At 49.3% G+C, this 115,343-nt stretch carries 100 protein-coding genes, 2 tRNA genes and 4 pseudogenes (2 of these 106 running past the window's edge); 61 read left to right on the top strand and 45 right to left on the bottom strand.

Going from position 1 to position 115,343, the window contains the following annotated elements:
* Positions 1 to 967: the 3' end of an FUSC family protein gene (locus tag IX31_RS01520; RefSeq protein ID WP_034455378.1), read on the top strand. It extends 1,055 nt beyond the left edge of the window; the window shows 967 of its 2,022 coding nt (coding positions 1,056-2,022); the start codon falls outside the window, past its left edge; its stop codon occupies positions 965 to 967.
* Between the two features lie 2 nt (positions 968 to 969).
* On the opposite strand, the gene sodC is transcribed toward IX31_RS01520, so the two are convergent.
* From sodC to IX31_RS01505, 3 genes are all read right to left on the bottom strand, one after another.
* Positions 970 to 1,491 (bottom strand): superoxide dismutase [Cu-Zn] SodC, encoded by a 522-nt coding sequence (gene sodC, locus IX31_RS01515; RefSeq protein ID WP_034455377.1) that lies wholly within the window; start codon positions 1,489 to 1,491, stop codon positions 970 to 972.
* An 81-nt stretch (positions 1,492 to 1,572) separates the two neighbouring features.
* The gene (locus IX31_RS01510) at positions 1,573 to 2,469 is read right to left on the bottom strand and encodes an aldo/keto reductase (protein ID WP_034455376.1); all 897 of its coding nucleotides are present in this window, start codon (positions 2,467 to 2,469) and stop codon (positions 1,573 to 1,575) included.
* A gap of 57 nt (positions 2,470 to 2,526) precedes the next feature.
* On the bottom strand, positions 2,527 to 2,766 hold the full coding sequence (locus IX31_RS01505) for a DUF1289 domain-containing protein (RefSeq protein WP_034455375.1): 240 nt from the start codon (positions 2,764 to 2,766) through the stop codon (positions 2,527 to 2,529).
* A gap of 184 nt (positions 2,767 to 2,950) precedes the next feature.
* Between IX31_RS01505 and eptA the strand changes: the two genes are divergently transcribed.
* The 5 genes from eptA (at position 2,951) to rnt (ending at position 7,697) form a co-directional block, all read left to right on the top strand.
* On the top strand, positions 2,951 to 4,579 hold the full coding sequence (gene eptA, locus IX31_RS01500) for a phosphoethanolamine transferase EptA (RefSeq protein ID WP_034455374.1): 1,629 nt from the start codon (positions 2,951 to 2,953) through the stop codon (positions 4,577 to 4,579).
* 71 nt (positions 4,580 to 4,650) lie between these two features.
* Positions 4,651 to 5,250, top strand: coding sequence for a TetR/AcrR family transcriptional regulator (locus IX31_RS01495; protein ID WP_034455373.1), 600 nt, complete (start codon positions 4,651 to 4,653; stop codon positions 5,248 to 5,250).
* 51 nt (positions 5,251 to 5,301) lie between these two features.
* Positions 5,302 to 6,399, top strand: coding sequence for an alkene reductase (gene nemA, locus IX31_RS01490; protein ID WP_034455372.1), 1,098 nt, complete (start codon positions 5,302 to 5,304; stop codon positions 6,397 to 6,399).
* A gap of 138 nt (positions 6,400 to 6,537) precedes the next feature.
* Entirely contained in the window at positions 6,538 to 6,945 is a 408-nt protein-coding gene (gloA, locus tag IX31_RS01485; RefSeq protein ID WP_034455371.1) for a lactoylglutathione lyase, read from the top strand.
* 92 nt (positions 6,946 to 7,037) lie between these two features.
* Positions 7,038 to 7,697: a ribonuclease T gene (gene rnt, locus IX31_RS01480; protein WP_034455370.1), complete on the top strand. Its 660-nt coding sequence runs from the start codon at positions 7,038 to 7,040 to the stop codon at positions 7,695 to 7,697.
* Between the two features lie 59 nt (positions 7,698 to 7,756).
* Here rnt and grxD read toward each other — a convergent pair whose 3' ends face one another.
* Entirely contained in the window at positions 7,757 to 8,101 is a 345-nt protein-coding gene (grxD, locus tag IX31_RS01475) for a monothiol glutaredoxin 4 (protein ID WP_034455369.1), read from the bottom strand.
* 362 nt (positions 8,102 to 8,463) lie between these two features.
* Between grxD and IX31_RS01470 the strand changes: the two genes are divergently transcribed.
* Complete coding sequence (locus IX31_RS01470) at positions 8,464 to 9,312, top strand: C40 family peptidase (protein WP_034455368.1); 849 nt, start codon at positions 8,464 to 8,466, stop codon at positions 9,310 to 9,312.
* A 198-nt stretch (positions 9,313 to 9,510) separates the two neighbouring features.
* Positions 9,511 to 10,092 carry a superoxide dismutase [Fe] gene (sodB, locus tag IX31_RS01465; RefSeq protein WP_034455367.1) on the top strand — a complete coding sequence of 194 codons (582 nt, stop codon included), beginning with the start codon at positions 9,511 to 9,513 and terminating at the stop codon, positions 10,090 to 10,092.
* 52 nt (positions 10,093 to 10,144) lie between these two features.
* Here sodB and cydH read toward each other — a convergent pair whose 3' ends face one another.
* On the bottom strand, positions 10,145 to 10,234 hold the full coding sequence (cydH, locus tag IX31_RS23100) for a cytochrome bd-I oxidase subunit CydH (protein ID WP_034455366.1): 90 nt from the start codon (positions 10,232 to 10,234) through the stop codon (positions 10,145 to 10,147).
* Positions 10,235 to 10,529: 295 nt separating this feature from the next.
* Here cydH and purR point away from each other — a divergent pair, with 295 nt between their 5' ends.
* Positions 10,530 to 11,555 (top strand): HTH-type transcriptional repressor PurR, encoded by a 1,026-nt coding sequence (gene purR, locus IX31_RS01455; RefSeq protein ID WP_034455364.1) that lies wholly within the window; start codon positions 10,530 to 10,532, stop codon positions 11,553 to 11,555.
* A gap of 68 nt (positions 11,556 to 11,623) precedes the next feature.
* Here purR and punR read toward each other — a convergent pair whose 3' ends face one another.
* Positions 11,624 to 12,535, bottom strand: a complete 912-nt coding sequence (punR, locus tag IX31_RS01450; RefSeq protein ID WP_034455363.1) for a DNA-binding transcriptional activator PunR — start codon at positions 12,533 to 12,535, stop codon at positions 11,624 to 11,626.
* Between the two features lie 115 nt (positions 12,536 to 12,650).
* Between punR and punC the strand changes: the two genes are divergently transcribed.
* From punC to IX31_RS01425, 5 genes are all read left to right on the top strand, one after another.
* Positions 12,651 to 13,844 carry a purine nucleoside transporter PunC gene (gene punC / locus IX31_RS01445; protein WP_034455362.1) on the top strand — a complete coding sequence of 398 codons (1,194 nt, stop codon included), beginning with the start codon at positions 12,651 to 12,653 and terminating at the stop codon, positions 13,842 to 13,844.
* Between the two features lie 296 nt (positions 13,845 to 14,140).
* Positions 14,141 to 15,289, top strand: a complete 1,149-nt coding sequence (gene cfa, locus IX31_RS01440) for a cyclopropane fatty acyl phospholipid synthase (protein WP_034455361.1) — start codon at positions 14,141 to 14,143, stop codon at positions 15,287 to 15,289.
* A 206-nt stretch (positions 15,290 to 15,495) separates the two neighbouring features.
* Positions 15,496 to 16,815: a PTS sugar transporter subunit IIC gene (locus tag IX31_RS01435; RefSeq protein ID WP_034455360.1), complete on the top strand. Its 1,320-nt coding sequence runs from the start codon at positions 15,496 to 15,498 to the stop codon at positions 16,813 to 16,815.
* A 50-nt stretch (positions 16,816 to 16,865) separates the two neighbouring features.
* The gene (locus tag IX31_RS01430; RefSeq protein WP_034455359.1) at positions 16,866 to 18,257 is read left to right on the top strand and encodes a glycoside hydrolase family 1 protein; all 1,392 of its coding nucleotides are present in this window, start codon (positions 16,866 to 16,868) and stop codon (positions 18,255 to 18,257) included.
* A 56-nt stretch (positions 18,258 to 18,313) separates the two neighbouring features.
* A complete protein-coding gene (locus IX31_RS01425; protein WP_034455358.1) occupies positions 18,314 to 19,237 on the top strand; it encodes a LacI family DNA-binding transcriptional regulator in 924 nt (307 codons plus the stop codon).
* Positions 19,238 to 19,284: 47 nt separating this feature from the next.
* Here IX31_RS01425 and IX31_RS01420 read toward each other — a convergent pair whose 3' ends face one another.
* Positions 19,285 to 19,926 (bottom strand): riboflavin synthase, encoded by a 642-nt coding sequence (locus IX31_RS01420; RefSeq protein WP_034455357.1) that lies wholly within the window; start codon positions 19,924 to 19,926, stop codon positions 19,285 to 19,287.
* Positions 19,927 to 20,152: 226 nt separating this feature from the next.
* Here IX31_RS01420 and mdtK point away from each other — a divergent pair, with 226 nt between their 5' ends.
* The 3 genes from mdtK (at position 20,153) to IX31_RS01405 (ending at position 21,859) form a co-directional block, all read left to right on the top strand.
* Positions 20,153 to 21,526 (top strand): MdtK family multidrug efflux MATE transporter, encoded by a 1,374-nt coding sequence (gene mdtK, locus IX31_RS01415; RefSeq protein ID WP_034455356.1) that lies wholly within the window; start codon positions 20,153 to 20,155, stop codon positions 21,524 to 21,526.
* Between the two features lie 153 nt (positions 21,527 to 21,679).
* Positions 21,680 to 21,756, top strand: a tRNA-Val gene (locus IX31_RS01410).
* A 26-nt stretch (positions 21,757 to 21,782) separates the two neighbouring features.
* Positions 21,783 to 21,859: transfer RNA gene (locus IX31_RS01405), tRNA-Val, on the top strand.
* Between the two features lie 148 nt (positions 21,860 to 22,007).
* Here the strand turns inward: IX31_RS01405 and IX31_RS01400 are convergent.
* Positions 22,008 to 22,313 (bottom strand): annotated as a pseudogene (locus IX31_RS01400) (alkaline phosphatase PhoX); the annotation flags it as partial.
* A gap of 52 nt (positions 22,314 to 22,365) precedes the next feature.
* On the opposite strand from IX31_RS01400, the gene IX31_RS22750 reads away from it, so the two are divergent.
* Positions 22,366 to 23,621, top strand: a protein-coding gene (locus IX31_RS22750; RefSeq protein WP_122973977.1) for an IS3 family transposase whose coding sequence is annotated in 2 segments (ribosomal slippage) — positions 22,366 to 22,717 and positions 22,717 to 23,621 — 1,257 coding nt in all. Because the reading frame shifts where the segments join, the coding sequence is not laid out codon by codon here.
* Here the strand turns inward: IX31_RS22750 and IX31_RS01385 are convergent.
* Positions 23,611 to 25,287, bottom strand: a pseudogene (locus IX31_RS01385) (PhoX family protein); the annotation flags it as partial. The gene IX31_RS22750 and the pseudogene IX31_RS01385 overlap by 11 nt on opposite strands.
* Positions 25,288 to 25,948: 661 nt before the next feature.
* On the opposite strand from IX31_RS01385, the gene IX31_RS01380 reads away from it, so the two are divergent.
* From IX31_RS01380 to IX31_RS01365, 4 genes are read left to right on the top strand one after another with little or no spacing between them, the layout of a single operon-like run.
* Positions 25,949 to 26,479 (top strand): Csu type fimbrial protein, encoded by a 531-nt coding sequence (locus IX31_RS01380; protein ID WP_051880464.1) that lies wholly within the window; start codon positions 25,949 to 25,951, stop codon positions 26,477 to 26,479.
* A gap of 21 nt (positions 26,480 to 26,500) precedes the next feature.
* Positions 26,501 to 27,220 (top strand): fimbrial biogenesis chaperone, encoded by a 720-nt coding sequence (locus tag IX31_RS01375; RefSeq protein ID WP_051880463.1) that lies wholly within the window; start codon positions 26,501 to 26,503, stop codon positions 27,218 to 27,220.
* 19 nt (positions 27,221 to 27,239) lie between these two features.
* Positions 27,240 to 29,558: a fimbria/pilus outer membrane usher protein gene (locus tag IX31_RS01370; RefSeq protein ID WP_241767156.1), complete on the top strand. Its 2,319-nt coding sequence runs from the start codon at positions 27,240 to 27,242 to the stop codon at positions 29,556 to 29,558.
* A gap of 41 nt (positions 29,559 to 29,599) precedes the next feature.
* On the top strand, positions 29,600 to 30,571 hold the full coding sequence (locus tag IX31_RS01365; protein ID WP_034455351.1) for a Csu type fimbrial protein: 972 nt from the start codon (positions 29,600 to 29,602) through the stop codon (positions 30,569 to 30,571).
* 12 nt (positions 30,572 to 30,583) lie between these two features.
* On the opposite strand, the gene IX31_RS01360 is transcribed toward IX31_RS01365, so the two are convergent.
* A complete protein-coding gene (locus tag IX31_RS01360; RefSeq protein WP_034455350.1) occupies positions 30,584 to 31,519 on the bottom strand; it encodes a LysR family transcriptional regulator in 936 nt (311 codons plus the stop codon).
* A gap of 94 nt (positions 31,520 to 31,613) precedes the next feature.
* On the opposite strand from IX31_RS01360, the gene IX31_RS01355 reads away from it, so the two are divergent.
* The 6 genes from IX31_RS01355 (at position 31,614) to IX31_RS01330 (ending at position 38,877) form a co-directional block, all read left to right on the top strand.
* Positions 31,614 to 32,822 carry an MFS transporter gene (locus tag IX31_RS01355; RefSeq protein ID WP_034455349.1) on the top strand — a complete coding sequence of 403 codons (1,209 nt, stop codon included), beginning with the start codon at positions 31,614 to 31,616 and terminating at the stop codon, positions 32,820 to 32,822.
* A gap of 164 nt (positions 32,823 to 32,986) precedes the next feature.
* Positions 32,987 to 33,886: a LysR family transcriptional regulator gene (locus IX31_RS01350; protein ID WP_034455348.1), complete on the top strand. Its 900-nt coding sequence runs from the start codon at positions 32,987 to 32,989 to the stop codon at positions 33,884 to 33,886.
* 218 nt (positions 33,887 to 34,104) lie between these two features.
* On the top strand, positions 34,105 to 35,292 hold the full coding sequence (locus IX31_RS01345) for a CaiB/BaiF CoA transferase family protein (protein WP_034455347.1): 1,188 nt from the start codon (positions 34,105 to 34,107) through the stop codon (positions 35,290 to 35,292).
* 10 nt (positions 35,293 to 35,302) lie between these two features.
* A complete protein-coding gene (locus IX31_RS01340) occupies positions 35,303 to 36,277 on the top strand; it encodes a hydroxymethylglutaryl-CoA lyase (RefSeq protein ID WP_034455346.1) in 975 nt (324 codons plus the stop codon).
* Between the two features lie 91 nt (positions 36,278 to 36,368).
* Entirely contained in the window at positions 36,369 to 37,310 is a 942-nt protein-coding gene (locus IX31_RS01335) for a D-2-hydroxyacid dehydrogenase (RefSeq protein ID WP_034455345.1), read from the top strand.
* 199 nt (positions 37,311 to 37,509) lie between these two features.
* Positions 37,510 to 38,877, top strand: coding sequence for a dicarboxylate/amino acid:cation symporter (locus IX31_RS01330; protein WP_051880460.1), 1,368 nt, complete (start codon positions 37,510 to 37,512; stop codon positions 38,875 to 38,877).
* Positions 38,878 to 39,088: 211 nt separating this feature from the next.
* Here IX31_RS01330 and IX31_RS01325 read toward each other — a convergent pair whose 3' ends face one another.
* The 4 genes from IX31_RS01325 to IX31_RS01310 all read right to left on the bottom strand — a co-directional run bounded on the left by IX31_RS01325 (position 39,089) and on the right by IX31_RS01310 (position 41,721).
* The gene (locus tag IX31_RS01325; RefSeq protein ID WP_034455344.1) at positions 39,089 to 39,373 is read right to left on the bottom strand and encodes a heavy-metal-associated domain-containing protein; all 285 of its coding nucleotides are present in this window, start codon (positions 39,371 to 39,373) and stop codon (positions 39,089 to 39,091) included.
* Positions 39,370 to 39,732, bottom strand: coding sequence for a mercuric transporter MerT family protein (locus tag IX31_RS01320; protein WP_122973975.1), 363 nt, complete (start codon positions 39,730 to 39,732; stop codon positions 39,370 to 39,372). Before IX31_RS01320 ends, IX31_RS01325 begins: the two co-directional genes overlap by 4 nt.
* Positions 39,704 to 40,849, bottom strand: coding sequence for a transglutaminase-like domain-containing protein (locus tag IX31_RS01315; RefSeq protein WP_034455343.1), 1,146 nt, complete (start codon positions 40,847 to 40,849; stop codon positions 39,704 to 39,706). The genes IX31_RS01320 and IX31_RS01315 overlap by 29 nt, the downstream gene beginning before the upstream one ends.
* Positions 40,850 to 40,977: 128 nt before the next feature.
* Complete coding sequence (locus IX31_RS01310) at positions 40,978 to 41,721, bottom strand: MFS transporter (RefSeq protein ID WP_051880458.1); 744 nt, start codon at positions 41,719 to 41,721, stop codon at positions 40,978 to 40,980.
* 45 nt (positions 41,722 to 41,766) lie between these two features.
* Between IX31_RS01310 and paoA the strand changes: the two genes are divergently transcribed.
* Genes paoA through paoC form a run of 3 tightly spaced genes read left to right on the top strand, consistent with a single transcriptional unit; the run spans position 41,767 to position 45,642 of the window.
* Positions 41,767 to 42,492, top strand: coding sequence for an aldehyde dehydrogenase iron-sulfur subunit PaoA (gene paoA / locus IX31_RS01305; RefSeq protein WP_081908612.1), 726 nt, complete (start codon positions 41,767 to 41,769; stop codon positions 42,490 to 42,492).
* The gene (locus IX31_RS01300; RefSeq protein WP_034455342.1) at positions 42,489 to 43,439 is read left to right on the top strand and encodes an FAD binding domain-containing protein; all 951 of its coding nucleotides are present in this window, start codon (positions 42,489 to 42,491) and stop codon (positions 43,437 to 43,439) included. The genes paoA and IX31_RS01300 overlap by 4 nt, the downstream gene beginning before the upstream one ends.
* A gap of 4 nt (positions 43,440 to 43,443) precedes the next feature.
* Complete coding sequence (paoC, locus tag IX31_RS01295) at positions 43,444 to 45,642, top strand: aldehyde oxidoreductase molybdenum-binding subunit PaoC (protein WP_034455341.1); 2,199 nt, start codon at positions 43,444 to 43,446, stop codon at positions 45,640 to 45,642.
* A 68-nt stretch (positions 45,643 to 45,710) separates the two neighbouring features.
* On the opposite strand, the gene IX31_RS01290 is transcribed toward paoC, so the two are convergent.
* Positions 45,711 to 46,400, bottom strand: a complete 690-nt coding sequence (locus IX31_RS01290; protein ID WP_034455340.1) for a hypothetical protein — start codon at positions 46,398 to 46,400, stop codon at positions 45,711 to 45,713.
* 136 nt (positions 46,401 to 46,536) lie between these two features.
* On the opposite strand from IX31_RS01290, the gene IX31_RS01285 reads away from it, so the two are divergent.
* Entirely contained in the window at positions 46,537 to 46,785 is a 249-nt protein-coding gene (locus tag IX31_RS01285) for an ElaB/YgaM/YqjD family protein (RefSeq protein ID WP_034455339.1), read from the top strand.
* A 59-nt stretch (positions 46,786 to 46,844) separates the two neighbouring features.
* Here the strand turns inward: IX31_RS01285 and nlpA are convergent, their stop codons facing one another.
* From nlpA to arnB, 8 genes are all read right to left on the bottom strand, one after another.
* Positions 46,845 to 47,660 carry a lipoprotein NlpA gene (nlpA, locus tag IX31_RS01280; protein WP_034455338.1) on the bottom strand — a complete coding sequence of 272 codons (816 nt, stop codon included), beginning with the start codon at positions 47,658 to 47,660 and terminating at the stop codon, positions 46,845 to 46,847.
* Between the two features lie 116 nt (positions 47,661 to 47,776).
* Positions 47,777 to 48,154 (bottom strand): 4-amino-4-deoxy-L-arabinose-phosphoundecaprenol flippase subunit ArnF, encoded by a 378-nt coding sequence (gene arnF / locus IX31_RS01275; RefSeq protein WP_034455337.1) that lies wholly within the window; start codon positions 48,152 to 48,154, stop codon positions 47,777 to 47,779.
* Positions 48,154 to 48,477: a 4-amino-4-deoxy-L-arabinose-phosphoundecaprenol flippase subunit ArnE gene (gene arnE, locus IX31_RS01270; RefSeq protein ID WP_034455336.1), complete on the bottom strand. Its 324-nt coding sequence runs from the start codon at positions 48,475 to 48,477 to the stop codon at positions 48,154 to 48,156. The genes arnF and arnE overlap by 1 nt, the downstream gene beginning before the upstream one ends.
* Positions 48,474 to 50,135 (bottom strand): lipid IV(A) 4-amino-4-deoxy-L-arabinosyltransferase, encoded by a 1,662-nt coding sequence (arnT, locus tag IX31_RS01265; RefSeq protein ID WP_034455335.1) that lies wholly within the window; start codon positions 50,133 to 50,135, stop codon positions 48,474 to 48,476. The genes arnE and arnT overlap by 4 nt, the downstream gene beginning before the upstream one ends.
* Positions 50,136 to 50,223: 88 nt before the next feature.
* The gene (gene arnD, locus IX31_RS01260) at positions 50,224 to 51,117 is read right to left on the bottom strand and encodes a 4-deoxy-4-formamido-L-arabinose-phosphoundecaprenol deformylase (RefSeq protein WP_034455333.1); all 894 of its coding nucleotides are present in this window, start codon (positions 51,115 to 51,117) and stop codon (positions 50,224 to 50,226) included.
* Positions 51,114 to 53,096 (bottom strand): bifunctional UDP-4-amino-4-deoxy-L-arabinose formyltransferase/UDP-glucuronic acid oxidase ArnA, encoded by a 1,983-nt coding sequence (gene arnA, locus IX31_RS01255; protein WP_034455332.1) that lies wholly within the window; start codon positions 53,094 to 53,096, stop codon positions 51,114 to 51,116. Before arnA ends, arnD begins: the two co-directional genes overlap by 4 nt.
* Positions 53,093 to 54,076, bottom strand: a complete 984-nt coding sequence (gene arnC / locus IX31_RS01250; RefSeq protein WP_034455330.1) for an undecaprenyl-phosphate 4-deoxy-4-formamido-L-arabinose transferase — start codon at positions 54,074 to 54,076, stop codon at positions 53,093 to 53,095. The genes arnA and arnC overlap by 4 nt, the downstream gene beginning before the upstream one ends.
* A gap of 1 nt (position 54,077) precedes the next feature.
* Positions 54,078 to 55,217: a UDP-4-amino-4-deoxy-L-arabinose aminotransferase gene (gene arnB / locus IX31_RS01245; protein WP_034455329.1), complete on the bottom strand. Its 1,140-nt coding sequence runs from the start codon at positions 55,215 to 55,217 to the stop codon at positions 54,078 to 54,080.
* Positions 55,218 to 55,659: 442 nt separating this feature from the next.
* Here arnB and IX31_RS01240 point away from each other — a divergent pair, with 442 nt between their 5' ends.
* Together IX31_RS01240 and IX31_RS01235 are read left to right on the top strand one after the other, a co-directional pair.
* Positions 55,660 to 57,279, top strand: a complete 1,620-nt coding sequence (locus IX31_RS01240) for a phosphoethanolamine transferase (RefSeq protein WP_034455328.1) — start codon at positions 55,660 to 55,662, stop codon at positions 57,277 to 57,279.
* Between the two features lie 72 nt (positions 57,280 to 57,351).
* A complete protein-coding gene (locus tag IX31_RS01235) occupies positions 57,352 to 57,828 on the top strand; it encodes a WbuC family cupin fold metalloprotein (protein WP_034455327.1) in 477 nt (158 codons plus the stop codon).
* A gap of 9 nt (positions 57,829 to 57,837) precedes the next feature.
* Here the strand turns inward: IX31_RS01235 and IX31_RS01230 are convergent, their stop codons facing one another.
* The 5 genes from IX31_RS01230 to IX31_RS23355 all read right to left on the bottom strand — a co-directional run bounded on the left by IX31_RS01230 (position 57,838) and on the right by IX31_RS23355 (position 62,612).
* Positions 57,838 to 58,875, bottom strand: coding sequence for an ABC transporter ATP-binding protein (locus IX31_RS01230; RefSeq protein WP_034455326.1), 1,038 nt, complete (start codon positions 58,873 to 58,875; stop codon positions 57,838 to 57,840).
* Between the two features lies 1 nt (position 58,876).
* The gene (locus IX31_RS01225) at positions 58,877 to 60,379 is read right to left on the bottom strand and encodes an ABC transporter permease (protein ID WP_122973998.1); all 1,503 of its coding nucleotides are present in this window, start codon (positions 60,377 to 60,379) and stop codon (positions 58,877 to 58,879) included.
* A gap of 98 nt (positions 60,380 to 60,477) precedes the next feature.
* A complete protein-coding gene (locus IX31_RS01220; RefSeq protein ID WP_034455324.1) occupies positions 60,478 to 61,494 on the bottom strand; it encodes an iron ABC transporter substrate-binding protein in 1,017 nt (338 codons plus the stop codon).
* 264 nt (positions 61,495 to 61,758) lie between these two features.
* The gene (locus tag IX31_RS01215; RefSeq protein ID WP_034455323.1) at positions 61,759 to 61,998 is read right to left on the bottom strand and encodes a DUF2164 domain-containing protein; all 240 of its coding nucleotides are present in this window, start codon (positions 61,996 to 61,998) and stop codon (positions 61,759 to 61,761) included.
* A gap of 56 nt (positions 61,999 to 62,054) precedes the next feature.
* A complete protein-coding gene (locus IX31_RS23355; protein ID WP_157837354.1) occupies positions 62,055 to 62,612 on the bottom strand; it encodes a helix-turn-helix transcriptional regulator in 558 nt (185 codons plus the stop codon).
* A 726-nt stretch (positions 62,613 to 63,338) separates the two neighbouring features.
* On the opposite strand from IX31_RS23355, the gene IX31_RS01205 reads away from it, so the two are divergent.
* The 15 genes from IX31_RS01205 to IX31_RS01135 are packed head-to-tail and all read left to right on the top strand — an operon-like array spanning position 63,339 to position 79,390.
* Entirely contained in the window at positions 63,339 to 65,789 is a 2,451-nt protein-coding gene (locus IX31_RS01205) for a beta-glucosidase (RefSeq protein ID WP_034455321.1), read from the top strand.
* 53 nt (positions 65,790 to 65,842) lie between these two features.
* A complete protein-coding gene (gene gspC / locus IX31_RS01200; protein WP_051880457.1) occupies positions 65,843 to 66,631 on the top strand; it encodes a type II secretion system protein GspC in 789 nt (262 codons plus the stop codon).
* 8 nt (positions 66,632 to 66,639) lie between these two features.
* On the top strand, positions 66,640 to 68,601 hold the full coding sequence (gene gspD, locus IX31_RS01195) for a type II secretion system secretin GspD (protein ID WP_051880455.1): 1,962 nt from the start codon (positions 66,640 to 66,642) through the stop codon (positions 68,599 to 68,601).
* A complete protein-coding gene (gspE, locus tag IX31_RS01190) occupies positions 68,594 to 70,072 on the top strand; it encodes a type II secretion system ATPase GspE (RefSeq protein ID WP_034455320.1) in 1,479 nt (492 codons plus the stop codon). The genes gspD and gspE overlap by 8 nt, the downstream gene beginning before the upstream one ends.
* A gap of 2 nt (positions 70,073 to 70,074) precedes the next feature.
* Positions 70,075 to 71,295, top strand: coding sequence for a type II secretion system inner membrane protein GspF (gspF, locus tag IX31_RS01185; RefSeq protein WP_034455319.1), 1,221 nt, complete (start codon positions 70,075 to 70,077; stop codon positions 71,293 to 71,295).
* Positions 71,296 to 71,307: 12 nt separating this feature from the next.
* Positions 71,308 to 71,742 (top strand): type II secretion system major pseudopilin GspG, encoded by a 435-nt coding sequence (gene gspG / locus IX31_RS01180; protein WP_034455317.1) that lies wholly within the window; start codon positions 71,308 to 71,310, stop codon positions 71,740 to 71,742.
* On the top strand, positions 71,742 to 72,257 hold the full coding sequence (gene gspH, locus IX31_RS01175; RefSeq protein ID WP_034455315.1) for a type II secretion system minor pseudopilin GspH: 516 nt from the start codon (positions 71,742 to 71,744) through the stop codon (positions 72,255 to 72,257). Before gspG ends, gspH begins: the two co-directional genes overlap by 1 nt.
* Positions 72,254 to 72,616, top strand: a complete 363-nt coding sequence (gene gspI / locus IX31_RS01170) for a type II secretion system minor pseudopilin GspI (protein WP_034455313.1) — start codon at positions 72,254 to 72,256, stop codon at positions 72,614 to 72,616. Before gspH ends, gspI begins: the two co-directional genes overlap by 4 nt.
* Positions 72,613 to 73,224, top strand: coding sequence for a type II secretion system minor pseudopilin GspJ (gene gspJ, locus IX31_RS01165; RefSeq protein ID WP_034455312.1), 612 nt, complete (start codon positions 72,613 to 72,615; stop codon positions 73,222 to 73,224). The genes gspI and gspJ overlap by 4 nt, the downstream gene beginning before the upstream one ends.
* Positions 73,221 to 74,198 (top strand): type II secretion system minor pseudopilin GspK, encoded by a 978-nt coding sequence (gspK, locus tag IX31_RS01160; protein ID WP_051880452.1) that lies wholly within the window; start codon positions 73,221 to 73,223, stop codon positions 74,196 to 74,198. Before gspJ ends, gspK begins: the two co-directional genes overlap by 4 nt.
* Positions 74,195 to 75,643 (top strand): type II secretion system protein GspL, encoded by a 1,449-nt coding sequence (gene gspL / locus IX31_RS01155; RefSeq protein ID WP_034455309.1) that lies wholly within the window; start codon positions 74,195 to 74,197, stop codon positions 75,641 to 75,643. Before gspK ends, gspL begins: the two co-directional genes overlap by 4 nt.
* The gene (locus tag IX31_RS01150) at positions 75,640 to 76,380 is read left to right on the top strand and encodes a type II secretion system protein N (protein ID WP_034455308.1); all 741 of its coding nucleotides are present in this window, start codon (positions 75,640 to 75,642) and stop codon (positions 76,378 to 76,380) included. The genes gspL and IX31_RS01150 overlap by 4 nt, the downstream gene beginning before the upstream one ends.
* Before the next feature lie 24 nt (positions 76,381 to 76,404).
* Positions 76,405 to 77,982, top strand: a complete 1,578-nt coding sequence (locus tag IX31_RS01145) for an ExeA family protein (RefSeq protein ID WP_034455306.1) — start codon at positions 76,405 to 76,407, stop codon at positions 77,980 to 77,982.
* Complete coding sequence (locus tag IX31_RS01140; protein ID WP_034455304.1) at positions 77,979 to 78,554, top strand: general secretion pathway protein GspB; 576 nt, start codon at positions 77,979 to 77,981, stop codon at positions 78,552 to 78,554. The genes IX31_RS01145 and IX31_RS01140 overlap by 4 nt, the downstream gene beginning before the upstream one ends.
* 5 nt (positions 78,555 to 78,559) lie before the next feature.
* On the top strand, positions 78,560 to 79,390 hold the full coding sequence (locus IX31_RS01135; RefSeq protein WP_034455302.1) for a prepilin peptidase: 831 nt from the start codon (positions 78,560 to 78,562) through the stop codon (positions 79,388 to 79,390).
* Positions 79,391 to 79,413: 23 nt separating this feature from the next.
* On the opposite strand, the gene IX31_RS01130 is transcribed toward IX31_RS01135, so the two are convergent.
* The 5 genes from IX31_RS01130 to IX31_RS01110 form a co-directional block, all read right to left on the bottom strand.
* Positions 79,414 to 80,310 carry a transporter substrate-binding domain-containing protein gene (locus IX31_RS01130; RefSeq protein WP_034455301.1) on the bottom strand — a complete coding sequence of 299 codons (897 nt, stop codon included), beginning with the start codon at positions 80,308 to 80,310 and terminating at the stop codon, positions 79,414 to 79,416.
* Between the two features lie 270 nt (positions 80,311 to 80,580).
* Positions 80,581 to 81,783 carry a cytochrome c gene (locus tag IX31_RS01125; RefSeq protein ID WP_034455299.1) on the bottom strand — a complete coding sequence of 401 codons (1,203 nt, stop codon included), beginning with the start codon at positions 81,781 to 81,783 and terminating at the stop codon, positions 80,581 to 80,583.
* A 6-nt stretch (positions 81,784 to 81,789) separates the two neighbouring features.
* Positions 81,790 to 83,682: an NAD(P)/FAD-dependent oxidoreductase gene (locus tag IX31_RS01120; protein ID WP_034455297.1), complete on the bottom strand. Its 1,893-nt coding sequence runs from the start codon at positions 83,680 to 83,682 to the stop codon at positions 81,790 to 81,792.
* Between the two features lie 12 nt (positions 83,683 to 83,694).
* Entirely contained in the window at positions 83,695 to 84,171 is a 477-nt protein-coding gene (locus tag IX31_RS01115; protein WP_034455295.1) for an ester cyclase, read from the bottom strand.
* A 15-nt stretch (positions 84,172 to 84,186) separates the two neighbouring features.
* Complete coding sequence (locus IX31_RS01110) at positions 84,187 to 85,617, bottom strand: gamma-aminobutyraldehyde dehydrogenase (protein WP_034455293.1); 1,431 nt, start codon at positions 85,615 to 85,617, stop codon at positions 84,187 to 84,189.
* A gap of 277 nt (positions 85,618 to 85,894) precedes the next feature.
* Between IX31_RS01110 and IX31_RS01105 the strand changes: the two genes are divergently transcribed.
* On the top strand, positions 85,895 to 86,620 hold the full coding sequence (locus IX31_RS01105) for a FadR/GntR family transcriptional regulator (RefSeq protein ID WP_034455292.1): 726 nt from the start codon (positions 85,895 to 85,897) through the stop codon (positions 86,618 to 86,620).
* A 24-nt stretch (positions 86,621 to 86,644) separates the two neighbouring features.
* Positions 86,645 to 87,340: a cache domain-containing protein gene (locus tag IX31_RS01100; protein WP_034455290.1), complete on the top strand. Its 696-nt coding sequence runs from the start codon at positions 86,645 to 86,647 to the stop codon at positions 87,338 to 87,340.
* Between the two features lie 44 nt (positions 87,341 to 87,384).
* Here the strand turns inward: IX31_RS01100 and IX31_RS01095 are convergent, their stop codons facing one another.
* The 3 genes from IX31_RS01095 to puuE form a co-directional block, all read right to left on the bottom strand.
* A complete protein-coding gene (locus IX31_RS01095; protein ID WP_034455288.1) occupies positions 87,385 to 88,863 on the bottom strand; it encodes an APC family permease in 1,479 nt (492 codons plus the stop codon).
* A gap of 255 nt (positions 88,864 to 89,118) precedes the next feature.
* On the bottom strand, positions 89,119 to 90,567 hold the full coding sequence (locus IX31_RS01090) for an NAD-dependent succinate-semialdehyde dehydrogenase (protein WP_034457031.1): 1,449 nt from the start codon (positions 90,565 to 90,567) through the stop codon (positions 89,119 to 89,121).
* A gap of 11 nt (positions 90,568 to 90,578) precedes the next feature.
* Complete coding sequence (puuE, locus tag IX31_RS01085; protein ID WP_034455286.1) at positions 90,579 to 91,844, bottom strand: 4-aminobutyrate transaminase; 1,266 nt, start codon at positions 91,842 to 91,844, stop codon at positions 90,579 to 90,581.
* 110 nt (positions 91,845 to 91,954) lie between these two features.
* Between puuE and pdxR the strand changes: the two genes are divergently transcribed.
* From pdxR to IX31_RS01070, 3 genes are all read left to right on the top strand, one after another.
* Positions 91,955 to 93,427: a MocR-like pyridoxine biosynthesis transcription factor PdxR gene (gene pdxR / locus IX31_RS01080; protein ID WP_034455284.1), complete on the top strand. Its 1,473-nt coding sequence runs from the start codon at positions 91,955 to 91,957 to the stop codon at positions 93,425 to 93,427.
* A gap of 94 nt (positions 93,428 to 93,521) precedes the next feature.
* Complete coding sequence (zinT, locus tag IX31_RS01075; protein WP_034455283.1) at positions 93,522 to 94,169, top strand: metal-binding protein ZinT; 648 nt, start codon at positions 93,522 to 93,524, stop codon at positions 94,167 to 94,169.
* Between the two features lie 230 nt (positions 94,170 to 94,399).
* Complete coding sequence (locus tag IX31_RS01070) at positions 94,400 to 95,317, top strand: dihydrodipicolinate synthase family protein (RefSeq protein WP_034455281.1); 918 nt, start codon at positions 94,400 to 94,402, stop codon at positions 95,315 to 95,317.
* A 45-nt stretch (positions 95,318 to 95,362) separates the two neighbouring features.
* Here the strand turns inward: IX31_RS01070 and IX31_RS01065 are convergent, their stop codons facing one another.
* The 5 genes and pseudogenes from IX31_RS01065 to IX31_RS01050 all read right to left on the bottom strand — a co-directional run bounded on the left by IX31_RS01065 (position 95,363) and on the right by IX31_RS01050 (position 100,831).
* Positions 95,363 to 96,706, bottom strand: coding sequence for an APC family permease (locus tag IX31_RS01065; RefSeq protein WP_034455280.1), 1,344 nt, complete (start codon positions 96,704 to 96,706; stop codon positions 95,363 to 95,365).
* Positions 96,703 to 97,608, bottom strand: coding sequence for an acetamidase/formamidase family protein (locus IX31_RS01060; RefSeq protein WP_034455278.1), 906 nt, complete (start codon positions 97,606 to 97,608; stop codon positions 96,703 to 96,705). The genes IX31_RS01065 and IX31_RS01060 overlap by 4 nt, the downstream gene beginning before the upstream one ends.
* 488 nt (positions 97,609 to 98,096) lie before the next feature.
* Positions 98,097 to 98,165, bottom strand: a pseudogene (locus IX31_RS23540) (hypothetical protein); the annotation flags it as partial.
* A gap of 84 nt (positions 98,166 to 98,249) precedes the next feature.
* Positions 98,250 to 98,963: an exonuclease domain-containing protein gene (locus tag IX31_RS01055; RefSeq protein ID WP_051880450.1), complete on the bottom strand. Its 714-nt coding sequence runs from the start codon at positions 98,961 to 98,963 to the stop codon at positions 98,250 to 98,252.
* 2 nt (positions 98,964 to 98,965) lie between these two features.
* The gene (locus IX31_RS01050; protein WP_034455275.1) at positions 98,966 to 100,831 is read right to left on the bottom strand and encodes a putative nucleotidyltransferase substrate binding domain-containing protein; all 1,866 of its coding nucleotides are present in this window, start codon (positions 100,829 to 100,831) and stop codon (positions 98,966 to 98,968) included.
* A 290-nt stretch (positions 100,832 to 101,121) separates the two neighbouring features.
* Between IX31_RS01050 and IX31_RS01045 the strand changes: the two genes are divergently transcribed.
* The 5 genes from IX31_RS01045 to IX31_RS01025 all read left to right on the top strand — a co-directional run bounded on the left by IX31_RS01045 (position 101,122) and on the right by IX31_RS01025 (position 108,384).
* Positions 101,122 to 101,616 (top strand): SH3 domain-containing protein, encoded by a 495-nt coding sequence (locus IX31_RS01045; protein ID WP_034455273.1) that lies wholly within the window; start codon positions 101,122 to 101,124, stop codon positions 101,614 to 101,616.
* 59 nt (positions 101,617 to 101,675) lie between these two features.
* On the top strand, positions 101,676 to 102,626 hold the full coding sequence (locus tag IX31_RS01040) for a hypothetical protein (RefSeq protein WP_034455271.1): 951 nt from the start codon (positions 101,676 to 101,678) through the stop codon (positions 102,624 to 102,626).
* Between the two features lie 40 nt (positions 102,627 to 102,666).
* Positions 102,667 to 104,052, top strand: a complete 1,386-nt coding sequence (locus IX31_RS01035; protein WP_034455270.1) for a serine/threonine protein kinase — start codon at positions 102,667 to 102,669, stop codon at positions 104,050 to 104,052.
* A 136-nt stretch (positions 104,053 to 104,188) separates the two neighbouring features.
* Positions 104,189 to 105,901: an alpha,alpha-trehalase gene (locus IX31_RS01030; RefSeq protein WP_034455268.1), complete on the top strand. Its 1,713-nt coding sequence runs from the start codon at positions 104,189 to 104,191 to the stop codon at positions 105,899 to 105,901.
* 305 nt (positions 105,902 to 106,206) lie between these two features.
* Positions 106,207 to 108,384 (top strand): TonB-dependent siderophore receptor, encoded by a 2,178-nt coding sequence (locus IX31_RS01025; protein WP_034455266.1) that lies wholly within the window; start codon positions 106,207 to 106,209, stop codon positions 108,382 to 108,384.
* Between the two features lie 111 nt (positions 108,385 to 108,495).
* Here the strand turns inward: IX31_RS01025 and IX31_RS01020 are convergent.
* The 3 genes and pseudogenes from IX31_RS01020 to IX31_RS01010 all read right to left on the bottom strand — a co-directional run.
* Positions 108,496 to 108,792, bottom strand: a pseudogene (locus IX31_RS01020) (Tn3 family transposase); the annotation flags it as partial.
* A 484-nt stretch (positions 108,793 to 109,276) separates the two neighbouring features.
* On the bottom strand, positions 109,277 to 109,633 hold the full coding sequence (locus tag IX31_RS01015) for a hypothetical protein (protein WP_034455263.1): 357 nt from the start codon (positions 109,631 to 109,633) through the stop codon (positions 109,277 to 109,279).
* On the bottom strand, positions 109,623 to 111,947 hold the full coding sequence (locus IX31_RS01010) for a lysozyme family protein (RefSeq protein ID WP_241767155.1): 2,325 nt from the start codon (positions 111,945 to 111,947) through the stop codon (positions 109,623 to 109,625). Before IX31_RS01010 ends, IX31_RS01015 begins: the two co-directional genes overlap by 11 nt.
* Before the next feature lie 451 nt (positions 111,948 to 112,398).
* On the opposite strand from IX31_RS01010, the gene IX31_RS01005 reads away from it, so the two are divergent.
* Both IX31_RS01005 and IX31_RS23350 read left to right on the top strand, forming a co-directional pair.
* Positions 112,399 to 114,687, top strand: coding sequence for an FdhF/YdeP family oxidoreductase (locus IX31_RS01005; protein ID WP_034455262.1), 2,289 nt, complete (start codon positions 112,399 to 112,401; stop codon positions 114,685 to 114,687).
* A 21-nt stretch (positions 114,688 to 114,708) separates the two neighbouring features.
* Complete coding sequence (locus IX31_RS23350; protein ID WP_157837353.1) at positions 114,709 to 114,852, top strand: hypothetical protein; 144 nt, start codon at positions 114,709 to 114,711, stop codon at positions 114,850 to 114,852.
* A gap of 49 nt (positions 114,853 to 114,901) precedes the next feature.
* Here IX31_RS23350 and IX31_RS01000 read toward each other — a convergent pair whose 3' ends face one another.
* Positions 114,902 to 115,343 carry the final stretch of an amino acid permease gene (locus IX31_RS01000; protein ID WP_034455260.1) on the bottom strand. It continues 1,049 nt past the right edge of the window, so the window shows 442 of its 1,491 coding nt (coding positions 1,050-1,491); the start codon falls outside the window, past its right edge — the gene reads right to left on this strand; the stop codon is at positions 114,902 to 114,904.

Below are 115,343 nucleotides of genomic sequence, written 5' to 3'. Positions count from 1 at the left end.
ACGTCATACGGATAATACCGAAGCATTGTGGAGCGCGTTACGAACCTTTTGCGTGATAACCGTAACCGGCGCCTGGTGTATCAACACTCAATGGGACGCCGGGAGCGGCGCGTTGTCGTTGGCGGCGATCAGTTGCGTGCTCTATTCGTCGGTCGCCTCACCGCTTAACTCACTTACGCTATTGATGCGCACCCTACTATGGCTGTCTTTATTTAGCTTCCTGGTCAAATTTGGCCTGATGGTACAGATTACCGATCTCTGGCAATTCCTGATTTTCTTGTTGCCCCTACTGGCGACAATGCAACTGCTGAAATTGCAACAACCCAAGTTTGCCGGGCTGTGGGGGCAATTAATTGTTTTCATGGGGTCGTTTATCGCCGTCACTAATCCACCGGTTTATGACTTAGCTGATTTCCTCAATGACAATCTGGCAAAAGTCATTGGTGTAGGTCTTTCCTGGGTTGCTTTCTCTGTTCTTCGCCCAGGTTCCGACACACGTAAAGGTCGCCGTCATATTCGTGCCTTGCGACGCGGTTTTGTTGATCAGTTAAGCCGCAAACCGCAACACTCTGAGAACCAGTTCGAATCGCTGGTGTATCATCACATCAGCCAATTGAGTAACAGTAAAGATGAAGTGGCGCGCCGCTGGTTGCTGCGCTGGGGAGTGGTATTACTCAATTGTTCCCATGTGGTATGGCAATTACGAATATGGGAAACACGCTCCGATCCGCTTTCACAGGTGCGTGATGTGTGTATTCATACCTTGCGGGATGTCATGAGTGAGCGAGGTGTACAACAACGCTCTTTAGCAGCCACGTTACAGGAACTGCAGCGCATGACTGAAACGCTCGCACATCATCACAATCCGGCAGCACGCGAGCTTACGGGAATTATCTGGCGGCTCTACTGCTCACTTTCACAACTGGAACAAGCGCCACCTGCCGGCACTCTGGCAGGTAGCCACTGAGTTTATTGAATTACGCCACAAGCGTAGCGTGCTCCGCCACCGCCAAGTGGTTTAGGTTGATCGGACATATTATCGCCATCAACATGCACCATCAGTGCCTTGCCTTTAACTTCATCAAGCGTTTTCAGGCGCGGTGCAGTAACGGGTGCGGTTGCACTACCGTCATTATCGACCACCAGCACTGGCAAATCCCCCAAATGCCCGACGCCCATCGGCCCCATGTGTTTGCCGGTTTTATCCGGATCAAGGTGTCCACCTGCCGCTTCAGCAGCTGAAGGTTTCCCCTCTTTTAAGCCTGGTTCACAACTGCCTTTGGCATGGACATGAAAACCATGTTCGCCCGGAGGAAGAGTTCGAAGATCGGGCGCAAAAACCAGCCCTTTATCGGTTTCGGTGATTTTCACGGTACCAAGAGAATGGCCAATCCCCTTAGGTGTGACAAGATTCATTTGAACTTCGGTACTCGCAGCCTGAACAGCCGCGCAGCTAAATAGCGTTAAAAAAGCCAGACTTATTCGCTTCATATTACCTCCCGGATTCACGTTCAACCTGTTAAGCATAGGCCAGACAGGTTGAATCCTCCGGGAGATAACTATTTTTGCGGGTTATGGCACGTCGTAACCCAATGCAGCTTTACGGATACGGAACCACTGTTGGCGGCTCATATCCAGGCTTAAGGAGTGAATCGCTGAACGCACGCGTTCAATTTTACCGGAACCGATGATTGGCAGCGGTTTAGACGGCAATCGCATCACCCACGCGTAAACCACCTGTTCGATGGTCTCCGCACCGATTTCATTTGCGACGGCTTGCAGCTCATCACGCAGCGGCTGGAACGCCTCGTCGTTAAACAAGCTACCGCCACCCAGGCAGGACCATGCCATAGGATGAATACGCAACTGTTGGCATTGATCCAGCGTACCGTCGAGAATAGTAGGCTGATGTACCGGAGAGATTTCTACCTGATTGGTCGCAAGCGTGAAAGGCAAACGCGATTGCAACAAAGCAAACTGTGCGGGGGTAAAGTTCGATACGCCAAAGTGACGCACTTTGCCGCTCTGATGCAGCGAAGTGAAGGCTTCTGCAACTTCATCAGCATCCATCAAAGGGTCCGGGCGGTGAATCAGCAGCAGGTCGAGGTAATCAGTTGCCAGGTTCTCGAGTGATTTTTCAGTCTGGCTGATGATGTGTGATTTATCGGTAATATAGTGACCCAGTGCGTGACCTGGGTTTGCCGTAGTCGCAATACCGCATTTGGTGACAATTTCCATTTTGGACCGCAAGTGTGGTGCCAGGCGCATCGCTTCGCCAAATGCAGCTTCACACTGGTAACCGCCGTAAATATCAGCGTGATCGGCGGTAGTAATCCCTAAATCGACATGCTCTTCAATAAAGCTGGCTAGCTGAGGCGCGGACATGTTCCACTCCATCAAACGCCAATACCCCATAACCAGGCGTGAAAATTCTGGGCCCTGCGGGGAAATTGTAATGCGCTGTACCATAAAGCAATCCTCAGTAATAAAACGAATTCTGCGACTGAGTATAGCGGTATCAAAGAATTAAAAAAGTGAGGGTTGTTGCGGTTCTTCGGGGGGATTTGACTTGTTCGCGCGTAATTTGCGCATTAATCGCTGACGACATAACCGCAGCACTTCTTGTTTCTGCCCATCGCTTAATTGCTGCCATTGAAATCGTTCATCACGGCTGCGCATACAGCCACGGCAAAAACCGCGTTCATCTGACTGGCAGATCCCACGACAGGGGCTTTGAATCGGGAAAAATTCTAACTGTTCAGACACCCTCACACCTCTTTTGTAGTATTGCTTCAATTGAAGCCCGACAAATAAAATGTTGCAAGCGGTGCGGTAAATATTCTTAATGCTTGTCCCGTTAACAAAGATATGAATGGATTTTTGAAACTAAGGTTCACCTAATCTTTATTCAATAGTCTGTTGGCATTCTTTATGATCATTTATGGCTGTTATGGAATCCCTGAAAAAGTTACAGTGTAACGATTCTAAGTTTAATATTTGCTGTGCGCTCTTCTTCACATTAATCAATTTCTTGTTCATAAAACGCACCTGGGAAATCATTGCTCCGGTTTCGTTCCATAGCTGGCTTTTCGCAATTTCTGTACCGGTGGTGTTATTCAGCGCCTGGTTGACGATTTTCAGCATAATAAACCTGCCTTGGTTGCGTAAGCCCATGCTGGTAATACTGATAATTGGCTGCGCGGCCAGTAACTATTTTATGAGCACTTACGGTGCCGTCATCGACAAAAATATGATGACGAACGTCTTTGAAACCGACTCCCAGGAAGCCGTAGCACTCATTACTCCGCAATTGCTTATATGGCTCAGCCTTGCGGGCATCGTGCCTGCGCTCATCCTGGCATCAATAAAAATCAAGCCTTCACGTTGGTGGTATACCCTCCTGACTCGACTGGTAGGCGTGTTGGCTGGCCTGTTGATCATTATTCTTGTCGCATCCGTATTTTATAAAGACTACGCCTCACTGTTCCGTAACAACAAAGGTGTCGTGAAAATGGTGACACCTGCCAACTACATTAGCGCGATAAGCCGCTACAGCCACGCCCGTTGGTTTGCCGGCGATCAATCGCTGGTAAAAATTGGCGAAGATGCGAAAAAAGGTCCGTTGATTAGCCAGCAGAAAAAGAAAACCGTTGTTGTCTTTGTTGTGGGGGAAGCCTCACGCGCTGAAAACTACTCACTAAATGGTTACATCCGTGATACCAACCCTGAGATGAAAAAACGCGACGTTATTTATTTCCCTAATGCGTCGTCCTGCGGTACTGAAACGGCGATTTCTGTGCCATGCATGTTCTCCAATATGTCACGCAAAAATTACGATGCATCGCTGGCTCGTCACCAGGAAGGATTACTGGACGTCATGGCTCATGCGGGTATCAATCTGCTGTGGCGTGATAACGATGGCGGCTGTAAAGGGGCTTGTGCCCGTATCCCGCATACCGATATGACACAATGGAATTTAGACGCATTATGTAAAGACAAATCCTGCTGGGATGACGCAATTCTGCATCGCTTTGGTAATGTGCTGGATGGTTTACAGCAAGACTCCGTCATTGTACTGCACCTGATGGGTAGCCATGGTCCGGCCTACTATCGCCGCTACCCGGATAAATTCCGCACGTTCACACCAACGTGTGACAGTAACCAGATTCAGGATTGCGATCGCCAGTCGCTCATCAATACCTATGACAACACCATCTTGTACACTGATGATATCGTTAGCCGCACCATTGATGAATTGAAAGCACATGACGACAAATTTAATACCGCGCTGGTCTATCTTTCTGACCACGGTGAGTCACTGGGTGAAAACGGTATTTACCTGCACGGTACGCCATATATGCTGGCCCCTTCACAGCAAACGCATATTCCATTCCTGTTCTGGCTATCGAAAGATTACCAACAAAATTTTGCCGTCAATGCGGACTGCCTGACGAAGAAAGCGGCTGCCGAGCAAGTTTCTCAGGATAATATTTTCTCAACGCTGCTGGGAATGATGGATATTAAAACATCAGAATATCAATCGGATATGGATATTCTTGCCACGTGCCGTAAAGCCTGAACTTTCAGGTGGCAGGAAATTGTGCCGCCTGAACCTTGCCTTAGACCGACTGGTCTATTACAGTGTTCTCCATGAACAGACATCCTGAACATGACACTCGTGAACATCTCCTTGCTACCGGCGAGCAGCTTTGCCTGCAACGCGGGTTTACTGGCATGGGATTGAGCGAGCTGTTAAGCACAGCTGAAGTACCGAAAGGGTCGTTTTATCATTACTTCCGGTCAAAAGAAGCATTTGGCGTAGCGATGCTTGAGCGTTACTACACTGCCTACAACCTGCGATTACAGCAGCATTTTTCTCACGATGGCGGCAATTATCGTGAAAAATTGCTGGCCTGGTATCAGGAAACGGTGACATGGTTTTGCCAGCACGGCAGTTTGATCAGTTGTTTAACGGTAAAGCTTTCCGCTGAAGTGTGCGACCTTTCAGAAGATATGCGTGCGGCCCTGAACAAAGGTGCAGCACAAATTGTCTCCCAGATTGCAGATGCACTGGAAAAAGGTGATGCCGAATCAAGCCTGAAATTAACTGGCTCAGCGTTAAGCCAGGCCCAGGTCATTTATGCTCTTTGGCTGGGAGCGAGTCTTCAGGCGAAAATATCACGTAGCGCGGTACCGCTAGAATGCGCCCTCGCCCACGTAACCCAATTATTAGCGGAGCCTGTCTCCTGACAGGCTTTTTATTTAATTCAATACTAGACGACCGGTCTACTTGAGGTTTTTATGTCAGCAGATAAATTATTTACTCCACTGAAAGTCGGCGCGATTACCACGCCTAACCGTATCTTTATGGCACCATTAACCCGCCTGCGTAGCATTGTACCTGGCGACATTCCAACGCCATTGATGGGTGAATATTACCGTCAGCGCGCCAGCTCTGGGCTTATCATCAGCGAAGCAACGCAAATTTCCGCACAGGCTAAAGGCTACGAAGGCGCACCTGGTCTGCACAGCGACGAACAAATTGCTGCATGGAAAAAAATCACCGCTGGCGTTCACGCAGCCGACGGCCGAATCGCAGTACAACTGTGGCATACAGGTCGTATCTCTCACACCAGTCTTCAACCAGGTCACCAGGCTCCGGTTGCGCCATCTGCAATTTCTGCCGGTACGCGCACTTCATTACGTGATGAAAACGGCCATGCCATTCGTGTCGATACATCCATGCCACGTGCTCTTGAGCTTAATGAAATCCCGGGCATTGTGAATGACTTCCGCCAGGCTGTAGGTAATGCACGCGATGCAGGCTTTGATATGGTCGAATTACACTCTGCGCACGGTTACCTGCTGCACCAGTTCCTGTCACCAACATCCAACCATCGTACCGATGAATACGGTGGCAGCCGCGAGAACCGCGCACGACTGGTCCTGGAAGTGGTTGATGCCGTGAGTAAAGAGTGGAGTGCCGATCGCATTGGTATCCGTGTCTCACCAATCGGTTCTTTCCAGAATGTCGATAACGGCCCGGACGAAGAAGCCGATGCTCTATATCTGATTGAAGAATTGAACAAACGTGGCATTGCCTATCTGCACATGTCTGAACCAGATTGGGCTGGCGGTCAACCTTATACCGAAGAGTTCCGTCAGAAAGTACGTGAACGCTTTAACGGTGTAATCATCGGTGCAGGTGCTTATACTCCAGAAAAAGCCGAAGCATTAATTGAAAAAGGTCTAATCGACGCCGTAGCCTTTGGCCGTGACTATATTGCTAATCCGGATTTGGTTGAACGCCTGCATCACAATGCAGAACTCAACGCGCAGCGCCCTGAAACCTTCTATGGTGGTGGCGCAGAAGGTTATACCGATTACCCGACTTTATAGTCCCCTTTCATTGATAGCGGCGCTAGTTCGCCGCTATACTTACCTTACATTTAAAAATTAACCCTTTAATTTTGCCCAAATAATTCGGGTTGTAGGTAGGTTGTACAACTTGAAGAATAAAGAGGAAAAGAGGATTTTATGCGCTTACTTCACACCATGCTGCGTGTCGGCGATCTGCAACGCTCCATCGAATTTTACACTAACGTGCTGGGCATGACGCTGCTGCGTACCAGTGAAAATCCGGAATACAAATACTCTCTGGCTTTCGTTGGCTACGGCCCGGAAACCGAAGAGGCTGTTATTGAACTGACCTATAACTGGGGTACAGACAGCTACGATTTAGGCAATGCTTATGGCCACATCGCGCTGAGCGTTGATGACGCAGCTGAAGCCTGCGAACGTATTCGCCAAAACGGTGGCAATGTCACTCGCGAAGCTGGCCCGGTAAAAGGCGGTTCCACCGTTATCGCTTTTGTTGAAGATCCAGACGGCTACAAAATTGAGCTGATCGAAAGCAAAGACGCTGGTAAAGGCTTGGGTAATTAATATTCTGTACGGGTGCTATCTGCACCCGTTAGCTTCCCTTGTTAAAATTTGCCATAATGCGCGCTGCTTTTTCCCCGTATTAAGAGATCCTGATGTCTGACAACACGCAACTGCATAGCCTGTGCGACCGTTTTCGTGGTTTTTATCCGGTAGTCATTGACGTTGAAACCGCCGGGTTTAACGCTAAAACCGATGCTTTACTTGAAGTCGCAGCCATCACTTTAAAGATGGATCAAGACGGCTGGTTATCGATTGACGAAACCCTGCATTTCCATGTTGAACCTTTTGAGGGTGCAATTCTTCAGCCTGAAGCGCTGGCCTTTAATGGTATCGACCCGCATAACCCGTTGCGTGGTGCAGTGAGTGAATATGACGCGCTGCACGCAATTTTTAAAATGGTGCGCAAAGGCATTAAAGACACCGGCTGTAACCGCGCGATCATGGTCGCCCATAATGCGACATTCGATCACAGCTTTATGATGGCAGCGGCAGAACGTGCTTCTTTAAAACGTAACCCGTTCCATCCATTTGTGACCTTTGACACTGCCGCACTGAGCGGGTTGGTGCTGGGCCAGACGGTACTCGCCAAAGCGTGTATCGCCGCAGGTATGCCATTTGACAGCAGCCAGGCGCACTCAGCTCTATATGATACTGAGCAAACAGCCATGCTATTTTGCGAAATCGTCAACCGCTGGAAACGACTCGGTGGTTGGCCTCTACCCTTACCGGTTGAGCCAGAATCTGAAGCATAAAAAAAGCGACCTTAACGGGTCGCTTTTTACTTCTGGCTAGATCTGATTCGGGTTGCAAATTACTCTGCGTCTGGCTCTTCAGATTTGTACTTAGCTGCAGTCTCTTTAATCAGAGATTGCAATTCACCACGCTGATACATCTCAATGATGATATCGCAACCGCCAACCAGCTCACCATCAACCCACAGCTGCGGGAAGGTAGGCCAGTTAGCGTATTTTGGCAGCTCAGCACGGATGTCTGGGTTCTGTAAAATATCAACGTACGCGAAACGCTCACCACAAGCGGATAGCGCCTGCACAGCCTGGGCGGAGAAGCCACAGCTAGGCAGTTTCGGAGAACCTTTCATATAAAGAAGAATTGGGTTCTCAGTAATCTGTTGTTGGATTTTTTCAATAGTGCTCATTGCATGCTTCCTCAAACCAAGTCCTGGCATTAGCCTGCCATTGTAGCGATTGACGCCCCCTCCAGAAAACACCATTTTTTACAGGGTTTTTCTGTCGTACGCGATGGAGGGACAACATGCATTAAGAATAACACTTTTCCTGCCACTGAAAATCAGCAAATAATCCTAAGCCTGATCAATAAATAGCCTTACAACCATTAGTTTGGTTATTTTTTTTGCGTCCGGTAACGAAACAGCAAGACGAATAGTAAAAGGTTATTAACTTTATCGTACTTAATAGATTAGAATCGGCGGGTTTCGCAAAATCATACACGGGCATGATGGTTTTTCTCATGCATTCATTTTAACCAGGGGATTGTCGAGTGGCGCGGATAACAAAAATTTCTATCACGCTCTGTGCTCTGCTATTTACCTTGCCGTATACACCATTGACGCAGGCGTCTGAGCACGCTCGTCCCGTGGTGGCGTCCAAAGCGCACGTTGTGAAAAATACAACGAAGAGCACAGAAAAGAGCAGTAAGAGTAAAACCACCACCGCCAGCAAAAAAAGCACCACCTCAGCTAAAACGGCCAGCAAGAAAAAAGAAACAACTGCCGCAAAAAGTAAAACCGCCAAAAATGCCAGCAGCGCTAAAACAAAGAATCTTGCAAAAAACTCCCGCAATAAAACTTCTAAGCTCGCAAAAGCCCAGCCTGTTACTTTCACCGAAAAATGCAGCAAGCCGCGTAAAGGCCATAAAGCGCATTGTGTAAAAGTGAAATCAGAACAGCCAACGACGATTGCAGCGGCGCATAAAGTCCGTGTGCAAAAAGCACAAAAAACGGCAATGAACAAATTGATGGGCCAGATCGGTAAGCCGTATCGTTGGGGTGGCACCTCACCAGTTACCGGTTTCGATTGCAGTGGTCTGGTTTACTACGCATACAAAGACTTAGTGAAGTTCCGTATTCCTCGTACCGCTAATGAGATGTATCACCTGCGTGATGCCTCATCTGTAGATCGTGGAGAGCTGGAAACGGGTGATTTGGTGTTCTTCCGTACTCAGGGTCGTGGTACTGCTGATCACGTTGGTGTATACGTCGGCAATGGTAAATTCATTCAGTCACCACGTACCGGTCAGGACATCCAGATCACCTCTTTGAGCGAAGATTACTGGCAACGTCACTATGTCGGCGCAAAACGCGTTATGACACCTAAAACCATTCGTTAAATCTGCTACCTGCCCTTCCCTGGGCAGGTAAGTTCCCTCTTTTGCTTATCCTTTCAATTTGTTACCCTAAACCCGCACTAAAAGTGTTTATTTAACAATAGATACCCAAAGTAATTCGAGTTGCATCGCAGCGGCAAGAGAATGAATAAAGCCAACAAAGATGTAGCTCGAAGTATCACGGGTAATAAGGAGTCAGCAATGTCGTTCGAACTACCTGCACTACCATATGCAAAAGATGCTTTAGCACCGCATATCTCCGCCGAAACTCTGGAATACCATTACGGTAAACACCATCAAACTTATGTCACTAACCTGAACAATCTGGTTAAGGGCACCGCGTTTGAAGGTAAAACTCTCGAAGAGATCGTTCGGACTTCCGAAGGTGGCGTGTTTAACAACGCAGCTCAGGTCTGGAACCATACCTTCTACTGGAATTGCCTGGCACCAAATGCTGGCGGTGAACCAACTGGAGAGCTTCTGGAAGCCATTAATAAGTCATTTGGTAGCTTTGCTGAGTTTAAACAGCAATTCACTGATGCGGCTATCAAAAACTTTGGCGCTGGCTGGACCTGGCTTGTCAAACAAGAAGATGGTGCTTTGGCGATCGTCTCTACCTCAAACGCGGGTACACCACTGACAACAGCAGCAACGCCGTTATTGACTGTGGATGTGTGGGAACATGCGTACTACATCGACTACCGCAATGCTCGTGCTGGTTACCTTGAGCATTTCTGGGCGTTGGTGAACTGGGAGTTTGTTGCGAAGAACCTGGCAGCATAAAACCTAAAAGATATGGGCCGCGATTGCGGCCCATTTTAATCAGAGCGATGTATCAATGCAGTACGGCGGTTAGCGCGCCACACACAATCAGTGCCAAAACAACAACCGTGGTCATGATTGAAAATTTCAGATCGGTACTCATTAGCAAACTCCTTTTATTACCTTACAATCGGTGTGTCGGATTGATTTTCCCACAATCAGACATAAAAATCCCCCTCGTTTTAACCTGATATCGCTTTTCCCTCTTTCACTTTTCTCCAGGATAGGCCAAAATCCCACGCTAATTTATTGCGTACCATCTATTCAACGCCCTCCTTCCGTTTTATGTCGCAATCCCGGCATACCTGCAACCTTAACGTTGCCTCAGGAGTTAGCGTACGCAATCGTTTAACACATTGGTTATCAGGGGTTTACGATATGGCCCGGAGTGAAATTTAATGGCGACAATCAAGGACGTAGCGAAGCTCGCAAACGTTTCCACTACAACCGTATCACATGTGATCAACAAAACCCGTTTTGTGGCGGAAGAGACACGTAATGCGGTATGGGCTGCGATTAAACAATTGCACTATTCACCTAGCGCCGTCGCGCGTAGCTTGAAAGTTAATCACACCAAAACGATTGGTTTGCTAGCCACTTCCAGCGAAGCACCCTATTTTGCCGAGATAATTGAAGCTGTCGAAAATAGCTGCTTTGAAAAAGGCTATACCCTGATTCTGGGTAATGCGCATAACAACTTCGAAAAACAGCGCGCCTATTTGTCCATGATGGCGCAAAAACGCGTTGATGGCCTATTGGTGATGTGTTCTGAATACCCGGAATCATTACTGACTATGCTTGAAGAATATCGTCACATCCCAATGGTTGTGATGGACTGGGGTGAAGCCCGCGCAGATTTTACCGACTCCGTTGTCGATAATGCTTTCCACGGTGGCTACCTGGCAGGACGTTATTTGATTGAGCGTGGCCACCGTGAGATTGGTGCAATTCCCGGTCAAATGGAACGTAATACCGGTGGTGGCCGCCATGCAGGGTTTATGAAGGCACTTGAAGAAGCGGGTATCTCTATTCCTGACAACTGGATTGTTCAAGGTGACTTTGAACCTGAGTCAGGCTACCGCGCCATGCAGCAGATAATCGGTCAGTCTCATCGCCCAACTGCAGTATTCTGCGGCGGTGACATTATGGCGATGGGCGCAATTTGTGCTGCTGATGAGATGGGTTTACGCGTGCCGCAGGATATTTCCATTATCGGTTACGACAACGTGCGTAACGCGCGTTATTTCTCACCGGCATTGACCACTATTCACCAGCCGAAGGATTCGTTGGGTGAAACAGCATTCAATATGCTGCTGGATAGAATCGTCAATAAACGCGAAGAGTCGCAGTCGATTGAAGTCCATCCACGTCTGATTGAACGCCGTTCAGTGGCAGATGGTCCATTCCGCGATTATCGTCGCTAAGTTAAGTCGGATGACGCTATGCTTATCCGACCTATGAAATGCAGTTGTCGGGTGGATTACCACCCGATTTATAATGGCTCCTGCAACCACTCCTGATTCATCGTCTCGCTATCCCCTAAATACTCCAGCAGCCAGGCCAGGGCTGGCGAAGCGTCATTTTGCCGCCATGTCAGGCAACATGCTGCATCCGGGAATGGGTTATCGAGTGTCAGCTGACTCCACTGCCCAGAAGCCAACCACGGCCTTGCTATGTGCAATGGCACCATGCCGATACATAACCCCGCGCTAAGACAATCAGAGCCTGATTCCCAGTCCGGAACCACAACTCGACGCTGGTTATCCAAAAGCCAGGTAATACGCTTCGGTAGCGAACGGGAAGTATCTTCGAGTACTAACGACGGCCAGGCCCGTAGATCATCATCACTTAAAGTTCCGCCCTGTCGTGCCAGCGGATGGTTTGATGACACCACACAGCGCCAGCTCAGCGCCCCCATATCGCGAAAAGCATAGCGCCCCCCGACAGGAATGGCTTGTGTCGCGCCAATCGCGACTTCAACTCGTCCGTCAGCTAGCGCATCCCACACGCCATTAAACACCTCCTGAAAAATACGCAGTTCGATATCAGGAAAGTGGCGATAAAAATCCAACACCAACTGCCGCGTTCGTTCGGGCTTAACGATATTATCGACGGCTATCGCCAGATGGCCGCGCCATCCATTTGCGATCTGTTGGCACTGTTGCCGTGTCGTCATCATTTTTTTGATAACAGAGCGGCCTTCTTTCAAAAAAAAGATGCCTGCGGGGGTTAATTCTACATCCCGATGACGACGTTCGAATAACGGAACGGCTAACCAGTCTTCCAACTGCCGTACCGTATAGCTGATAGCTGACGGAACGCGGTGTAACTCTTGTGCTGCACCGCTGAAGCTACCATTGCGCGCTACCGCATCTATCACTTCCAGCGAATATTCTGACCACATTTCTCTGCTCACAAATTTTTTGAACGCAACCTACAAATATTAGCGTTTCACAAGCGTATTTGCACTCCGTACACTCACGCGGCAATCAACCTGCACGATAAAACAAGAGAACATTATGCAACCATCAAAAGGATTTCTTATCTGGCTGGCTGGATTAAGTGTGTTGGGCTTCCTCGCCACAGACATGTATCTGCCTGCTTTCGCTGCCATTCAGCAAGATTTACAGACCGATGCCTCCGCCGTCAGTGCGAGTCTGAGCCTGTTCCTTGCCGGCTTTGCGCTTGCCCAGTTAATGTGGGGGCCGTTATCTGACCATTTCGGACGTAAACCAATTTTGTTAGCAGGCCTGAGCCTGTTCGCCGTCGGTTGTATTGGTATGTTGTGGGTAGAAAGTGCCACTGCTCTGCTGGTGCTGCGCTTCGTTCAGGCCGTTGGTGTATGTTCTGCCGCGGTAAGCTGGCAGGCGCTGGTGACCGATTACTACCCGGCAAACCGTGCAAATCGTATTTTCGCAACGATTATGCCGCTGGTTGGCCTGTCTCCTGCGCTGGCTCCGCTTCTGGGTAGTTGGATTTTGACCCACTTTGACTGGCAGGCTATTTTCGCCACGCTGTTTGCCATCACACTGGTGCTGATGATCCCAACTTTGCGTCTGAAACCACGTACCCAGCACCACCCGCAAACAGAAGACAATAAAGTCAGCTTTATGTCGTTACTTCGCTCGCGTGTATATAGCGGCAACGTATTGATTTACGCAGCCTGCTCAGCCAGCTTCTTTGCCTGGCTAACCGGATCTCCGTTTATTCTGAACGATATGGGTTACAGCCCGGCGGCGATCGGCCTGAGCTACGTACCACAAACTATCGCCTTCCTGATTGGTGGATACGGCTGCCGTAGTGCTCTGCAAAAATGGCAAGGCAAGCAAATGCTGCCCTGGCTGTTGGCTCTGTATACTCTGAGTATTTTCGGCACGTGGGCGGTCGCTGTTAGCGGTCATGCCACCCTGACTGCTCTGCTGATTCCATTCTGTGTGATGGCCATTGCCAACGGCGCTATTTACCCAATTGTTGTCGCTTCCGCCTTGTTGCCTTTCCCACAAGCCACGGGAAAAGCCGCAGCGCTGCAAAACACGCTGCAATTAGGGCTATGTTTCTTCGCAAGCCTGATGGTTTCCTGGCTTGTGGCAACACCGCTGCTGACCACCACCAGTGTCATGCTAGCCACAATTGTGCTGGCCATACTGGGCTATTTGTTTCAGCGCCGCAAAAATGCCGAAGTCTGGCAAACGGCTGAATCCGATGCACATTAAGATTAAAATAACTCAGCATTAATGTAGTTAGCTTGCTAAGAATATGTGATTGAATCACCGCTTAAGCGAGCCTATACTCATAAACGGCTCAACAAATAACACCATAATAATCACATTAAAACGGGAGCCTCTTGGCTCCCGTTTTTGTTTTAGAGGTTTTTTTTGGGGCTCCCGGTCCCCTTTCTCTGTTCTACGTCGGATATCAGGCACACGGAATTTTCCGTGACATTTCTCACATGCCCAAAATAGCGTCTACGCTGTTTTAAGGTTCCTCTCACATTGGTGGTGGAGAAGCTATGAGTTCATCGTGTATAGAAGAAGTCAGAATAAGAAATAACCCGTGGTATCGAATCGTGAACGATATGCTCACGCAGGCGGGGATAGAAATTAATGGCCCACGCCCCTTCGATATCCAGGTTAAGCATCCCGATTTTTTTAAGCGTGTTCTGCAAGAAGGTACACTGGGTCTTGGTGAAAGCTATATGGACGGCTGGTGGGACTGCGAACGGCTGGATATTTTTTTCCATAACGCCATTCGCGCCGGGCTTGAGCGACAACTCCCTCACCATTTAAAAGACACGTTACGTGTAGCTGCCGCGCGCTTAATTAATCTGCAATCAAAAAAACGCGCATGGATAGTCGGCAAAGAACATTATGATCTGGGCAATGACTTATTTAGCCGCATGCTCGATGAACATATGCAATATTCCTGCGGTTATTGGAAAGAGGCAACCACGCTAAGTGATGCACAAAACGCCAAGCTGAAAATGATCTGCGATAAGCTGCATCTTGAGCCAGGAATGACGCTACTTGATATTGGCTGCGGCTGGGGCGGTCTGGCAGAATTTGCTGCCCGGAATTACGGTGTGGCCGTTCATGGTGTAACCATTTCCGCTGAGCAACAAAAAATGGCGCAAGAGCGCTGTACTGGTCTTAACGTTAAAATTGCTCTGCAAGATTATCGCGAACTGGATATGCAATTTGACCGCATTGTTTCTGTCGGGATGTTCGAACATGTTGGGCCGAAAAACTATGCCACCTATTTTAATGTTGCCGACCGCAACTTAAAACCTGACGGTATTTTTCTGCTGCACACTATTGGCTCGAATAAAACCTTTAATGGTGTTGATCCATGGATAGACAAGTACATTTTCCCTAATGGTTGTCTGCCTTCAGTACGCCAGATTGCCGATGCCAGCGAAGGTCATTTTGTGATGGAGGATTGGCATAACTTTGGTGCCGACTACGACAAAACATTGATGGCCTGGCATGAACGCTTCAATAACTTTTGGCCAGAAATTGCAGATAACTATTCAGAACGATTCAAACGCATGTTTAGTTATTATCTGAATGCTTGTGCCGGTGCCTTCCGTGCACGTGATATCCAGCTCTGGCAAGTCGTCTTCACTCGTGGCGTCGAAAACGGTTTACGGGTTCCGCACTGATTTCCACCCCGGCACCGCCGGGGTTAATTCAATTCTCGCAAGCATGTAGCATTTTCTTAACAAAATGTGATTCTCTTCACGTTTCCTGCGCTCCTTTTTTCACGAGTTTGATCCCGGTAACACTTATCTGTTTATCCATTGGAAACCGGTTTCCATCTTGTTTCACAATCAGTCCACTTCCCAAAAACAATAGCAAGGATACCGCCATGAGCATGTACCAAAAAATGGTCAATGTGATTGAGCAAAAAGTTACGCCAATGGCAGGAGCAATGGGCTCTCAGCGCCATGTCATCGCCATCCGCGACGGTTTTATCTCCGCCCTTCCGTTTATGATCATCGGTTCTTTCTTGTTAGTGTTTATCTTCCCGCCCTTCTCGCCAGACAGCGGCTGGAGTTTTGCACGCTCATGGCTGAATTTTTCTCTCACCTATCGTGAACAGTTGATGTTGCCGTTTAACCTCAGCATGGGTGTGATGACGTTTTTTATTTCCGTCGGTATTGGCGCAAGCCTCGGGAAACACTACAAGCTCGACCCGATAATGACCGGCTTACTGGCTTTTATGGCCTTCCTATTGGTTGCAGCACCCTATAAAGACGGGCAGATTTCAACGCAGTATTTTTCCGGCCAGGGCATTTTCACCGCGCTGATTACAGCGATTTACGCCAGCGAAATGTACGCGTTATTAAAGCGCCACAACATCACCATCCGCTTACCGAAAGAAGTGCCGACCGGCGTTGCGCGCTCATTTGAAATTCTGATTCCGGTTGTGGTGATTGTTGCCACCCTGCACCCGCTGAATTTGTTTATCGAATCAACAACCGGAATGATTATTCCTGAGGCGATTATGCATCTGCTGGCACCGTTGGTGTCTGCATCCGATTCACTACCAGCGATTCTGATTTCGGTGTTTATCTGCCAGATTCTCTGGTTCGCCGGTATTCACGGCGCGCTTATTGTCACCGGGATTATGAACCCGTTCTGGATGGCAAACCTTTCTGCTAACCAGACGGCACTGGCTGCGGGCAATGTTCTGCCGCATATCTATTTGCAAGGCTTCTGGGACCACTACCTGCTGATTGGCGGCGTTGGCTCAACACTTCCATTAGCCTTCCTGCTATTGCGCAGTCGTGCGATTCACCTGCGCACCATTGGCAAAATGGGCGTGGTGCCAAGCTTCTTTAACATCAACGAACCCATTTTGTTCGGCACACCAATCATCATGAACCCGATGTTCTTCTTGCCGTTTACTTTGGTACCAATGATTAACGCAACGCTTGCTTATATCGCGACCAAATTAGGTTGGGTTGCCCAGGTTGTCTCCCTCACACCATGGACCACACCTGCGCCAATTGGTGCTTCATGGGCCGCAAACTGGGCGGTAAGTCCCGTAATCATGTGTCTGATTTGTATGGTCATGTCGGCTGTGATGTATTACCCATTCCTGAAAGCTTACGAGCGCACCCTGCTGAAACAGGATGAAGAGCGTAATACCCAGGAAAATGACAGCCCGATTACAGCAAACTGATATTTTTTATTGCCTGCCCGGATGGCAGGCACGTCAAACGAGGAACGAAAATGAAATACGTATTTCCTGATAATTTTTGGTGGGGCAGCGCCAGTTCAGCACCGCAAACTGAAGGTGAAACGCTCTCTTTTGGCAAGTCAGCCACCATTTGGGATCAGTGGTTTAAAGAACAGCCAACCCGTTTTCATAACGGCGTAGGCCCTGCTGATACCTCCACGTTCTATAAGAACTGGAAGCAGGATATCGCGCTGCTAAAAGAGCTGAATCATAATACTTTCCGTACCTCAATTTCCTGGGCACGCCTTATCCCTGAAGGGCGCGGCGCGGTAAATCAGGAAGCTGTGACCTTCTATAATCAGGTTATTGATGAGCTGTTAGCGCAAGGCATTAAGCCATTTATCAACCTGTTCCACTTTGATATGCCGATGGTAATGCAGAAGCAAGGTGGCTGGGAGAACCGTGACGTTGTCACGGCATATGCTGAATTTGCTAACGTTTGCTTTGAGCTGTTTGGCGACCGCGTGAAGCATTGGTTTACCTTTAACGAGCCGGTAGTCCCTGTCGAAGGTGGCTATCTGTACGACTTCCATTATCCGAATGTAGTGGATTTCAAACGTGCAGCCACCGTTGCTTACCACACCATGATTGCCCATTCTCTGGCGGTGAAAACTTACCACGAGCGCAACGATGGCGGCGAAATCGGGATTATCCTGAACCTCACCCCTTCGTACCCGCGTTCGCAAAACCCTGCGGATGTGAAAGCGGCAAACATTGCTGACCTGATGTTTAACCGCAGCTTCCTTGACCCCGCATTGCGTGGTGAATATCCGCAAGAACTGGTGGCCTTGTTGAAAGAGCATGGCCAATTGCCGGAATGCCAGCCTGGCGACAAAGAGTTGTTGGCTGCGGGCGTCGTCGATTTACTTGGTATCAACTACTACCAGCCGCGCCGCATCAAATGCCGCGATTCACTGGTAAACCCGGATAGTCCGTTTATGCCAGAGTGGTTCTTCGAAGCCTACGAAATGCCAGGCCGCAAAATGAACCCGTATCGCGGCTGGGAAATCTACGAGCAAGGGATTTACGACATTCTCACCAACCTACGTGAGAATTACGGTAACCCAAATTGCTATATTTCAGAGAATGGCATGGGGGTTGAAAACGAACAGCGCTTCGACGAGAACGGCCAGATTCAGGATGATTACCGTATTGATTTCGTGCGCGACCACCTGAAGTGGCTGCATAAAGGCATCAGCGAAGGCAGCAACTGTCTTGGTTATCATATGTGGACGTTTATTGATAACTGGTCCTGGTGCAACGCTTATAAAAACCGTTATGGTTTTGTCTCGTTAAACCTTGAGACTCAGCAACGCACCATCAAGAAAAGCGGCGAATGGTACAGAGCCACCGCCGCAGAAAATGGCTTTAACGATCGTACGTAATCTTAGCATTCGGGCCGTAAGGCCCGTTTCTGGCTGAGAAGCGGGAAACTCACACCATGTCGAATATTAATGATGTAGCACGCCTTGCGCAGGTTTCTAAAGCAACCGTTTCGCGTGTTTTAAGCGGCAGTCGCGGCGTGAAAGAAGAGAGTCGCCAGGCCGTTTTACGCGCGGCGGAAATACTTAACTACAAACCGAATGCTATCGCTCAATCTTTGAGTTCCCAATCAACCAATTGCATTGGCGTTATCTGTGCAACCGAACATATTCAGCAGTCAACGGGCTACCTGCAAGCACTTGAGAAACAGCTTAATCAGCATCAGAAACATTTGCTGTTACGATTTGCCAATGACCATGACAGCGTGGCTCAGGCAGCTCAGGAGCTTTCAAATGGGTTATGTGATGCACTGGTGGTGGTTGGCGCTCGTTTTCCGTTACCGGAACTTGATGACGAAATAATGTTGATTGATTGCCTGAGCGGTTCGCATAACCTCAGTATTCAGTGTGACCATATTTTTGCTGCCGAAACTGCGGTGCATTATTTATGTAATCAAAAGCGGCGGCAAATCGCATTGATTAACTTTGCCAGTGGTGAAGCGGCAGCGCTGACACTTGAAGGTTATCATCAGGCACTTCACAACCATGTTGTGCCCTTCAACCGGCAGTTGGTGATTGACGATGAATCATCGGTACGCATTGCACTGCAACGCCTGATTAATCGCGGAGTGAAGTTTTCTGCACTGCTGGTTACCGATGATACACAGGCGCAAGAAGCTGTGATGATGCTCAATCAATACCAGTTAACAGTCCCTGAACAGGTGATGGTGTTTAGTCTCGATGGCTCAACCAGAATGCCTGGTTCTAATGCGATACCGGCCATCAAATATCCGCTGGAGAGTATCGCCCGTCGCGCAGTTGAATTGCTGCTTGGCGAACGACATACCAGTGATTTGGTGCGCGGAAGTTTGTTGATTGCATGAGAAAGAATGTCGGATGCCGCCTGAGCACATCCGACAAAACTCAAGATTCACGCCTTCGGTAGCAATGCATCCAAAGTCGCTTCACGTTGTGCCAGTACACGCTCGACGGTATCTACGATTGCCTGAGTCTGCGGGTCGATCTCAATATTAATACGATTGCCGAGTTTCTTGCTGCCAAGTGTGGTGCGCTCAAGCGTTTCTGGAATTAAATGCACACAGAAACGTGAAGCAGTCACTTCGCCCACCGTCAGGCTAATACCATCAATGCCGATGTAACCTTTGTGCAGGATATATTTCATTAGCGTTTTATCACGCATTTTAAACCAGATTTGGCGGTTATTTTCGGAGGTCAGAATCTTCGCAATTTCCGCTGTAGTCATAATATGGCCGGACATAAGATGCCCGCCGATCTCATCATTAAATTTAGCGGCACGTTCGACATTAACGCTGTCGCCTACCACTAATTCCCCGAGGTTGGTGATGCGCAGCGTCTCTTTCATAAGATCAAAGCTGACGTGGTTGCCATTGATTTCCGTGACAGTCAGGCAACAGCCGTTATGCGCAACCGACGCTCCTGTTTCAAGGCCGGGTAACATCGCATCGGGCATTTCAATGACGTGTGTACGGAAGTTTGGTTTCTCATCAATGGAGACCAGGGTCGCAGTGCCCTGCACAATACCTGTAAACATCGTAAAGCTCCTGGTAATTAAATGGTCGCTAATAATTTATAGTGCAGCACTTTAACAGTTGGAAAAAAGGCTTGCCAGCTATCCGCGCTACCCCACCATTATTTGGCTGGCGTATTCGTTTTCTGCCGCTACAATAGTCAGGCTAATTCCCCTACGATTCCTATTTTCCTGCCATTTCTGGCGGTCTTGTTGTTTTTCTAATAACTAAAAATATTCAGGTGTTCAAATGCAGAAGTACATAGTTGAAGCCCGCCAGTTACTCGCACTGGCGATACCCGTGATCCTCGCGCAGATTGCACAAACCTCAATGGGTTTTGTCGATACCGTGATGGCCGGTGGCTACAGCGCAACCGACATGGCCGCTGTGGCAATCGGTACATCCATCTGGCTACCCGCGATTCTCTTCGGCCATGGTTTGCTAATGGCGCTGACGCCAACCGTCGCGCAACTCAACGGCTCAGGCCGTCGTGAGCGTATTGCTCACCAGATTCGCCAGGGCTTCTGGCTGGCGGGAATAGTCTCAGCGCTCATCATGATTGTCCTGTGGAATGCAGGCCATATTATTCATGCTATGAAAGATATCGACCCGCAGCTTGCCGATAAAGCCGTGGGCTATTTGCGCGCGTTGTTGTGGGGCGTCCCAGGCTATTTGTTCTTCCAGGTTGCTCGTAACCAGTGTGAAGGACTTGCCAAAACCAAACCAGGCATGGTGATGGGCTTTATCGGCCTGCTGGTCAACATTCCGGTCAACTACATCTTTATCTACGGCCACTTTGGCATGCCGGAACTCGGCGGTGTAGGCTGCGGTGTCGCAACTGCTGCGGTGTATTGGGTGATGTTTTTCTTCATGATTTCTTATGTGAGAAAAGCACGCTCAATGCGCGATTTAAAGCTACCAAAAGGCTTCATCAAACCCGACTGGAAGGTGATGTATCGCTTAACCCAACTGGGCCTGCCAATTGCACTGGCGTTGTTCTTTGAAGTCACACTGTTTGCGGTGGTCGCACTGCTGGTAGCGCCATTGGGCATTGTTGACGTTGCAGGCCACCAGATAGCCCTGAACTTCAGCTCATTAATGTTCGTATTGCCGATGTCACTTTCAGCGGCAGTAACCATCCGCGTCGGCTTCCGTCTGGGCCAGGGTTCAACACTTGATGCGCAAACTGCAGCATGGACTGGTATCGGTGTTGGCATGTGCATGGCAACCCTCACAGCGCTCTTCACCATTGTGATGCGTGAGCATATCGCCCTGCTTTACAACAGTAATCCGGAAGTTGTCGCGCTGGCGGCGCACCTGATGCTACTGGCGGCGGTTTACCAACTTTCCGATTCCGTGCAAGTTATCGGCAGCGGTGTGCTACGTGGTTATAAAGATACACGATCTATTTTCTTTATAACTTTTATCGCCTACTGGGTGTTGGGATTGCCAAGCGGCTATATTCTTGCACTCACCGATTGGGTTGTTGAGCCAATGGGGCCAGCAGGATTCTGGACCGGCTTTATAATCGGTTTGACCTCAGCTGCAATTATGATGATGTTGCGTATGCGTTGGTTGCAACGTCAGCCTTCAATCACGATTTTGCAGCGTGCTGCGCGATAAACTTGAATAGCCGCCGTTATGGCGGCTATTTTTCCATCGAGTTGCACAGATGCTCAGCAAACGAGTGAAATATGGAAGAAAATTGCGGTTTAGCGCTTGCAAGGTTTAAGAGCTGCCGCTAATATTCGTCCCCGTTGTCACAGACAACACAGTGCGTCCGTAGCTCAGTTGGTTAGAGCACCACCTTGACATGGTGGGGGTCGGTGGTTCGAGTCCACTCGGACGCACCATTCTAAGTTTTACCGCAGCAAACAGTGCGTCCGTAGCTCAGTTGGTTAGAGCACCACCTTGACATGGTGGGGGTCGGTGGTTCGAGTCCACTCGGACGCACCATTTCATAAAAAACATTCAACGTTTTATCTCTCTAGTAAAAAAATCCTAACTAACCCACCAATATTTCAACTGTCATTATTATTCACTCACCTTGTCTTCAGGTTTTGAGCAAAACATCCCTGTTCCGCTCACCTGTGAAAACTTTTTGTTAGCTACCGATAATTCCGCCATCAGCTTTAACAATAACGACAGTGGAAGATCGTGGGCGACTGTTTTTATCACCGTCAGGCCAGGTGGAGACGGCGGTAGGATTTGCCGGATCGCTGATATCGTCACCAGGTTCACCTGGGTGTTGAATATTAATAAACAGCGTGCGGTTATCTGGGGTAAAGGCGATGCCGGTTATCTCACAGCCACGCGGACCAGTCAGGAAACGCCGATATTCGTTGGTGCCTGGAACAGTGGCGAGCATCTGGTTGTTGCCCATACCTTCATAGGCTTTTTTGTTGATAGTGACCCGTCCTGAATAGCGTTGACACGTTCCTGACTTAAATCCGGAGAACGTGATGATGACTGAGTTCAAACGCACCCAACGTGATTATCCTCTATCCTTTAAAATAGCCGTTGTTGAGCAGGTTGAAAAAGGCGAGATGACCTATAAACAGGCCCAGCAGCGGTATGGCATCCAGGGGCGCTCCACCGTTCTTGTCTGGCTGCGTAAATATGGCCGGCTTGACTGGAGTCCCGGACTTCCTGACCTGGTGAAGAGGAAACGGCCTGTGGCTCAGACGACTATCCCGCTTACACCCGAACAAAGAATCAGGGAACTTGAAGAACAGCTTGAGCTGGCGAACCAGAAAGCGGAGTTTTTTGAGTCGRTTATCAATGTCCTGAAAAATGATTACGGGGTGAGTGTCGTAAAAAAGCGGCACGGCAAGTCCTCGCGCAAAGTCCGGCCCCCAAAATAACCGTTACGCGCGCATGCCAGTTCCTGGGGCACAGCAGACAGGCGTGGTATCAGGACAACACAAGGCGCAGAAAACGCCAGGAACAACATGCCCGGGTTCTTGCGTTTGTTACCCGCGTCAGGTGTCGTCAGCCGCGAATCGGTACGCGTAAACTGCACTATCTGCTGAACACTCAGGCCGATAACATGCTGAATATAGGACGAGACCGTCTGTTTAACCTGCTGAATGAATACCGGCTCCTGGTGCCAGTGAAACGGGCGTATCACAAAACCACCAACAGCCACCATCGCTTTTACCGGCATCCTAATTTGCTGAAACCCGGCCCGGGACAGGTTACCGCCCTTGAGCCAGAGCAGGTCTGGGTTGCCGACATTACGTACCTTCCACTGCTCAGTGGCACAGCTTATCTGAGTCTGGTCACAGATGCCTGCTCCAGAAAAATCATGGGTTATCATGTCGGGGAAAACCTGCAGACAGAAAATGTGGTAAAAGCGTTCAGACAGGCTCTGAGGCGAAGAAAAACGACGGGGTCCCTGGTTCATCACTCTGACAGAGGACTGCAATACTGTTCAGTGCTTTATCAGTCAGTCCATGAGAAAAACGGGATAACCTGTTCAATGACCGATGGTTATGACTGCTACCAGAATGCGCTGGCTGAGCGAATAAACGGGATCCTGAAAAATGAGTTTTTACTCTCGCGTCCTGCAGACCTGGCGCAGGCCCGGGAAATGGTAAAAGAATCCGTGGCGATTTATAACCATGAGCGGCCACACCTGGCCCTGAAATACAAAACGCCCGATGATGTTCATCAGGCGTTTTACAGACAGAAAACTGTCAACGTATATCAGGACTAGTCATAGTACTGGAAGAGACATCGGTCTGAATCCACAGTACACCGCGATGGTCGAACGATAACCCATCTGCACTACCAAACTCCGCACCCTTCATTGAGCCTTTGGTTTTCTCATCCAGACTAGATGGATTACCGCCTAGTACCAGAATATCCCATGTGAATGCGGTTGATGCAGGGTCACCGTTCTCTTCCGTCCAGTGCATGATGTGGCCATATACGTTATTAGCGCGCGGGTTGGCAGCATCGACAGGTGCTTTACCCTCCTTGCCTCGGTCACTATTGTTGGTCAAGGTACAATAAACACTGCCCGTGGCGTGCGAATCGACCGCAATCCACTCAGGGCGGTCCATTTTTGTAGCACCAACAACGTCAGCTGCGAGGCGGGTTTTAATCAACAACTCGCCCTGACTGGTAAATCCTTTCGTTTCATCAAGGCCGGATTGCCCGTATATCAGCGGCAGCCAAGTGCCACTACCATCTTCATTGAATTTCGCCACATATAGCGTGCCTTCAGAGAGCAAGTCCATGGCAGCATCTCGCAGACTGGCATCATATTGATTTTTGGAAATGAACTTATAAATGTATTCGAACTTCTGATCATCACCCATATAAGCCACTACACGCTTATCCGCCGCCAGGGTAATCGCAGCCCCTTCATGCTTAAAGCGGCCTAATGCCGTGTGTTTGCGTGGAGTCGAAGACGGATTATAAGGGTCAATTTCTACCACCCAGCCGAAACGGTTAGGTTCATTAGGTGTAGCATCCACGCTAAAGCGCGGATCGACTTCATTCCAGCGGTAGGAATCATCGCTGTCGCTGATGCCATAGCGTTTTTCCAGAGCATTCGGTGCCGCTTTTTTAACGAAAATATCCGACCAGTTCTCTTCGCAGGTAAGGTACGTGCCCCACGGTGTATGGCCATTGGCACAATTTTGCATCGTACCAAGCACTCTCTCACCCTGCGGATCGTCAGCTGTTTTCATTAATGCATGATTTTTGGCAGGCCCTGTAAGGGTCATCGGCGTATTAACTGTAATACGCCGCGCAAACTCAGAAGGACGAACCACGGTCCAATTATCGCCTTCTTTTTTTATTTCAATAACCGAAATACCCATGGCATTTTGGCCCTTGCGCACTTTATCCAGACTCCAGTTCGCGACGCCATCTTTAAACAACAAACCGTTGTCGATGTATTCATGGTTCATCGCCAGCAAACCGTGATTCGGATCGGTACCTCCCGGCGGCAAACTAAACCACGCCATACCATCATGGTGCATTCCTGCTTGAGCAGCCTGTTCATCAGTGGTGTTACTGCCATCAGTTTTAAATTCTGGCAAGTTACCCTTTAAGCCGACCGCATCCCCCCAACGGTAAAATGGCCGAGCGATGTAGCCCTCCGGCACACGCACGGTGTCATCCGTGGAAACTTCAATACTGGTAAAACCAAGGGAAGATGGACGTGCCAGGGCTGTCTCTACCGCCCATGCAGCCGGAGATTTTAGCAACGTCGGGAACGCTACTGCGGCACCAGCAACTGCCCCCATTTGCAGGAATCGGCGGCGGCTTAAATACGCGCGGGCAACCTCTGAAAAAACAGGGTTGATGCTGCGGTTACTGATTTCGTCGTTGTGTTCCTGTTTAAACAACGGCTTAAGAGGTCTGCTCATCATAGCTTCCTTTCGATATTGTTATCAGAAGTGAGCAGTGTAAGAAGGTTTTGTTACATATTTATAACGGCATGAGCAGGTCCTGGTTGTTTGATAACTATTGAACAAACATCCAGTAGTAATGTCCCTACCCTGTAACAGGATTAATGTTTTCGACTAAAACTTGATTATTTTAAAGAGTGGAATTTAATGTCGATAGCGACGTTTTAGCTTTATTTCCATTTCTAACCACCGAATAATTTCGGTGGCATCAGCATATATTATGCCTCAACCATGTGAACAATCTGCCCTAAAATACGTTACGCATTCGCGTTTTCAATAACGCCAACATTGGGTTATTACGTTATCTGAATAATTAATATCCTTCTGAATTATAACGTTAAGCAGTAGCACTTTCTTTACCTTTGGAATTGTTTACATATGAAATTATTCTATTTTTGCATCCAATATTCATGTTGAAATGACTTATAGCAGACTTTTCCAAATACAATTTTCAAACTCACCTGATAAAACTTAAAGTGCGAATGTGATCATATTAAAAAATTTAATACATACTGGAATTGGCATAAAAATGTACCTGATCCTATGGTTTTAATAGTCATGTGATTTTCATCCGTATGCATTATTGACAAACCGCAGGTATCTGAATAGGTACAAAGATATGAAATCAATCATTAAAATGCGCATATTTTTTCCTTTCATGATTTTTGCTTTTGTTCCATCTGCAAATGCCGTAGTGGCAACCAACACATTTCAAGTACAGATCACTATTACTGCCTCATGCATTGTGACCACAGGTGCTGGAGCAAATATTAATCTGGGCTCTGTCGGTAGTAATGCAACAAATACAACGGGAAACAGTTCGTTTACCGTCCAGTGCTCAAGAACCACTCCTTATTTCATCGGCCTTGCGCCATCCACTGTCAATGGTGGCAATACCACAGGTGCTGGTGCTATGTCATCAGTCGCTAACAGTGGGACAAACAACGATAAAGTCCCTTATCAGTTACATCAAACGTCAGGCACAGGTCCCGTCTGGGGTAATACGGCCACCACCATAGCCGTGGGTAACGGTGTTGGGGGGACAGGCTCAGGTTTGGCGCAAACCTATACGGTCTATGCCGTTGCTGCCAGCGCAAACTTTGCACCTGATAGCTACGCAGATACGGTAACCGTTAACGTAAATTATTAATATAAAGGACTATTATAAAATATGAAGTCACAGACACAAACGGCTATGGCGGCGTTATGCCTATTAACAGCGGCAGTGTTTTCACAAAATATAGTGGCAAGTGGCCTGCAAGTTGCGCCAGTGTCACTGACCCTGCAAAGTATACAAAATGCCGATGGCATCTGGTTGATGAACCAGGGTGAAGACACCATAAATGCGCAAGTTCGTGTTTATAGATGGAACCAGCAAAGTTTTGAAGACCAGCTCAACTCTTCTCAGAATCTGGTTATTAGCCCGCCGATGCTTAAGCTGGCACCCGGTGAGAAACAGCTGATTCGCGTGATTCATATGGGCCCAGCCTCAAATACTGTGGAAGAAGCTTATAGGCTGTCAATCAATGAGCTGCCACCGCCAGAACTACAAAAAAATAAAATACAGTTTGTCCTGCATTATTCAGTTCCCGTTTTCATTCAACCAAAGGGTACCAGCGATCATTCAGCAAAATTGCAATGGGGAATTCAACGTATTGGTGATGAAGCATTTCTTGAGGTGAGCAATCAGGGCAATAGCCATGCCCAGTTGTCTGCTGCTTCATATATCAATACACAAGGTAGAAAAAAAGAAATAACACAGGGGCTATTGGGATATGTTCTCCCGGGCGCAACCATGCGCTGGAAATTGCCTTTTACTGCCGCCGACACAGCCCCCGGAAGCAAATTAGAAGTCACTATAAATGGACAAAAAAAGGTGCAAGAACTTTAATAAAATCATTAGCGTAATAATGACCTTTTTTCTCGGTGGAATGTTAATGCCAGGAGTGGCCTCGGCCAATGATAATAATTCCATCAGTCCGGTGATGAGTAATAATAACGAGCATTCTGGCGCAATAGACTTGTATCTTGATATCACCCTGAATGGTAATCATGTCGGCATAGAGCATTTTAGTGAGTCAGAGGGGAAATTATACACCAGCAAAGAAACATTACAAAAAATAGGGTTTAAGTTGCCTAATGAATCGCCCCAATCGATTCGCCTGGAGAGTTTAAGCCAATTACAATTTGATTATGATGTTTCATTACAAACACTGAAATTGACAGCCCCTCTTAGCACTTTGAATTTAAATACCACCAAAATCAATCAAGTTGATATTCCTCCGCCGGTCGTCTCCACATCACGGGGGATGTTACTTAATTATGATGTTTACGCAGCGCAAGGCGATGGAAGTAACGCCAGCAGCTTTACTGAATTGCGCGCATTTAATTCCGCAGGGGTGCTGAGTTCGACCCAATTAACTCAATACTCCACGCAGGAAAATGGTGTTACGGCAGAAAACAATTTCAGTCGTCTTGATACACAGTGGCGGTCATCGTTTCCTGACCGCCTGATTAGCTTAACCCTCGGTGACACAATCACCAGCAGTCTTACATGGTCGCGCCCGACACGTATCGCGGGTATTCAAATAGGCACTGATTTCAACCTGCAACCTAATATGCCGACGACACCTCTGCCCTCTTTTTTAGGTTCGGCAACGATACCTTCAAATGTTGAATTATTTATTAATGGCATGAAATATTACAACGGCGAAGTACCTGCGGGTAATTTTGAAATCAACACCCAGCCAAATATCAGCGGTGCTGGCTACGCACAAGTGAATATGACTGATGCGTTGGGTCGAACGACGACACAGAGCTTCTCCTTTTATCAGGATCAGCAGCTATTACGTGAAGGGCTGACACAGTGGTCAGCAGAACTGGGGGTGGTGCGTGAAAATTACGGTATCTCTTCATTTGATTACGCCAGTACACCTTCCTTTAGTGGAACCTGGCGGCGGGGTATCAGTAACAGTTTTACAGGTGGTGTTCATTCTGAGGTAAGCAAACAGTTGCTCAATTCTGGATTCAGTATGGACTGGATACCTGGCGGCCGTATTGGCACCCTTTCAACGTCTCTTGCCATGAGCACAGACGCGGGTGAGAACGGGATGTTGTATAGCCTGGGTTATCGCTGGATTGGCAGCAATTTTAACTTCAGCACCTCGACGATTGCCACCGCAGGTGATTACCGTGATATAGCCAGCCGCTATGGTTCTGCGCCGCCGTCACTCAATAGCAATGTCGTCGTTGGGTACAACACCCCCTCGTATGGAAATATCAGTCTGAGCTACCTGCAATATCGCTATCCCGATGAAAACTCAGTGCGTTATGCAGGAGCAAACTGGTATGGCGCACTAACAAGTCATATTTATCTCACAGCTGGTGTGAATCAGAACGTAGACGACAGCCGGGATCGTAACCTCTACCTGACGGCCACATTTATCCTCAGCAATAACCTTACCGCCAGTAGCACCTTACAGCGCACGAATGATGAAAACGGTTATATGCTCAATGCCAGCCGTACCCAACCTTCAGATGGGGGTTGGGGCTGGAATCTTGCTGCAAGCCAACAATCTTCACAACAAAACGGCCAGGGAGAACTGGGTTACCTGGGCCGCTATGGCAAAGTTTACAGCGGTTTTAATCGCACCGCCGATACACAGTATGCCTATGCCGGTGGTAGCGGCTCCCTGGTGATGATGGGTGGCGGTTTGTTTGCCGCGCGCACAATTGATGATGGCTTTGCTGTTGTCTCCACCGACGGTATTCCTGATTTGCCAATCAAACTGCAAAACAATCTCATCGGCACCAGCAACAGCCAGGGCTTGCTGTTAGTGACGCCAATCAAAAGCTATGAAAATAACCTGTTAAGCATCGACCCAATGAACTTACCCGCTAATACACGTATCGACCAGGTTAATGCTTACGCCACACCTGCCGACCGTTCTGGCTCGCTAGTCAAATTTGGTATTACTCCAGTTCGCGCCGCGCAAATAATCGTGGTTGATGCCCAAGGAACACCGATTGAGGAAGGGACATCGGTAGAGCTGAATGCTAAGCAAAACCAACAAACCATTGTTGGTTTTGATGGTGTGGTCTATTTCGATACGCTGGAACTGCATAACACATTAAAAGTGATGACAGCCAAAGGCACTTGCTCCGTGCAGTTCGATTACCCGCAGAAGGCTGCCAGCATTGCGCAACTTGGCCCACTTGTTTGTCACTAATGGTGAGATGAACTGGACTTCTTAAGAGAAAGGAAACCTATATGCGTTTTAGAGAGTTATTTTTCTTTGCAGCCTTAAGTTTGTCTCCTGGTGTTAGCCACGCGCTGAGTTGCTCTATAAGTGGCGTGCAACCTATTAATTTTGGGAATGTAAATCCACTGTCCAACACAGGTGCTGAAACGACCATGACGTTCAGCTATTCATGCAGCAAAGTGCTTACCGATGTGCTTAGTGCTATCACTCTGTGCTTTAATATCGGCGCTTCAAGCAATGGTCAGGTAAACCCTCACAGCATGGCTTTTGCTGGCCCTCCAGCCAGCACATTAAACTATCAACTCTATCAAAACCAGGCTCATACTGTGGTTTGGGGAAATCAGAACCAGGCCGGAACCACTCCGCCCATGGCCCAAATAACACTCCTCAATCTCACGCCAGTAACGGGTAGTCTGACAGTTTATGCAAAGCTTACGACACCCCAAATCACCGCGGCCCCCGGTAGCTATTTAGACAGTTTTAATACAGCCACCGCAAGCGTCACCACAAATACTGGCCTGGCGCTCCCCCCCGCCGATTGCGGTAATGGAACCGGTCCAAGTTTTCCTTTTAACGTGACCGCGGTCGTGACCAAGCAATGCAACATCAGTTTCGTCAATAATATAAGTCTTCCCCCGGCTACCATGAACCAAACCAATCTCGCTTCGAGTAATACTCTTGGTGTCGCATGCTCAAATAACACCCCTTATTCGATAGGACTGAGTCCATCGAATGGCAGTACCACAGGCAGCGGGCAAATGAAAACCACCGGCAGCGGGAGCAATACCGATACAGTCCCGTATCAACTGCGTTCAACGTCAGGCCAAAGCGGGACGCCATGGGGAAGCATTACAGCAAACAGCGTCAATGGCACCGGTAGCGGATCGACCACTGCCTATACCGTTTACGCAACCGTACCCAGTGCAAACTACGCCCCGGATAATTACGCCGATACCGTCACCATTAATGTGACGTACTAAATGGCTCAATGACTAACGCGCAGATTGAGTGCCCGTTAGGCCAGGCATGACTTCCTTCATCAGCTCAATAAATTTGCGCAGGCGGGCCGGGTAGTAACTCGCGTAAGGATAGAGCAGATAGATGGGCAAAGGTGCAACCTGCCAACCAGGTAGAACATGCTGCAAGGTTCCTTCTTCCAAATCCTCTTTCACAACCCATGCGGAAACCATCCCTACTCCCAACCCGTTTAAAGCTGCCTTACGCACCGCGTACAAACTATCAGTGCTCAGTCTTGGCGTAATGTCGAAGCGGAAAGGATCGCCAGTAGTCATATCGCTTAACGTCACTTCATTGCGATAAAAACTACTCAGCGCCACCCAGGGGAGTTTCAATAAATCTTCAGCTCCATTCACTGGCCCATAGTTTGCCAACAACGATGGGGCGGCCACCACAATGCGCGGCACTTCCGCCAGCAAAATGGCAACCACAGAAGGGTCTGTTATGGCTCCAACATGAATCGCGCAATCAATCCCTTCGGGGATAAAATCCGGTGACCGATCGTTGAGGATCCACTCAATATTGATTTGCGGATAGCGCAGCAGGTAATCGCCAAGCGGCCCAATGAGCTGATCTTGCCCGAAGGCGTGCGGTGCGCGTACACGCAACACTCCGGCAGGCTCGTCCTGTACACCGCTGACTTCGTCTTCCAGAATCTGCCAATTTTCAATCAACCGGCGTGCATGCTGATAACAACGTTCGCCGTCATCAGTCAGCTTCATGGTGTGGGTCGTACGTTGAATTAACTTAACGCCAAGCATTTGTTCAAGGCTTTGCAAGCGTCGGCTTATTGTTGGCTGGGTTGTATCCATTTGTGCGGCTGCGGCTGAAAGGCTGCCGCTCTCAACGATTCGCACAAAGGTTTGCAAAATGGCTATACGATCGCCAGCAGGATTAATGTTTTTGTTCATACGTTAAGTGTATAACAGTTTTACCTCTGCGGGGACTACAGCCGAAAGCAAAAAACGACAAGAATGGCCGCACATTAACCCACTGGAGCGAGCCATGAGCCAGCTTTCCACAATGACCACATCAACGTCCAACACCATGCTGTCGGGCAAAATTGTTTTTCTTCTCGCCCTTGGGGCTGGCCTGAGTGTTGCCTCAATTTATTACAGCCAGCCAATGCTGGGAATTATCGGCAGCACGTTTCATGCCCGTGTCGGCGATGTCGGCCTGGTACCCACGCTGACGCAAATTGGTTATGCGCTTGGGATTTTGTTGCTCGCCCCATTGGGGGACCGCTTTGACCGCCGCCGTATCATTTTGATTAAAGGCACCCTGCTTTCGTTGACGTTACTGCTGTGTGGGTTCGCCTCTTCCTGGCATGTGCTATTGCTCAGCAGCCTGGCAATTGGGCTGGTTGCGACCGTAGCACAAGATATTATCCCTGCCGCCGCCACGCTGGCCTCTGACAGCAATCGGGGTAAAACCGTGGGAATGGTGATGACCGGGCTTTTAGCGGGCATTCTGCTTTCACGTGTATTTAGCGGTATCGTGGCACAACTGTGGGGCTGGCGTAGTGTTTATACTATTGCGGCGGTAGGTGTCTGGGTCGTCACGCTGACACTCTGGTACGTACTCCCCTCTTTCAAGCCTGAAACCACACTACGCTATCCTGCGCTATTGCGTTCATTGGGCAAACTGTGGATAGAGTATTCGGCTTTACGTCGTGCCGCTCTGGCACAAGGGCTGTTGTCGATTGCATTTAGTGCTTTTTGGTCAACGCTTGCGATTATGCTGGCAGAGCGCTTCCATATGGGCTCCGCCGTAGCCGGTACTTTTGGCCTGGCAGGTGCCGCAGGAGCGCTCGCCGCACCGCTGGCAGGTTCACTCGCTGACCGTCGCGGCCCTGATTTTGTCACTAAAATTGCAGCCGCGTTGGTTGTCATCTCCTTTGCGCTGATGTTTGTGATGCCGTTTGTTCCCGTTCCTGTGCAACTGGCTATTATCGCCATTAGTGCTGTCGGGTTTGATCTGGGTATTCAGGCCTCACTGGTGGCACATCAGACCATCATCTACGCGTTAAATCCGGCCGCCCGCAGTCGCCTGAACGCCATTATGTTTACCGTCGTGTTTATCGGCATGGCAGCAGGTGCAACACTGGGTAGTAAAGCTCTGGAAACCTTCGGCTGGACGGGAATGGTTGGGCTGGCAACAATTGCAGCTCTTTGCGGACTGCTTATTCGGTTAATGGGGCGTTCCACCCGCTAGACAAGAAAAATGTACCTTAATGTAGTGAGGCGGCAAGCGTGTGAATCCCCCAAGAGCATAGATAAATATGTGACTGGTGCGAAGGCGAGAAGCCAATGCATCAACAACTTTAATTATTACGGGTATATTGTGGTTAGCCGACTGGGATGAATGAGGTTTAACTGATGGTAAATACAGGTAATTTTGATCTTCAATCATTGCGACTTTTTCTTTTAGCTGCCGAATCCGGCAGCCTGACTAAAGCCGCCAGCCAGTCCAATATCACCTTATCAGCCGCCAGTAAACGCATCGCTGAACTCGAAAAGAACTTTGAATGTCGTCTGTTTATTCGCCAGCCTCGCGGCCTGGAACTCACTCCAGCAGGCCAGGGCGTCGTACGACATGCTCGCAAAGTTCTTGATAACGTCAATCAGATGGCAAGTGAGATTAGTGATTATTCAACTGGTGTTTTAGGGCATATTCGCGTCGCGGCAAACGTTTCTGCGGTTATCCAATTCTTACCACAAGATCTGGCAGGCTTTCACCGCCGGCATCCCAGGTTACGAATCCTTTTAGAAGAAGCGCTAAGCGAGAATATTGTCGAACAGGTGGATTCTGGTCGCGTTGATATTGGTATATTCGCTGATAATGTGGCGGCGTCAGGTATCCGTACTTTTACCTACAGACAGGATCGATTAGTTCTACTGGTTCCGTCAGGGCACCCGCTTGCAAGCCTCACCTCTATCAGTTTTACCGAAACCCTGGGCTATGATTATGTAGGCCTGAACCAGGGAAGTTCGCTGTTGCGGCGCATCTCGGATGAAGCCATCAGTGCCGGTAAAATTCTTAAGGTCAACATGCAAGTCACCAGTTTTGATGCCTTGTGCCGCATGATTCAAGCCGAGTTAGGTATTGGTATTTTGCCCTCTGGCGCAATCAGCCATACGCTGCATGGGCAGAAATTAGTTGCCATCCCCCTTACCGACCCCTGGGCTCACAGAACACTTAAAATAGGCATCAATGCCGTCAATTCTCTTCAGCCGGAAGCAGAAAAGCTGCTTAATTTTTTGCGCTCCGTCAAATAAATGGCATCACTATTTTGTGATTTCCATCACCCATTAAGAAAACCTCCATTACACAAATTTAGATAAAAACTATATTTATCAGTATCTAAAATTAATTTATTACTGCCAAACCTCCTAACCCTTTCCTAAATGGAAAGGGTTAGTGAATAAAAGTAAATTTTCATTTATCACCCCCAGGTTAATGTTAACCACATGTTGCAAATCTGGTTGGGGGAAGTATGACATTACCTTTAGAGGGACTACGCGTCATTGAAATGGGCCAGTTGATAGCCGGTCCCATGGCAGGACGCATGCTGGCAGAGTTTGGTGCCGATGTAATCAAGATAGAGCCACCTAAAAAAGGTGACCCTCTGCGCAAATGGAGAATGCTACACAATGAAACCTCCGTTTGGTGGGCTGTCCAGTCGCGAAATAAACGATCGATAACGCTAGATTTGCGCCAACCAGAGGGGCAAGAAGTTGCGCTATCCCTGTTAAAAGAAGCAGATATTCTGATTGAAAACTTTCGCCCCGGTACGCTTGCCAAATGGGGGATGAGTTGGGAAACACTGCACGCCCTTAATCCTGGCCTTATCGTTCTCAGTGTCTCGGGATATGGCCAGACAGGCCCATACCGCGATCGTCCTGGATTTGGCGTGATTGGTGAAGCAATGGGCGGTCTGCGTTTTTTATCTGGCGAACCTGGCCGAACACCAGTACGGGTAGGCGTTTCGATTGGCGACTCTCTGTCTGCATTACATGGCGTCATCGGAATCCTGCTTGCCTTGCGACATCGCGATCAGAGCGGTAACGGGCAACAGATTGATGTTGCACTCTACGAGTCGGTGTTCAATATGATGGAGAGCCTGCTGCCGGAATATTCTGTCTTTGGAACCATTCGCCAACCTGCAGGCAGTAGCTTGCCAGGCATTGCGCCAACGAATGCCTATCGTTGTAAAGATGGAAAATATGCCCTGATTGCTGGCAATGGTGACTCTATTTTCTTGAGATTAATGGAAATCATTAATCGCCCCGATCTCGCCGCCGACCCGACCTTTGCACATAACGATGGTCGTGCTAAACACGCCAATATGTTAGATGCCGCTATCTCACAATGGACCGAGAAATTTAGCCTGATGGAGGTTCTCGCTTCACTTCACGAAGGGGGCATTCCTGCTGGCAAAATTTATGACGCAAGCGACATTGCCAGCGATCCGCATTATCAGGCTAGAGACATGTTGCTCACTGATACTCTTGATGACGGAACCCCCGTCACACTACCGGGTATTGTTCCCAAACTGATGTCAACGCCCGGAAACGTTCGAACCAAAGCACCTCAGTTAGGTGCTCACACGGACGAAGTTTTGGCCGAATTGGGTTTTGACGATGCGATACGACGTGATCTACGCATCCGCGGCATAATTTAAGGGGAGCAACATGACGACATCAGCTAAAAAAATCTACATTCAGGAAGTCGCTCCACGCGATGGTTTGCAAAATGAGGCGCAGTTTGTCCACACGGAGGATAAAACCGCATTCATTGATGCCCTTAGCCTGTGCGGGTTCGCAAAAATTGAAGCGACATCGTTCACTTCCCCAAAAGCGATTCCTGCATTAAAAGATGCCGAAGAGGTGATGAAACGGATCAAGCGCCAGCCCGGTGTGGAGTATACCGTTTTGGTCCCTAACCTCCGTGGCGCAGAACGGGCATTACATTGTGCAATTGACGAAGCCAACCTGGTGATGTCTGCCAGTGAAACTCACAACATGACCAATTTGCGTATGCGTCGCCAGGATTCATTGCTTCAACTGAGCGAGGTCATTCAAGTTTTTGCCGGAAGCAGCGTGGCTATCAATGTTTCCCTGTCGACAGCATTTGGCTGCCCAATGGAAGGGGAAGTAGAAAAAGCTACCCTATTACGGCTTATTGAAACCTTTGCGCAAAAAGGGGTTCGAGGTATTACCCTGTGTGATACCACCGGCATGGCGTACCCTTCTCAGGTCGAGGATATATGTCGCTTAGTACGCAGCCATTTCCCCCATTTGCAGTTCACATTACATTTTCATGATACCCGAGGTATGGCACTTGCCAATACGCTGGCGGCCTTATCAGCAGGAATCGACCGTTTTGATGCGTCACTAGGTGGGCTGGGCGGTTGTCCCTACGCACCGGGTGCCAGCGGTAACGTCAGCACCGAAGATATGGTTCATATGTTGCACCTTATGGGGTATCGCACTCAGGTCGATCTTGATGCCATTATCAGAGTGGCAAAAACGCTTCCTGCACTTATTGGGCATAACATTCGTTCAAGTGTGACGCAAGCCGGGAAAACCGATGATCTGCATCCCATCCCCCAATGCTTCGAACAAGGAATCATGAATAAGTGCCATGCGATTCAGGAAGCCCCCTAATTTCCCATACAGAACATTGCGTTTTACTGCCTGGGATTTTACGGCTTGTTTGAATTTTTACATGATTTATTAAACAACAGAGTACAAGCGCATGAAAATAGTGACTTTAGATGGTGATACCTTGCCAAAACCATTGAAAAAACCTTCCTGGTGCAATGTGTGGGATTACCGTGGTACGACCAGCAAAAATGAATTGGCTGCGGTGCTTAACAACGCTGAAATCGTCATTACCAATAAAGTCGCGTTGCGAGCGAACTTGTTACGTGATCTGCCCGACTTACGCTTTATTTGTGTGACGGCTACGGGTTTTGACTGCATTGATACCGAATATTGCCGCGAGCGTGGCATTGTTGTGAGCAATGTGCCGGGTTATTCCGCCAATAGTGTGGCTGAAGGCGTAATAGGCTTTATCTTCGCGCTTCGCCGTCATCTTAAAGATTATCTGCATGCCGCAAGCCATGAGTGGTCGGATTCAAAGCATTTCTGTCTACATCGTACGCCTATTCGTGATGTCCGGGACGCAACATTAGGCATTATAGGCCGTGGAGATATTGGCTCTCATGTGGCGCACCTGGCAAAAGAAATCGGCATGAATGTTATGTTTGCCGAACGTAAAGGAGCCCATGAAATACGCGAAGGTTATGTCCCATTTGAAGAGGTTATTGCTCAAAGCGATGTCATTACTCTCCATTGCCCTTTAAGTGAAAGCACGCGGGAGATGATTGATATGGCAACGCTCAAACAGATGAAACCGGACGCATTGCTGATTAACACTGCGCGTGGCTTGCTAATCAATGAAACCGATCTCGCAAGTGCGTTAAGAGAAGGAATCATCGGTGGTGCAGCGCTGGATGTCCTGGGAACCGAGCCGCCGCCCGCGTCTCACCCTCTTTTGGATCCCAAACTGAAAAACCTTATCGTCACGCCTCATATTGCCTGGGCGAGTCACAGTGGGGTAAATAATCTTATTAAAGCCGTGGAATACAATCTGGCGGGATACTATTCCGGGCAGATAAAAAATAGAGTCGTTTAAATAAAAAAGCGCAGCAATGTAGTTGCGCACCTATATCCAAAATAATTCGAGTTGCAGCCAAGCGGCGACACTGCCCCTCCAGGAGATTACTCAAGTAAGTGACTGGGTGAACGAGGAAAGCCAACGCACATGCAACCTGAAGTATGACGGGTATACCCTACATCTTACCTTAAATCGATTATTACCCGAGGAAACTCCTATGTCTACGAGCATCGCAACCTCGAATAAAATCAATAAACCGGGCTGGTATAAGCATCTATACGTCCAGGTTATATTAGCCATCATTATTGGCATTGCTGTCGGCCATTATTTTCCACAAACCGGCGAAGCAATGAAACCACTGGGTGATACGTTTATAAAAGTCATCAGAATGCTGATAGCGCCAATTATTTTCTGTACCGTTGTTACCGGTATTGCAAGTATGAAAAGCCTTAAAAGCATCGGTCAAATTGGTGCCAAATCCCTTATTTATTTTGAAGTCCTGACAACAATTGCATTAATCATCGGTTTAGTCAGTGTAAATATTATGAAACCCGGTGTTGGGATGCATATTGATCCTGCCTCACTGGATACAAGCGCCGTTGCCAGTTATACCCAGGCGGCCCATGAACAAAGCGTCAGTGGTTTTTTAACACATATCATTCCAGATACTGTATTCGGTGCTTTTACTGACGGAAATATTCTGCAAGTCCTGTTTATTTCAGTGCTATTTGCCTTCGGTTTGCAACTATTGGGCGAGGCGGGAAAAACTCTCCTGGCAACCATAGAGATGATCTCACGTGTCTTCTTCCGCATGCTGAAAATTGTTATGTACGTCGCGCCATTGGGAGCCTTTGGCGGCATGGCTTACACCATCGCTAAGTATGGCGTAGCGTCTCTATCTGCTTATGGAAATCTGCTGATTTGCTACTACGTGACGGGCTTTATTTTTGTTTTTGTCATCCTGAACCTTATCGCCAAAATGGCAGGGTTTAGTCTGATGAAATTTTTGCGCTACATCCGTGAAGAGCTTGCACTGGTTCTCGGGACATCGTCCTCGGAATCGGCACTGCCACGCATGATGACGAAGCTTGAAAAACTCGGCTGCGAGAAGTCTGTCGTCGGTTTAGTTATCCCTTCGGGCTACTGCTTTAACCTGGATGGTAGCTGCATCAATATGACGGTATTGGCGATTTTTATCGCCCAGGCTCTGGATATTGACCTGACCTTCCAACATCAGGTCGTTTTATTGTTCATTCTGCTGCTGACTTCTAAAGGTGCAGCCAGTGTCAGTGGCGGCGCCTTTATCACCCTCGCCGCAACGCTGGGTTCAACGCATACTATCCCTGCCGCTGGTTTGGTACTGGTATTGGGGGTTTACCGCTTTATCTCTGAAGGTGGCGCATTGATCAACGTTATCGGTAATGGTGTAGCAACATTGGTTATCTCTCGCTGGAATGGTTCTCTGGATATGGAACAATTGCATGAAGAACTGAGCCGCGGAGTTGATAAAGCGTCGCTGGCGGAAAGCTATGCAATGGAGAAAGTATTGAATAAACCTGAGCCTAATAAAAACGAGATTGCCTGAACCCGAAAATAGCAAAAATAGATATAAGTGGTAATCAATCATACGAGAAATATATAAAATAGTTTTGTAATGCCGGCCATCACCAGTAATGAGTGATAAATTCAAATAGATAAACAATTCTCAGAAGCTACTATGAAAAACCACGCAAACGCGTGGTTTTTCTGTCTGCGGTTTTCCGGTACTGGGGGCTTAACCATTGCAATAGTGCAAATTATTGCGCCTCAGCCACCGCGTGAATTTGGCCCGTAAATCCTGTTTTAGCAATCGCTGACAACAGTTGCTGGTTATCAAAATTGTCCGGAACAATGACTTGTGCCTGATGCGTTTTTAATGACGCCTTCGCTTTAATCACCCCATCGGTACTGCGCAATGCCTGATTTATCGAAATAACACACAGTGGGCAGTTCATCTGCCCTATATCTATAGTGACCATTTTATTGGCCGCCCAACTCAGGGGCGTCAATAAAAGTAGCCCCAGGCATAAAAATCTCTTCATTCCATACTTTCCCAAATCCAGGGTAAGAGATACGGATAGGTAGTCAGGAACAGCACCAACGGCACTGACAACCAATATAACGACACCAACATCCGGCGGCTCACCACACTGGTACATACCGGTTTTGGGGACAAATAGAGTCGCCAGAATCCACGCGCCATTAACCCCAGGGAGACAATGACCATGGGGACTTGTAGCCAGGGTAGCGTTGGGATACCAGTCAGCCCTGCTGCTGAAATACCAAATACCAGATACAACAATGGCCCAATGCAGCACAGTGTTGACGCGCCAGCGGCAATCAATGCCGCCAGCAACGCGATTAAATGGCCCTTAATGCTGTTCGGTGCTGACGTATTCATAGCTAAATGCTGCCGGATCGTAGAAGTTTAAAGGATCGCCATCTACTTCGGCATACGGATAACCCAGGTTGTTTACATCACCTTGTTCTGCCGCCGGGAATAGTGCGAAATCACGCGCGTGATTAAAGCCCACCCAGTTCATTTCCCAGTTGCCAAAGAGATAATCGTTAACCGCTTTCACAGCCGGGTCACCATTCTCTTTCTTCTCAGTCAGACGCATTTTGGTGACATCTGCCGGGTCAGCTGGAACCCAGCCAAAACCCGCCAACCAGAACATCGCGCGGCAATGTTGAGCACCGCTTATTTTTGCAATCCCTTTCTCATCAGCGCTACCGAAGGCTTTCTTTGAATACTCACTAAGCTTGCGGCTGGCACCAAGACGAATACCGAACATTTCGCGCGCAGGGATACCTACTGCACGACACAGGGCAACAAAAACAGAGTTAATGTCGGTGCATTTACCACCCAATTTGCCCGCTTTAAGTATTTCGCCCACATCGCCAGTACCGCAACCAATCACAGCATCATCGCGATGCATATGCGTACTCACCCAGTCGTGAATCAAACGAGCTTGTTTGAGCGGCGCTTTTTCATTCGCAACAATTTTGAACGCGGTTTCTTTTACAAGGCCGTCGACAGGGATATGGGGAGTCGCCAGCAGGAAAGGTTTAATTTCCTCCGGGATGACTGCGTCTTGCTCTGGCAGCAACCAGTCAGATAGTTGATTGTCTTTTAACACTTCCCAGTCGCGAGTTTCGATGGTCATCTCAACGCGAATTTCCAGCGGGCCGGTCGATTCCGGCCAGATGACAAAGAGCATTCTGGCGCCATAACGGTTATTCGCAGTCAGGCTGGCTTTCTGGTAATTACCGCTGAAAGAAAGGTCGAGCAGTGTCTGAAAAGCGGTCTCTTCTGGCACAGGTATCCACAACTTCACCTGGCCCTGGGAACCTGCTGGCGCTTTAAGGTTGTAGGTTTGTGTCATCACAAAACGGCGGGAGGTATCAGAAGAGGCAATAGCCGGGGTAGCAACACATTTGGTCCCGGAAAATGCCGGACGAACCAAACCAATCGTTGATAGGGCTGCAACGCTTTTCAGAAAGTGACGCCTTTCCATTAAATGTACCTTTGGTCGCCAGAAAAAGCTGGCGCTTAACCCCGCACCTGCGGAGGTCGGCCGGTATTATGCATTTAAGCATTCTGCGCAATTATAAACTGGATCAATAGGTATACGGTTTATTGGTGCTATTCACGCTTTGCAAGAGGCAGGCTTGCCACTCTCTTTTGCTGCGTCTTATTTGCCGTTACGCCGAGGTCACGCGTTTCCGGCAGCAATGACATCGCACACAAGCTGACAGCTGCAGCAAACAACACATAATAGGCAGGTGCCACGGGGTGATTAGTCCACGCCAGAAGTGCGGTCAGAATAAAATGTGTTGTTCCGCCAAATAGTGCCGACCCCAGCGCATAGATAAGCGATGTGCCAGTGCTGCGATAACCGGCAGGCAAAATCTCCGGCACAATAACCAATACGGCGGTAGTCGGGAAAACAATCATAGCGGATATGACGAAGGTAACCGTCAGCAAACGTGTCGCATCTGGTGCTTCATGCAGCCATGAAAACAGCGGCACGACCACGATACACAGCACGATTACCGGCAAGGTTAGCACCTTCTTACGCCCATATTTATCACTCAACCTTCCCGCAGCCAACGCACCAAAAAATGACACTAACCCAGCTATAAGAATACTGGTTTGGGCAATGCTCGGATCAAGATGGAGCGTTTTGATGGCATAGGAGGTCATGTAGTTTATCAACTGTGATGTGACGTTAACGACGATCATGATACACAATCCGATAAGCAGAAAACGGCGATGAGTTGATAGTGGATACGCCGCTTGTAACCCACCTTTATCGCATTCAGGAATAATCCCAACGCTTATGCCGACTATGATTAATAGTTCGTTATAAAAATTTAACCATCGCAAAGACGTCCATTTTCCTGGTTCAATCTTTCGAACACTGGAGGCGGTATGAGCAACCATGACCATGAAGCGGGTAAAAGGCACTTGCATAGAGCAAGCGGCAACAGGGGTGGTAATCACTACCTTCATATTGAGTACTATGGCTTTCGCCTGACAAGGCGGGAGCTTCTCAAGGTTGGCGTGGCTTCGGTCGCCACAGTAGCGATGACGCCATCTCACGCTTTTGGCGCCAGCGCGAACGCCACCACATCTGCGGCTGAATTGGCGCGCGTGACATTAAACGTTAACGGCGAATCCCACCCACTGGAAGTTGATACACGAACCACACTGTTGGATGCGCTGCGTGAAAACCTGCATCTTACCGGGACTAAAAAAGGGTGTGATCACGGTCAGTGTGGCGCATGTACCGTCATCGTCGATGGCCGCCGGATCAACGCCTGCCTGACGCTTGCCGTGATGCAGCAGGATGCCGAAATCACCACCATTGAAGGCCTCGGCACTCCGGATAACTTGCACCCTATGCAGGCCGCCTTTATCAAACACGACGGCTTTCAGTGCGGGTACTGCACACCCGGGCAAATTTGTTCCTCTGTTGCAGTTCTCAAAGAGATCGAAATGGGCATTCCAAGCCACGTAACTTCCGATTTGACTTCACCGCCTCAGGCAACCGCCGACGAAATACGTGAGCGTATGAGCGGCAACATCTGCCGTTGCGGCGCTTACTCCAATATTCTTGCGGCCATTGAAGATGTCGCCGGGGGGCAAAAATTATGAAAGCGTTTACTTTTGAGCGCGTGAAAACCCCGGCCGAAGCAGCAGCTAGCGCCCAGCGAAATCCTGGCGCTAAATTTATTGCCGGGGGGACGAATCTTCTTGATCTGATGAAGCTTGAAATTGAGACACCATCCCATCTGATTGACGTAAATACGCTTGCACTGAACAAAATTGAATCGACGGACGAAGGTGGTCTACGTATTGGTGCGCTGGTGCGCAATACAGACCTTGCGGCAGATTCACGTATTCGTCGCGACTATGCGGTACTTTCCAGAGCGCTGCTTGCGGGAGCATCAGGCCAGTTGCGCAATCAGGCTACCACCGCCGGGAACCTGCTCCAGCGCACGCGCTGTCCCTACTTTTATGATACCAACCAACCCTGTAATAAGCGCCTTCCCGGCAGTGGCTGCGCGGCGCTTGAAGGGTTTAGCCGCCAACATGCGGTGGTGGGAGCCAGTCGAGCCTGTATCGCAACCCACCCCAGCGATATGGCCGTCGCCATGCGCCTACTTGATGCGGTAGTAGAGACCGTCAACACCAACGGCCAGCAGCGCAAAATCCCGTTGGCAGATTTCTATCGCGCACCGGGCAACACACCGCATCTGGAAACAGCACTCACCTCAGGTGAACTGATTACCGCCATTACCCTACCCCCACCGCTGGGTGGCACACATATCTATCGCAAAGTTCGGGACCGCGCCTCCTACGCGTTTGCTCTGGTTTCTGTTGCTGCCATTGTGCAACCCGATGGAACCGGACGTGTGGCTCTCGGTGGCGTTGCGCACAAACCGTGGCGGCTTGAAGAGGCTGACCGGCAATTAAGCAACGGTAGCCAGCAGGTTTATGAAAAGTTGTTCGCTGATGCGCGCCCTACTCCTGAAAACGAGTTCAAACTGATACTGGCGCAGCGAACGCTCGCTTCGGTATTGACGCAAGCACGGGGATAAACCAATGAAATTTGATACTCCGGCAAAAGATAACCCAATAGATCAGCTCAACGTCGTTGGGCAACCCCATGACCGTATTGATGGTCACCTGAAAACGACAGGCACTGCGCACTATGCCTACGAATGGCATAACGAAGTGGCTAATGTGGCATATGGCTATGTGGTGGGTTCCGCGATTGCTAAAGGGCATATCAACTCGATTGATTTACAAGCAGCCCGCAATGCCCCGGGCGTACTGACTATTGTGACGGCGGAGAATGCAGGCCCGCTTGGAAAAGGTGAAAAAAACCCGGCAAAGCTACTTGCAGGCCCAACGATTGAACACTATCACCAGGCCATTGCCGTGGTGGTCGCAGAAACCTTCGAGCAAGCTCGTGCGGCGGCGGAACTGATTAAGGTCGATTACCGCCGCGAACAGGGGGTATACAATCTTGCCGAGGAAAAACCCGCCGTCACCACCGCAACTGAAGAGGAACCGGACAAATCAACCGGTGATTTTGCCAGTGCCTTTGCCGCTTCTGCGGTGCAGTTTGATGCCACCTACACCACCCCGGATCAAAGCCATATGGCGATGGAACCACATGCTTCATTGGCTGCGTGGGAGGGACCTAAACTTACCCTATGGACTTCCAATCAGATGATTGACTGGTGTCGTAGTGATCTGGCTAAAACCCTGAAGCTCGCCAAAGAAAATATACGGGTGTTTTCGCCCTATATTGGCGGTGGTTTTGGCGGCAAGCTGTTCTTACGTAGCGATGCGTTACTGGCCGCCCTTGGCGCTCATGCGGCAAAACGCCCCGTCAAAATTGCGTTGCAAAGGCCCTTGATTGCCAATAACACCACTCACCGCCCGGCAACTATTCAGCATATTCGCATCGGCACGGATAACAGCGGGCGGATTAGCGCCATCTCACATGAAAGTTGGTCTGGTAATCTTGCTGGCGGCCCATCGGAAACAGCCGTTCAGCAAACTGAGTTGTTATATGCAGGTGCTAACCGCCATACCGGGCTGCGTCTGGCCAAACTTGACCTGCCAGAAGGCAATGCCATGCGTGCGCCAGGAGAAGCACCGGGATTGATGGCGCTGGAAATCGCTATTGATGAAGTGGCCGCAAAAGTGGGCATCGACCCGGTTGAGTTTCGCATTCTCAACGATACCCAGGTTGACCCTGCAAACCCTGAGCGATTTTTTTCCCGCCGCCAGTTGGTTGAATGCCTGCGTACCGGAGCCGACCACTTTGACTGGAAACAGCGGAACGCTAAGCCTGCACAAATACGCGATGGGCGCTGGCTGGTCGGCATGGGTGTTGCGGCAGGCTTTCGTAACAACCTGGTGATGAAGTCCGGTGCACGGGTTCATCTTGATGCACAGGGCATTATCACTGTTGAAACTGATATGACGGATATCGGCACCGGCAGTTACACCATCATTGCCCAGACAGCGGCTGAAATGTTAGGCGTACCACTGGAAAAAGTCGTGGTGCGGTTAGGGGATTCTGATTTCCCGGTTTCTGCCGGTTCGGGTGGCCAATGGGGTGCCAACAGTTCAACGGCGGGCGTTTATGCCGCTTGTGTGAAATTGCGCGAGGTCGTGGCAAACAAACTGGGCTTTGATCCGCAACAGGCGTTGTTTAGTAATGAACAAATACGCACAGGTGACCGTTCGGCCCCTCTGAAAGAGGCCGCCGCAACCGGGACAATAACGGTTGAAGATGATATCGAATTTGGTGAGCTCGATAAGCAGTACCAGCAATCCACTTTCGCGGCACATTTCGTTGAAGTCGGAGTGGATATTGCAACCGGTGAAACGCGCGTTCGCCGGATGTTAGCCGTGTGCGCTGCTGGCCGGATACTTAACCCTAAAACAGCTCGCAGCCAGGTTATTGGTGCCATGACGATGGGTGTAGGCGCAGCACTCATGGAGGAGTTAGCTGTCGATACCAGATTAGGTTATTTCGTTAACCACGATCTTGCAGGCTACGAAGTACCGGTACATGCCGATATTCCAGTGCAGGAGGTGATTTTCCTCGACGATAGCGATCCTGTTTCCTCGCCAATGAAAGCCAAAGGTGTGGGAGAACTGGGGTTGTGTGGCGTGAGCGCGGCCATCGCCAATGCCGTCTATAACGCAACCGGAGTGCGGGTGAGAGATTACCCTGTTACGCTCGATAAACTCCTGAAAGGGCTGCCCGAGTTAATCTGATCTGTTTGTTCTACATCTGATGACTGGCATCTGCAGGAGGTCGCGGCTGCCAGTTATCCACCTTTTGATTAATCACCGCTAATTCTGTGAACTTCCGTCCAGTTGTAATTGGTCAAAGCCAGCTGAACTTGCGCGGTCACATCACCGTAATGTTGGGATTGATGAGCGAGAAAATACTCTCTGAAGTGCTGAGGAATAAACTCTGCCTGATATCGTAACAGTGTGCTGTGCCAGAACGGAGGGGGTAACGAGATGTCCCCATGCCGTTCGCGCAGCTTCTCGCGCCAGGGGGAATCACACAGTTGGTGAGCAAATGCTGCTTTAGCCGACTGACTTTTGATGTCTGGTGTTCCTGCAATCAGCAATTGATTAGGTAACGCCACCAGCCGCAGATTGCTAATAGTGGTCACCAGGTTCTCCGCGTGCTCGGCAAAAATGGTCGACAATTGCTGATCGAGCATCGATATATCGCAACGCTGGTAAAGCGGCATTGTGATAGCAAAAAAAGTAAAATGCAGCCCGGTGTAAGGCATCACATCGGCAAGCGGGTCGTTATGTGCAAGCTCATGTAGTTCATGCAGAAGTTGGCTTAACGGCGCAGTCAATGCAGGCTGTATTCCGCTCGTCATCGCAAGCTTATGTGGTTCATAAAAAGCCTCTTCACGCACCCGCCCGATGTCGGGATGCACTGCCCACTTAGCGAGAGTTTTCTCACTGGTTCGGGTATAAAGCTGTTGTAGCTCTTCAGAATTTGACACGTTCACCTCCTTGCCGAATGTTACGCCCAATCAAAATAACGCTTTTTCTCTCATTGTCTGAATTCTCGGTTTAAAACAATTCTCTCTGGTTCTCTCAACTACACTTAGTTGCGCAATCAAATCTAAGGAGCTCAATATGTTTGACAAAACAACAGACAAACTCAACGAAGCCGCAGGCACTGCCAGGGAGTTATATGGCAAACATACCCAAAACCCTGATGATCAATTTAAGGGGGCGGCCAAAAAGTATGCGTCACAAGCCAGTTACGCGGTAAGAGATGCAACAGATAGTGTGCGGGATCAGGTCTCAACCAACCCGATAGCGGGTTTAGCGATTGCCGCAGCCGTAGGTGTGGTATTTGGCTTCTTGCTGGGCCGTAAATAAGATAATGGGCTGTTAGCAACAGCCCATCAACCTGGTATTTTTTACAAAAATTTCAGTGATTACCAGCCAGGAACTGCCCCACCGTTAAAGATAGTTTCAGCCGCTTTCGCAACCTCCGGTGACTGATACGATTGCAGGAACTCTTTCACATTTTCCGCATCTTTGTTGTCTTCACGTGCAACCAGGATGTTCACATAAGGCGAGTTTTTATCTTCGATAAACACGCTATCATGCACCGGCGACAGACCTGTTTGCTGGATGTAAGTGGTACTAATAATCGCCACATCAACTTTCGCATCGTCTAACACACGTGGTAACTGTGCCCCTTCCAGCTCCATAATATTCAGATGGCGCGGGTTTTGCGTAATATCCAACGCGGTCGGCAACAGCCCTTTACCCTCTTTCAGGGTAATCAATTTTTCTTTTTGCAGCAGCAGAAGAGCACGCCCCAGATTGGTTGGATCATTCGGGATTGCAACCGTGGCTCCGTCTTGCAGTTGATCTACCGTTTTAATTTTTTTCGAATAACCGGCCATCGGGAACACGAACGTATTACCCACGGCCACTAATTTGTAGTTATGGGCGTTGTTATCTTGTTCGAGGAATGGGCGATGCTGGAAAACGTTAGCATCTAACTCTCCATGGTTAGTGGAATCATTGGGCAGTAATGAACCGCTAAACCCGACCAGTTCCACTTCCAGGCCATACTTCTCTTTAGCGACTTTTTTCGCGACTTCCGCCACATCCTGCTCTGCACCGTTAATCACACCAACTTTAATATGTTTCGCATTACTGCTTTGTTGGTCACAGCCCGCCAGCAATAAACCTGCCAGCAACACTGCCCCAATCCGTAAGTGAGGTTTTGTTAATCGCACGCTTTTTCCTTAAAAAATAACTGCCAATGTGTAATGAAACGACTATAGCAGGATGCCTGTTGTGGTTTATAAAACCAAAAAAGTATCAATTAGAAGGAAAAAGCATATACGCATAATCAATGCTTTTCTGGCAGACAAACCAATAACAACCCGAGGAAAATCACGCTCACGCCGGCAAGTTTTCCCACACTGAAACTCTCGCCCAGCCACGGAACCCAGATGGCCGCAGCCCACACCAGAACATAACTTAGACTCAGTAGCGGATAAGCTTTACTCAGCGCTATTTGCCGCAATGCAAAAAACCAACAGGCCATTGAAAAGACATAGGCAAGTAACCCGGCGATCAACGCTTGCGCGCCAAGGGTTGCACTCATAAAAGCGGCAAGCAGTTCGTCGTGCTTTTCAACCGGTGGCAATGCCATCATCGCCCATTTCATAATGAGCTGCGCGCAACTGACCAACAGCACGCTCATGAAAGCCCAGAAGTAGCCCATCAGGCAGCACCTCCCAGTATGGAGATTCCGACGATAATCAACAAAACCCCCAACCAATGCCGCAGCGAAACTGTCTCATGCCAGATAAAGCGCGCCGCCAGGGTAATAAAGATAAAATTCAGGCTTAACATCGGGTAGGCCACGCTGACGGGAATGCGTTGTAATACCAGCAACCACAACAACATCGCGCAACCGAGCAACGTCACGCTTAATGCCAGCCAGCCGAATAAGTGGCGCCGCCCTGGCCGCCAGGCCGCCTGTTTTTGGCAAAGCTGGCCGCCACAACTCAACAGGCTGGCCAGCACAATGAGCAGATAACTCATGGCATTTGTTCGTAGAAGAAGAGAACAAATCGCCCTTTGCGATAGAGATGATCTGGCGTGGGCACATCATTATCTTCTGGCACTTTATTTTTCGATAGCAACATAACCAAAGAAACATTCCCCTCTTTACGGTGGGTTGCCAGCCAGTTGGCAAAGTCTTCGCGAGAAACAAAGTTATCTTTTGCATCAGCGAAGTTTGTCAGGCCATAGTTCAGCTCACCAGGTTTTGCATACATCGTAATGTCGTCACGCTTTAATTCCCAGGCAACACCAGCACCCACGCCAACACTGTCGGCAAGAATATAGCGGCTGCTCTCAAGCTCCGGCCGTACCACATCGATAAAGGCCTGCGGATTTTTAGAATCGATAACTTTGTCCGGGATAACCCCACCCACCAGCAGTGCCAGGCCAAGTGGACACAGCGCGGCCCACTGCCAACGTTTCGCGTGGTTGCGCGTAGTGAAATACCCCACCAGTGCCCAAACCAGAAACGCGATGCTGGCCTGAATGACTTTCAGCAGTTCATTACTGGCATAGACCGGATGTTTCGCAACTCCCCATGGTGCCAGCACCAACAGGATAACCAACGTACAAATCCCACCAAAAACAGTGTTGATCCAGCCATTCACTTTTAGCGTTTTTGAGGAGGCAGCCAGTTGTGTCGCATGGCGCGCAAGCAAGATTGCCAGCGGTGCAAAACACGGCAGAATATAGGTTGGCAGCTTGCCTTTTGCGATACTGAAAAACAGCAGCGGCATGACCACCCAACCCAGGACATAAAGCGTTCCGCTTTCTATTTTGCGCTCCTGCCAGCCACGCTTTAGCGCGCCTGGCAACAAAGCAACCCATGGCAAACAACCGGCAATGAGGAATGGGATGTAATACCAGAATGGTGCTTTATGCTGTGCATCTTTCTCAGCAAAGCGCTGGATATGCTCAACCCAGAAGAAATAGTGCCAGAAAGTGGGTTCGGCTTTAGCGATAGCCAGTGCCCATGGCAAGGTAATGGCAATGGCGCTCAATACCGCAAGTGGCCCAAACAGCAACACTTCTTTCCAGCGTTTTTGTGCAATCACCCACGGCAACACGCCTAATACAGGGACGGCAAGCGCCAGAAAACCTTTTGTCATAACCCCCATGCCGCAAACGAGGCCAAGCAACAGATAGCCCCCTGCTTTTGCCGCCGTAGTTTGCGCATTCACCGCCAACCAGAAACTGCACATAGCAGCCACCAGCCAGAGCGTGATCATCGGGTCAAGAACCGCATAGGTACCGACGCCGTAAACCAGCAGGCAGGTCAGGAATATGACACCAGAGAGCACCGCGACTGTCTTATCACGCCATAAACGAAACGCCAGCCAGGCAACCATTAGCGCACTGAGCATAATGGAGAAAACGGACCCAAAACGTACCGCAAAGTTGTTATGGCCGAAGATGAGTTGGCTGAGGTTATTGATCCAGTACCCGGCAACAGGTTTCTCAAAATAACGCACATCGAGAAAATGCGGGACAATCCAGTTGCCCGCAGCCACCATTTCCCGGCTTATCTCCGCATAGCGCGTTTCATCCGGTTGCCAGAGCGCGCGAAATTCCAATGGCAGCAGGTAAAAAAGTGCAAAACCCAGCATCAGAAGAAGCGAATATTTGACTGATTTCATCCGTTTTAAACCCTAAATAATTCGAGTTGTGGGTAGCCGACAAGGGAGTGCAGCCAACACTCCCACAGCGTGAAATATGAAGGGTTTATCACCCGATAAATTGTTGGCAACCCAGCCAGCCTTCGCGGCCTGGAATAACACCACGCACTACTTTACCTACTGGCAAAGTCGATAAATCTTCAGGTAACAGCTCGCTCAACGGACAAAACTTGATACCTTCCTCCGCCGCCATGGTGAGCAATTCACTAAAATCCTTGCGCATTACAATCCCTTCCACTTCAGCGTGAATGGTATACACCGGGGTCCCGGTATCCTGCTTCATGCGATCAAGGATAAAACGGTTATAGCCTTCACGACTGACGCCATCGCCAATCACCTCATCCCAGGTTGGGAGCGTTACCGGAATTTGCACCGTCCCCGTACTGCCATCAGGAAGTAACGGTAGAAAGGGGGCTGTTCCACGGCAATCGCTATTGTAGGTGAAGCCGAAAGACTCTTTCGCCCGCACAACCCGTTGGTCCGCTCGCCAGCCTGCAACCGCCGAACATGTCACGGGCTGTTCGATAATTTGGCTAAGCGTATCCAGCCCCAAACGGATCTGTTTATCGAGCTGCTTTGCGTCCCAAACTCCCGCCCAAGTTTGCCACGCGAAGTGATCCCAGGCATGCAGACCGACTTCATGATGATCCGCTGCTGCCGAAATTATCTCAGCGTTCCCCGCGCCAATTTGCCTGCCCGGCCACGCCGTACCCGCCAGTAAAATATCCCAACCATAGAGCGATGCCGCTTTCGATCGCAGCATCTTCCACAGAAATTGCGGTTTCACCAGCCGCCATAAATGGCGGCCCATGTTATCCGGGCCAACGCTCATGAAAAATGTGGCCTGAATACCGTGCAAACTTAAGATCTCAAGAAGATGCGGAACCCCTTGCTGGGTGCCCCGCCATGTATCTACATCAATGCGCAGGCCAACTTTTCTCATGCCTGAGGTTCCGTCAGTTCAACTGTTTTCAGGAAGAAATCCAGGGTTTCATCAATGGTTCGTTCCATTTCAACCGTGGGTTCCCAATTGAGCAGACGATGCGCGTTGCGAATACTTGGCTTGCGGTGTTCCACGTCCTGGTAACCCTTGCCGTAATAAGTGCTACTTTCCACTTCACGGAAACCGGCAAACGGAGGGAAGTGGCTACGTAATGGGTGTTTTTCAAAGCTCTCCAGTAACATTTGCGCCAGTTCTTTAATGCTCGCTTCGTTATCCGGGTTGCCTATATTGATGATTTGCCCATCACAGTTACTATTTTTGTTCTCGATAATGCGGAACAACGCTTCAATGCCATCGCTGATATCAGTAAAGCAGCGTTTTTGTTTACCACCATCAATCAGCTTAATCGGCGAGCCTTCCACCAGGTTAAGAATCAATTGGGTAATTGCGCGCGAGCTACCGATACGTGCGGCGTTGAGGTTATCCAGCCGCGGCCCCATCCAGTTAAACGGACGGAACAGCGTGAAACGTAAGCCCTCTTTTTCGCCATATGCCCAGATAACACGGTCAAGAAGCTGCTTAGAAACTGAGTAAATCCAGCGTTGTTTATTGATAGGCCCAACAATCAAGTTCGAGTTATCTTCATCGAACACTTTGTCGGTACACATACCGTACACTTCGGACGTAGATGGGAAGATGATGCGTTTTTGGTATTTCACACAGTCGCGTATGATTTTCAGGTTTTCTTCAAAATCCAGTTCGAATACGCGCAGCGGGTTACGGGTGTACTCAATCGGAGTGGCAATCGCCACCAGCGGCAACACCACATCACATTTTTTAATGTGATACTCAATCCATTCGGAGTGAATACTGATATCACCTTCCACAAAGTGGAAACGCTCATTGCCGATGAAGCGGCTGATAGCATCAGAACCGATATCCAGGCCGTAAACTTCGAAGTTATCATCTTGCAGCAGGCGTTCGGTCAGGTGGTTGCCAATAAAACCATTCACCCCAAGGATCAGCACGCGAGTACGGCGTTTTATGGCAGATACCGGTTGGTTACTGAGTAATGCTCCTGGCACCAGGCCAAGGGTCTGCGCCAGTTGTGAACCCTGCATGTAGACGCCGTTTTCGGTCTGCCCGGTAACAATTTCCAGCGCACCGCCACCGGTGGCAATAACAAGCGGGCTCACGGATAACACCGTTCCTGCTTTCGCAGACTGAAGCCCTTCGAGCACGCGCCCTTTCCAGACAACAAATTTAGCGCCGCCCACATAGCTAAATGCGCCCGGCCACGGATCGGTCACTGCACGAATCAGGTTATCAATTTCATGGGCCGGAGAATGCCAATTGATGCAGCCATCCTGTGGTGCTCGGCGGCCAAAAATACTGGCTTTGCTGTGGTCTTGCTCAACCTGAGGGAAATGGCCGGTTTTGATAACCGGGAGAATATCTTCCAGCAGGTCAGACGCCGCTTTAGTTAATTTATGATGCAGAGTTAAAGCCGTTTCCGCTGGGGCAATAGCCACACGATGTTGCGCCACAATGGCACCAGCATCTGCACGGCTAACCATACGATGTAACGTAACGCCCGTTTCAGTTTCGCCTTTCACCAGCACCCAGTTTAACGGGGCGCGGCCACGGTAATGTGGCAACAGCGAGCCATGCAGGTTAAAAGCTCCGACCGTCGCACTGTTGAGAATTTCATCGCACAGCAAATTGCGATAGTAAAACGAGAAAATCACATCAGGTTGAGCGGATTGAATACGATCAACCCACAAAGGGTGATTCACATCATCTGGCGCATAAACCGGAATGCCATGTTCTGCGGCAGTGCGAGCCACTGACCCAAAAAAATGGTTTTCAGAAGGTGAATCAGGGTGGGTGTAAATGGCTGTAATGTCATAACCGGCAGCTACCAGTGCATTAATGCCTGCACACCCAATGTCGTGATAAGCAAATACAACAGCTTTCATTGATGATTTTCCTCTGAAGTTGAAACTGAGTCGCGGCTAACTACGCGCTGAATAAAATAACGTGGGCGGGCGCGGACATCGGTATAGATACGGCCGATGTATTCACCCAGCAGTCCCATGCCAACGAATTGCGCGCCGATGAACATAAATAGCACCGCAAACAGCATGAACACCCCTTCCGCCGCCCATTGCGGGCCGAAGGCGAGACGTAACACAACCAAAAGCACTGAAAGGGTGAAGCCGAGTACCGCAATAATGCTGCCAAATACACTCAGCATGCGCAGCGGCGTGGTGGTCAGGCAGGTCACCAGGTCGTACATCAGGTTAATTAAACGCATAAAGCTGTATTTGGAATCACCAAACTCACGCTCGGCGTGATGCACCGGAATCTCGGTCGCTTTACGGGCAAAGGTGTTTGCCAGAATGGGAATAAAAGTGCTGCGTTCATGGCAATTAAGCATCGCGTCGATGATATGGCGGCGATAGGCGCGCAACATGCAGCCATAATCCCCCATCGCTTTGCCGGTAGTGCTTTGAATCAGGCGATTAATCAGACGCGAGGCACGCTTACGAAACCAGGTATCCTGGCGGTTCTGACGTACTGTCCCCACCACGTCGTAGCCTTCATCAGCTTTTGCCACCAGACGCGGGATCTCTTCCGGCGGGTTTTGCAAATCTGCGTCGAGAGTGACAATCAAATCCCCGGTGACATGGCTAAACCCAGCCATTATCGCGTTGTGTTGGCCATAATTACGGTTGAGTAACACCGCAACAATATGGCTACCCGGCAACTCAGCAGCATCCGTCAACATGGATGCGGATTCATCGCTGCTGCCATCATCGACCAGCAAAATTTCGTAATCTTTACCCAAGGTTTCACAGGCAGCCGTCGTGCGCCTGATAAGCTCGGGTAAGCTTTCTTGTTCGTTATAAACCGGGATGACCACTGAGACTTTGTGGATCGGTAAAGGGGTTGTCATATTATTTTCCTGCAACTTCGCGTAATGCATTGATTACGCGTGAGACGTCGTCATCTGACATCGTTGGAAATAACGGAATGGAACAAATACGATCGCTGTTCCATTCGGTATCAGGCAAAGAGAGTGTTGGGTAGCGTTCGCGGTAGTATTTTTGGGTATGAGCGGCCCGGAAATGTAACCCAGTGCCAATGCCCTTCTCTTTTAAAGCCGCCATAAATTCATTACGGGAAATGCCGCAACGCGATTCATCAATACGTAAAATAAAAAGATGCCAGGCATGTTTATGTGCCCATTGAGGATGAATAAGGGGTAAATAAGGCGTATTGACCAACTCAGCCAAATAACGTTCAGCTATTTCAGTACGCCGCGCATTATGTTGTTCAAGTTTGTTTAACTGCACCAGAGCGATGGCGGCATTAATATCAGCGAGATTGTATTTGTACCCTGGGGTGATAACTTCTGCTTGTGGCGCACGCCCTAAGGTCTGGCGGTCAAAAGCATCAACACCGAGCCCGTGAAACTTCAGACTACGCATCCGGTTTGCAAACGGCTCGTCATCAGTAACGATTAACCCACCTTCAGCACAAGTCATGTTTTTAATGGCATGGAAGGAGAAAATTGCCGTCCCACGGTCGCCGACATGTTTGCCTTTATAGTGGGTTCCAGCGGCATGTGCGGCATCTTCAATTACAGGGATTCCGTGGCGTTCACCTATCGCGCGGATAGCGTCGATATCGGCTGGCACCCCCGCGTAGTGCACAGGAATAATGGCGCGTGTGCGTGGCGTAATGGCTGCCTCAATGCTTTCAGGTGTCACCATCAGGGTGTCGCGGTCAACATCAATCATCACCGGTTCGGCGCCTAGCAACACAATCATGTTCAGTGTTGAAACCCAGGTTAAAGAAGGGGTGATCACTTCATCACCAGCCTGGATTCCCAACGCCATTAATGCCACATGCATACCCGCAGTGGCGGAGCTAACTGCAATGGCGTGTTTATTGCCAGTTAACTCGCAAAATGCCTGTTCGAGCGCCTGATTTTTGGGACCTGTTGTTATCCAACCGGACTGCAAAACTTCACTCACTGCAGCGAGTTCTTCTTGTCCCATAGCGGGACGCGAGAAGGGCAGAAATTCACTCATTGGATATCCCTGTTATTAAGTAGAAACTTTATTAATCATGAAGCAGGTTAATTAAATAAAAGCACAACATGAATGATTCGCAATGCTGCTATCTAAACCACTGTTAAATTAAAACCAACTTAGCAGAGATTTCTTAGGCCAATATTAAGACATGCACAATTTAAATAAATAATTCGTGACAAACATCGGATAATTAAGTTCATCAAATTGTCATAAAAATAAAAAAACCAAAAGGTTCCCCACTTTTCTCCTTTATATGCATTCATTTAATTTCCGTTTGATTTTTATCTTGCGCAAAACATTAAGGTTAAATTAAGGTTGGTCGTCAATAATCATACTCGCACATGCACCGCTGGTGGCCTTCGGTAGAAACTCCGTTGGCATCCCCATCCCACTGGCCTGTGTAACAATAGTATAAAAAATGAACCTGTTGGAGATGTTAATGCCCGTACTTTTCAGGATGAAGGTCATCCCGCTGATTTTACTCTTGGCGGTGGTCTTTGCCTTCTTACTCAACTGGCCCGTATTACTGCATTTTTACAATATTTTGACCCATCTTGAGCATGTAAAAATCGGTTTCGTTATCTCCATACCCTTCGTGTTGGTAGCAGCTCTTAATTTTGTCTTCATGCCCTTCTCTATTCGCTTTCTGTTGAAGCCATTTTTTGCACTGCTGTTAATTACAGGCTCAATGGTCAGTTATTCCACGCTGAAATATAAAGTGATGTTTGACCAATCAATGATCCAAAACATCATTGAAACAAACCCGCAAGAAGCGCATTCCTATCTGAATGGTTCCATTATTTTGTGGATTCTGCTAACCGGCGTACTGCCTGCTATCTTGTTGTTTTTGATTAAAATTGAATACCCATCTAAATGGTATAAAGGCATTGCATACCGTCTGCTATCTATGGTGGCATCGCTGGCGCTTGTTGCAGGTGTGGCGGCACTTTACTACCAGGATTACGCCTCTGTCGGGCGTAACAACTCAACGCTTAACAAAGAGATTATTCCGGCGAACTACGTCTACAGCACCGTTCGTTATCTGAAGGATACGTACTTTACGACCAAAGAACCCTTCCAGACGTTGGGCGACGATGCCATACGCGTTGCCAATAAAGAAAAGCCAACGCTGATGTTCCTGGTTATTGGTGAAACTGCCCGCAGCCAGAACTTCTCAATGAACGGTTATTCGCGCGACACGAACGCTTTTACCAGTCAATCTGGCGGCGTTATCTCATTTGCTAATGTGCACTCTTGCGGTACAGCCACCGCGGTTTCTGTGCCGTGCATGTTCTCGAATATGAATCGCACTGATTATGACAGCAACAAAGCCGCAAACAGTGAAGGCTTGCTTGATGTCGTACAGAAAACAGGGGTTTCGCTGCTCTGGAAAGAGAACGATGGTGGCTGTAAAGGCGCGTGCAAACGCATCCCTACCATTGAGATTAAGCCAACCGATAACCCAAAACTGTGTGACGGTAATACGTGTTATGACGATGTGATGCTGGAAAATCTTGATGCCGAAGTGGCTAAAATGGCCGGCGACAAACTGATCGCCTTCCATATGATTGGCAGCCACGGCCCAACTTATTTCCAGCGTTACCCGGCTGAACATCGCCATTACATGCCTGAATGTGCGCGCAGTGATATTGAGAACTGTACTCAAGAGCAGTTGGTTAATACCTACGACAATACCATTCGTCATACGGACTATGTGCTGGCGCAAATGATTGAAAAGTTGAAGCAATATAGTGACCGTTACAATACCGTGCTGCTGTATGTTTCCGATCATGGGGAGTCGCTAGGTGAAAATGGCCTGTACCTGCATGGCACGCCGTACAAACTGGCGCCGGAGCAGCAGACGCACATCCCAATGCAAGTGTGGATGTCACCAGGTTTTATTGCCGAAAAACATATTGATATGACGTGCCTGAAAAATAACGCGGCTAAAAACCAATACTCTCACGACAATCTGTTCTCGTCAGTACTTGGCCTTTGGGACATTAGCACCAGCGTGTACCACCCGGAAAGCGACATATTCCGTGGATGCCGGAGTTAACTCACTGCACTCAGAGGCATAACGCTTTGCGGCAACCTGTCACGGTTGCCGCATCACTTTATAAAGGCTTATATGAAACAGATTACTTTCAGTGATATGCAACAGCAAAGTGAGCTTGCTGCAAACTCCCCTCGTTTACGCGCTCACCGTAATTTTCATCCCGAATTGAACGACCCGGTGCAGCGACTGGCTGTAGCTATGGAGCCAGGAACCTATGTACGCCCCCACCGCCATCCACACACGTTTGAACTGTTGATAGCGCTCAGTGGCCGTTTTCTGGTCTTGAATTTTGATGATTCCGGTACAGTGACTCACCGCGTTGTTTTAGGTGAAGAGTGCAAGGCGCTGGAGATGGATGCAGGATCCTGGCATACCGTGTTGTCGCTGGATAAAGGCGGTGTGATTTTTGAAGTGAAACACGGTGGCTATCAACCCATTGCCGAACAAGACGCGGCCAACTGGGCCCCCGCCGAAGGTGAAGCGGGCACCGCTCAATTAATGAAATGGTGCGCGCAAGCCCAGGTGGGTGACGGCGGTTTTACACGGTAATTGCCAACCTTAATCCGCCAGCACACAAGCATGGCCATTGACGGCCAGTTTCACCCCCATCCCTACTCGCCAGTTTTGTTGGCTGATGGTTTTCACCTGCAAAGGCATCGGCCAACCGGGTGATGCCAGCGTCAGCGTTGACAGGTAACCGGTAAAATCCACATCAACAATCGTCACAACAGGCTGAGGTTCCGAATCTGCCTTAAGTGGCGAAATAACGACTTGTTCCGGGCGCAGCATAATACGCCTCTTGCCGCTAAAATTAGGGTTATCCGCCGGAATATTCCCCAGCTCACAACGAGCAAAACCATTACTGATCTGCGCGTTAAAAATCAACGCATCGCCAAGAAACAGAGCGGTGGCCTCATCTACGGGCTGCGAATAGACCTCAACGGGTGACCCCACCTGCGTAAAGCGCCCATCACGAATTACCGCAATCTGGCTGGCAAAAGAGAGTGCTTCATGTTGATCGTGCGTGACCAGAATAGAGGCGACGCCGGCATGGGTCAGTAATTCAGCCGTAGCTTTGCGGGTCGCAGCCCGCAGCCCGGTATCGAGGGCCGAAAAAGGCTCATCCAACAGCATCAAAACTGGCTCTTGCGCCAGTGCCCGAGCCAGCGCCACACGCTGCTGCTGCCCGCCAGAAATCTCATGCGGCCAGTGGTGTTGAAGTCGGCTGTCGAGTGACACCAGCTCCATCAGTTCCGCCACGCGTCTGCGGTTCTCATGTTTTGAGCCATTCAAACCGTAGGCAATGTTATCACCCACTTTCATATGCGGAAAAAGCGCGCCTTCCTGCGGCACAAAACCAATTCCACGCTGATGTGCCGGAATGAAAGTGTTTTCGTCAAAAAGCGTTTTACCGGATAGCGTGATTCGCCCGCTATCCGGTGTTTCAAAACCGGCGAGAATCCGCAGTAAGGTGGTTTTCCCCGAGCCTGACGGCCCCACAATCACCGTACGACTTGAAGGCAGCACTGACAAACTCAGATGTTCCAGTACCGATGTCTGACCAAATTTTTTAGAAATATTCGCAAGTTCAATCATCTTACAGACCCGCTAGTTTTTGAGACTGCACGTAAAGAATTCCCGTCAGCGGCAGCGAGATAAGAATCATCAGCAACGCATAAGGTGCGGCGGCAACATAGTCTATTTCGCTGGTCAGCGCCCAGAAGCCGGTCGAGAGCGTACGTGTGCCCAATGGCGACAATAAAAGCGTTGCAGTTAATTCGTTGGTTATGCCAAGAAAAACCAGTGCTGCCCCGGCAGCAGCGCCTGGTGCCGCAAGCCGCAAAGTGATACTGCTAATGGCCTGAGCCTGAGTTTTACCTAAGCTGCGGGCTACGTTTTCCAGCTCCACGGGGGCTTGAGCAATACCAGCCCGCAGGTTGATTAACGCCCTGGGCGTAAACATCAGCAAATAAGCCAGAAACAACGTGATTTCCGTCTGATAGATAGGACGCATGTAATGAATAGTCACAGTCACTAACGCCAGGGCAACAACAATCCCCGGCAGCGAGCTTGTAAAGTAATTACAGGCTTCAAGCACACGAAACAGCGGGCGCGGGTGACGCACTGACAGCCAGGCAATAGGGACCCCGGCGAGAATAATAAGCAGCGCACCGCCTGCTGCCAGCAGCAGGGTCTGGCGCAGTGAAAGCCAGAGATCGGCATGATTCCAGTTTTCTATACCGCCCAACCACAGCCAGCGGCACAACACTGCGAGCGGGACAGCTAACGCAAGCAATATCACAGTAAGGGAAAATAGCTGGCCCAATACACGTAACGGCACATTCAGATGCAGGCGATTTTGTTCGCGTGGCGATCCGGCGCCCACGCGGGCATAGCGTGCTTTACCCCGCGTCACACCTTCAAGTGTCAGGAATACCAGGCAACATAGTGCCAGTACGCCTGCCAGCATATTCGCCGCAGGTCCGCTGAAGGTGGACTGGAACTGGTCGTAGATAGCCGTGGTGAAGGTATCGAAACGGATCATCGCATACAGTCCATACTCCGCCAGCAAATGCAGCGTGACCAGCAACGCCCCGCCCCAAATCGCGAGCTTTAGTTGCGGCAGAACAATACGGAAAAAGACCGCCCAGGGCGGTGTACCCAACGAGGCGGCAACGTCTTCCAGCGTCGGGTCAAGGCGGCGTAAAACAGCCGCAACGGGGAGATAAATAAAGGGGTAATACGCCAACACAGACAAAAATACGCCCGCTGATAAGCCGTGTATTGATGGCACTGCGCTGACCCAGGCATAACTTTGCACAAATGCAGGAATCGCCAGCGGTGCGACGGCAAGCATCGACCAGATGCGCCTGCCCGCAAGCGTGGTTCGTTCAGTCAACCAGGCAAGTAACGTCCCCACCGCCACAGACAATGGCACGGTAATAACCACCAGCAGCAACGTGTTGCTGAGAAGTTCAGCAACACGCGGGCGAAATATGAGTGCCTTAACCGTTTCCCAGCCAGTATCAAAACCGATAAACACAACAAAAGCAGGCGGTATCAGCGCAAGCATCGAGAAGAAAATCGCCAATAACACCATCACAAACGCGGGCCGGCGTTGTGCTGTACGGCTGCTAACATTGAGATTATCGGTAATATTGACTGCTGACATCAGGCACTCATCGCTATATTAAAGAATCAAAGAAGGCCAGCTTCAGTCATTAAATCAATGACTTTTTTGCTGTTGAGCGAAGATGCTTCTACTTTAGGTGCATCCAGATCTTTGAGCGGAACCAGTTTCGGGTTAGAAGCAGCATTTACGCCAACTGCATATTCAAACGCATTGTTAGTGCGCAAAGTGTCCTGACCAGATTTACCCGTGATCCACTTCATGAATGCCTGAGCCTGCTGCTGGTGTTTGCTTGAAGCCAGCACGCCGCCACCAGAGATGCTGACAAATGCGCCCGGATCCTGGTGTTTAAAATAGTGGAGTTCGGTGTTTTTGCTGTTTTCGCCAGTTTTAGCCTGGTCAACAAAACGGTAATAGTGGTAGATAACCCCGCCGTCGATCTGACCCGCGTTGACCGCTTTCATCACGGTGCTGTTGCCTTTATAGGCCACGAAATTGGTTTTCATCGCTTTGAGCCACTCAAGCGTCGCCTTTTCACCTTTCAATGCCAGAACAGCACTGACGATAGCCTGGAAATCAGCGCCTGACGGAGAAGCAGCCCAGCGCCCTTTCCACTCAGGTTTAGCCAGATCCATTAAGGATTTCGGCAACTGCGCTTCGCTCAGTTTTGCCGGGTTATAGACGAATACGGTGCTACGTGCGGCAATGCCAATCCAACGTCCATGCTCAGGGCGATAAGCTGGCGCAACCTGTTCCAGCGTGCTTTTATCCAGAGGCGCGAACAATTTAGCGTTATCAACCAGCACCATCGCCGGGGAGTTTTCAGTCAGAAATACGTCTGCCGGAGACTTGCTGCCTTCCTGAACCAGTTGATTACCCAGTTCGCTATCACCACCATTACGCAATGTGACTTTAATGCCGGTTTCTTTCGTGAAACCGTCAACCCACGACTGAACCAGATTTTCATGCTGTGCGTTATAAACCACAATCCCTTCGTTGTTATCGGCCGCACCGGCGAACGGGGTCATCAAAACCGAGGTAGTCACCATTGCGATTGAGCACAGGGACGATACGCCAAATTTCATAAGTTAATCCTTCATAATAATGAGTACATAACACCAGAATGCATAGCGAAGCGGATTAAACCACAGCAAAATGTGAATGCTAATGAAAATGGTTATCATTTTTAAACAAAGGTGAAAAATATGGCAGAACGCAACTTTACTAAGATAAAAATCCTGGTTGGGCGTTGAGGTGGGAACGAAGATTAAAAAAACCTTAAGAACAAACGGCTAAATCGGGCGTGTTTGAACGGGAGCTTCCATGTTCCATACTTTAACCAGGGTCTTTTACAGGATTTTCTTCAGATCCATCTCTTCCTGAATACGTTCACAATAGGTCGCATGTGTTTTGATAGCTTCATCAATACCCGCGTTATACAACGCTGGCCCAAGCTCTTTAATGACAAAATCCGTGAAAAAATCCGCATCAAACTGTTCAAGCGTCAGGTCAAAATTCGCTTCACAGTAATCCACCAGCTTTTGCCTGATGTCCTCTTTCTCGCCCACATTGAGTTTAATTTCAGCCATTACATTTCCATATATCCGAGGGGTTTAATGCAATTTAACGCCCTCAAGGGCACGCATCAACAGCCGCGCTCACAGCCCCGGCCTTTATCCCGAAACTGCAATGGAGAAAGCTGTACATGGCTCTTAAAAAAACGCGAGTAAACGGAATGCGAAGAGAACCCCAGGCAGTCGCTGATCTCCTGAATTGAGAGTGTCGATTCACGCAGCATACGCATCGACAGTAGCAACTGTTGCTGATGTAGCAGTTGAGTGAAGGTTGCAGACTCAAGTTGCAGGCGGCGGTTAAGCGTCCAACGACTCATCCGCAGCTCCTGGCATACTTTTTCCAGTATTGAATTTGCTGATGTTTCCTGCCCTGACAAATAATACTGCTCAATCAACGTATTCACCGCCGCTGTCAGCGGTGGCTCTTTGAAAATTTGTTTTTTGAGTGCACTGACATGGCTCTTTTGTAAGCGGTTCAACAGAGGGTTAAAGGATGCGTTTTCGCAATCCAGATAGCCGTTTTCCAGAATAATGGCGTCGTGCTCCTGGCGCAGCAAACAGGTTTTGTTAAACAGATCGTTCACCAGTGCATGATGATGCACCGCTGAATCCGTCAGCTCTATTTGCATACTGAGGCCGGGGGAATAACTCTTCAATATGCTGCCAAGTAACACCAGATTAAAGATGGCTGAAGGATTATTAACAGAGTGCGGCGCCCGGTTTTTATATCTTATACGGGTATGTGACTGCCCTTTTTCTATAAAAAGATCATCACAATTACCAATCAAGAACCGGTTATCGGAAAAACTCCATAATGCTGACTCCAGTGTTTTTTCATTCAGACACAGGCCTATTAACTCAGGAAAAATAGCATGGGAATGTTCAACGCTATTAATGTAAATAGTTTCCGGAATAGCACTCCCATAAAGCGTTTTATTAAGCCCACTAATTTTAGCCATTAATTGATAATGGTTATGTTCAGTAATACGTCCGTAGGGTTTGTCTATTTCATGAGTTGACAATCCCAACGCCCCTAACAAATTATTTGTGTCAATTCCTTTTTGACGTAAATTATTAAGACTTGTCCTATAAATTGAATTAGATACGCTTCTGGTAAGCATGTGGACCTTGCACAAAGTTGAACGTTAATATTGTTTTTGTAATGTTAATGTATTGTAGCATCCTGCATTATTTTGAGATACCGCTCACAAAAAAAAGCCCTGCTCCCAGGAGCACAGAATTAGCTTTCCATTGCAAAGTCGCCCGCTATTTATCTGGTTATTATTCCGCAGTTGTTGATGTACTTACCTTTGCGAACCCTGGATATATACCCTACATAAATAAGGCCAATAACAATGGAATCCTTAAGCGTTAAATCAAAATTGAATACCCTGACAATCTGTCTCACTCTGGCATTAGCTGGAATGGTTTCTGGTTGTAATGACGACGATGATGACGACAACCAGGAAGAACCGCCCGTCTCACAAGTAAAGGACGCTGCGTATTACCAAAAAATGGCCAAAGAAGCCGCAGGTAAAATGAGCGTTGAAGAAAAACTTAATATGGTTGTTGGGCCAGGAATGGATATGGGGAATGGAGAATTCCCGGCAACCAATAATAAAAATGATGTATCCGGCGTTGCCGGTTATATAAATGGCGTAAAAAGCGACAAGCTGGATATTCCTGCGGCAAAATTAGCCGATGGCCCGGCCGGGTTGCGTATTAATAGTACTCGTAGCGGCAGTTCTGAAACTTTCTATGCCACCGCCTGGCCAATTGGTTCTTTGCTGGCTTCATCCTGGGACACAAAATTAGTGGCTCAGGTGGGTAAAGCAATGGGCGAAGAAATTAAAGAATATGGTGTCGATTTTATTCTCGCACCAGGCATGAATATTCAACGTAACCCACTGAACGGGCGTAACTTTGAATATTACTCTGAAGATCCACTGCTGAGCGGGAAAATTGCCGCCGCCATGGTTGACGGTGTGGAGTCAAATCAGGTCGGCACAACCATTAAACACTTTGTTGCCAACAACTCAGAAACCAACCGTAACGCCATTGATACCATCGTGTCGCCGCGCGCCATGCGTGAGATTTACCTGCGCGGTTTCCAGATAGCGGTAGAAGAAGCGCAGCCGTGGGCGGTGATGTCGTCGTATAACAAACTCAACGGCACTTACACCAACGAACGCCGCGACCTGCTGACTGATATTTTGCGAAATGAGTGGGATTTTAAAGGGCTGGTCATGTCCGACTGGCTGGCAGGAACCCCGCAATTAACGGGCTGGAAACAGCTAAAAGCCGGTAATGACCTGATTGAACCAGGTGGATTTACCGACCCGGTAACCGGTGCTTTCAACAATACTGGTGTGCTGGCCGCACTGAAAGATTCTTATAAAAAGGGGGATATTAGCGAAGCGGATGTCACGGTTAACGTGGAACATATTCTCTCGCAAGTCTTCCAGTCCCCTTCTTATAACAACTACGCCGCGTCCAATAAACCTGACCTCGAGCAGCACCGTGTGTTAGCACGCCAGGCTGCGGCAGAGAGCATGGTGTTGTTGAAAAATGACAACCAGGCGCTGCCACTAACACCACGCCTGAAGCTGGCAAGCTTTGGGGTTAGCCAGATTGAAACCATTAAAGGCGGCACCGGTAGCGGCCAGGTTAACAATGAAGCGACCGTTATGCTGTCAGAAGGGTTGCAACAGCAGTACACCGTCGATGAATCGCTAACCTCATTCTACCGTGACTACTATGCGCAAAATAAAGTTGAGCATCCGGGCTTTGTGGCCTCAATTGGCACCTACTTTACCTGTGACGACCCGGCAATTGACCCGGCAGTGGTTGAAAGTGCTGCCCAGAACAATGATGCAGCACTGATTACCATCGGGCGAATCGCGGGTGAAGGTGTGGATCGCACTAATACTCGTGGCGACTACCTGCTAACCGAAAATGAACTCAATTTGATTCAGAATACGTCTGATGCATTCCATGCCGCAGGCAAGAAAGTGGTTGTCGTGCTGGATGTCTCTGCCATCGTCGATACCAGCGAATGGGCCGATAAAGTGGATGCCATTTTGCTGTCATATCTGCCAGGCCAGGAAGCAGGCTTTGCTATTACCGATGTCCTCTCAGGCGTCGTCAACCCTGGGGGCAAACTGGCACAAACCATTCCGCAGTCTTATGCCGATGTCCCTTCCGCAACCACCTTCCCGGGTAAAGACACCAACGGCGACGGCACACCGGATGAAATCTCTTATAACGATGACATCTACGTCGGCTACCGCTACTACAGCACCTTCAGCAAACCGGTTGCCTGGCCGTTCGGCTACGGACTTTCCTACACCACCTTTGGTTATGACGGTGCGGCAGTTGAGTCGAACACCCTGAGTAATGGCGCAAAAGGTGGCGTCACGCTTAGCGTTTCGGTGACCAACACCGGCAACGTTGCCGGGAAAGAAGCCGCTCAGGTCTATATCAGCGCACCAGAAGTGAAGCTGAAAAAACCGGCTCTCGAGCTTAAATCCTTCAGCAAAACAGACAGCCTGCAACCTGGTGCAAGCCAGAAGCTGACCTTCACTATCCCTGCCAAAACGCTGGCAAGCTTTGATCCGCAAAAGAACCAGTGGATTGTTGAGCCTGGCACCTACAAGGCCTGGGTATCTCCTTCTTCCGACGTAACGGGCCGTGAACCTGTCACCTTTAACGTTAGCGAAGAAATTGTGGTTAGCAACACCACTCCGGGTGCACTTGCACTCCCGGCGGGTGTGAACGCCGCTGATTTTGTCACCGTGAGCCAGTAAGTCCATCCAGGGCGAGTTCGTTCTCGCCCTGGTCAATAAGGCAATAAGTGTTAATGAGTAAACCGGTGTTCAGGCTGAGTTTTTCTCAGCCATTTTTAGCGCAGATGGTGACAGTGGTATTGCTCTGCGGCCTCGGCTATCAGCTGGCTGTGCTGACATGGTGCATAGGTGAAATGCTTTTTCCGCAAGCACCACTCCCGGCTCAGGCTCAAAACGGTAACCACCAGGCCGCACCTGCTGAAATCAGGTTCAGCACGCTATTCCCAGCCAGGGATAAAGAGATCGCGCCAGCGGCAACGCTCTCCTCGCTAAAAGTGCGGCTGGCCGGGGTGATAGTCAGTAGCTCACCTGAAAATTCACTGGTGATAATTGAGCAAAGCGGCCATCAAAATAGTTACGGTATTCATGATGTTATCGACGGAACGCAGGCAAGCATCATCGCTATTAAAGATGACCATGCTGAACTGCTTAACGGGGGGCAGCATGAAATTCTGCGGATGTATGACGACGCTGTGACAAGCGCACCTGACGCACTTGCCACCGCCAGAAATCAGTTACTGAAAGAGCCGAAAAAATTGCTGGAGATGGTGGCAATCACACCGGTGAATAAAGACGGCGTGATGCAGGGGTATCGCCTTAATCCCGGCAAAGAGGCCACGCTTTTTGAGCAAAGTGGATTACAGCCCAACGATTTGGCAATCGCCATCAATGGCTTTGACCTACGCGCGCCGCAAGAGGCCGCAAAGTTTATGGCCCAGCTCAGTGAATTAACGCAGCTTGATATCACCGTTGTGCGTGATGATGCTGAGAAGAGTATTTTTGTAGATTTATCAATAAAGTAAGGTTGGGTATGTCATTACAAATAACAAGAATTGCCCAGAGCCTCACTCTGCTGATGGCTCTTTTGCCTGCTGCCTGGGGAGCCAATTACAGCGCCAGTTTCAAAAGTACCGATATTCAGGAATTTATTAATATCGTCAGTAAAAACCTGCATAAAACCATCATTATCGATCCCGCCGTGCGCGGTGTCGTTAACGTCCGCAGCTATGACTCGCTCAATGATGAGCAGTATTACCAGTTCTTCCTTAGCGTGCTGGATGTGTACGGTTTCGCTGTGGTGCCTGGGGCCAGTGGTGTGCTGAAGGTGGTGAAATCTGTCAATGCGAAAACCGCCGCCATTCCGCTGGCGGATGATTACCATGCAGGAACCGGAGACGAAGTGGTGACGCGCGTTATTCCGGTGTCAAACGTCGATGTGAAAGAACTCGCGCCACTGTTGCGCCAGCTTAACGATAACGCCGGGGCCGGGAATGTGGTGCATTACGAGTCCTCCAATGTGCTGCTGGTGACCGGGCGGGCAGCGGTAGTGAATCGTCTGGCAGAAATTGTGCGCCGCGTAGACTCAGCCGGTAATCAGCAATCTGACATCATTAAATTAAAGTACGCCTCTGCACGTGAGATGGGTTTAATCCTTAATGGCTTAAATAAAAATGATCGTAAAGGCAGCGGTCTGGTACCGAACGTGGTGGCTGATGAACGCACCAACAGCGTGGTTATTTCTGGCAGTGCACAGGGCCGCCAGCACTTAATCACTATCGCCCGCCAGCTAGACCGTGAAGAGCAAAACCAGGGGAACACACGCGTTTTTTATCTTAAATACGCTCAGGCGAAAAACCTGGTTTCGGTACTGAGCGGTGCAAACTCATCGCCATCCCAACCCGCCAAAGGGGAAACCGCACCTGCCAGCACGGGTGCCGGTGCCAGCAGCACTACCTTTAACGGCAAAGAGGTCACCATTGTTGCCGATGAACAAACCAACTCGCTGGTTATCACCACCCAGCCTGATGCCATGCAGGCGCTTGAACAAATCATCAATCGTCTTGATATTCGCCGCGCCCAGGTGTTGATTGAGGCGGTCATTGTAGAGATGCAGGATGGCGACGCGCTTAATTTCGGCGTGCAGTGGTTTAACGAAAACGGCGGTGCTACCCAATTTACCAGCACCGGGCTGCCGATAAGCGCGGTAGTGGCGGCTGAAAATAGAAAAAACGGGTCTTCAGGCAGTGCTGCCTTACTGAGCAGTTTTAACGGTATCGCCGCCGGTTTTTATAACGGCAATTGGGGCGGGCTGGTCACCGCACTTGCCAACAACTCACGCAGCAATATTCTCGCCACGCCAAGCATCGTGACGCTCGATAACAAAGAAGCGGCCATAAACGTGGGCCAGGAAGTCCCGGTTATTACCGGCAGCCAGGCCAGCACGACCGGCAGCGTGTACAACACCGTCGAGCGTAAAACGGTAGGCACTAAGCTCAAAGTCATCCCGCAGATTAACGATGGTGAAAGTGTGCTGCTTAATATTGAGCAGGAAGTTTCAAGCGTTGCCTCTGCCAGTTCCGTCGACTCATCTTCAGCCGGGAGCGATCTGGGCGCGACGTTTAACACTCGCACCATCAGCAACGCAGTAATGGTCAGAAGCGGAGAAACGGTGGTGCTCGGTGGCCTGCTGAACAACCAGACCACCGAGAGCGTCAGCAAAGTGCCCATCCTCGGAGATATTCCGCTACTTGGTTATCTGTTCCGCTACAACAGCACCAGTACCAGTAAACAAAACCTGATGGTGTTCATTCATCCGGTCATACTGCGCGATGGCGCCAGTTATAACGGCGTTTCCAATGAAAAATACCGCCAGTTCCGTGACGAACAAAAGTCCGATCGTCTCAATCGCGATCCTCTTGCCCTTCCCTCTCCTGACCTGACTCTGCCAGCAACACCGGGTGCCCGCCCACGCGGAGGGTTCTTCAATGAGTGAGGAAAAAAAATGGGTAAAGCTCCCCTTTAGCTTTGCCCGCGATCACGGCGTGCTGGTGCAGTGGCAAGATGAGGCGCCAGTGCTGGTACATCATGGCGAACTCAGGCCGCAAATCCTGTTAGAAATACGTCGTGTAATGCGCCAGTCATTTTCCGTTAATACCGTCGCCGCCGCGCAGTTTGAGCAACTCCTCATCAAAGAGTATCAACGCGATGGCAGCGAAGCGCGCCAGTTAATGGAGGATTTGGGCAATGACCTGAGTTTCAGCGATCTCGCCGGACAGTTGCCTGGTACGCAGGACCTGCTCGATATGGAGGATGACGCGCCGATAATTCGCCTGATCAACGCCATGCTGGGCGAAGCGATAAAACTGGGCGCATCCGACATTCATATTGAAACCTATGAGTCCCGACTTGCGATTCGCTTTCGTATTGATGGTGTTTTACGTGAGGTTATCCAGCCACAGCGCCAGCTGGCGGCGGTATTTATCTCGCGCATCAAAATTATGGCCCGCCTCGATATTGCCGAGAAACGTGTTCCGCAGGATGGGCGTATTAGCCTGCGCATCGGTGGCCGGGCCGTCGATGTCCGTGTCTCAACGCTGCCATCCAGCCACGGGGAAAGAGTGGTACTGCGCCTGCTGGATAAAAACACTGTCCATCTGGCGCTTTCTCATCTGGGCATGTCAGAGGATTTGCAGCAAACCATGTCAACTCTGGTGCGTAAGCCATATGGCATCATTCTGGTTACTGGCCCAACGGGTTCGGGCAAGTCCACCACCCTTTATGCCGCGCTATCTGAAATTAATAACCACGAGCGCAATATTTTGACGGTGGAAGACCCCATCGAATATGACCTTGATGGCATCGGCCAGACGCAGGTCAATAACAAAGTCGATATGACTTTTGCCAGAGGGCTGCGCGCGATTCTTCGTCAGGACCCGGATGTAGTGATGATCGGCGAAATCCGCGATACCGAAACCGCGAAGATTGCCGTTCAGGCCTCGTTGACCGGGCATTTAGTTTTCTCAACGCTGCATACCAACAGCGCCATTGGTGCCATTGCCCGCTTGCGGGATATGGGCGTGGAGCCGTTTTTGCTCGCATCTTCACTGACGGCGGTGCTTGCCCAACGCCTGGTGCGCACACTCTGCCCTCACTGCAAAGCCCCTCAGTTGTTGGACGAGCAACAACGCCTGCGCTACGGCTTTGGGCGCGACATTACCCACCTATGGCAACCGGTCGGCGGTGAGTGCTGCAACCACACAGGCTATCGCGGGCGCACCGCGCTGCACGAATTGGTCGTTATTGATGAAGCCGTTCGCAAAGCACTTAACCACGATGCGACGGAAGATGAGCTGGAAGCGCTTATTCGTACCCGTACCCCGGCCTTGCGCGATGACGGGCTGGAAAAGGTGTGGCAAGGCGTGACGTCACTTGAAGAAGTGCTCCGCGTGAGCCGGGAAGAATAATCATGGCTGATTTCCGCTGGCAGGCGCTGGACAGTAAAGGCAAGCCAAAACAAGGTTCGCTCGAAGCAGACTCCGTCCGTCACGCTCGTCAACAACTGCGCGAAAGACAATTACTGCCTGTCTCAATTAGCGAAGTTCACGCATCAGCAAGCACTTCACGTCATTTTTCATTCCGCCGTATGCCGGGAATGCGTAAAAGTGAATTAACCCTGTTTACCCGCCAACTTGCCACGCTCCTGGCGTCGGCAATTCCACTGGAAGAAGCGCTGAATGTAGTTTCGCACCAGACGGAAAAAAACCGGGTTCAGCGCGTGATTAACGGCGTGCGTAGTCGTGTTCTTGAAGGGCAAACGATGGCAAAAAGCATGGCTGCAAACCCTGCCGCCTTTGATGATCTTTACTGTGCCATGGTGGCGGCCGGTGAAAAGTCGTCCCATCTCGATGATGTATTAATGCGGCTGGCAAATTACACCGAGCAACGCCAGCAAATGCAAAACAAGCTGCGCCAGGCGATGGTTTACCCCTGTGTTCTGACCGTGGTAGCCGTGGGAGTTATCGCCATCTTACTGGTGACGGTCGTCCCTAATGTGGTGGAGCAGTTTGTCCACATGAAACAGGAACTGCCGCTAAGCACCCGGCTGCTGATGGGATGCAGCGAGATGTTGCAACGTTTCGGCGTGCTCTTCCTGCTCACCATAACCGGTGCGGCCCTTTACTGGCGCCGCTGGTTAAAAACCCCGGCAAATCGTCTGCGTTACCACAATTTAGTGCTGCGTTTACCGATAGCCGGGAGGCTTAGCCGGGCCACCAATACCGCCCGTTTCGCCAGCACGCTCAGCATTCTCAATGCCAGCACTGTGCCGCTACTGGATGCCATGCAGATCAGTGGCGAAGTGCTGCAAAACGCGGAGGCCCGCCTACGCATCACCCTCGCCCAACAACGAGTACGCGAAGGCAGCACCTTGCGCGCAGCCTTAGAACAGACACGTCTGTTCCCACCGATGATGCTGCATATGATTGCCTCCGGCGAACGAAGCGGCACCCTGGATAGCATGTTGTCTCGCGCCGCTGACAATCAGGACAACGCATTGCAGCAGGAAATGACTCTCGCGTTGAGCCTGTTCGAACCGCTTCTGGTGGTCAGCATGGCAAGCGTGGTGCTGTTTATCGTGCTGGCGATTCTCGAACCCATTCTGCAACTAAATAACATGATCAGTCATTGAAAAGGAGTCGTTATGCATAAGCCTCAGCAGCAAGGTTTTACCTTGCTGGAAATTATGGTGGTGATCGTCATCCTCGGCATTCTTGCCAGCATTGTGGTGCCGAATCTGATGGGGAATAAAAATCAGGCCGACCGACAAAAAGCGGTCACCGATATTGTGGCACTCGAAAATGCGCTGGATATGTACACCCTCGACAATGGGCGTTACCCCACCACCGAGCAAGGTTTAGATGCGCTACTCAACAAACCAGAAGCCGCGCCCGTACCGAAAAATTACAAACAGAATGGCTATATCAAACGCCTTCCGGAAGATCCATGGCAAAACGCTTATCAGCTGGTCAGCCCCGGCGAGCATGGCTCGGTTGATATCTTTTCCGCAGGCCCTGATGGGCAAGCGGGTAATGATGACGATATTGGCAACTGGGATATGAACGGAGCCAAAAGCTAATGACCCAGGCTACGAGCAACCGGGGATTTACGCTTATCGAAATGATGCTGGTAGTGGCAATCATCGCTACGGCATCAAGTCTGGTTGTGATGGCGTTACCGGCAAACTCCCCACAAAAACAGGGGCGCGAAATGCTGGCCCGGCTTGCCGATGCCATTCCTGCGCAACGCATGGAAGCCATGGCTCAGGGTTCGTTATTGGGCCTGAGCATCAAGGCTCACGGCTATCAGTTTATGGTGCAGGACTCCAGCCGTTCTCGCGGCTGGCGGGCTATATCAACGATGCAGCAACCTGATGGCGAAACCATCACATTGCAACTGACACAACAGGATCTACTGCTTGATGAATCGCCAGTAGATGAACGAGACGATAAACCACAGCTGCTGTTGTTTCCCGGCGGTGAAGTCACCCCTTTTGAACTGCGCGCCTTCGCGCAAAAAAAAGCCATTGCGACATTAATTGTCAGCGAAGCGGGTGAAGTGCAGCTGGTCGATGCTACGGACACCACACCATGAAGCAACATGGAATGACACTACTGGAAGTGATGGTGGCAATGGTCATTTTTGCCGGTGCCAGTCTTGCATTAATGAACAGCCTCAGTAGCCAGATGATGGCGCTGCAATCGATGGAAGAGAGCGTGTTTGGCAGTTGGGTGGCAGAAAATCAGATGGTCGATCTGCGCCTCGCTGGGGGGTGGCCAGCACTGGAAAAGGTTTCTGGCAAAGAGCAGTTCGCCGGGCGTAACTGGTACTGGCAACGTCTGGGTGAGACAACGCGAGATCCATTGTTACGGGCCGTTGAAATCCAGGTGCGAAGCAAACCGAACGACGATCCGCGCATTCAATTGCGCAGCTATTTTTTCCGCCAACCATGAACGGCAATCAGCGTGGTTTTACGCTACTGGAAGTGCTGGTCGCATTGGTGATTTTCGCCCTGCTAAGCCTCACGGCTCAGGCGGTGTTCCAGGGAGTATTACGTAACAACGCCGTGATCCAGGCGAAAATCTCGCGCCTGACCGAACTCAGTTTTGCCATGCAGCAATTGGAAAATGACTTTACTCAGAGCTTCCCACGCACCGTGCGTGAAGCGGGAGCGCCGGGGAGCACAATGTTTAGCGCAGCCGATGGCCTACTGCAAAGTAAAGGTGATGGTGTGATGTTTACTCGCAGCGGTTGGTTTAACCCCGATGCCCGTTTGCGCCGCAGCGAACTGCAAAAACTGGGCTGGCGTTTACAGGGTTCACAGCTTGAAAGAGTGACATGGCGTTACCCGGATAACCTACCGGGCACCGAGCCTAATCAAACGGTGGTGCTGAAATCGGTGCGGCAATTTCGACTGCGTTATTACCGCGACGGCCGCTGGTTAACACAATGGACGGCGACACGCGAACTGCCACAAGCGGTGGAAGTCACGCTGGACTTGCCCGATTACGGGGTCGTTACGCGGCGCTTTCTACTGGCCGCAAGTGAGAATGGCCGATGAAATATCAAAGAGGTATGGCTTTGCTCGTCGTCTTACTTTTGCTTTCTGTTATGGCTCTGCTGGCTTCGCAAATGACGGTTCGTTACCGGCAGATGTGGCAGCGCAGCCATACGCTACTGAGCCAATTACAGATGCATGAGTATCTTCTGGGAGGTGAAGCATTCGTCGCCCGAGTGCTCTATCAGGACATGTTAGATAGCCCACAAAAAACCTCCCGCGCGCAGTATTGGGCGACACAGCAAGAGGTCTGGCCGATTAACGAAGTTGCGCTGCGTGCTGAAATCCGTGATGAGCAAGCCTGCTTTAATCTCAACAGCCTGCAAAACCATGACGAGAATAACCCGGACAACATGGCCCAGTATCGCGAACACGTATTTGTCTCACTACTACAGAGTCTTGAGGTAGACAACCTACGCGCCCGGCAGCTCGCAGCCACCGTAGAAGACTGGTTGGATGCCAACAGTGACCCGCAGCTATCAGGGGCAGAAGACCATGACTACATGGCGCTTAATCCGCCCTATTTGCCCGCTAACCAACCAATGAGACACCTGAGCGAATTACGTGCCGTTAAAGGTATAAATGGCGAGTTATATCAAATGCTCACTCCATTCGTTTGCACACTTCCTGAACGCTCTCTTGCGGTGAATATCAACACGCTTGAGGAGTCACAGGCCCCGCTGTTGTCAGCACTGTTTCTCAATATCCTGTCCGTGCAATCAGCCCGCGAGCTGATTAAGCGTCGCCCGGTGGAGGGCTGGACAAGTGTCGATGAATTTTTAGCCCTTATTCCTGGCGGCGATGAGCGAATTGCCGGGCCTGAAATCTCCCGCTCACTCACGGTAAACAGTGACTATTTTGTCTCGTCACTCACCATCGAAAACCCACAACAGCACAGCCGAATGATCAGCCATTTTTATCGAACAAGCGACCGCAAGGTTAGCGTTCGCAGCCGTGAAACAGGAGTGTGGCCATGAGTGAAACGTTATTAATCCGCCTCGCAAGCCATGCACATCAACCCATGTTCTGGTGGCTATTCTCCACAGACGATCGGCTGTTATTTTCCGGCGAAGTGCCCGATGCCGCAGCGCTCGCAAGCTTGCAGGAATACACCATTGGCAATCAGGTGGTGGCGTTGGTGCCAGCCTGTGATTTGGTGCTGCGTTCCGTGAATTTGCCGGGGAGACTGACGAGCAAAACGCGCAACGCGCTGCCTTTTCTACTCGAAGATGAGGTGGTTGAAGAGCCGTCCCGATTGCATGTGGCAGTACTTGCCCACGAATCACCATCAGTCCATCTGGCTGCGGTGGAACACACCTTAATGCAGGAGTGGCTGCGTTGGCTGGATGAAGCAGGTTTGCAAGCCAGCCGGATGCTGCCTGATGTTTTGGCGCTGCCGCAAACTGTAGGCGGGTGTCGCTGGCCACTCAATGAACAGCATCTGATTCGTGAATCGCGCTGGCAAGGCATGGTGCTTGAAGAGGAATTGATAGCCTGTTTACCCCCAACGCAAGTTTCCGGGTGGCAAACTTCAACCCAGGCCCTGCCGCTGCGCGCGGTCCATCTTCCGCCCGTCACCCTGTTGCAAGGCACATATTGCCCACAGAAGAAAAAAACCGGCAGCTTCGGTGTGTGGCGAACGCCGGTATTTTTGCTGGCCGCAAGTCTGATCTTGATACTTGCAGTCCGCGGGGTCGAGAGCCTTAGCCTGAACCACCAGCAATCACTGATTCAGGAGCAGATGGCAGCTGTCTACCGCCAGGCCTTCCCCGGTAGTAAACCGGTGAGTGACCCGTGGTTTGCATTTAAAAAGAAGATGGAGGGGCGAAACAGCCAATTCCTGCCTTTTGCCCGAACACTTGATAGCGTGCTTCCCTCTACTGTTCGCGTGCAAACATTACAATTTAATGCCGCTGAAAAGGAGTTGCTGGCACAACTCTCCGGCACATCAGCCATTGCATTACAGGCTATAGAACAACGAATTCCAGCTGGTTTCTCACTACGCATCGATGAGGAGCACACCAGAGCTGGCATGGTTACGGTCTATCTCAACCGTAAGCCAACACGCCAAAAAGAGCATCAACCGGCAATGCCACGTCTTGAGCAAATGAAGGCACAACTGGTCCAAATGCAAAGTGAGATTGGGCAAAAACCGGCGATTTCACAGCCAGTCACTAATATGGCCGATGTCATAACCCGCACCAGTATCCAGGCTCACCTTCCTGCCCCACCAGTGACGCAAAACGACAACATGCTTGAAATCAAATACGCCACGCCACTGCCTTTTGCCTCGCTGGCAAACTGGCTACAAACCCTTGAAGTCCAGTATGGCATTGTCGCGCAGCAGGTTGAGCTGACCGATAAAGGCCAGGGCAATGTGCAAGTGGAACGTTTAGTGCTATCCGGGCGTAGCCACTTATGAAAAGACAATATCTGCTGCTGCCATTGGTGCTGGGTTATCTGCTGGGACTGCTGTTGATGATACCCGCCCGCTTTGTCATCGACTGGTTGCCTTTGTCATCAGGAGTCTCATTACAGGGTGTCAGCGGCACCCTCTGGCAAGGCCAGGTGCAAACCTTAGCGTTGGGCAAACAACAGGTTGGCCCGATTAGCTGGAACTGGCGTAGCACAGCATTGCTCGAGGGAAAGATCGCGGCAGATATTGCACTGGCCGATCCTCGCATAATTAGCGGACGCGGGATTATTGGCTGGAACGGCGAATGGAGTATCCAGGAGGCTACGCTGCGTTTTCCGGCGGCGGTTTTGGGCAATGCCATGAGCCTTTCAGCCAAACTTGGTGGTGAGGTCAGCGCTCATCTGACCCAGCTTCGTTTTACCCCTCGCAACTGTATTGAGGCGCTGGCCGATGTGCGCTGGAGCAATGGGAACCTGGTGGATATCGCCGCCACGGTGAATACCGGCGATACCCGTCTGCGCATCAAGTGTGTGAACCAGCAATGGCTTGCCGATATCACGCAAACATCCGAACAACTCCATAGCAAAGGGCAGCTCAGGTTACAGGGAGAACAACAGTATCGTTTGCAAGGAGAGGTCACGCCCGGCGCGACTTTCCCCCCCGCATTATTGATGCTACTGGCGCAAAGTGCCGGCCATGAATCACAGGGCCGTTATACATTCGAAACATCAGGGCGTTGGTAAGCGCCCGTAAAAGGAACATGAACCATGTACCAGGATTTTTTCGCGCTGAATGCGGCACCCTTTACGCTTTCACCCGATCCCGATTATCTCTATCTTGGCCCGGTGCATCGGGAAGCGTTGAATCTGCTGCATCGCACCGTTGCATCAGGCGGTTTTATGACTCTTGTGGGTTCACCCGGCACCGGGAAAACCACCCTGACCCGCCATATCTGTCTGCATGCGGGCGTGGAAACCGAAACGGCATATTTGATTGCGCCGTTAAATTCCCCAGCAGCTCTCACGACGCAAATTTGCCGTGCGTTTCATTTGCCCGATGAAACCGATCTGGAGACCTTTTTACGTCATAACCACCGGGGCCGAAAGCAAGCGGTACTGCTCATTGATGAAGCACAGCATCTCACCGAGGCCCAGCTTGAAGCACTAGGCGCATTGACCAATATTGAAACTGACGACAAAAAATTGCTGTCGATTGTACTTATTGGCCAACCGGAACTCGAAGATAACCTTAACGGTTCGCGCCTGGTTCAGGTAAAGCAGCGTGTGACAGCACGCTATTTCCTCACACCGCTGTCAACAGAAGATGTGGATGCGGCAGTGCGGTTTCGCCTGCAAAAAGCGGGCTGTTTGCACCCTATCTTTTCGCGCGGTGCCATCAGTGTCATTACCCGTATCAGTAAAGGGATTCCACGCATTATCAATCGGCTTTGTGAACAAATGTTAGTGGATGCCGCTGTGGAAAGACGCTGGCGCATAACCTCCTCGCATGCCGTGCAGGCTGCTCACAAGGTCACAGGGCGGGTAGATATTGGTGGAATGCCCGGAATTATCAGCCTTATCGCAGGCTGCATGTTTGCGTTTGTTGTTGGTGGGTTTGTCTGGAAACAGTGGGGATGGTTGCCGCAACCGGAAGTACGCACTGTTAACATTCCGGTGAGTATTGCCCCGGATCCAAAGGTTCAGGCGTCGTTTGCAGCGTCTGTGAATAAGGCCCGTAATCAGAGCGCTGCATTTTCGTTGTTGAGCGCAACATGGGGTTATGACAGTGCGGATGAGCTATCGCCATGCGAGACAATATCCCCCACAGGGCTGCGCTGTTTTCGCACTTTTGGCAAGTTAAGTGAGTTAGTTTCCCTGAATTATCCCGCCGTCGTGCATCTTAAAGATAAGACTTATGGCCATTGGTTTGCGGTGCTCAGCCACGTTAACGGTAGTAAGGCATCACTTCTTTTCGCCAACCAGGAATGGGAGGTTTCACTGGACTGGCTTAATCAGCGCTTTCAAAAAGATGCCACGTTAATCTGGCAAATGCCTGCCAGCGGCGCGACTCATGTGACCAATCATAGTCCGGCAGAAGATATAGAGTGGCTAGCCCAAAGACTTACGACAGCATTGAAAACGCCGGTGAGTGAAAAGAGTGCGAAAATTCAGGCGGGGATCCTCGCATATCAAAAATTGCAGCATCTGCCTGCTGATGGGATTGCAGGAGAGCAAACACTATTGCGTCTGAGCAACCAGCCAGGCATGGATATTCCCACCCTTGACGGCACCATTCCTGCCCGTGACCAGACGGCAAACAAGACAACAGAGCAGGAGAAACCATGAACCTGTCACTCACTCTCAAACCACACTCGAGGTTGTCAGCCAAAGGGTTTCTGATTTTAACCTGGTGTTCAGGGCTAACCTTTGCGGCATTCTCAGGGGCTGCGGCCTGCTACGGCTGGTACAGCCTGCATAATCTGCCCACGGTCAAAAGAGTTGAAGTCCCTCACCAGGCCCCACTCCCCTGGCGTATTGTCAGCAACACGCTGGCGTTTAAGACACAACCTGTGCCTGCGGAACCAGAGGAAGAATCGGAAGCAATTCCAGAGGAAGAATCATCAGAGGTTGAAGAACCGGGCAGCGCCGTGTCGGATGAAAAAATGGCGGATGACGATACCTATCCAGGCCTTGAGCAGTTATCCGAAGATGCGCGGCGGCGAATGCCCTCCATCAAATACAACGCCCACGTGTATTCCAGTGAAACAGGTAAAAGCGTTATCAATCTTAACGGCAACGATTACCACGAAGGAGCCGCTGTAGGTGCGGGAGTAAAACTGATGAAAATTGAACCTGATGACAGTATTTTCTCGTTTGAAGGGCAAACGTTCCGCGTAACGGCTCTGTCGGACTGGTGAATGTGATGATGTTACTTGAGTTGGCTTCTTTCTACCCCATGGCCTGGAGTGCAATGTTGGGTGTTCTGGGGTTGCTGATTGGTAGTTTTTTAAATGTCGTGACCTGGCGTTTACCGAAAATGCTCACCGACCAATGGCAGGATGAGGCCTTGCTTACCCTCAATATCCCAGCCCCTTCCCGGCCGACCTATAATTTGTGCTGGCCACTTTCAACATGTTGTTGTTGCCAGCATCCGATATTACGCCGTGATTTGATTCCGGTCTTGAGTTGGTGCCTGTTGCGCGGGAAAAGCCGTTGCTGCCAGCAACCCATTTCCGCGCGATACCCGCTGGTCGAATTAACCTGCGCGGTGTTATTTATCTTTGCAGGCGTGCTATGGCCGCCAGGATTACAGCTTGCGGCGAGTTTATTTTTTATCTCCGTATTATTAACACTTGCCATTATTGACGCGCGGACGATGTTATTACCCGATGTCCTGACCCTACCCTTAATCTGGTGTGGTTTACTGGTCAATTTTAACGGTTGTTTTGCCTCGCTACAGGATGCCGTGGCGGGTGCTATCTGCGGTTATCTGGCGTTTGCCTTTTTGTCGGTCATTTTTGCGAAATTGACCGGGAAAGCCGCACTTGGCGGTGGCGATGCTAAATTATTGGCGGCTATTGGTGCCTGGCTAGGATGGGAAGTTTTGCCACAATTAGTCATGATTGCGGCTATTAGTGGCTTATTGGCGGCGGTTATTATGCATGTAGTAAAACGCCAAAAGCTAAACCAGCCAGTAGCCTTTGGCCCCTGGCTCACTCTTTCTGCAGGTTATTTTTTGTTTCTCACAACTTAATATTTAGGCTGCGAACACTACAGCTACTCAGGTGACAACGCGCGGTAAGTCGCGCCTGGCGCGCTTGCTTTCACATAGTGCTGTAATACTTTACTCATCGGCATATGCAAATTTTGCTGTAATGGAGGGACCGGAGACATAAACCATTTGTTATACAGCTCTATGTATTTACCACTGTTGATGATTTCGCCTAATGATTTATTAACCAGACTCGTTAACTGAACAGAGTCTTTAGCCATCATTAAGCCATAAACATCCATATCATCCAAATCAACATGACTGATGGCGTAACCTTCAGGATCACTGGCTTTAAACGCGGCGAGTAAAACCTCATCGGTTGCTAACATCTTAACGGTTTTAGACTTAAGGAGTTCTAACGCCGATGCCAGATCTGGCTGTGTCACCATCAGAAGCGAATAATCCAGTTTACGATTCAGTTTATTAATTCGTTCAATGGCGGAATCACCAGAAATAGCCACAATGGTTTTACCACGCAACTGGCTTACGTCCTGAACAGATTCACTTTTCTTAGAAAGCAACGCGGTAGAGGTAATAAAATAGGGAACAGAGAAATTATAAATTTTAAGGCGGGCATGCGTGCGGGTAATAGCTGAACATGTCATATCAACAGTATGCTGCTTTACTTTTTGTAAAGTAACACTCTGCTTTTCCCCAACCCAATTAATCTTAATATGAGGAATGTTTAACTCTTTTTCTAACTGGTCTACAACATCACGGCATATATCAATCGCCATGCCAATTGGCTGGCCATTGTCTGCATATGAAAAAGGGAAATCATTATAAGAATAGCTTAATGTTATTTGATGATTCTTTTTTATATTCGTAAGGCTATCATCGGCATGAATGCAAAATGCTGGCAATGCGCAAATAATAAAAAACAGCGATAAATACTTTTTCATAAAAATGCCAATCTATAGCCTATACACCCAATACCTTGAACCCTGCCATCATCGATGGTGAGCCACACAACCTTATGCACGCCAAAGATGACACACAAGCCAGTGATATTAAAGAATTATCCATAAATAAAACTTTAACTGATGTAGATGTCAATATCTTCCCTGCTATTGGTTAAGGGCCGGAGGGTGATTCGTTAATATTTGGTTGCTATAGTGTTCTGGTTGCCAGAATGGATAAGCGAACAGTTTATCCATTCTGGCAATAGATAGTTATTGCTGTGCTTTTTTATATTTCGTAACATCATCCTTACTCATTGGTGGTGCACCATTCCCCCAATTCCCTCTCACATAATTAACCACATTAGTTATTTCATCAGCCGACATTGAATCTTTATATGCTGGCATTCTGAAGGAAATATTACCCTTGGTTTGCGGTGTTTGCGCACCTTGATAAATAACCGAGATCAGTGATGCAGGATCTTTCGCCATGACTATGGAGTTATTGACTAAAGAAGGTACGGTAAAATCTTTCCCTTTACCGTCATCACCATGGCAGGTCGAGCAATACATCGAGTACAGTGTTTTCCCATCCGTCGGTGAATAACTGATTGAACCATCTTTAGCAACCGGCGTTGAGTTTTTGTGATTGAAGTTCAGCAAATAAAATGAAATCGCCTCTAAATCACCATCGGTAAGATATTGCGTACTTTGCGTAACGACTTCACTCATTGGCCCTGATATTGCCCCATGCTGGCTTCTTCCCATCTGCAGGAGATCTTTTAATTCCTCAGATGACATCGAGATATTTCGTAGTGATGGTGCATACCAGCCATCAATCGTTGCACCACTAAGATAAATATCGCTGTTCCCATCATAGGCTTTTTCCTGCATTGATACGCCTCTTGGCGTATGACAGGCACCACAATGGCCTGGACCTTCAACCAAATAAGCACCACGGGCCAGTAATTCTTTATCCTGCGCCGTAGTTTTTAGCGATCTATTATCGGGATGAGCATCCTCAACATATAACCAATTCCAGATATGCAGCGGCCATCTGGCTGAGAGTAACCAGGGAATATCATTCTCTTTATTTTTCACATCAGCGGCGGGAACCTCTTTCATGAAATAGTCATAAAGATCGTGAATATCCTTATCGGACATTCTGGCATACGATGGATAAGGCATTGCGGGATAGAGTGGATGACCATCTTTCGCAATGCCCTGCCTTACGGCCTTCTCAAAATCTTCATAAGAGTACTGACCAATGCCGGAGGTTTTATCTGGCGTAATGTTGGTGGCGTAAATATTCCCAAGCGGCGTGGCAAATACTTTCCCTCCCGCCATCGGTTTGCCACCTTCAGCGGTATGGCAAGCCACACAGTCCGAAACCTTTGCCATGTATTCACCTGCGGAGATGGCCGCTGCATGACCAGTATATAAAATGCATCCGATAGCTAATAAAGTCTGTTTCATGTCAGCTCATCCCATCGCCTTGAGTTCATTGACCGCGCGCCATGCCTGGTCAATCGCAGTATGCGCATAGGCGTCCCAGTCTGAATCAGAGTTAGCAATCGCTATTCGCCCGATAGGCTTACGCGCCCGTTCAATAATTTCCGGCATCTTATCCATGTCATCGAACAACGCGCTGGCGTAATAAGCGTAACCGTGAGCCCAGCGGTTCACGGTGATCGCAGTGATATCCCGTTCATGGTCAAACCCGGTCTGCCCAAGCATTTCCTGAAGCTGTTCGCGGATCATCTTTTCATGTGCATCAAAAGTGGTGCCGAGCAAATAAGCTCGCCCCTGACGGAACTGCTCGCGGGCACTCATTTTGCTGCCCGGGTATGTGGGCACATAAACCATGTGCAGGCACATAGGTTCATCCGGATTTTGCGGGTGGTGATAACTTCCCATGCTCACCGGATAGTCGAGCTTCACGCGGCTGTAAGGGGCCGCAGGTGAATAGAATTCGTGGATACCGAGTTTGGTAAATGCATGCCAGTTCTTGACCACCACATTGGTGTATACCAGCGGCGCTTTGACGTTCAGGCGCAAGTCAGCCTTTTGCTCTTCCGGGGTTTCAGGCACCAGATACGGGATCATCATGTTATAGCCCGCCATGATGGCCTTACGCCCTTTGACGCGATGTGCTTTGCCGTCGTTAACGTAGGTCACAACCACGCCATCATCGGTATTGGCCGCATTAATCACAATGCTGCTCAGGCGAATGCGGGTGCTGTTGTCTTTGTGATCAAGTTTTTGATAATTCAGCCTTGAGGTGATGGAGTCTTCCATTGTGTTGCCAGGTAGCGCTTCGGGCACCAGGTGCCTGACTATCAAACGCGCAAGACCCGCATTGCCATCAGGTAAGTGATAGACATACGGCTCTTCCAGATCGGCAAGGGACTCTTCATCAAGTGGAGGCAAGCCCATCTTGTCCATTCCCGGCAATGCGCAGGTCCGCGCATCACCACAACTCACGCCTTCGATGCCGATAGCAAAGAAGTCATTGGTGCGTTGTTGGAAATACATGATGGCCATTTTGCTCAGACCCACTTTTTCCACCAGGAAATCCCGGTAGCTGTGGGTGTCCATCCATTCGGTTTTCTCGTCTACCGACATCCCTTTCAGGTAATCCTGCGGATTGACGTACAAATCCAGAATCGCTTTGCGGTCGCTCTCACTTAACGGGAAATCATTGATAAATGCCTCAAGGCTGCGGCCATTGAGTCTGTCTGGCGGAATATCATCGGCTACTGCGCGCCCAGGATCACCGCTGACAATTTTCGTCTCACCGAAGTTCTTTTTATCGAAGAAAACCCCACGGCTCAGATTTAAGTCCGGGTAAAAATTGACCTCAAAACTCTGCTTCATACGTTCAACACTGACGCCAACCGTAGACATCAGGCCATTTACCACCGGGCTAAAGTTACGCGTTGGCGACTGAAAGGCCTCGCTACCACCGTAGCCAATAATTTTTTTTCCGCCGGCGTTAAACTCATTGCGCTTTGCATGGCCGCCAAAATCATCATGGTTATCAAGCACCAGCACTTTGCTCTCTTTACCCATCAGGTCGTGCCAGAAACTGGCTGCCGCAAGGCCACTTAACCCGCCGCCGACAATAACCAGATCGTACTCTTCTTCAATCGGAAGGTGGTCAGTACTGAATTTTTCATGGTCACGGCCAATTGCGTGCGCCATCTCGAATGAGCCGGGATGGTTACCACGTAACCCGGTAAGTTGGGGTGGATAATAATCCTCCCCGATAACCGCACGGGCATTACCGGCAGCTTTGGCAAGGTCAAGAGGTGTTAACCCTGCAGCAATAGTGATGGCAACTCCGTTGAGAAAATCACGTCTGGTTATGGACATAAAAGACCTTACTTATTTAGCCTGTGGTTTTAGTTCTTCATCCAATTTCTTAGAGTCGTAATAATCGCCTTGCCATGTAATTTTCCCGTTATTAACGGTGATGTAACTGACGCCTTCAAATTTAATCGGGTTGTTCGTTGCCGGACTGCCAGCCCACTCACCGCTATTTTTGCCGCTAAACTCCCAGCGGAAAGCGATGGTGTCGTGGTCATAGACTGGCTTGCTGGTCATTTTCCATGTCAGGTCCGGCACGGCTTTAATAAAAGCGCCTATCACGTCTTTTTCTGCATTTGCCTTCCCGTTAACCGGCGTGCCATTTGCTGCATCGTAATAAACCACGTCTGAGGCTAAATATTGTGCAGCTTTTGCCGAATCATGGGCGTTCCATGCAGACATATAATCTTTAACCACCGTTAACGGAGAGACATCCGCCAACGCCAGATTTGAGAATAGAGCAAAGGAGAGCACGGCAATTTTTATTGCTTTCATTTCATCACCTTAATATTAAGAATCAGAGGTATCGCACATGATGTGTTTCACACGGGTGTACTCATCGAGCGAATACGATGACAAGTCTTTCCCGTAACCGGATTTCTTGAAACCGCCGTGAGGCATTTCAGCGCACAGAGGGATATGGTTGTTAATCCACACCGTGCCAAAATCAAGACGCATACTGAAACGTTGCGCGCGGCCGTGATTGCTGGTCCAGATGCTGGATGCCAGGCCATATTCCACGTCGTTGGCCTTATCCAACGCCTCTTCTTCTGAGGAGAATTTCTGCACGGTCATCACCGGGCCAAAGACTTCGTGCTGAATCGCCTCGTCGCGTTGTTCAAGCCCGGAAATAATCGTCGGTTCAAAATAAAAACCAGGGCCTGCACCAGGCTTACCACCGGTTTCGATTTTGGCGTGCGCCGGTAATCGGCTAATAAAGCCTTTAACCTGCTCTAACTGATTGCGACTGTTAAGTGCACCGTACAACGCATCCTTATCTTCAGGCACACCGAATTTGATTTCGCGAGTTTTGCTTACCAGCTTCTCGAGGAATGATTCATAAATGGAATCTTCAATCAAAATACGCGTCGCCGATGTGCAATCCTGGCCTGCGTTGAAGAAGCCTGCGGTGGTGATGATATCTACCGCTTTATTAATGTCGGCATCGGCAAAAACGATAACCGGTGCTTTGCCGCCAAGTTCGAGGTGAGCTTTGGTGAGGTTTGCCGCAGCAGATGCCGCTACCTGTAAACCTGCACGAACCGAGCCGGTAATGGACACCAACGATGCCTCAGGGCTTGATACCACCAGCGAGCCGGTTTCTGCTTTGCCAAGCAGCACGTTAAACGCGCCCTGTGGGAAAATGGGGGCAGCAAGTTCCGCCAGAATTAAGGTACTGATAGGCGTTGTATCGCTAGGTTTAAGCACCACGGTGTTCCCCGCAGCCAACGCCGGAGCAATTTTCCACACCGCCATCATAAACGGGTAGTTCCACGGCGTGACCTGGCCGACAATCCCTAACGGCTCACGGCGAATCGTTGAAGTTAAACCGGGGGTATATTCGTATGAGGCTTTGCCTTCAAGACATCGCGCCGCACCCGCAAAGAAACGCAGTGCATCGCAGGATGCGGCGATCTCTTCCTTTTCAATAAAGTGGCGTAACTGCCCTGTTTCCTGACTTTGCGCTTGCGCGAGTCGGTCCACATTGTGTTCAATCGCGTCGGCCAGTTTTAACAGTGCCAGCTGTCTTTGGGATGGTGTGGAATGTTTCCAGACGGCAAACGCGCTTTTCGCGGCGCTATAAGCCTGTTCTACTTCGCTACGGCCAGCACTTGGCGACAGCGCGTAGGTCTCTCCGTTGACCGGGCTTACCAGTTCAAAGAGGTTATCCTCTGAACCTGCGACATATTGCCCATTGATAAAATGCTTCAGGATGTTCATCACGCTCTCCGCTCATTAAAACATAAACTATATTATGTAATATGTTTTATACGGCGCGAGTTCAATAACATTTTACTAACAATATGATATACATCCCATTTCGACGTGATATTTTAATGTGCAATTGCGCAGCAAGTATCAAGCGCTATGGATGGGTTCAACCAGGCGACACCGGTTGAAGTGAACCAGCATGAACACTTAAGCCTTCCTTCATTAACAAGGGGTTGTATGCTATGTTCTGTGGATTATTTAAAGGATTATCTCACCAGGGAAAATTATGATTACTCATGCGGTGATATTCGCGCCAATAGGCCAGGCCAGCCGTTCCGATCAGATAGTTCAGCGTCTTTCTAATGCCATTATTACCGGGTTGCTTGAGGCAAATGAGCAATTACCGAACGAAGCCGACCTCGCTAAAATGATGGGGGTTTCACACATCACCATTCGTGAAGCGCTAAATACGCTGCGCGCCAACAACTTAATTCACACCGTGCGTGGGCGTAATGGCGGCAGTTTTGTTTGTGAGCAGGTCTGGGAATTCAGTAATACCCTTAATCCATTTAAGACCCTGAGTACCGATTATTTGTCGGATTTAGGTGAAATGCATTGCGCTATTATTAGCCACAGCACACGTCTGGCATCACGTCGTATGACCAACGCAGATATCACTCGCCTGCGTGAATTTGTAGAAGTGCTCAATTTGGCAACATCACCTGAAGCACGCACTCAGGCTGATATGCGTTGTTTGTTAGCCATAGCCGCCTGTTCTCAGTCAGCGCGCCTCGCTAACCAGGAGCTAATTTTGCAATCCGAATGGTCGTCACTGGTGGCTATTTTGTTCCGTTCAGAAAATATCCACCGTGAGATTGTTGAGCTATACACCACGTTAATTAACACACTGTCTTCACATAATGAATCCGAGTCAGTTAACATCGCCAAAAAGCTAATCGATACGTTTACTTTCTATCTGATAGAAAATAAATTGAAATACAGTGCAAACTGACAAACTATAAAAATAGGCATAAATATGCTATTAACAACAACACTCCATGCCCTTACCCAAAAAATTGATAGCATCATTAACTCCACCATCGAATCTACCGGTTTGCTTGCCCGCAATATTGAAACTTCGCTGGCAGAAATTGAGGATGTTAATCTGGAGCATTTGCTTGAGCCCTCCGTCAGAAAAACCATTCAGGATCACATTAAAGCGACCTTAAACAGTAATGTTTACTGCTCTGGCGCAGGCTTTGCCAGCCATATCGAAGGCTCAGGAAGTAATAAAGAGTTTTGGCTACTTGAGTGGTGGTATAAGAAAGCGGATGGTGTAAAGCAGGTGAATCTTGATTTGGATCAGGCCACGCAACAGCGTCTGGATTTCAGAACCTTTGAATGGTTTAAGCAAGCTCCCGCTGTCGGTAATGCGTTTATTCATGGCCCCTACGTCGACTATATCTGTAATACTTCTTACACCATCACCAGTGCCGTACCGGTTTATTTTAATAAGCAATTCTTAGGGGTGGCTGCAATAGATTTATTGGTCAGTCGTGTTGAGGATGAGTTATTACCTTTCGCTGCCGATAATAAAGTTATTCTTACCAATAAAGACAGCCGGATTGTCTTTTCATCGCATCCTCGCTTCCGGGTGGGTGATTTGCTCGATACCAGTGTTGCGAAGATTGTTTTTGAGAACGATTACTTTAATTTGTATCAGGCTAAATAAATGTAGGGTGGATTAGCATTAATCCACCCTACAAAAATTAAATATCAACTCTGCTCAGTGTTTAGTTTTCGCGCATATTCAATCGCATCGTTTTCTGGTGCGTTCGAACGGCCAAACGGCTTAGTGATAAACATGTAAAGCAGGCCTGAAACAATGACAATCGCCAGCCCGACTAATACCGTCCAACGGTCAACAAAGCTTTCGCCTGCGGCCGGTTGTGCCAGCAACCAAATACCGCACAGACCATAGGCTAATGCCAGAACGTTTACAATTACCCCCCATGAACCCACAGTCCATTCACCTGCTGGCTTCCAGCCTTTCAGGCGTTGGCGCAGCGCTGCCAACACGACCATCTGGAATGAAATATAGATTCCAATAACCGCGAAGGCCGTGATACGCGCCAGACTATCCGGCTGGAAATAGACCCAGACACAGATAATCACGGGTAATAAACAACTCACAATCATGGCGTTATCCGGCACGCTATGTTTAGAGATTTTGGACATCCACTCGCTACCCGGCAGCATCTTATCGCGGGAGAAGGAGAATATCAGACGGCTCAAAGCAGCCTGCAGTGACAGAATACAAGAGAGCATGGCGATAATAGCGACCACAATAAAGATGGTTGCACCTGTCTCACCCAGCGCCTGGTTCAGAATCGTTGGGATTGGGTCAGCGATTTTACCGTTAACAATATTAATCAAGTCCGGGGAAGACAGCAGATAACCCAGAATCGAAATCACCGCGGAAATAGCGCCGAAGACAATACTCAGAATCATGGCGACTGGAATCTTCTTACCTGGATTTTTAACCTCTTCAGCTACGTTACCGCAGGCTTCAAAGCCAAAGAACATAAACAAACCCATCAGTGATGCAGACATAAACGCAGTGGTGTAATTACCATCAGATGCCAGAACACCCATCGAGTCGAATACCACAGAGAATGGTTGTGAACGGTGGAATATTAACAGATAGATACCTAACGCAATGACGCTGACAATTTCACACCAGAAACCAATTTTGGCGACACGGGCTAAATTTTTCGTCCCGGACATATTCACGCCCATCATTATCAACAGCAACACGACTGATGTGAGCATCATGTTACCTGCGCTGGTTGCGTAGTGAAATAACGACGCAACAAAGGTGGAGGTGTATTCAGCGATTGAAGTAATCGTGACGACTAAAGCCCAAAGGTAAATCCATGCTGCAATCCATGCATATTTTTTCCCCCATAACCTTCTTGCCCATGGGTACAACCCGCCGGTAATGGGGTATTGAGATGCCACTTCACCGAATACCAGTGCCACCAGCAGTTGGCCGCAAGCCACGATAAGAATCCACCAGATTGCCGGTGGCCCGGCAAGCGTTACCGCCAGCGCAAACAGCGAGTAAACCGCTGTCAACGGTGATAGATAGGTAAATCCTAGCGCGAAGTTAGACATCAGCCCTATCGAGCGGTTGAATTGCTCGCCTTTAACTGGCTGATGTTGCAGATTTTCTTTGTCTGTCGTCTGTTCCATATCTTTTCTCTTTATGTGGCATAAGGGCAGGCAGTGTTCGTATTTTATAAAACATAATATGTTATATGTATACGCTTAATGTCACATAATTGTTAAGATCGTGAGCGTGATTGCAACATTCGCAGATGGGCAGTTTTTGGGGTCAATCGGGAGTGAACAGATCAGAGGAAAAGTCGGATGTCGCTTGCGCTAATCCGACCTGAGGTGCGAAATAATTTGTGTTGCAGCAAGGCTGCGGCGCGAAGTTTGAAGGGTTTAGAGTTTCACGCAGACGTATTTCATCTCTAAGTATTCATCAATTCCGAAGCGGGAACCCTCGCGGCCAAGGCCTGATTGCTTAATCCCGCCAAAGGGCGCAACTTCATTGGAAATCAGCCCGGTATTGACGCCTACCATGCCATATTCCAGTGCTTCCGGAATTTGCCACTGGCGCTTCGCATCACGGGTGAAGATATAAGCTGCCAGGCCAAATTCCGTGTCATTGGCGTAATTCACAGCCTCTTCATCAGTTTCAAATTTAAATAGCGGCGCAACCGGGCCGAATGTCTCTTCTCTGGCAAAGCGCATTTCTTGCGTGACATTTGCCACGACCGTTGGCGAGAAGAAATTCCCACCTGATGCATGTTTTTGCCCGCCTGTTAACAACGTAGCCCCTTTATCTAAAGCATCGCTAATGTGAAGCTCAACCTTCTCTATCGCTTTAGCGTTAATCAGCGGCCCCTGAGTGACCCCATCATCCATGCCGTTACCGACTTTCAGCGCCTCAACTGCTTTGACCAACTCAACGCTCAGCGCCTGATAAATACCGCTTTGTACGTAGATACGGTTAGCGCAAACGCAGGTCTGGCCGCTATTGCGGAATTTGGACGCCATAATGCCTTTAACCGCGAGATCGATATCAGCATCATCGAAAATGATAACCGGTGCGTTACCCCCCAGTTCCAGCGACAGTTTCTTAATCGTTGGCGCACATTGCGCCATCAATAAGCGCCCAGTCTCGGTTGAACCCGTGAAGCTGAGTTTACGAACCGTAGCATTGCGGCAAAGCTCGCCACCAATCTCTTTTGCATCTCCAGTGATGACCTGCAACAACCCCGTTGGAAGTCCCGCTGTTTCAGCCAGTTTTGCCAATGCCAGTGCGGTTAATGGTGTTTGCTCGGCCGGTTTGACGATAATGGCACAACCCGCGGCTAATGCCGGTGCTACTTTGCGGGTAATCATCGCCGCCGGGAAGTTCCATGGCGTAATGGCTGCACAAACGCCAATTGGCTGTTTGGAGACGATAAAACGCTGGTCGGCGCTGGTAGGCTGTAACAAGACGCCATCCACTCTTTTGGCCTCTTCAGCAAACCAGGTAATAAACGAAGCAGCATAGTTAATTTCACCTCTCGCCTCAGCAAGCGGTTTGCCGCCTTCGAGGGTTATCAATCGGGCGAGATCTTCGCTATTTTCGTGAATCAGGTTCACCCAGCTGTGCAGGATTTTGGCCCGACTTGCCGCAGTCTGTTTTTTCCACTCTTTTTGCGCGACTTCAGCCGCAGTAATTGCCTGCTGAGTTTCTGCCTGCCCCATAAAAGGAACCTCAGCGATCTTCTCACCTGTCGCAGCGTTCAAAACTGGAGCTGTTTTACCAGACAGTGCATGACTCCACTCTCCATCAAGCGGACAAGTCGTTAGCAGCAAGTCTGCATTGTTTAATTCAATCATCTGTAGTCTCACAATTGCGTCGCGTTCTTAATAATATTTAATGCCTGGTCAAACTGAGCATCCGGAATAGTAAGCGGGTAGAGGAAACGAATCACGTTGCCATTTTGGCCGCAGGTCAGTAGCAGTAACCCCTGCTCTAAAGCTTGTTTTTGAATCTGCTGGGCAATAGCAGCAGAAGGTTCACCCGTTGCCGGGTCATAAAATTCAGCGGCAATCATCGAACCCAACCCGCGAATTTCAGCCAATGCCGGACAACTTTCTTTAATATCAAGTAACGTTTTCGTCAGACGTTCACCTAATGTTTGCGCGCGTTGGCACAACTTTTCTTCCGCAATCACATCCAGCACCGCATGAGCCGAAGCAATCGCGAGCGGGTTACCTGCGTAAGTACCGCCCAGTCCGCCAGGCGCTGGCGCATCCATGATTTCCGCTCTTCCCACCACACCTGATAGTGGCATGCCGCCTGCCAGACTTTTCGCCATAGTCATAAGGTCAGGTTGATGCTCGTAATGATCCATGGCAAACATTTTACCCGTACGGGCAAACCCGCTTTGCACTTCATCAGCAATCATCACGATGCCATGGGTATTACAAATCTTGCGAATGGCAGCCACAAATTCAGGAGGCGCTACATTAAAACCGCCCTCGCCCTGCACTGGTTCAAAGATAATCGCGGCAACCTGGGTCGCTTCGATATCAGACTTGAATAGGCGCTCAATGGCTTTCACCGCATCAACAGTCGAAGTACCGTTTAGCTCTGACGGGTACGGCACATGGTAAATGGAGCCTGGGAATGGCCCGAAACCAATTTTATAGGGAGCCACTTTGCCGGTTAACGCCATTGTCATGTACGTACGACCATGGAACCCACCGCTAAAGGCAATCACGCCAGGGCGGCCAGTATGGGCACGGGCGATTTTCACCGCGTTCTCAACAGCTTCAGCGCCGGTGGTGAAAAATGTCGTTTTCTTTGGCCCAAAAATCGGCGCCACTTTGTTAATTTTTTCCGCCAGTGACACATAACTTTCGTAAGGGACAATCTGAAAAGCGGTATGCGTAAAGGAATGGAGTTGCTGCTCAATGGCTTGCACCAGGCGTGGGTGGCGATGGCCAGTGTTCAACACGGCGATGCCTGCTGCAAAATCGATATATTGCTTACCTTCTACATCCGTGATGGTGCTATTTTCTGCCGTCTGGGCAAAGAAATTACACATTACACCTACCCCACGCGGAGTAGCTGCCAGACGACGTTGATGGAGTTCGTTATTACTCATTTTTTTATCCCTCGCACACAAAATAGATTTACAGGTTGAATTACGAGATCCATTTAGACAGTATCTGGTACCTGAATCGAGTGCCAAATCGTTTTATTATTAGGATCCAAATGCGTTCACTTGCCGTAGATGTGATTAAGCAGGCATTTAGTCAGACACCTGCCGAGAAACTTCATAAGAAACTTTATGTTGCGATATGTAATTGCATTCTTGAGGGGAGCCTACGTCCAGCCACGCGAATGCCTCCTTCGCGGGATTTGGCCAGCGAGCTGGTGTTGTCGCGTAATACGGTTTTACGGGTCTATGAGCAGTTGCAGGCTGAAGGATATATCTCGACGCGCACCAGCAGCGGCACTTTTGTCACCGAAAGTGTGCTTGATAACCTCAATACGCAAGTTGCCAGAACAACCCAAACCGCCCAGCCTGAAGACCGCTCCAGCCTGTCTGTTCGCGGCCTTGAAATACTTGAGAACGCCAGTGCCAGCCCTGCGCAGTGGGGGGATTTTATTCCTGGCGTGCCCGATGTAAACAGCTTCCCGCACCGGACTTTTAAGAAGATTTATGACCGTATTTCCAGGCGTTTGAATCCCGAGTTTCTGACTTATGACGCGGTAGGAGGACTGGAAGATTTAAAGGCGGCGCTATCAGATTATCTACGTACCGCGCGCGGTGTAAAATGCTCAACCGATCAAATATTGATAACCGAAGGTATTCATCAGGCACTGGATTTAGTCACCCGCACGTTGTGTAACCCAGGTGACCATGCATGGATTGAAGAACCCGGTTATTGGGGAATTAAAAATATCTTACGCATGAACGCCGTGAGTATTTCAGCGCTTGACGTCGATGACCAGGGGCTGGTTCCTCAAACATCTCCGGTTGAAAAGCCGAAATTGATTTTCGTCACCCCATCACATCAATATCCACTGGGCTCAGTAATGAGTTTACCGCGCCGCCAGTTATTACTTTCCCAGGCACGGGAGTTCCACAGCTGGATTGTAGAAGACGATTATGACAGCGAGTTTCGTTTTTCAGGCCAGCCCATTCCTTCTCTACAGGGCCTTGAAGAAGACAGCCCGGTTATTTACATCGGCACCTTCAGTAAAACTCTCTATCCCGCACTACGACTGGGTTACGTGGTGTTGCCCAAACCCTTAGCCGCCCCGCTGAAAAAGGTGCATAACGAGCTATACCGTAGCGGCCATCAGGTCATTCAGGCAGCCCTTGCTGAATTTATCAAAGAAGGATATTACGCCGCGCATATTCGCAAAATGCGCCAGCTATATAGCAAACGTCGCAACCAGCTGGTTGAGCTCATTAAGCAACATTTGGGTGAAGAGTATCTGGGCTATTTCAACAGCAATGCCGGACTGCATCTGATTATTCAACTCCCGCCTGACGCAGATGATATGCAGATTGCAAAACAGGCGAATGCAGAAGGTATTTTAGTCAGGCCGTTGTCCCGCTATTACTTTAATCAACACAAATCCAAAGGGTTATTAGTTGGATTTGCCAGTATCAAAGATAGCGATATGCTCCCGTCCTTTATACGTCTGGCAAATATCATTAAGCATAAGTACTGACCTGCCACTCCGGTTTGATGTGCAAAGATATTGAATGTCGATATTGTTATGTTATAACATTAAATCATTATCTGGAACACCAACGGAGAGACTGATGACCGCACGGATTACCACCATGGTTCTTGGCATGGGCATGTTACTGAGTAGCACGAACGCAATGGCACATAGCCATTCACATGGCGCACCGCTATCTGAAGCAGAGCGTAAAGCCAGCGAAGGCGTATTTGAAAATAAACAGGTGAAGGACCGCGCATTAAGCGATTGGGATGGCGTATGGCAGTCAGTCAATCCCTATCTGTTAAACGGCGATTTAGATGTCGTGATGGAGAAAAAAGCGCGCAAAGATAGCAGCAAAACAGCGGCGCAATATAAAGAGTATTACAAGAAAGGCTATGCCACGGATATTGATATGATTGGCATTGAGAATAACGTTATTGAATTCCATCGCGGTGACACCGTAAGTTCCTGCCTGTACACTTACGCCGGTCATAAAATCCTGAATTACACTTCAGGGAAAAAAGGCGTGCGCTATCTGTTTGAATGCAAAGACAGCCAATCAAAAGCACCTAAATACGTGCAGTTTAGCGACCATATTATCTCCCCACGTAAATCTGAACATTTCCATATATTCATGGGTAATGATTCACAGCAATCCTTACTAAATGAGATGGATAACTGGCCGACGTTTTACCAATACAACTTGTCCAAAGAACAAGTTGTCCATGAGATGCTTGAGCACTGATTATTCACCCATTCCCACCACCGCGCATATCGATTTACCTACGGCCATCATCACCCGATGGCCGTAAGCCTTTTCTCCGAGCGATTAATGTACGTATTTGAAACAACAGTTCAGTAATGCGACATGATCGGCTTTCACATTCTCTCGTTCCGCTACAATTAAAGCTATTCACTCATTAAACCAACGAGCTTTTCACGGACAATAAACTCAATAACCTGCAGGAGTAGCTAATGAAGCAACCTCGTTTTAGTGGTGTCATTCCCCCGGTTCCCACATTGTTTGATGCCCATGGTGAATTTGATGGTGTCGCACAGGCAATTTTAATTGAACACCTCGTCTCATCGCCTATTAATGGCCTGTTCTTTCTCGGAAGCGCCGGGGAATTTGCCCATATGTCTGAAGCACAGCGGGCACAGGTTGCAGAGTTTTGTATAAAGAAGGTTGCAGGTAGAAAGCCCGTGTTGATAGGGATTGCCCACTGTGGCACACAACAGACCATTGATGCCGGGCTTCATGCCCAAAAGCTGGGTGCCAGCGGCGTGGTAGTGGTCAACCCATGGTACAACCCGTTAAGTGATGCAAATCTGCTCGCCCATTACAAAACCATTGCCAGCGCACTTGAGTTGCCGATTCTTTTGTATAACTTCCCCGCCCTGACAGGCCAGGCTATCCCAGTGCCTGTTATTCGTGAGCTGGCACTAAGCTGCCCAAATATTGTCGGGCTGAAAGATACCGTTGATACCTTGTCCCATATTCGTGAAACCATCCACGCAGTGAAACCGGACAGGCCCGATTTTGCGATATTCGCTGGTTATGATGAATACCTGCTGGGAACATTGATCCTCGGTGGTGACGGCTGCATCCCCGCCAGCGCGAACTTCGCCCCGCAACTGACCTGTGGGATCCTTGATGCATGGCGCAAACAAGATCTGCCTCGGGCAATTGAATTACAACAATCCCTCTCCTGGATACCGCCCCTTTATAGTATGGACTTGCCGTTTTACAACGCAGTGAAATATGCCTTGCGCCTTGTCGGTTTGAATATTCCGGTATATTCACTACCACCGGCTACGCCGTTAACTGAAGAGATGAAGGTTGAGATAGAAAATATTCTTAATCGGGCGGGAGTCATTAACACTCAGAAGTAACGCTAAAAGCTGCGGTCAGCAGTGGGCTGACCGCAGCAGGATATATCAGGAAAGAACGACCGGCTTCGGTAAACGCTTATAGAATCGCGTCTTAACCATTCCAATCACGATACCAATCACAAGCCAGGTAAAGCCTATCTTCATGGTGGCTGAGTCGAAATTCACCCAGACATACATCAGAATGGCCGTCCCTATCAGTGGGAATAACAGGTTGGAGATAATTTCACGCACGCTATTGCGACGTTTCTCTTTGATAAAGAACATCCAGATTACGCTGATATTTAAAATGATAAACGAGCTCATCGCGCCGAAATTAATCAGCTTCGCCAGAAAGTCTATCGACAGCGATAACCCGAGAACCAACGACAGTGCACCAATCGCAATGGTACTGATCCATGGCGTACGGTAGGTTGGATGGATTTTGGCAAACATAGAAGGCAGGAAGTGGTCACGCGCCATGCCAAAGACAATACGTGAGGCCGCAGCCTGTGCTGCTAACGTGTTGGCAATACCCACCGCGAGGATGTTAACAATCAGCAGGAAAATCTTCAGTGGCGCGCCACCCGCAAGGAATGCTGCATCAAAGAAGGCACTATCCGCATCCATCTTCATAAAGTCCGGCTGGATAAGCGTTGCGATGTAGCACTGGAGAATAAATAACCCACCGACGATAAATAGCGCGGCAATAATCGCCTTACCAATATCTTTCGTCGGATTTTTAGCCTCTTCTGCAAGCGTACTGATTCCGTCAAAACCGAGGAAGGAGAGCGCTGCAATTGTGACTGCTGTACCAATGAATTGCGGGTTAATCACATTGGGCTGATAGAACGGCGTCATCGTAAACTCGCCCACACCACCGCCATGCGCAATATAATTGATGCCGACAATCAGGAAGACAATTAGCGCCAGAGCAGAAATACTGAAAATGAAAATATCTGTCTTTGCCGTATTTTCAATGCCGCGAATATTAACCCAGCAGTTAGTCAGCATAAAGAATGCAACCCATACCCAACCTGGAATAAACGGCAGCAAATCGGTGCACCAGGTCGCAGTCATTGCGTACAACAGTGCCGGTGCGAACAGGTAATCCATCATAATCAGCCAGCCTGCAAGGAAACCGATATGCGGGTTAGTGGCTTTATTAACGTAGGCATAAACGGAACCCGCAATCGGATAACGGCGGGACATTTTACGATAGCTTAACGCGGTAAAAATCATACACGCGACGCCCACTACATACACCAGCGGTGCCATGCCGTGACTTTCTTTACTGACAAAACCAAAAATGGACATCGGCGCAATAATGACCATAAAGACAAGGCCATAGATAACCAAATCTTTATAACTCAGAGCGACTTTCAACGTTGGTTCAGCGGATACGTTCTTCATGCTTCACTCCGGGAAATTAACGGCTTATCGCTTCTTTTTGGTGTGCCAATGCGCACAATCAAATCGACCAGACAAGGTTTGCAGGCCTGGCAAATTTCAGTATCACTTTGCAAACTCATGTACAGATAGGCGTCGGTCAGATCCCAGCCGTACGCTTTGCAGATTAGCGCCTGCATTTGTTCAGCGGCTAGCTTCAGCGCATCAGGATATTGTTCAGCACTGGCGATGGCGTACCATTTTTCTGGCGTTTCCAGCACCGGCCATTGAATAGACTGACCTTTAAGAACCGTTAGACGTACGTCCACTTCCCCACAGATTTCAAGCCCCGTACCACATAGCTCACCATCGCCCATCACCGCATGGAGATCGCCGAGCGCAAATAACGCACCTTCCACCTGAACCGGTAAATAGAGCACCGCACCCTTCTTAATCTGTTTGCAGTCCATATTCCCGCCGTGATTTCCAGGGAAGCCACAACGGACTTCTCCCTTCGCCGGGGCAACACCAATCACACCAACCATTGGGTCGATAGGTATTTGCAGGTCATTGAACAGCGCTTTACCGTCAATGATTTGGACAGGCTTTGTGCGGATTTCCTGGGTATCGCTAAGCGGGCCACAGCCTGGTAAGGTGGTGACTACACCCCGCGCAGCTACCCGGATATCGAGAATTTCGACCACCAGAATATCGCCTGGCTGTGCGGTTTCGACGAATACTGGCCCCGTTGCCGGGTTGGCTGTGTCGTAGTTAAAGGAGGTCGTTAAATCAGACTGATCAACAATTCGTCCTGAAAAGCAGTCTTGTGTTTTGAAGGTTAACGTATCCCCGTCCACCGCCCGAGCAACGGCTTCATTCGTCGCTGCAAACTGATAAGAAAATTGAGTAATGATTGTCTTGCCCATAAAAGCCTTCATATTATGTTGCGCGGTCTATTTCCGCTTATGTTTTGCACTTATTATCTACCTGTTGCGGTAGAACTTGTTATTTGATGTTAATTATTAAAACAAACAAACCCGTCGTTATTTCAGTAAATACAACCTTCTCGTTACACACCTCAGAATATCTGCAAGCTGAGTTGCGCGACTAATGAGTTAATTAACAACGACTAATATTGCCTCAGAGGTGATAACTTTTACCGTCTGCAAACAATATTCGTCAATTGTTATAGCAGATATGCTTAACTGTTTCTGCTTAAAATTAATATGAATTTGGAATGGTGAAACAGATAAATTAGCGATATATAATTGAGAAAAAACCATCTCAAGAATATTCCACCAACCTAAGATGCGAAGCGCTGGATGATATATCGGATTGTGGAGCAGATTCAGTATTGGTTGTCTGCCCGCGTAATGGTTAAACGCAGCCGTTCTGCCGGGCAAGATAATTGCTAACCCGTTTTAGGATCTCGGTCCAGTAAGAATGAACCCACTTCAACGGCTCGTTTATCTGCAACTTTATAAAATAGAAATTAAAGTGACTGAAGTTTAAATTATAACAGTTATGCAACCTCGCAAATAAGTCGCGCCGCAGGTCAGGTTTATCATTAATCACAAAGAAACGCATTCAACAGCAAATCATGGCCATGCGAACGAGCACCAATTTGTGCCAGTAGCACTTCTGCTGTTGCCACAGCGTCGCACAATGCGTGATGCGCCGGATAATCGGGAAGATGGTAATCGCGGCGAATGCTGGATAGCCGCAAATCATTCTGTATACGTCTTGCCGCCTGCTGATGACGCCGCTCCAGCTCCAGCGTATCAATCCACAATAAGGGTAACCCTTCCCGTCCGTAACGTTTAAAAAGCCATGCGTTAATAAATGCCCGTTCAACCATTCGGCCATGAACTACTGCCACTCGCCCCGTTAGACTTGTGAACAATGCCTCCATGGCTTCATCCAGCGCTACACCATCACGCAGCATCTCCGGGGTGATGTGATTGATAATCGCGCTACGCGCACTCACCGGATTACCGCTGGAAATATAGTGGTGCTGCGCGCTCGCAAGCCCGATTTGCCCGTTTTCGGCAACCACACTGCCAATCGACAAAATACAATCCGTATTGGCATCAAGGCCGCTGGTTTCAAAATCAAACACCAGCCAGGGAAGATGCGTTACGGTCGCGTTGAAATCCGGTAATGGGGCTTCTAATAGTTGTTTTAATGCATGACTCAGCCCTGGCACACGCAGCCACTGCTCACGCTCGGTCTGTAAACGGGTGATTCGAGAAGTCGGAAAAATACGCGACAGAAAACTCATTATTACCCCTTAACAAACAGCATACGGGCCAGCTCTTGTTGGCGGGCAATAATCCGAAAGGCATCTTTCAGATGCTTGCGTTCAAAACTGCCAAACTCTCGCGGATCAATCTGGTTATCGGGGGTTATCCCTTTACGCAACTGCGATAACTGGTGATTAAACCGCAGCCGGGTTAAAAAGTGAAAAGCATCAATGATGTCAGTACACCCGCTGGGGGACATTAATCCTTTGTCGCGTGCGGCCCGGAAACGCGCTTCGGTGCTGGTTTCACTACACCCTGCTGCCAGCGCGTAAATACGCGACAGGTCGATGATTAGCGTTAATGCAAAGCGTTTGATATTGAGTGTCTTGCTGTCGTTGCCACTTTTTTCCAGCACCAGATTGTTAAAAATACCAAGCGGTGGCGAAGTATTGGCTGAATCGCGCGTCAGTGAACGTAAGAAGCCAGGATGAGCCGCAATATCGTTTAGCAACGACTGCTGGAATGCGTCATGTAGCCAGGTGTTGCCGTAAAATGCTCGCGTTTCCAGAAATACGGTGGCATTCAATAGCTGCGTATATTCCGGGTTAGTGACCCATTTGCGAATACAGGCCTGCCATATCGACAGCGGCTGGCACCAACGGCTCTCAGAAGCCATAAAATGGCCTGTGCATAATGGATAACCGCATTCATCAAGACCGAAGCAGACAAATTCAGCGAAACGCAAAAACCACTGTTGCTCCTCAGGACCGGCACTATCGGGCAAAATAATCGCGCTATCCTGATCGGAATGAACATGAACTTCATTGCGGGCGTGCGAGCCTGCAACTATCCATGAGAATTCACAAGGTGGCTCGCCAAACTCGCTAAGGGCAAGTTCAATTAACCTGCGAGTGAAGGCATCCATCAGCATCGACATCACCATTTCAACCACGCCGCTGCGTAAATTCCCCTCCACCAAAGCTTCGAATATTGCCTGGCGTTCAACTTTAAGAACGGCTAATTCCGTGACGGACTGGCAATGGTTAATACGCTCAATCAGGAAAATAGCCTGCACGCGATGATGCTGCACCAGATGTGAAGCCGTTAGTAGGCCGACGGGTTTTTGGCAATCCACTACCGGCAAGCTACTGACACCATGGCGCATCATCAGTGCGACCGCATGCATAACCAGATCCCCCGAGGAAACGGTTATAGGCGCTGCGGTCATCACTTCTTTAACCGGGCGCGAGATATCAAAACCCTCAGCCACTACGCGCCGCGTCATATCCCGGTCACTGATGATGCCAATAATTTTATCATCTTCGATGATCACCGCCGTTGAGCAGCGGTCGACCCAGCGCATCTGCCTGGCCGTTTCTTGTATCGATGTTGTCGCTTGAACGACGGAAACCGTACCGCTCGCCAGGTCGGCAACTTTGCGCACAAACATGCCTTTATCTTCATCGCTCCACACAACGTCCATTGCGCAATTCAGGCGTTCATGAGCGTTAATCGAAAAGTGTGTCGCGTATTGGGGATATTTTTGCAGCATCGATTCCAGCACGCTGTGTGGGATCTGGTATAGCAGTGTGTTTTCAATGGCCGTGACGTTGTAACAATCTTCAGGGTTACCGGGAATCCCTTCAAGGAAGGTGAAACCAAACAAGTCTTCTGGCCCCAGACGGGCACGTAACACCCCATCACTCCAGCGTTGCTCAAGCGAGCCGGTACGTACGATATAGAGATAGCGTTCAGCAGCCGCAATATCGAAAGGCAGTGTCTCGCCAACCGCCAGATAGCTAATGCTGATAGAACGCGTGATTTCATTTTGCGCCTCCACCGGGAGCGTGTTAAGTGGCGAAACATGTGCAATAAAATCGCAGATATTAGGCAATAACGGTTCCATCGTCGTACTCACTCCTAAAATTGAAATCATGTTTTATAATATATGCCACTGGTAAACGGTAGGATATAACATTCAGCTTGTGAATCGTCACTTCTGTGCCAGTTCCAGACATACTGAACACTTAATGATGTCAATCAGTTACATCGCCATTGAATTGTTAATCAAGCGATGTAAAATTAACGTTACTATGTATAAGCAGTGTGAATAATTCTTCAGATTCCTGGATTTCTTCATCGCCATTACCTCCTGCCGGCGACCAGGTTTGAATCATATTTTCAGGGAAAGTTACGATGAAATTGCGAAGCCTGTTGATCATTGCTGTTGTTGCCACTGTAGTGGGTTGTAAAGCACCGCCGCCAAAAATGACAGACGATACTATCGTGACCAGTGAAATCAATGGCGTCACCCTCACACACCGTTACGCTGTAGCCGCGCCAAAAGAGTTCACTCCGGTCAACGCCAGTTATCGGGCACTCTATCCGGGCTCTATTTTGAGCAAACCTGATTTTGGTGGGAAAGTGATAAGTACCCTTGAAAACGGGCAAACTTACACCGTGCTTGGCGAGGTCGAGAACAAATGGCTCGCGATTGCGCAGCAAGATAAACAAGAAATGTTGGGCTATGTTCCTGCACGCGCACTGGTCAAAAGTGAACTTTATGCCCAGACGCTGAAAAAAGATCGTCCACGCCCACGTAAAGCTTCAAAGAAAACGACCTGTGTTGCCGTCGATGATGCCAGCAAAGCCTGTCAGAATGCCAACAGCGGCACCTGGATTATTGATTAATCCACAGTGTTTTGTGTCATGACCTTTTATTTAATATTGCTCGGCTAACAAGGATTTCTATGAAACTCTGGCTTTCGGGTCTGGCGCTGTTGCTGGCTTCTACAACCGTTTGGGCTGGGAACTACCGTATCGTTCAGTCTCCTTCGCAAAAGCTCGATGTCTGGATAGATGATGTGCAAAACAACACGCCACAGAACTGGTGTGCTGCCGAAATCCCCTTACGAATCGTAGCCAATGGCGATAAAAATCCGTCTGTACTTAACGTTTTTATGCCGCGTCTTGGCACCCTGCTGGAAAGCCAGTGTAGCTCTGTTCAACTGGTGAGCTGGAAACTGGAAGATCCACAAGGCCAGACGCTGGCCGTCGGCACGGCGACCAAAAGCAGCGATTGGGCAGTCATAGTTGCGCCGGTAGTTTCAGGTGAACCAAACGCACTGCCGCATTCCGATGAAAATTCACCGTTAGCTGACCGCACGCCATGGCAAGAGTTTACGCTGCAGGATGGCTGCCATCTGCGCACCTTCTGGCAAGGTGACGTCAACGCTTCGGCAATGTTTATCCCCAACGGGAAATGTGAAAAAGGCGGCTGGCTGAATGGACGTAGTGAAATTATTCAAAGCGGCAATCACGGTGAAAAACGTAATGTGATGACCTTCGTGCATGGTTTCCCTGTCAGCGGACTGAGCTCAGATGCAAATTCTGACAGCCTGCTTATCACTAGCCTGAATAATGAGCGCATGGTGGTCAGTAATGAACACGCGCCACAGAGTTGGATGATTTTACCTTATAACGCCGAGTTAAATGGCTGGCAAGCCACCGGTACTGTGGCTGTTGAGGTTCCGCGTGAAATGACCGTTGATGAGGCAGGAATTCAGACGCGTTTAAACCAAGTACGTAAAGTATGGTCGGCATGGCTTGCGCCAGATACACCTATTACCTTGCTGTTGATTGACTCCCTGCGTCCGCAACTGCGTGATCCGGCGGTCGGCGCATGGCGCTCCCAGAAATAACCTGTGAATATTCGTCGATTTCGTGCATAGAAAGGCCATCATGACTGATAAAGATTACGAACAAGAACTTCCCGACGCTCTGCCGCCAGGTTTCCGTTTCGACGAATTTGAAATTCAGCAAGTGACTGAGTCCACCAATACCAACGTGGTTTATAAAGCGTGGGATCATCAACTTGAACGACCGGTAACAATCAATGAGTTTATGCCGCGTGCGCTGACCATTCGTAGCGATAATATGCAGCTGGTTTTGCGCAGTAAACAAGATAGCCAGGCGTTCAACTCCGGTATGAGTCGCTTTGTGCAGTCAGCTCGTCAGCTTGCGCAATTCAACCACCCTAACCTGCTTCAGGTTTTAAGTTTCTGGACGCAAAACGAAACCGCCTATGCAGCAACACGTTACTCCAGCGGCATGACGCTTGCAGATTTGCATCAACAACATCCCGAAATTATCAACGATGCCTGGTTACGCAGGATTTTGCCGATGTTGTGCGGAGCGCTGGCCACATTGCACGACGAAGGATTTATTCATCGTGATTTGTCCCTGCGTAGTATTCAGATTCAGGACAACGGAGCGCCGCTGCTACTTAACGCAGGTGCTCCACTGCGCGCCAACGCAGAAAACAGCGACGAGATTAAAACGCCGCTTAATCCTGGTTTTGCCCCACTGGAACAGTACGCTGACGATCTCGAAAACCAATTAGGGCCATGGACTGATATCTATGCGCTCGGTGCCATTCTTTATACGTTGATAACCGGTACCTGCCCTCCTGCTAGTGTCACCCGCACGATTCAGGACCCTTGCGTTAAACTCGCGAAGAATGGCCCTGAAGGCTATTCCCACAGTTTGTTGCAGGCCGTAGACCACGCGCTGGCGCTAAAACCTGAAGACCGCCCGCAATCTATTGCTGAATTTGCGGCCCTGGCCGAAATTCCGATGAGCGGCATCAATGGCAACACATCACTAAAACAACCGGGCACCATGTTGGTTGCTCTGGAAGATGCCGAGATGACTCCGCTATCTCCTTTGCGCAAACGCTACAAATTGCCACTGCAGATAGCGGCCAGTTTATTGGCTGGCGTGGCGATAGGCGCGGTCATTTTTGGTGGATATTTCTCGGCAACGCCAACTGCCGAGACGGCAAAACTTGAGACGCCCGTGGCGCAAAAAGTCCAACCGGTGGCAACTCAAACTGTTGTACCCGCCACTGACGGTATGCTGGCACGCGTATATGTCCGCATGAATGAGGGTGAAGAGTTGGATGTGAATGGCAAAACAGAAAAAATCACGCCTGGGGCCAATGGGTATGGTTTCTTGCAACTGCCTGCCGGGAAATATCAGATCACGTTGCGTGGCAATAATAAGACGCGGAACATGACGTTGTCTGTGGAACAAGCCGGAACGTGGTTAATTAATCCGCAAGGGTAAGCGCCAGTGCCGCAGGTAAATTATCTGCTTTCCTTTAATATGCGACATGGCACCTGGTACTGCCCGCAAATTCGTCTAAGGTTTTCATAGGGTTGATCGCTAAAACTTCACGCGATCATGAAAAGGAGAACAATAGATGATAAATCCTGCTTTGCGCCGTCCTCGTAGTTTATTGCTTGCGATTCAAATAGCTATCGGTTGTGCGTTCGTCGCTTTTACCTTGCCCGCTTCGGCGGCTGACGAACAACAACCGCAGCCCCAGCCACCAGATGTGCTCCTTGGCCCGCTATTTACTGATGTCCAGACTGCAAAATTATTCCCTGACCAAAAGACCTTTGCAGATGCGGTTCCTAATAACGATCCGTTAATGATCCTTGCGGACTACCGCATGCAGCGCAATCAATCTGGCTTCGATTTACGTCATTTTGTGAATGTGAACTTCACCCTGCCGCGCGAGGGTGAAAAATATGTTCCACCTGAAGGACAGACGCTGCGTGAACATATCGATAGCCTGTGGCCGGTGCTAACGCGCACCACAGACAGCGTTGATAAATGGGACTCGTTGCTACCGTTACCTAAGCCGTATGTCGTACCCGGCGGGCGTTTTCGCGAAGTCTATTATTGGGACAGTTATTTCACCATGCTGGGGCTTGCAGAAAGCGGCCACTGGGACAAAGTGCAGGATATGGTGGATAACTTTGCCCACGAAATTGATGCCTGGGGGCATATTCCCAATGGCAACCGGAGTTATTATCTGAGCCGTTCGCAACCACCGTTCTTTGCTTTTATGGTTGAACTGCTGGCCAGCCATAACGGTGATGAAACCTACACCACTTACCTGCCGCAATTGAAAAAAGAGTACGCCTACTGGATGCAGGGTAGCGATGCATTGCAACCGGGTTCTGAAAACCTGCGCGTAGTGAAACTTAAAGATGGCTCAGTCCTGAACCGCTATTGGGATGACAGAGATACGCCGCGTACTGAATCTTATCTGGATGATGTGACTACCGCGAAAAACAACCCGAATCGGCCCGCGACAGAAATCTATCGTGATTTGCGTGCCGCTGCCGCCTCGGGCTGGGATTTCAGCTCTCGTTGGATGGATAACCCGGAACAACTTGGTTCGATTCGCACAACTTCAATCGTACCGGTCGATTTAAACGCCCTGTTATTCCAGATGGAAAAAACGCTGGCGCACGCCAGCACTGTTGCGAAAGACACCAGTGCTGCAACGCAATACCAGCAACTGGCAGATGCTCGCCAGAAAGCTCTGGAAGCGCATTTATGGAATAGCAAACAGGGCTGGTATGCCGATTACGATCTCAAAACTAACGCTGTTCGCTCTCAGTTGACCGCCGCCGCACTGTTCCCGCTTTATGTGCACGTGGCCTCGAAAGAGCGTGCGGACAAAATGGCAACCATCACTCGCGCGCAACTGCTTAAAGCCGGTGGGCTTGCGACAACCAATCTGAAAACGGGTCAGCAGTGGGATGCACCCAATGGCTGGGCTCCGTTGCAATGGGTGGCTACCGAAGGATTGCAGAATTACGGGCATAAAGATTTAGCCATGGAAGTCACCTGGCGCTTCATGACTAATGTGCAGCATACCTACAACCGCGAGCAGAAACTGGTAGAAAAGTATGATGTATCCAGCACGGGTACAGGCGGTGGTGGCGGTGAATATCCTCTCCAGGATGGTTTTGGCTGGACCAACGGCGTGACGCTGAAAATGCTCGATTTGTTATGCGGTAAAGAGAAGCCCTGCGATTCCACACCGGATAAATTGCCTTCTGCGACACCGGGGCCTGTCACTGAAACAACGAAGATTGAAGCCGCATCAGCCCAATAATATAGTTTCAACCTGACCCTCTCCTTTTCTCAAGGAGAAGGAGAAAAAACTCTCCCACAACCGACCTTGTCAGCCCCCCTCTCCAGGGAGGGGGTCTGGTAAAGTCGGCACTCTTCTGTAAAACACCTGTCTTTTCATGGGTTTTAATTCTCTACCTGCCAATATTTGCACTTGCTTACATAAACAATAACAATAATAATTCGCATTCCTATTCGTTATAAGATCGCCTGAATTTATATCAAACCCTCCGGCACAGATCGGCTCTTCAGGTGATAACAAAAAGACCTTCTCGGGAAAATAATTAAATGAAACTGGCATTTACCGTAAAGCGTTCCGCTTTACTCTGCGCGCTTGCTCTTGCTGCTCCAACCTACGCGATGGCGGAAGATACCGTCATTGTCACCGACACACTTACAGAAACCTCCACCAGCCCAACCCAGGGTTACAGCGCGACGGTCAGTCGTGGCGCCACCAAAACGGATGAGCCGTTAATCACTACCGGTCAGTCGGTGTCTGTCGTGACTCGTCAACAAATTGATGATCAGGGTGCATTATCGGTAAACAGCGCGCTTAACTACACACCTGGCGCTTTCACCGGTTTTGCTGGCGGTGCGACGCGTTATGACACAGTTGCACTGCGCGGTTTTCACGGCGGTGATGTGAATAACACCTTCCTTGACGGCCTGCGCCTGATGAGTGACGGCGGCAGTTACAACGTTGTGCAGGTTGACCCATGGTTCCTTGAGCGTATTGACGTTATCAAAGGGCCATCTTCCGCACTTTACGGGCAAACCATTCCTGGCGGACTGGTAATGGAAACTTCAAAACGCCCGCAGTTCATTGAGGAAGGCCACGTCCGTGCTATGTATGGTAACAACAATACCAACGGCACCGCATTCGACTATACCAATGCGATCAATGATGAATGGGCCTGGCGCCTCATCGGTATGACAAAAAATACCGATACCCAGTATGAGAAAACGCGTGAAGAACGCTATGCCATCTCCCCCTCAGTGTTGTGGCAACCGAGCGAAAATACCTCGTTGTTGCTGCGCGCTTATCTGGAAAAAGATCCATCGGGCGGCTTCCACGGTTCTGTTCCGTCTGACGGCAGTCTCTATTCTTCTACCGGACGCAAACTCGATACCGGTTTCTCTGATGTCGAACCGGGTAATGACGAATTCAAACGCCACCAGCAAATTTACAGTTACGAGTTCGCTCATAGCTTTAATGACGTGTGGGCCTTCCGCTCCAACGCCAGTTACACTCACTCAAATGTGGGCCTGAAGCAGGCTTACCAAATTGGCTGGGCAGATGCAGCGCACGATGAACTGATGCGTTATTACAGCGGTGAAACCTCATCGCTCGACGCTTACGCCATCGATAACCAACTGGAAGCGGATTTCGCAACCGGCGAACTGGACCACAAAGTGGTGCTCGGCGGTGAATTCCATAAATACACCAACAACCTCTCTGATGATTCCGCTTACACCACTAACCTGAATCCATGGACGGGCGAATCTGGCGGCCCTGGCGGTTTCTACTATTACGATCCACGCGACCCGACTTACTCCACTATTAATCAGGGTCTGTTGACCAAAGCAGGTAAGCGTCAGTACGAACAGACTGGCATCTATTTACAAGATGATATGAAGTGGAATCAGTGGCATATGACACTGTCTGGTCGTTACGACCATATGGTGACCAAAAGCCATATCGTGGCTGAAGCCATTGACAGTGACGTGACAGATAACCGCACCGATGATCATTTCAGCGGACGTGCCTCCCTGCTGTATGCGTTTAACAATGGGGTTTCTCCTTACGTCAGTTACAGCCAGGCAATTACACCGCAGGTTCTGCCTGATGCTGATGGCAAATTGCTCAAGCCGACCACTGCCGAGCAGTACGAAGCGGGTGTGAAATATCAGCCGGTTGGCACAGTAGATATGTATACCGTCGCGCTATACGACCTGACGCAGAAAGATGTCGGTAACCGTGTGGTTCAGGGCAGTTACTTTGAGCCAGCAGGTAAGGTTCACTCGCAGGGCGTTGAGCTGGAAGCGCGTTCACAGTGGAATCAGCGTTTCTCAACCATTGCTGGGTACACTTACAACAAAGTGCGCTTTAAGGATGCAATCGACGGTAACGACGGCAATACGCCGTATGTGACACCTGACCAAATGGCAAGCCTGTGGGGAATGTTCAAAGCCGACTTAGGTATCAGTCTGGGTGCGGGCGTACGCTATATTGGCAAGCAATGGGCGGATAACGAAAATACTCTGCGCGTGCCTTCTGTCACGCTGCTGGATGCGATGGTGCGTGCCGATATGGGTGCGTGGACGCCATCTTTAAAAGGTGCTTTCGTGCAGGTTAACGCCACCAACCTGACAGGCCGTGACTACGTTGCTGGCTGTTACGGTACGGGTTATTGCTACTGGGGTGCAGAGCGTTCTGTGATTGCCACCGTAGGTTACGATTTCTAAACCATTTTGAGTCACTCAAGCCGGTTAGTGCAGACTAACCGGCTTTTTTATGGGTTAAATTCATTCACCACGCTAATAGGGGTCCGCTTGGAAAACAGAAATCATCCCACGTTAAGACAGTTTTTTTGTACAACATGATGTCAACTGTGCGTATGGGTGATACTTTCCGGATCCCAGATGAAGATTATTACGCCAGACGTAATCTCCGCTCAGATTAATATGTTCCCAGCCTAGGGTCCCTGATTTCACCCAATCGATGCATAAAGACCGCTCGATGCGACCAATCTCTCTCAGTGCTTTGGCAAGTCCATTCTGTATTGGATAACTGGCTAATTTTTTCATCATCAGCAAGGCAGTGAATGTCTCCTGTTTAATCAAAGCCGCCATTTCATCCCAGTATGTCTCAATTTTATCACCCTTAATTAACGAGTACTAAAGTACGCCTTTATTTTCATTTAAATTAATCGTTCGTTTAGCTGTATTACACGAAAAATATGAGTTATTCGCAAATGAAGAGCCACATAAAAACATTGCGATCTATGTCATGAATTTATAATGACGCATCATAATTTTCCTCCATTTTAGATCATATCCTTTCTGTCCTGGCCCATTGTATATTTTTGCAAATGAAAATCAGTCTTTACTGCGGATGGGCTAAGTAGAACACTATCAGCCCCGATGAAGCTAACGATGCTTTTAGCTAATTTATTTCAGATTTACTAAGCACCAGAACGAAATCCTCAGAGCTGGTATGGCCAACTGCTGAGACGATAACTTTATGCTAAATAGACCGCCGCGAGATTTGAATTCTGCAGCGGTCTTTTTAACTCACAGGTATTCGTACAGTAAAAGCTTGTTACGACATACTAAGACTACGAGTCTGTGGATACGGTTATGGAAGCATTGCATCAAAATAATTCTTTTCTTCTTGATAATTTCTAACAAGACAATTATTCACTTCGGCCATTTCTGCATTAGTCCCTTTAGAATCGATGGTTTCCAGTTGGCATTTTTTATCAATCATCTGATCCCATGAATCTTTCAGGGACAAAATCAACGACGTATGCTCTGGGTTGTTACCAATTTGTTTATCAATAGATTTATTCAATTTATCTAATGCCGATTTGACTTCTCTTGAGCTTTTCTGATTAATACTCGCAAGCTGGCTATTTTCTTCCTCAGAAAATGCGGCAAAATTTTCCACAGAATATGAAGCAAACAAAATAAACAAAAGATATTTAATTTTCATAAAATCTAACTCTCCTTAAAAACCTATCTTGTGGAACATTTAACCATTGAGTTCTATTTGATAACATCTGACCGAATGAAGATAAATCGCCAGAATATGCGTAACGCTGAATTAAAGAACGAGCATAGGATGTGTAATCCCCACGGTATCTAAGATCTACAAGCAACTCTTTTATTTTTTCTGGAATATCATTCCATGCTTGTTCTGGAGTGGTATTTGGATTCGGATGATACACTCTGATGGTATCAGGCTTCTGACATATTCTTTTTACATCCGCTTCTAACCTATTGTAGGTAATAACAAAAAGCTCATATTGCTGCTTCCTGGTTATCTCATAATAACCAATACTGTTATCTACTGAATTATAACGATTTTCAGCATCTGAACCGGACAGGCCTTTTGATTCTACAAGCCAATTATTTATTGGCTGACTTAATTCAATAGAGTCAAAATCTGATTCTGGATCACTTTGATGCCCTAGATCATACCCTCGACCAATCGTTATCCCTGAAACACCTCCAGGCCAATGAATATGACGACTGAAATAAGGACTATCATTATTATCATTACCTTCAGCATCAAATGTTAACTGACCTTTAGGTACAGTTAACCATTTTATATCCATATCATCATCACCGGACATTACATATAAAAACTCAAGCGGATGAAAATGCCATACTGATCGCTGGCTGGCGAACGACGGCACCTTATCCATCCAGCGCGTGGCGTCCAGAAATCCCCCGTGGGTTCGCTGCATAATATGACATTCATCCCTGCTCTTAAATATCGATGCCCAGCGTGTGTCATCGCGGGTACTGTGCCAGTCACTGTCGTGCTTCACGACCAGACGCCGCACATATTCCGGGATATTCATCTGGTTTGTATGCAGTGCACCAAAGAGCAGCTCGTCCTGAGAGTTATCCGGATATGGGCCGAGCGACTTCCGGTTTTCAGCAATGCGGATCACGCTGTCATAAAACATTTTTGCCTGTGAGCTCTGTGGCCCTTTTTCACCCTCAAACTGAGAGTTAATGCTTTTCAGGGCCTCTATGACCCAGTTTTCGTCCAGCGTACGGGTAAAATCGGTTGTGGGGGCAGCTTCAATACAGTGAAAGTTTAACCCTGCTAAATCATGATGACTGAGTTGCTCCACGTCGTCCTGGTGCATCCAGCTATGGGGACGTATCTGGAAATACGTTACCCCGGTTTTATCCGTAAAGGGGTTGGTGGCATCGCGCGGGATAATTTTTCCGGCATCAGCCCGTGTAATGGCGCTCATCTGCTCAAAGGTACTGTCTTCACCATCCCCGTTTCGCAGATACAGCGGTCGTTTCAGCTTCAGTTTGATGAACTGTTTGCCCGTCTTAATGCCCTTAACGTTGGCCACAAAATCCGGCACATGCTCATCGAGGCTCAGCAGTTCAATATGGGTTTTATATTCGGTGGTGATAGTCTGCGGGTATCTGTCTGTGTCCACCATATCCTGTGCCCCCAGAAACCCGACCGGCTCCCCGGCTTTCACCATCACTTTCAGCGGGACTGGCGGTACCACCACATCGTCAAACACGCTGTGATTCAGGACATTATGTATCCAGTCAGGCAGACACACATAACATTCCCCGACAGGCTCCAGAAATTCCGGGCGCATGGAGATCCAGAAAAACGCTCCCGCTGGTTTACCGTCCTCAAGACGCTGCACCAGTGCGAACGGTTCCGGCTGACGTTCCAGCAAAAACGATTTCTGTTGCAGCACGGCCAGTGTTTCACCCACTATCAGCGTTCTGGCGTGGCCGTGTTTATTTGACAGGACATCCGGCACAATTTCGCGACTGTCATCATGACGGGAATATTTACGCATTCGCACGCCGTGACCTTTCTGTGTGACCCGATAAAGCGGGCGTTTCGGGTATTCCGACAGCGGGGCCATGTGCATGTAAAGCTGGTAAAGCGTCAGCCATGAAGATTCATCCTGCTCGTCGGATTTGTACACCGACCTGACCAGCACAAACGTACCGGACTGGCGCAGAGGCGACTCCTGGCGACGGAACTCAATATTCACGTAATCCCGGTTAACCCGCCATGCCACCACCTCGCCGCCCATCATAAACTGGAGAGGAACAGACTCTTCAGGTGTATCCTGGTTGAGCACCGACGCCGGAGAAGATGACGCACCGACATGAATGCCGCCATGCCAGTAACGATTTACGCCAATCAGCCACCAGCCATGGGCGTTTTTATGAAAGTCGGTCAGGAGTTCGCCATAGTTCTTATACTCCTGCCCGTCAGCCTTCCGTACCGGATAACGTATATTCATCATTCGTCCTTAAATGAAATTCATAAAACCCTAATCATCGCAGGGAGTTAAGCAGAAAGGGAGTAAAATTTATGCAGATCTTATTACTGAGGTATCTATCAACCCAGACTGGTTTACGGCGGCGGATACTGCTTAGATTTTACTCGTGGCGTGGGATATCTCCCATTTTACATGCAGACCCCTAATAAATTAAGGAGTAAGTCCGATGGCAAATCGGCACGCCCCGGAACTAACACTTTAGGAGTGTTTTTTAGTGGCAATATTATTCCAGAGGAATATTTAATCCGTTTATTTTAACAATCAAACACGATTTTCAACCCCAAATGGCCCTCACCCTTTCTATCAGGTAGTAGTTCTCTTACCCCCGCGTACCCCTTAGCCGTCCCGGTTGTGCGTCATTTTTTTGCTATGGTGCCCGCATAATTGAAGGTACGTTTTAGGCAGCAGATAAATGAAACAGAACGCTGAAAGTATTCGCAGTTACAACGGTGCCGCGGGCGGCTGGGGCGCAGTCAAAGGCAGCGCACTGGCGGTTCATGGGCAAAAAGCCCTGCGTCGCGGCGTGATTGCAATATTCAGGATGAATCAGGTAAAAGGGTTTGATTGTCCAGGATGTGCCTGGCCTGACCCCGATCACCGTTCGCCAATGGAACTGTGCGAAAACGGCGTAAAAGCCGTATCCTGGGAAGCCACGACTAAACGTGTGTCCCCTGAATTTCTCGCCGAACATCCGGTCAGCGAACTGTGGAACTGGAGTGATTTTGATCTTGAAGATGCCGGACGTTTAACCCACCCCGTTAAATATGATGCCCAAAGCGATACTTATCAGCCCATTAGCTGGGAGAAGGCATTCGAAGAAATTGGCGCGCAACTGCGTAGTTACAACGATCCTGACTGTGTAGAGTTTTACACTTCCGGGCGTGCCTCGAACGAAGCAGCATTCCTGTATCAGCTTTTTGCCCGTGAATACGGCACCAATAACTTCCCTGACTGCTCAAATATGTGCCATGGCCCAACAAGTGTTGGCCTGCCACAGTCCATTGGTATCGGCAAAGGTACGGTCACTCTCCAGGATTTTGAATCTTGCGAGCTGGTCATTTGTGTCGGCCACAACCCAGCAACCAACCACCCTCGCATGCTTAGTACCCTGCGAGAGGTTTCACTGCGCGGCGGAAAAATTATCACGATAAACCCTCTGCGTGAGCGCGGTCTTGAGAAGTTTAGTTTCCCGCAAAGCCCAGGCGATATGCTTACCAATGGTTCAACACCGCTCAGCAGCGGGTTGTATAACGTGCGCGTTGGTGGCGATATTGCTCTGCTTAAAGGCATGATGAAACTGATGCTGGAACACCAGCGTAGCGCAGAGATGCACGGCAAGCCGGATATTATCGATAATGCATTTATTGCCGAGCACACTGCCGGTTTCAAAGAGCTGGCAGAAGATTTAGCGAAAACGAGCTGGAGTGTAATCCTCAAAGAGTCCGGGTTAAGTTTTGCGCAAATCAGCGAACTGACGCACTGCTATGAACAATCCAAAGCCACCATTATCAGCTACGGCCTGGGTATCACCCAGCATGAAAACGGTTCGGAAAATATTCAGCAACTGGCAAATCTGTTGTTGCTAAAAGGCAATATGGGCCGCCCCGGCGCGGGCATTTGCCCTCTGCGCGGCCACTCCAACGTGCAGGGCGACCGCTCCGTAGGCATCAACGAGGCACCAGGCGAAACATTTCTCCAGGCGCTGGAACAACGTTTTGGCTTCACCGCGCCACGTAAACACGGCCACTCCGCCGTAGAGAGTGTGAAAGCGATTCGCGACGGACAATCTAAAGCGCTTATTTGCCTGGGTGGCAACATGGCGGTGGCAATGCCTGACCCGCTAGTGACCTTCCCGGCGATGCGCAAACTTGATTTGGCGGTGCATATGACCACCAAACTCAATCGCTCACATCTGCTGCTGGCAAAACACAGTTATATCCTGCCGGTATTGGGCCGAACCGAACGCGATGTTCAGGCAAAAGGTGTGCAAAGCGTCACCGTGGAAGATTCCATGTCGATGGTGCACGCTTCCTGCGGCGCGCTGAAGCCTGCCTCCCCGCATCTACGTTCCGAACCGGCCATTGTCGCGGGAATGGCGATGGCGACACTGCCACACAGCAAAGTTAACTGGCAGGAGATGATTGGCGACTATAGCCTGATTCGTGATGCCATCGAACAAGTGGTGCCTGGGTTTACCGATTACAACTGGCGTATTGAGCAGCCAGGGGGGTTCAGAATGTGGAATGGCGCATCGAACAGAATCTGGCTCACCGAAAATGAGAAGGCAAATTTCATCGTATTCAACACGCCTGACACACAGCAGGCGCTGTTGCCAGAAAACACCTTGATGCTCACCACAATGCGTAGCCACGATCAGTACAACACAACCATTTACGGAATGAACGACCGCTACCGCGGCATCACCGGGCGTCGTGACGTCATGTTTATTAATGCGCAACAGGCAAAAGAGCTTGGCATTGCTGCCGGAGACAAGGTGAATCTTAAAGCCGTCAACCACGAAGGCGTGCGCCACGAGCGAGTGGTCGAAGGGTTAACGGTAGTGATTCACGAAATGGCTGCGGGTGCGGTTGGGGCTTATTACCCGGAAACCAATATTCTTATCGACCTTGACCATCACGATAAACAAAGCGCCACCCCTGCGTATAAAAGTGTTCCGGTGGTGGTGGAAAAATCCTTGTAATCAACAGACGGGAGGTTGCCAATGGCAGTTTTAATGACATTACTTGCGATAAGCTTTGTTAACCTGGGGTTGGCATTTGGTGGCCGCAATCCTCGTGTGCATTTGTTTATTGCCGGTGGTTGTCTGATGGGCCTCGGGCTAATGATCTATCCGCTGGAGTTTTAGCCCCGGCGAATAAATGAAGCCAGCAGCTTAGCGCTGCTGGCTTTTTCAATCACAACCCAACGTGACTTGCGTTACTCACTTCAACACGCCCTTCTTGCTGCCGCTCAAGTGCAATTTGTGCAAGCGGCGTATCCGCTTCATAACGCGCCCTGGCATCCAGGCCTTTCTCGTATTTGTTGTATTTCCACCAGGCGTAGCCCAGGAAAATAACTAACCCGCCGACGTTATAAAACACGATAGTCATAATGCTGGCACCGGTTGGGAATGTGGAGGCGATAAACCCGACGGTGAAAATGACAATCAACACGCTGACAATGGTGATCCCCTGCATCCGAGTGCCCATACGGAAATCACGATTAACCTCATCGTATTTCATACGCAGATTCAGATACGCAAGCATGATAAACAGCGGCGGTAACATTGACGCAGCCGCAGTCATGTTAATAAGGGTATTCATCAACTCCTGTACGCTACCGGAACCCACGGTTGGG

Source organism: Buttiauxella noackiae (genome assembly GCF_000737905.1).
Classification (GTDB): domain Bacteria; phylum Pseudomonadota; class Gammaproteobacteria; order Enterobacterales; family Enterobacteriaceae; genus Buttiauxella; species Buttiauxella noackiae.
Note: the sequence above shows the minus strand (reverse complement) of the source record. Positions and strands in the feature narration are given on the sequence as shown.

Excerpts from the sequence above, each read along its gene's own strand:
- sodC (WP_034455377.1), bottom strand. The coding sequence starts at position 1,491 with ATGAAGCGAATAAGTCTGGCTTTTTTAACGCTATTTAGCTGCGCGGCT.
- IX31_RS01510 (WP_034455376.1), bottom strand. The coding sequence starts at position 2,469 with ATGGTACAGCGCATTACAATTTCCCCGCAGGGCCCAGAATTTTCACGC.
- eptA (WP_034455374.1), top strand. The coding sequence starts at position 2,951 with ATGGAATCCCTGAAAAAGTTACAGTGTAACGATTCTAAGTTTAATATT.
- IX31_RS01495 (WP_034455373.1), top strand. The coding sequence starts at position 4,651 with ATGAACAGACATCCTGAACATGACACTCGTGAACATCTCCTTGCTACC.
- nemA (WP_034455372.1), top strand. The coding sequence starts at position 5,302 with ATGTCAGCAGATAAATTATTTACTCCACTGAAAGTCGGCGCGATTACC.
- gloA (WP_034455371.1), top strand. The coding sequence starts at position 6,538 with ATGCGCTTACTTCACACCATGCTGCGTGTCGGCGATCTGCAACGCTCC.
- rnt (WP_034455370.1), top strand. The coding sequence starts at position 7,038 with ATGTCTGACAACACGCAACTGCATAGCCTGTGCGACCGTTTTCGTGGT.
- grxD (WP_034455369.1), bottom strand. The coding sequence starts at position 8,101 with ATGAGCACTATTGAAAAAATCCAACAACAGATTACTGAGAACCCAATT.
- sodB (WP_034455367.1), top strand. The coding sequence starts at position 9,511 with ATGTCGTTCGAACTACCTGCACTACCATATGCAAAAGATGCTTTAGCA.
- cydH (WP_034455366.1), bottom strand. The coding sequence starts at position 10,234 with ATGAGTACCGATCTGAAATTTTCAATCATGACCACGGTTGTTGTTTTG.
- purR (WP_034455364.1), top strand. The coding sequence starts at position 10,530 with ATGGCGACAATCAAGGACGTAGCGAAGCTCGCAAACGTTTCCACTACA.
- punR (WP_034455363.1), bottom strand. The coding sequence starts at position 12,535 with ATGTGGTCAGAATATTCGCTGGAAGTGATAGATGCGGTAGCGCGCAAT.
- punC (WP_034455362.1), top strand. The coding sequence starts at position 12,651 with ATGCAACCATCAAAAGGATTTCTTATCTGGCTGGCTGGATTAAGTGTG.
- cfa (WP_034455361.1), top strand. The coding sequence starts at position 14,141 with ATGAGTTCATCGTGTATAGAAGAAGTCAGAATAAGAAATAACCCGTGG.
- IX31_RS01435 (WP_034455360.1), top strand. The coding sequence starts at position 15,496 with ATGAGCATGTACCAAAAAATGGTCAATGTGATTGAGCAAAAAGTTACG.
- IX31_RS01430 (WP_034455359.1), top strand. The coding sequence starts at position 16,866 with ATGAAATACGTATTTCCTGATAATTTTTGGTGGGGCAGCGCCAGTTCA.
- IX31_RS01425 (WP_034455358.1), top strand. The coding sequence starts at position 18,314 with ATGTCGAATATTAATGATGTAGCACGCCTTGCGCAGGTTTCTAAAGCA.
- IX31_RS01420 (WP_034455357.1), bottom strand. The coding sequence starts at position 19,926 with ATGTTTACAGGTATTGTGCAGGGCACTGCGACCCTGGTCTCCATTGAT.
- mdtK (WP_034455356.1), top strand. The coding sequence starts at position 20,153 with ATGCAGAAGTACATAGTTGAAGCCCGCCAGTTACTCGCACTGGCGATA.
- IX31_RS01380 (WP_051880464.1), top strand. The coding sequence starts at position 25,949 with ATGAAATCAATCATTAAAATGCGCATATTTTTTCCTTTCATGATTTTT.
- IX31_RS01375 (WP_051880463.1), top strand. The coding sequence starts at position 26,501 with ATGAAGTCACAGACACAAACGGCTATGGCGGCGTTATGCCTATTAACA.
- IX31_RS01370 (WP_241767156.1), top strand. The coding sequence starts at position 27,240 with ATGACCTTTTTTCTCGGTGGAATGTTAATGCCAGGAGTGGCCTCGGCC.
- IX31_RS01365 (WP_034455351.1), top strand. The coding sequence starts at position 29,600 with ATGCGTTTTAGAGAGTTATTTTTCTTTGCAGCCTTAAGTTTGTCTCCT.
- IX31_RS01360 (WP_034455350.1), bottom strand. The coding sequence starts at position 31,519 with ATGAACAAAAACATTAATCCTGCTGGCGATCGTATAGCCATTTTGCAA.
- IX31_RS01355 (WP_034455349.1), top strand. The coding sequence starts at position 31,614 with ATGAGCCAGCTTTCCACAATGACCACATCAACGTCCAACACCATGCTG.
- IX31_RS01350 (WP_034455348.1), top strand. The coding sequence starts at position 32,987 with ATGGTAAATACAGGTAATTTTGATCTTCAATCATTGCGACTTTTTCTT.
- IX31_RS01345 (WP_034455347.1), top strand. The coding sequence starts at position 34,105 with ATGACATTACCTTTAGAGGGACTACGCGTCATTGAAATGGGCCAGTTG.
- IX31_RS01340 (WP_034455346.1), top strand. The coding sequence starts at position 35,303 with ATGACGACATCAGCTAAAAAAATCTACATTCAGGAAGTCGCTCCACGC.
- IX31_RS01335 (WP_034455345.1), top strand. The coding sequence starts at position 36,369 with ATGAAAATAGTGACTTTAGATGGTGATACCTTGCCAAAACCATTGAAA.
- IX31_RS01330 (WP_051880460.1), top strand. The coding sequence starts at position 37,510 with ATGTCTACGAGCATCGCAACCTCGAATAAAATCAATAAACCGGGCTGG.
- IX31_RS01325 (WP_034455344.1), bottom strand. The coding sequence starts at position 39,373 with ATGAAGAGATTTTTATGCCTGGGGCTACTTTTATTGACGCCCCTGAGT.
- IX31_RS01320 (WP_122973975.1), bottom strand. The coding sequence starts at position 39,732 with ATGAATACGTCAGCACCGAACAGCATTAAGGGCCATTTAATCGCGTTG.
- IX31_RS01315 (WP_034455343.1), bottom strand. The coding sequence starts at position 40,849 with ATGGAAAGGCGTCACTTTCTGAAAAGCGTTGCAGCCCTATCAACGATT.
- paoA (WP_081908612.1), top strand. The coding sequence starts at position 41,767 with ATGAGCAACCATGACCATGAAGCGGGTAAAAGGCACTTGCATAGAGCA.
- IX31_RS01300 (WP_034455342.1), top strand. The coding sequence starts at position 42,489 with ATGAAAGCGTTTACTTTTGAGCGCGTGAAAACCCCGGCCGAAGCAGCA.
- paoC (WP_034455341.1), top strand. The coding sequence starts at position 43,444 with ATGAAATTTGATACTCCGGCAAAAGATAACCCAATAGATCAGCTCAAC.
- IX31_RS01285 (WP_034455339.1), top strand. The coding sequence starts at position 46,537 with ATGTTTGACAAAACAACAGACAAACTCAACGAAGCCGCAGGCACTGCC.
- arnF (WP_034455337.1), bottom strand. The coding sequence starts at position 48,154 with ATGGGCTACTTCTGGGCTTTCATGAGCGTGCTGTTGGTCAGTTGCGCG.
- arnE (WP_034455336.1), bottom strand. The coding sequence starts at position 48,477 with ATGAGTTATCTGCTCATTGTGCTGGCCAGCCTGTTGAGTTGTGGCGGC.
- arnT (WP_034455335.1), bottom strand. The coding sequence starts at position 50,135 with ATGAAATCAGTCAAATATTCGCTTCTTCTGATGCTGGGTTTTGCACTT.
- arnD (WP_034455333.1), bottom strand. The coding sequence starts at position 51,117 with ATGAGAAAAGTTGGCCTGCGCATTGATGTAGATACATGGCGGGGCACC.
- arnA (WP_034455332.1), bottom strand. The coding sequence starts at position 53,096 with ATGAAAGCTGTTGTATTTGCTTATCACGACATTGGGTGTGCAGGCATT.
- arnC (WP_034455330.1), bottom strand. The coding sequence starts at position 54,076 with ATGACAACCCCTTTACCGATCCACAAAGTCTCAGTGGTCATCCCGGTT.
- arnB (WP_034455329.1), bottom strand. The coding sequence starts at position 55,217 with ATGAGTGAATTTCTGCCCTTCTCGCGTCCCGCTATGGGACAAGAAGAA.
- IX31_RS01240 (WP_034455328.1), top strand. The coding sequence starts at position 55,660 with ATGCCCGTACTTTTCAGGATGAAGGTCATCCCGCTGATTTTACTCTTG.
- IX31_RS01235 (WP_034455327.1), top strand. The coding sequence starts at position 57,352 with ATGAAACAGATTACTTTCAGTGATATGCAACAGCAAAGTGAGCTTGCT.
- IX31_RS01230 (WP_034455326.1), bottom strand. The coding sequence starts at position 58,875 with ATGATTGAACTTGCGAATATTTCTAAAAAATTTGGTCAGACATCGGTA.
- IX31_RS01225 (WP_122973998.1), bottom strand. The coding sequence starts at position 60,379 with ATGGTGTTATTGGCGATTTTCTTCTCGATGCTTGCGCTGATACCGCCT.
- IX31_RS01220 (WP_034455324.1), bottom strand. The coding sequence starts at position 61,494 with ATGAAATTTGGCGTATCGTCCCTGTGCTCAATCGCAATGGTGACTACC.
- IX31_RS01215 (WP_034455323.1), bottom strand. The coding sequence starts at position 61,998 with ATGGCTGAAATTAAACTCAATGTGGGCGAGAAAGAGGACATCAGGCAA.
- IX31_RS23355 (WP_157837354.1), bottom strand. The coding sequence starts at position 62,612 with ATGCAAATAGAGCTGACGGATTCAGCGGTGCATCATCATGCACTGGTG.
- IX31_RS01205 (WP_034455321.1), top strand. The coding sequence starts at position 63,339 with ATGGAATCCTTAAGCGTTAAATCAAAATTGAATACCCTGACAATCTGT.
- gspC (WP_051880457.1), top strand. The coding sequence starts at position 65,843 with ATGAGTAAACCGGTGTTCAGGCTGAGTTTTTCTCAGCCATTTTTAGCG.
- gspD (WP_051880455.1), top strand. The coding sequence starts at position 66,640 with ATGTCATTACAAATAACAAGAATTGCCCAGAGCCTCACTCTGCTGATG.
- gspE (WP_034455320.1), top strand. The coding sequence starts at position 68,594 with ATGAGTGAGGAAAAAAAATGGGTAAAGCTCCCCTTTAGCTTTGCCCGC.
- gspF (WP_034455319.1), top strand. The coding sequence starts at position 70,075 with ATGGCTGATTTCCGCTGGCAGGCGCTGGACAGTAAAGGCAAGCCAAAA.
- gspG (WP_034455317.1), top strand. The coding sequence starts at position 71,308 with ATGCATAAGCCTCAGCAGCAAGGTTTTACCTTGCTGGAAATTATGGTG.
- gspH (WP_034455315.1), top strand. The coding sequence starts at position 71,742 with ATGACCCAGGCTACGAGCAACCGGGGATTTACGCTTATCGAAATGATG.
- gspI (WP_034455313.1), top strand. The coding sequence starts at position 72,254 with ATGAAGCAACATGGAATGACACTACTGGAAGTGATGGTGGCAATGGTC.
- gspJ (WP_034455312.1), top strand. The coding sequence starts at position 72,613 with ATGAACGGCAATCAGCGTGGTTTTACGCTACTGGAAGTGCTGGTCGCA.
- gspK (WP_051880452.1), top strand. The coding sequence starts at position 73,221 with ATGAAATATCAAAGAGGTATGGCTTTGCTCGTCGTCTTACTTTTGCTT.
- gspL (WP_034455309.1), top strand. The coding sequence starts at position 74,195 with ATGAGTGAAACGTTATTAATCCGCCTCGCAAGCCATGCACATCAACCC.
- IX31_RS01150 (WP_034455308.1), top strand. The coding sequence starts at position 75,640 with ATGAAAAGACAATATCTGCTGCTGCCATTGGTGCTGGGTTATCTGCTG.
- IX31_RS01145 (WP_034455306.1), top strand. The coding sequence starts at position 76,405 with ATGTACCAGGATTTTTTCGCGCTGAATGCGGCACCCTTTACGCTTTCA.
- IX31_RS01140 (WP_034455304.1), top strand. The coding sequence starts at position 77,979 with ATGAACCTGTCACTCACTCTCAAACCACACTCGAGGTTGTCAGCCAAA.
- IX31_RS01135 (WP_034455302.1), top strand. The coding sequence starts at position 78,560 with ATGATGTTACTTGAGTTGGCTTCTTTCTACCCCATGGCCTGGAGTGCA.
- IX31_RS01130 (WP_034455301.1), bottom strand. The coding sequence starts at position 80,310 with ATGAAAAAGTATTTATCGCTGTTTTTTATTATTTGCGCATTGCCAGCA.
- IX31_RS01125 (WP_034455299.1), bottom strand. The coding sequence starts at position 81,783 with ATGAAACAGACTTTATTAGCTATCGGATGCATTTTATATACTGGTCAT.
- IX31_RS01120 (WP_034455297.1), bottom strand. The coding sequence starts at position 83,682 with ATGTCCATAACCAGACGTGATTTTCTCAACGGAGTTGCCATCACTATT.
- IX31_RS01115 (WP_034455295.1), bottom strand. The coding sequence starts at position 84,171 with ATGAAAGCAATAAAAATTGCCGTGCTCTCCTTTGCTCTATTCTCAAAT.
- IX31_RS01110 (WP_034455293.1), bottom strand. The coding sequence starts at position 85,617 with ATGAACATCCTGAAGCATTTTATCAATGGGCAATATGTCGCAGGTTCA.
- IX31_RS01105 (WP_034455292.1), top strand. The coding sequence starts at position 85,895 with ATGATTACTCATGCGGTGATATTCGCGCCAATAGGCCAGGCCAGCCGT.
- IX31_RS01100 (WP_034455290.1), top strand. The coding sequence starts at position 86,645 with ATGCTATTAACAACAACACTCCATGCCCTTACCCAAAAAATTGATAGC.
- IX31_RS01095 (WP_034455288.1), bottom strand. The coding sequence starts at position 88,863 with ATGGAACAGACGACAGACAAAGAAAATCTGCAACATCAGCCAGTTAAA.
- puuE (WP_034455286.1), bottom strand. The coding sequence starts at position 91,844 with ATGAGTAATAACGAACTCCATCAACGTCGTCTGGCAGCTACTCCGCGT.
- pdxR (WP_034455284.1), top strand. The coding sequence starts at position 91,955 with ATGCGTTCACTTGCCGTAGATGTGATTAAGCAGGCATTTAGTCAGACA.
- zinT (WP_034455283.1), top strand. The coding sequence starts at position 93,522 with ATGACCGCACGGATTACCACCATGGTTCTTGGCATGGGCATGTTACTG.
- IX31_RS01070 (WP_034455281.1), top strand. The coding sequence starts at position 94,400 with ATGAAGCAACCTCGTTTTAGTGGTGTCATTCCCCCGGTTCCCACATTG.
- IX31_RS01065 (WP_034455280.1), bottom strand. The coding sequence starts at position 96,706 with ATGAAGAACGTATCCGCTGAACCAACGTTGAAAGTCGCTCTGAGTTAT.
- IX31_RS01060 (WP_034455278.1), bottom strand. The coding sequence starts at position 97,608 with ATGGGCAAGACAATCATTACTCAATTTTCTTATCAGTTTGCAGCGACG.
- IX31_RS01055 (WP_051880450.1), bottom strand. The coding sequence starts at position 98,963 with ATGAGTTTTCTGTCGCGTATTTTTCCGACTTCTCGAATCACCCGTTTA.
- IX31_RS01050 (WP_034455275.1), bottom strand. The coding sequence starts at position 100,831 with ATGGAACCGTTATTGCCTAATATCTGCGATTTTATTGCACATGTTTCG.
- IX31_RS01045 (WP_034455273.1), top strand. The coding sequence starts at position 101,122 with ATGAAATTGCGAAGCCTGTTGATCATTGCTGTTGTTGCCACTGTAGTG.
- IX31_RS01040 (WP_034455271.1), top strand. The coding sequence starts at position 101,676 with ATGAAACTCTGGCTTTCGGGTCTGGCGCTGTTGCTGGCTTCTACAACC.
- IX31_RS01035 (WP_034455270.1), top strand. The coding sequence starts at position 102,667 with ATGACTGATAAAGATTACGAACAAGAACTTCCCGACGCTCTGCCGCCA.
- IX31_RS01030 (WP_034455268.1), top strand. The coding sequence starts at position 104,189 with ATGATAAATCCTGCTTTGCGCCGTCCTCGTAGTTTATTGCTTGCGATT.
- IX31_RS01025 (WP_034455266.1), top strand. The coding sequence starts at position 106,207 with ATGAAACTGGCATTTACCGTAAAGCGTTCCGCTTTACTCTGCGCGCTT.
- IX31_RS01015 (WP_034455263.1), bottom strand. The coding sequence starts at position 109,633 with ATGAAAATTAAATATCTTTTGTTTATTTTGTTTGCTTCATATTCTGTG.
- IX31_RS01010 (WP_241767155.1), bottom strand. The coding sequence starts at position 111,947 with ATGAATATACGTTATCCGGTACGGAAGGCTGACGGGCAGGAGTATAAG.
- IX31_RS01005 (WP_034455262.1), top strand. The coding sequence starts at position 112,399 with ATGAAACAGAACGCTGAAAGTATTCGCAGTTACAACGGTGCCGCGGGC.
- IX31_RS23350 (WP_157837353.1), top strand. The coding sequence starts at position 114,709 with ATGGCAGTTTTAATGACATTACTTGCGATAAGCTTTGTTAACCTGGGG.